The sequence below is a fragment of the Novosphingobium pentaromativorans US6-1 genome (assembly GCF_000767465.1).
Taxonomy (GTDB): Bacteria; Pseudomonadota; Alphaproteobacteria; order Sphingomonadales; family Sphingomonadaceae; genus Novosphingobium; species Novosphingobium pentaromativorans.
In genome coordinates, this window is sequence record NZ_CP009291.1 from 1,999,077 (window position 1) to 2,114,419 (window position 115,343).

The 115,343-nt window shown below is 64.4% G+C and carries 93 protein-coding genes and 1 tRNA gene (1 of these 94 only partly in view); 53 read left to right on the plus strand and 41 right to left on the minus strand.

Annotation, left to right across the window (positions count from 1 at the left end):
* On the plus strand, nt 1–156 hold the end of the coding sequence (locus tag JI59_RS09280; protein WP_007013010.1) for a TonB-dependent receptor. The gene continues 2,454 nt to the left of window position 1, outside the view; the window shows 156 of its 2,610 coding nt (coding positions 2,455–2,610); its start codon lies beyond the left edge, outside the window; the stop codon is at nt 154–156.
* A 17-nt stretch (nt 157–173) separates the two neighbouring features.
* Entirely contained in the window at nt 174–1,226 is a 1,053-nt protein-coding gene (locus JI59_RS09285; RefSeq protein ID WP_007013009.1) for a tyrosine-protein phosphatase, read from the plus strand.
* A 30-nt stretch (nt 1,227–1,256) separates the two neighbouring features.
* Here JI59_RS09285 and JI59_RS09290 read toward each other — a convergent pair whose 3' ends face one another.
* From JI59_RS09290 to JI59_RS09305, 4 genes are all read right to left on the minus strand, one after another.
* Nucleotides 1,257–2,516: a bifunctional alpha/beta hydrolase/OsmC family protein gene (locus tag JI59_RS09290; RefSeq protein WP_007013008.1), complete on the minus strand. Its 1,260-nt coding sequence runs from the start codon at nt 2,514–2,516 to the stop codon at nt 1,257–1,259.
* A gap of 25 nt (nt 2,517–2,541) precedes the next feature.
* On the minus strand, nt 2,542–2,928 hold the full coding sequence (locus JI59_RS09295) for an OsmC family protein (protein WP_007013007.1): 387 nt from the start codon (nt 2,926–2,928) through the stop codon (nt 2,542–2,544).
* Nucleotides 2,929–2,957: 29 nt separating this feature from the next.
* Complete coding sequence (locus JI59_RS09300) at nt 2,958–3,854, minus strand: pirin family protein (protein WP_038575894.1); 897 nt, start codon at nt 3,852–3,854, stop codon at nt 2,958–2,960.
* Nucleotides 3,855–3,921: 67 nt separating this feature from the next.
* Nucleotides 3,922–4,635 (minus strand): pirin family protein, encoded by a 714-nt coding sequence (locus JI59_RS09305; protein WP_007013005.1) that lies wholly within the window; start codon nt 4,633–4,635, stop codon nt 3,922–3,924.
* A 182-nt stretch (nt 4,636–4,817) separates the two neighbouring features.
* Here JI59_RS09305 and fumC point away from each other — a divergent pair, with 182 nt between their 5' ends.
* A complete protein-coding gene (gene fumC / locus JI59_RS09310; RefSeq protein ID WP_007013004.1) occupies nt 4,818–6,209 on the plus strand; it encodes a class II fumarate hydratase in 1,392 nt (463 codons plus the stop codon).
* 116 nt (nt 6,210–6,325) lie between these two features.
* Nucleotides 6,326–6,399, plus strand: a tRNA-Gly gene (locus JI59_RS09315).
* A gap of 141 nt (nt 6,400–6,540) precedes the next feature.
* On the opposite strand, the gene JI59_RS09320 is transcribed toward JI59_RS09315, so the two are convergent.
* The 5 genes from JI59_RS09320 to JI59_RS09340 form a co-directional block, all read right to left on the minus strand.
* Complete coding sequence (locus JI59_RS09320; RefSeq protein WP_007013002.1) at nt 6,541–6,921, minus strand: carboxymuconolactone decarboxylase family protein; 381 nt, start codon at nt 6,919–6,921, stop codon at nt 6,541–6,543.
* 201 nt (nt 6,922–7,122) lie between these two features.
* Nucleotides 7,123–7,806, minus strand: coding sequence for an RraA family protein (locus JI59_RS25630; RefSeq protein WP_007013000.1), 684 nt, complete (start codon nt 7,804–7,806; stop codon nt 7,123–7,125).
* 4 nt (nt 7,807–7,810) lie between these two features.
* The gene (locus JI59_RS09330) at nt 7,811–8,224 is read right to left on the minus strand and encodes a Zn-ribbon domain-containing OB-fold protein (RefSeq protein WP_052117870.1); all 414 of its coding nucleotides are present in this window, start codon (nt 8,222–8,224) and stop codon (nt 7,811–7,813) included.
* 18 nt (nt 8,225–8,242) lie between these two features.
* Nucleotides 8,243–9,406: a thiolase family protein gene (locus JI59_RS09335; RefSeq protein WP_038575896.1), complete on the minus strand. Its 1,164-nt coding sequence runs from the start codon at nt 9,404–9,406 to the stop codon at nt 8,243–8,245.
* A 50-nt stretch (nt 9,407–9,456) separates the two neighbouring features.
* On the minus strand, nt 9,457–10,317 hold the full coding sequence (locus JI59_RS09340) for a MaoC/PaaZ C-terminal domain-containing protein (protein WP_007012997.1): 861 nt from the start codon (nt 10,315–10,317) through the stop codon (nt 9,457–9,459).
* 91 nt (nt 10,318–10,408) lie between these two features.
* Between JI59_RS09340 and JI59_RS09345 the strand changes: the two genes are divergently transcribed.
* Entirely contained in the window at nt 10,409–11,824 is a 1,416-nt protein-coding gene (locus JI59_RS09345) for an MFS transporter (RefSeq protein WP_007012996.1), read from the plus strand.
* 76 nt (nt 11,825–11,900) lie between these two features.
* On the opposite strand, the gene JI59_RS09350 is transcribed toward JI59_RS09345, so the two are convergent.
* From JI59_RS09350 to JI59_RS09365, 4 genes are all read right to left on the minus strand, one after another.
* On the minus strand, nt 11,901–12,293 hold the full coding sequence (locus JI59_RS09350; protein ID WP_007012995.1) for a VOC family protein: 393 nt from the start codon (nt 12,291–12,293) through the stop codon (nt 11,901–11,903).
* Nucleotides 12,294–12,336: 43 nt separating this feature from the next.
* Nucleotides 12,337–13,797, minus strand: coding sequence for an aldehyde dehydrogenase family protein (locus JI59_RS09355; protein WP_007012994.1), 1,461 nt, complete (start codon nt 13,795–13,797; stop codon nt 12,337–12,339).
* Nucleotides 13,798–13,961: 164 nt separating this feature from the next.
* Nucleotides 13,962–14,750 (minus strand): EthD domain-containing protein, encoded by a 789-nt coding sequence (locus tag JI59_RS09360; RefSeq protein WP_160289728.1) that lies wholly within the window; start codon nt 14,748–14,750, stop codon nt 13,962–13,964.
* Between the two features lie 13 nt (nt 14,751–14,763).
* Complete coding sequence (locus JI59_RS09365) at nt 14,764–16,761, minus strand: oxidoreductase (protein WP_038577391.1); 1,998 nt, start codon at nt 16,759–16,761, stop codon at nt 14,764–14,766.
* Nucleotides 16,762–17,124: 363 nt separating this feature from the next.
* Between JI59_RS09365 and JI59_RS09370 the strand changes: the two genes are divergently transcribed.
* Nucleotides 17,125–18,327, plus strand: coding sequence for an acetyl-CoA C-acyltransferase (locus JI59_RS09370; protein ID WP_038577394.1), 1,203 nt, complete (start codon nt 17,125–17,127; stop codon nt 18,325–18,327).
* Nucleotides 18,328–18,384: 57 nt separating this feature from the next.
* On the opposite strand, the gene JI59_RS25635 is transcribed toward JI59_RS09370, so the two are convergent.
* On the minus strand, nt 18,385–19,317 hold the full coding sequence (locus JI59_RS25635; protein ID WP_160289729.1) for an AraC family transcriptional regulator: 933 nt from the start codon (nt 19,315–19,317) through the stop codon (nt 18,385–18,387).
* 276 nt (nt 19,318–19,593) lie between these two features.
* Between JI59_RS25635 and JI59_RS09380 the strand changes: the two genes are divergently transcribed.
* Entirely contained in the window at nt 19,594–20,133 is a 540-nt protein-coding gene (locus tag JI59_RS09380; RefSeq protein ID WP_007012989.1) for a nuclear transport factor 2 family protein, read from the plus strand.
* A 119-nt stretch (nt 20,134–20,252) separates the two neighbouring features.
* Here JI59_RS09380 and JI59_RS09385 read toward each other — a convergent pair whose 3' ends face one another.
* Genes JI59_RS09385 through JI59_RS09395 form a run of 3 tightly spaced genes read right to left on the minus strand, consistent with a single transcriptional unit; the run spans nt 20,253 to nt 24,540 of the window.
* On the minus strand, nt 20,253–21,818 hold the full coding sequence (locus JI59_RS09385; RefSeq protein ID WP_007012988.1) for an AMP-binding protein: 1,566 nt from the start codon (nt 21,816–21,818) through the stop codon (nt 20,253–20,255).
* A gap of 29 nt (nt 21,819–21,847) precedes the next feature.
* A complete protein-coding gene (locus JI59_RS09390) occupies nt 21,848–23,041 on the minus strand; it encodes a CaiB/BaiF CoA transferase family protein (protein WP_007012987.1) in 1,194 nt (397 codons plus the stop codon).
* Complete coding sequence (locus tag JI59_RS09395; RefSeq protein WP_007012986.1) at nt 23,038–24,540, minus strand: class I adenylate-forming enzyme family protein; 1,503 nt, start codon at nt 24,538–24,540, stop codon at nt 23,038–23,040. Before JI59_RS09395 ends, JI59_RS09390 begins: the two co-directional genes overlap by 4 nt.
* Before the next feature lie 273 nt (nt 24,541–24,813).
* Here JI59_RS09395 and JI59_RS09400 point away from each other — a divergent pair, with 273 nt between their 5' ends.
* Nucleotides 24,814–25,596, plus strand: a complete 783-nt coding sequence (locus JI59_RS09400) for an enoyl-CoA hydratase-related protein (protein WP_007012985.1) — start codon at nt 24,814–24,816, stop codon at nt 25,594–25,596.
* A gap of 23 nt (nt 25,597–25,619) precedes the next feature.
* On the plus strand, nt 25,620–26,651 hold the full coding sequence (locus tag JI59_RS09405; protein WP_007012984.1) for an alcohol dehydrogenase catalytic domain-containing protein: 1,032 nt from the start codon (nt 25,620–25,622) through the stop codon (nt 26,649–26,651).
* 115 nt (nt 26,652–26,766) lie between these two features.
* Here JI59_RS09405 and JI59_RS09410 read toward each other — a convergent pair whose 3' ends face one another.
* Complete coding sequence (locus JI59_RS09410; protein ID WP_038575903.1) at nt 26,767–27,558, minus strand: enoyl-CoA hydratase/isomerase family protein; 792 nt, start codon at nt 27,556–27,558, stop codon at nt 26,767–26,769.
* A 134-nt stretch (nt 27,559–27,692) separates the two neighbouring features.
* On the opposite strand from JI59_RS09410, the gene JI59_RS09415 reads away from it, so the two are divergent.
* Nucleotides 27,693–29,507 (plus strand): acyclic terpene utilization AtuA family protein, encoded by a 1,815-nt coding sequence (locus JI59_RS09415; RefSeq protein ID WP_007012982.1) that lies wholly within the window; start codon nt 27,693–27,695, stop codon nt 29,505–29,507.
* On the plus strand, nt 29,504–30,355 hold the full coding sequence (locus tag JI59_RS09420) for a Coq4 family protein (RefSeq protein WP_007012981.1): 852 nt from the start codon (nt 29,504–29,506) through the stop codon (nt 30,353–30,355). The genes JI59_RS09415 and JI59_RS09420 overlap by 4 nt, the downstream gene beginning before the upstream one ends.
* Here JI59_RS09420 and JI59_RS09425 read toward each other — a convergent pair.
* From JI59_RS09425 to JI59_RS09450, 6 genes are all read right to left on the minus strand, one after another.
* Nucleotides 30,346–31,410 (minus strand): acyl-CoA dehydrogenase family protein, encoded by a 1,065-nt coding sequence (locus JI59_RS09425; protein WP_007012980.1) that lies wholly within the window; start codon nt 31,408–31,410, stop codon nt 30,346–30,348. The two genes, JI59_RS09420 and JI59_RS09425, sit on opposite strands and share 10 nt — an antisense overlap.
* A 3-nt stretch (nt 31,411–31,413) precedes the next feature.
* A complete protein-coding gene (locus JI59_RS09430; protein WP_007012979.1) occupies nt 31,414–32,637 on the minus strand; it encodes an acyl-CoA dehydrogenase family protein in 1,224 nt (407 codons plus the stop codon).
* A 4-nt stretch (nt 32,638–32,641) separates the two neighbouring features.
* On the minus strand, nt 32,642–33,019 hold the full coding sequence (locus tag JI59_RS09435; RefSeq protein ID WP_007012978.1) for a lipocalin-like domain-containing protein: 378 nt from the start codon (nt 33,017–33,019) through the stop codon (nt 32,642–32,644).
* Entirely contained in the window at nt 33,006–33,854 is an 849-nt protein-coding gene (locus JI59_RS09440) for an enoyl-CoA hydratase/isomerase family protein (protein WP_007012977.1), read from the minus strand. Before JI59_RS09440 ends, JI59_RS09435 begins: the two co-directional genes overlap by 14 nt.
* Before the next feature lie 47 nt (nt 33,855–33,901).
* Nucleotides 33,902–34,786 (minus strand): phosphatidylglycerol lysyltransferase domain-containing protein, encoded by an 885-nt coding sequence (locus tag JI59_RS09445; protein ID WP_160289730.1) that lies wholly within the window; start codon nt 34,784–34,786, stop codon nt 33,902–33,904.
* Nucleotides 34,787–34,940: 154 nt separating this feature from the next.
* The gene (locus JI59_RS09450) at nt 34,941–36,185 is read right to left on the minus strand and encodes an FAS1-like dehydratase domain-containing protein (RefSeq protein WP_007012975.1); all 1,245 of its coding nucleotides are present in this window, start codon (nt 36,183–36,185) and stop codon (nt 34,941–34,943) included.
* 212 nt (nt 36,186–36,397) lie between these two features.
* Between JI59_RS09450 and JI59_RS09455 the strand changes: the two genes are divergently transcribed.
* From JI59_RS09455 to JI59_RS09485, 7 genes are all read left to right on the plus strand, one after another.
* Complete coding sequence (locus tag JI59_RS09455; protein ID WP_007012974.1) at nt 36,398–37,246, plus strand: SDR family oxidoreductase; 849 nt, start codon at nt 36,398–36,400, stop codon at nt 37,244–37,246.
* A gap of 55 nt (nt 37,247–37,301) precedes the next feature.
* Nucleotides 37,302–39,020 (plus strand): class I adenylate-forming enzyme family protein, encoded by a 1,719-nt coding sequence (locus tag JI59_RS09460; protein ID WP_007012973.1) that lies wholly within the window; start codon nt 37,302–37,304, stop codon nt 39,018–39,020.
* Nucleotides 39,021–39,033: 13 nt separating this feature from the next.
* Nucleotides 39,034–39,915, plus strand: a complete 882-nt coding sequence (locus JI59_RS09465) for an amidohydrolase family protein (protein ID WP_007012972.1) — start codon at nt 39,034–39,036, stop codon at nt 39,913–39,915.
* Between the two features lie 5 nt (nt 39,916–39,920).
* Nucleotides 39,921–41,087, plus strand: coding sequence for an acyl-CoA dehydrogenase family protein (locus JI59_RS09470; RefSeq protein WP_038577412.1), 1,167 nt, complete (start codon nt 39,921–39,923; stop codon nt 41,085–41,087).
* On the plus strand, nt 41,087–42,193 hold the full coding sequence (locus JI59_RS09475) for an acyl-CoA dehydrogenase family protein (RefSeq protein WP_038577414.1): 1,107 nt from the start codon (nt 41,087–41,089) through the stop codon (nt 42,191–42,193). The genes JI59_RS09470 and JI59_RS09475 overlap by 1 nt, the downstream gene beginning before the upstream one ends.
* Before the next feature lie 106 nt (nt 42,194–42,299).
* Complete coding sequence (locus JI59_RS09480) at nt 42,300–43,400, plus strand: Rieske 2Fe-2S domain-containing protein (RefSeq protein ID WP_038577416.1); 1,101 nt, start codon at nt 42,300–42,302, stop codon at nt 43,398–43,400.
* 24 nt (nt 43,401–43,424) lie between these two features.
* Complete coding sequence (locus JI59_RS09485; RefSeq protein WP_038575907.1) at nt 43,425–43,928, plus strand: nuclear transport factor 2 family protein; 504 nt, start codon at nt 43,425–43,427, stop codon at nt 43,926–43,928.
* A 112-nt stretch (nt 43,929–44,040) separates the two neighbouring features.
* On the opposite strand, the gene JI59_RS09490 is transcribed toward JI59_RS09485, so the two are convergent.
* Entirely contained in the window at nt 44,041–45,759 is a 1,719-nt protein-coding gene (locus tag JI59_RS09490) for an N-acyl-D-amino-acid deacylase family protein (protein ID WP_007012966.1), read from the minus strand.
* 120 nt (nt 45,760–45,879) lie between these two features.
* Nucleotides 45,880–47,145 (minus strand): MFS transporter, encoded by a 1,266-nt coding sequence (locus tag JI59_RS09495; RefSeq protein ID WP_039857270.1) that lies wholly within the window; start codon nt 47,143–47,145, stop codon nt 45,880–45,882.
* Between the two features lie 183 nt (nt 47,146–47,328).
* Here JI59_RS09495 and JI59_RS09500 point away from each other — a divergent pair, with 183 nt between their 5' ends.
* The gene (locus tag JI59_RS09500; RefSeq protein WP_007012964.1) at nt 47,329–48,090 is read left to right on the plus strand and encodes an SDR family NAD(P)-dependent oxidoreductase; all 762 of its coding nucleotides are present in this window, start codon (nt 47,329–47,331) and stop codon (nt 48,088–48,090) included.
* Between the two features lie 33 nt (nt 48,091–48,123).
* Nucleotides 48,124–49,311, plus strand: coding sequence for a CaiB/BaiF CoA transferase family protein (locus JI59_RS09505; RefSeq protein ID WP_007012963.1), 1,188 nt, complete (start codon nt 48,124–48,126; stop codon nt 49,309–49,311).
* Nucleotides 49,312–49,393: 82 nt separating this feature from the next.
* Here the strand turns inward: JI59_RS09505 and JI59_RS09510 are convergent, their stop codons facing one another.
* Complete coding sequence (locus JI59_RS09510) at nt 49,394–49,702, minus strand: hypothetical protein (protein WP_007012962.1); 309 nt, start codon at nt 49,700–49,702, stop codon at nt 49,394–49,396.
* A 600-nt stretch (nt 49,703–50,302) separates the two neighbouring features.
* Here JI59_RS09510 and JI59_RS09515 point away from each other — a divergent pair.
* The 7 genes from JI59_RS09515 to JI59_RS09545 all read left to right on the plus strand — a co-directional run bounded on the left by JI59_RS09515 (nt 50,303) and on the right by JI59_RS09545 (nt 58,653).
* Nucleotides 50,303–51,088 carry a FadR/GntR family transcriptional regulator gene (locus tag JI59_RS09515; RefSeq protein WP_007012960.1) on the plus strand — a complete coding sequence of 262 codons (786 nt, stop codon included), beginning with the start codon at nt 50,303–50,305 and terminating at the stop codon, nt 51,086–51,088.
* Nucleotides 51,081–51,890: a TIGR03084 family metal-binding protein gene (locus JI59_RS09520; protein WP_007012959.1), complete on the plus strand. Its 810-nt coding sequence runs from the start codon at nt 51,081–51,083 to the stop codon at nt 51,888–51,890. The genes JI59_RS09515 and JI59_RS09520 overlap by 8 nt, the downstream gene beginning before the upstream one ends.
* A 42-nt stretch (nt 51,891–51,932) precedes the next feature.
* The gene (locus tag JI59_RS09525) at nt 51,933–52,685 is read left to right on the plus strand and encodes an SDR family NAD(P)-dependent oxidoreductase (protein ID WP_007012958.1); all 753 of its coding nucleotides are present in this window, start codon (nt 51,933–51,935) and stop codon (nt 52,683–52,685) included.
* A 108-nt stretch (nt 52,686–52,793) separates the two neighbouring features.
* Nucleotides 52,794–54,314 (plus strand): class I adenylate-forming enzyme family protein, encoded by a 1,521-nt coding sequence (locus JI59_RS09530; protein ID WP_007012957.1) that lies wholly within the window; start codon nt 52,794–52,796, stop codon nt 54,312–54,314.
* Entirely contained in the window at nt 54,311–56,494 is a 2,184-nt protein-coding gene (locus tag JI59_RS09535) for an acyl-CoA dehydrogenase family protein (RefSeq protein WP_007012956.1), read from the plus strand. The genes JI59_RS09530 and JI59_RS09535 overlap by 4 nt, the downstream gene beginning before the upstream one ends.
* Before the next feature lie 12 nt (nt 56,495–56,506).
* A complete protein-coding gene (locus JI59_RS09540) occupies nt 56,507–57,685 on the plus strand; it encodes an acyl-CoA dehydrogenase family protein (protein ID WP_007012955.1) in 1,179 nt (392 codons plus the stop codon).
* An 8-nt stretch (nt 57,686–57,693) separates the two neighbouring features.
* Nucleotides 57,694–58,653: an acyl-CoA dehydrogenase family protein gene (locus JI59_RS09545; protein ID WP_160289731.1), complete on the plus strand. Its 960-nt coding sequence runs from the start codon at nt 57,694–57,696 to the stop codon at nt 58,651–58,653.
* A gap of 51 nt (nt 58,654–58,704) precedes the next feature.
* Here the strand turns inward: JI59_RS09545 and JI59_RS09550 are convergent, their stop codons facing one another.
* Nucleotides 58,705–59,505: an SDR family NAD(P)-dependent oxidoreductase gene (locus JI59_RS09550; protein WP_038575912.1), complete on the minus strand. Its 801-nt coding sequence runs from the start codon at nt 59,503–59,505 to the stop codon at nt 58,705–58,707.
* A gap of 2 nt (nt 59,506–59,507) precedes the next feature.
* A complete protein-coding gene (locus JI59_RS09555) occupies nt 59,508–60,413 on the minus strand; it encodes an IclR family transcriptional regulator (protein ID WP_081473957.1) in 906 nt (301 codons plus the stop codon).
* A gap of 117 nt (nt 60,414–60,530) precedes the next feature.
* Between JI59_RS09555 and JI59_RS09560 the strand changes: the two genes are divergently transcribed.
* The 6 genes from JI59_RS09560 to JI59_RS09585 all read left to right on the plus strand — a co-directional run bounded on the left by JI59_RS09560 (nt 60,531) and on the right by JI59_RS09585 (nt 68,902).
* Nucleotides 60,531–62,444 (plus strand): flavin-containing monooxygenase, encoded by a 1,914-nt coding sequence (locus JI59_RS09560; RefSeq protein ID WP_007012951.1) that lies wholly within the window; start codon nt 60,531–60,533, stop codon nt 62,442–62,444.
* On the plus strand, nt 62,444–63,232 hold the full coding sequence (locus tag JI59_RS09565) for an SDR family NAD(P)-dependent oxidoreductase (RefSeq protein WP_052117874.1): 789 nt from the start codon (nt 62,444–62,446) through the stop codon (nt 63,230–63,232). Before JI59_RS09560 ends, JI59_RS09565 begins: the two co-directional genes overlap by 1 nt.
* 52 nt (nt 63,233–63,284) lie before the next feature.
* Entirely contained in the window at nt 63,285–64,928 is a 1,644-nt protein-coding gene (locus JI59_RS09570; protein ID WP_238532515.1) for an MFS transporter, read from the plus strand.
* A gap of 205 nt (nt 64,929–65,133) precedes the next feature.
* A complete protein-coding gene (locus tag JI59_RS09575; protein WP_038575915.1) occupies nt 65,134–66,927 on the plus strand; it encodes a flavin-containing monooxygenase in 1,794 nt (597 codons plus the stop codon).
* 45 nt (nt 66,928–66,972) lie between these two features.
* Entirely contained in the window at nt 66,973–67,911 is a 939-nt protein-coding gene (locus JI59_RS09580; RefSeq protein ID WP_007012947.1) for a cyclase family protein, read from the plus strand.
* Between the two features lie 142 nt (nt 67,912–68,053).
* Nucleotides 68,054–68,902, plus strand: coding sequence for an SDR family oxidoreductase (locus JI59_RS09585; protein WP_007012946.1), 849 nt, complete (start codon nt 68,054–68,056; stop codon nt 68,900–68,902).
* Nucleotides 68,903–68,936: 34 nt separating this feature from the next.
* On the opposite strand, the gene JI59_RS09590 is transcribed toward JI59_RS09585, so the two are convergent.
* The 3 genes from JI59_RS09590 to JI59_RS09600 all read right to left on the minus strand — a co-directional run bounded on the left by JI59_RS09590 (nt 68,937) and on the right by JI59_RS09600 (nt 72,490).
* Nucleotides 68,937–70,154: an NADH:flavin oxidoreductase gene (locus JI59_RS09590; RefSeq protein WP_007012945.1), complete on the minus strand. Its 1,218-nt coding sequence runs from the start codon at nt 70,152–70,154 to the stop codon at nt 68,937–68,939.
* A 14-nt stretch (nt 70,155–70,168) separates the two neighbouring features.
* A complete protein-coding gene (locus JI59_RS09595; RefSeq protein ID WP_007012944.1) occupies nt 70,169–71,023 on the minus strand; it encodes an alpha/beta fold hydrolase in 855 nt (284 codons plus the stop codon).
* Between the two features lie 579 nt (nt 71,024–71,602).
* On the minus strand, nt 71,603–72,490 hold the full coding sequence (locus JI59_RS09600) for a LysR family transcriptional regulator (protein ID WP_007012943.1): 888 nt from the start codon (nt 72,488–72,490) through the stop codon (nt 71,603–71,605).
* 129 nt (nt 72,491–72,619) lie between these two features.
* On the opposite strand from JI59_RS09600, the gene JI59_RS09605 reads away from it, so the two are divergent.
* From JI59_RS09605 to JI59_RS09620, 4 genes are all read left to right on the plus strand, one after another.
* A complete protein-coding gene (locus JI59_RS09605; protein WP_007012942.1) occupies nt 72,620–73,768 on the plus strand; it encodes a TIGR03364 family FAD-dependent oxidoreductase in 1,149 nt (382 codons plus the stop codon).
* The gene (gene phnX, locus JI59_RS09610; protein ID WP_138921355.1) at nt 73,768–74,622 is read left to right on the plus strand and encodes a phosphonoacetaldehyde hydrolase; all 855 of its coding nucleotides are present in this window, start codon (nt 73,768–73,770) and stop codon (nt 74,620–74,622) included. The genes JI59_RS09605 and phnX overlap by 1 nt, the downstream gene beginning before the upstream one ends.
* Nucleotides 74,619–75,944 (plus strand): DUF5690 family protein, encoded by a 1,326-nt coding sequence (locus tag JI59_RS09615; protein WP_007012940.1) that lies wholly within the window; start codon nt 74,619–74,621, stop codon nt 75,942–75,944. Before phnX ends, JI59_RS09615 begins: the two co-directional genes overlap by 4 nt.
* A 203-nt stretch (nt 75,945–76,147) precedes the next feature.
* Nucleotides 76,148–78,724, plus strand: a complete 2,577-nt coding sequence (locus JI59_RS09620) for a TonB-dependent receptor (protein ID WP_202946088.1) — start codon at nt 76,148–76,150, stop codon at nt 78,722–78,724.
* A gap of 453 nt (nt 78,725–79,177) precedes the next feature.
* On the opposite strand, the gene guaA is transcribed toward JI59_RS09620, so the two are convergent.
* Entirely contained in the window at nt 79,178–80,737 is a 1,560-nt protein-coding gene (gene guaA / locus JI59_RS09625; protein WP_007012938.1) for a glutamine-hydrolyzing GMP synthase, read from the minus strand.
* Nucleotides 80,738–81,388: 651 nt separating this feature from the next.
* Between guaA and gyrB the strand changes: the two genes are divergently transcribed.
* The 3 genes from gyrB (at nt 81,389) to JI59_RS09640 (ending at nt 86,384) form a co-directional block, all read left to right on the plus strand.
* On the plus strand, nt 81,389–83,896 hold the full coding sequence (gene gyrB, locus JI59_RS09630) for a DNA topoisomerase (ATP-hydrolyzing) subunit B (protein ID WP_038575920.1): 2,508 nt from the start codon (nt 81,389–81,391) through the stop codon (nt 83,894–83,896).
* Nucleotides 83,897–84,020: 124 nt separating this feature from the next.
* The gene (locus JI59_RS09635; protein ID WP_007012935.1) at nt 84,021–85,904 is read left to right on the plus strand and encodes a M1 family metallopeptidase; all 1,884 of its coding nucleotides are present in this window, start codon (nt 84,021–84,023) and stop codon (nt 85,902–85,904) included.
* Nucleotides 85,905–85,982: 78 nt separating this feature from the next.
* Complete coding sequence (locus tag JI59_RS09640) at nt 85,983–86,384, plus strand: metallopeptidase family protein (RefSeq protein WP_007012934.1); 402 nt, start codon at nt 85,983–85,985, stop codon at nt 86,382–86,384.
* 31 nt (nt 86,385–86,415) lie between these two features.
* On the opposite strand, the gene JI59_RS09645 is transcribed toward JI59_RS09640, so the two are convergent.
* Nucleotides 86,416–89,172 carry a [protein-PII] uridylyltransferase gene (locus tag JI59_RS09645; RefSeq protein ID WP_007012933.1) on the minus strand — a complete coding sequence of 919 codons (2,757 nt, stop codon included), beginning with the start codon at nt 89,170–89,172 and terminating at the stop codon, nt 86,416–86,418.
* A 197-nt stretch (nt 89,173–89,369) separates the two neighbouring features.
* Here JI59_RS09645 and lgt point away from each other — a divergent pair, with 197 nt between their 5' ends.
* Both lgt and JI59_RS09655 read left to right on the plus strand, forming a co-directional pair.
* The gene (lgt, locus tag JI59_RS09650; RefSeq protein ID WP_007012932.1) at nt 89,370–90,269 is read left to right on the plus strand and encodes a prolipoprotein diacylglyceryl transferase; all 900 of its coding nucleotides are present in this window, start codon (nt 89,370–89,372) and stop codon (nt 90,267–90,269) included.
* Nucleotides 90,269–91,333, plus strand: coding sequence for a class I SAM-dependent methyltransferase (locus tag JI59_RS09655; RefSeq protein WP_007012931.1), 1,065 nt, complete (start codon nt 90,269–90,271; stop codon nt 91,331–91,333). Before lgt ends, JI59_RS09655 begins: the two co-directional genes overlap by 1 nt.
* A gap of 21 nt (nt 91,334–91,354) precedes the next feature.
* Here the strand turns inward: JI59_RS09655 and JI59_RS09660 are convergent, their stop codons facing one another.
* On the minus strand, nt 91,355–93,091 hold the full coding sequence (locus JI59_RS09660) for a bifunctional metallophosphatase/5'-nucleotidase (RefSeq protein ID WP_007012930.1): 1,737 nt from the start codon (nt 93,089–93,091) through the stop codon (nt 91,355–91,357).
* A 161-nt stretch (nt 93,092–93,252) separates the two neighbouring features.
* On the opposite strand from JI59_RS09660, the gene JI59_RS09665 reads away from it, so the two are divergent.
* On the plus strand, nt 93,253–94,383 hold the full coding sequence (locus JI59_RS09665) for a DUF3734 domain-containing protein (RefSeq protein ID WP_007012929.1): 1,131 nt from the start codon (nt 93,253–93,255) through the stop codon (nt 94,381–94,383).
* 28 nt (nt 94,384–94,411) lie between these two features.
* Nucleotides 94,412–95,194: a 3-hydroxybutyrate dehydrogenase gene (locus JI59_RS09670; protein WP_007012928.1), complete on the plus strand. Its 783-nt coding sequence runs from the start codon at nt 94,412–94,414 to the stop codon at nt 95,192–95,194.
* Between the two features lie 42 nt (nt 95,195–95,236).
* Here the strand turns inward: JI59_RS09670 and gltX are convergent, their stop codons facing one another.
* The 4 genes from gltX to JI59_RS27365 all read right to left on the minus strand — a co-directional run bounded on the left by gltX (nt 95,237) and on the right by JI59_RS27365 (nt 99,779).
* Nucleotides 95,237–96,577 (minus strand): glutamate--tRNA ligase, encoded by a 1,341-nt coding sequence (gltX, locus tag JI59_RS09675; RefSeq protein WP_007012927.1) that lies wholly within the window; start codon nt 96,575–96,577, stop codon nt 95,237–95,239.
* Nucleotides 96,578–96,639: 62 nt separating this feature from the next.
* Nucleotides 96,640–97,638: a zinc-dependent alcohol dehydrogenase family protein gene (locus JI59_RS09680; RefSeq protein ID WP_007012926.1), complete on the minus strand. Its 999-nt coding sequence runs from the start codon at nt 97,636–97,638 to the stop codon at nt 96,640–96,642.
* Between the two features lie 84 nt (nt 97,639–97,722).
* Nucleotides 97,723–99,426: an NAD+ synthase gene (locus JI59_RS09685; protein ID WP_007012925.1), complete on the minus strand. Its 1,704-nt coding sequence runs from the start codon at nt 99,424–99,426 to the stop codon at nt 97,723–97,725.
* A gap of 179 nt (nt 99,427–99,605) precedes the next feature.
* Nucleotides 99,606–99,779 carry a hypothetical protein gene (locus tag JI59_RS27365; RefSeq protein WP_007012924.1) on the minus strand — a complete coding sequence of 58 codons (174 nt, stop codon included), beginning with the start codon at nt 99,777–99,779 and terminating at the stop codon, nt 99,606–99,608.
* Between the two features lie 168 nt (nt 99,780–99,947).
* On the opposite strand from JI59_RS27365, the gene JI59_RS09690 reads away from it, so the two are divergent.
* The 5 genes from JI59_RS09690 to metH are packed head-to-tail and all read left to right on the plus strand — an operon-like array spanning nt 99,948 to nt 106,085.
* A complete protein-coding gene (locus JI59_RS09690; RefSeq protein WP_007012923.1) occupies nt 99,948–100,949 on the plus strand; it encodes an ArsR/SmtB family transcription factor in 1,002 nt (333 codons plus the stop codon).
* Entirely contained in the window at nt 100,946–101,848 is a 903-nt protein-coding gene (metF, locus tag JI59_RS09695; RefSeq protein ID WP_038575923.1) for a methylenetetrahydrofolate reductase [NAD(P)H], read from the plus strand. The genes JI59_RS09690 and metF overlap by 4 nt, the downstream gene beginning before the upstream one ends.
* Nucleotides 101,848–102,909, plus strand: coding sequence for a homocysteine S-methyltransferase family protein (locus JI59_RS09700; protein WP_007012921.1), 1,062 nt, complete (start codon nt 101,848–101,850; stop codon nt 102,907–102,909). The genes metF and JI59_RS09700 overlap by 1 nt, the downstream gene beginning before the upstream one ends.
* A gap of 19 nt (nt 102,910–102,928) precedes the next feature.
* Nucleotides 102,929–103,465 (plus strand): GNAT family N-acetyltransferase, encoded by a 537-nt coding sequence (locus JI59_RS09705; RefSeq protein WP_007012920.1) that lies wholly within the window; start codon nt 102,929–102,931, stop codon nt 103,463–103,465.
* A 16-nt stretch (nt 103,466–103,481) separates the two neighbouring features.
* Nucleotides 103,482–106,085, plus strand: coding sequence for a methionine synthase (metH, locus tag JI59_RS09710; protein WP_007012919.1), 2,604 nt, complete (start codon nt 103,482–103,484; stop codon nt 106,083–106,085).
* A 92-nt stretch (nt 106,086–106,177) separates the two neighbouring features.
* Here metH and JI59_RS27085 read toward each other — a convergent pair whose 3' ends face one another.
* A complete protein-coding gene (locus tag JI59_RS27085) occupies nt 106,178–106,339 on the minus strand; it encodes a hypothetical protein (protein WP_007012918.1) in 162 nt (53 codons plus the stop codon).
* A gap of 258 nt (nt 106,340–106,597) precedes the next feature.
* Between JI59_RS27085 and recQ the strand changes: the two genes are divergently transcribed.
* Nucleotides 106,598–108,388: a DNA helicase RecQ gene (gene recQ / locus JI59_RS09715; RefSeq protein WP_007012917.1), complete on the plus strand. Its 1,791-nt coding sequence runs from the start codon at nt 106,598–106,600 to the stop codon at nt 108,386–108,388.
* A 214-nt stretch (nt 108,389–108,602) separates the two neighbouring features.
* Here the strand turns inward: recQ and JI59_RS09720 are convergent, their stop codons facing one another.
* The gene (locus JI59_RS09720; RefSeq protein ID WP_038575926.1) at nt 108,603–110,060 is read right to left on the minus strand and encodes a L,D-transpeptidase family protein; all 1,458 of its coding nucleotides are present in this window, start codon (nt 110,058–110,060) and stop codon (nt 108,603–108,605) included.
* Between the two features lie 172 nt (nt 110,061–110,232).
* Between JI59_RS09720 and JI59_RS09725 the strand changes: the two genes are divergently transcribed.
* The 3 genes from JI59_RS09725 (at nt 110,233) to JI59_RS27370 (ending at nt 114,867) form a co-directional block, all read left to right on the plus strand.
* Nucleotides 110,233–111,123 (plus strand): DMT family transporter, encoded by an 891-nt coding sequence (locus tag JI59_RS09725; RefSeq protein WP_038575928.1) that lies wholly within the window; start codon nt 110,233–110,235, stop codon nt 111,121–111,123.
* 149 nt (nt 111,124–111,272) lie between these two features.
* A complete protein-coding gene (gene acnA / locus JI59_RS09730; protein WP_007012914.1) occupies nt 111,273–113,945 on the plus strand; it encodes an aconitate hydratase AcnA in 2,673 nt (890 codons plus the stop codon).
* A gap of 292 nt (nt 113,946–114,237) precedes the next feature.
* A complete protein-coding gene (locus tag JI59_RS27370; protein WP_007012913.1) occupies nt 114,238–114,867 on the plus strand; it encodes a hypothetical protein in 630 nt (209 codons plus the stop codon).
* The last annotated feature ends 476 nt before the right edge of the window (nt 114,868–115,343 follow it).

The following is a 115,343-nucleotide window of genomic DNA, read 5'->3' on the forward strand; positions in this document are numbered from 1 at the left end:
CTGCGCTATGCGGTGAACGAGAACTTCACGCTCTTCGCCGACCTCGCCAACCTCACCAACGAAACGTACATCGCCTACGCCAACACCCCGGCAACGCCAACCGAAGTCGAGCGCATCGGTTCGCGCTACCTCTTCGGCGTGCGCTTCGGCTTCTGATCGAGAAAGACATCCGCATGCGTAACACCACCTGCACCGCCGTCGTTGCCGTGCTCGCCGTGCTGGCGTCCTCTCCCGCGTCCGCGCGGGAGATGGCGACCCTCACCCGTCTCGACGCGCAGACCGTCGAGCTTGATCGGGGCGACGAGGCCTCGGCTTCGATCTGGATCAGCGCCGATACGACCATCGACGATGGCGACCGGCGCGTCACCGCCACCGGCAAGGAGCGCAAGGTCAAACTGGCGCTCCCCGCCGACGCGCGTCGCTACGTCATCCTCCTTGGTGAAAACGGCCACTCGACCGTCGTTGCCGAGCGCGTGCTGCCGCTGCAGCAGGGCAGCAACTTCCGCGACATCGGCGGTTACGTGACGAGGGACGGCCATCAGGTTCGCTGGGGCAAGGCATTCCGTTCTGGGGCGATGCCGCTGCTCTCCGACGCCGACTATGCCCTGATCGACCAGCTCCGCATCGACAGCGTCGTCGACCTGCGCTCCATCGAAGAACGCGAAGTCGCGCCCGACTTCGTCGACGATCGCACCGGCGCCCTGTTCCTTGCCAACGACTATTCGCTCAAGCCGCTACTGGCGGCCTATGGCGCTGGCGATGGCGAGAACACCTACAAGGGCATGGAAAAGATGCTCGTGCCCCAGTTCCGCTCGCTGTTCCGCCGCCTGCTGGCGGATGAGGGCGCGGTGATCTACCACTGCTCGGCCGGTCAGGACCGCACCGGCATGGCCACCGCCCTGATCTACGATCTGCTGGGCGTCGACCGCGAGACGATCCTCAAGGACTATCACCTCTCGACCGCGCTGCGCCGCCCGCAGTTCGAGATGCCCAAGGTCGATCCGAAGGACTATCCGAACAATCCCATCGTCGCGATGTACATGTCGGGCGACGAGAAGCAGCGGCAGGTCGTCCAGCCGCTCTACACGCCGAGCGGGGCCTCGCACCTTGCGCAGTTCTTCACCTATCTCGACCAGCAGTACGGCGGGACCGAAGGCTACCTGAAGCAGGAAGTCGGACTGACCGACGCGGACTTCGCCAAGCTGCGCCGCGAACTGCTCGACTGAACGGAGGCTATGGGACGGAGCGCCCGGGTCTCAGTCCCGGGCGTCCACCGCCACCTGCATGTCGGCCGCATGGGCCGATTCCGGTTCGGCCGCAGCGGGCGGCTCACCGATCACCGTGTCGAAGCGCGCGCCCTTCTCGAGCGTGCGATGGACCGGGCACCGCTCGGCCATCTCAAGCATCCGTTGGCGCTGTTCGGAGTCGATTTCGCCTTCGATCGCAATGCGGCGGGTAAAGACATCGGGCTGCGCCTGCCCGTTCTCGCGGCGATGGCCGACTGCCGTGCGGATACGCGTGACCGGCAGGCCCTTGTGATCGGCATAGAGGCGCAGCGTCATCGCCGTGCAGGCCGCCAGCGCAGAAGAAAGCAGGTCATAGGGCGAAGGGCCGGAGCCGAGCCCGCCGACATTGCGCGGCTCGTCGGCGAGGAAGCGCGCGCCGCCCGCCGAGATCGCCAGCTGGAACTTGCCCACCCCGGTTTCTTCGGCCAGCACGTCCTCGCTCGGGCGCGGTGCGGGAACCGCTTGCGGCAGGTCGAGATAGCGCGCCGCCCAGGCCAGCACGACGCCCGCAACATAGTCCGCATCCCCCTTGCGCGTAAGCAGGTGGTCGGCATCGTCCAGCGTCACGAAGCTCTTGGGATGCAGCGCCGCAGTGAAGATCTTGGTCGCCTGCGCCAGCGGCACCGTATCGTCCAAGGGGGCATGCATGATCAGCAGTGGCTTGCGCAGGGCCTTGAGCGCCGCGCCGAGATCGGTTGCGCGCAATTCCTCGACCATCGACTTGCCGACGCGAAACGGACGTCCGGCCAGATGGACATCGGCCTCCCCGTCGCGCTCCAGCGCCAGAAGCGCCTCGTCGCCAAAATGGTGCATCGCCACCTGCAGCGAGAATGGCGCGCCGATCGTCGCCACCGCGCGCGCCGAGGCGATCCGGCCCGCCGCGGCAATCGCCGCCGCGCCGCCCATGCTGTGACCGATCAGCAGCGAAGGCGCCATGCCCTCGCCCGTCATCGCTTCGGCGGCGGCGATCACGTCGGCGACATCGGCGCTGAACCTGGAGGCAGCGAATTCGCCCTCGCTGGCGCCGAGCCCGGCAAAGTCGAAGCGCAGCACGCCGATGCCCTGCGCCGCCAGCGCGCGGCCCACGCGCACCGCGGCCAGGTTGTCCTTCCCGCAGGTAAAGCAATGCGCGAAGATCGCCCAGCCCCGGGCCCGGCCGTCCGGCACGTCGAGACGGCCGGACAGGCGATGTCCATTGGCTCCTGTGAAATCGAATGCCCTTGCGGCCATGTTGTGCTCCTCAGCGCGCCGCCGGTCAGGCCAGCGTGGTCTCTATGCCAATGCCATTCTTGAGCGTGAGCGTCACGGGCGTGCGCTCTGCTATGTCGGCCAGCCGGGCACGCTGGTCCTGGCTCAGCGCCCCGGTGAGGGTCAGGGTCCGCTCGATATGCGCGCCCTCCTTGCCGCCCACCAGCCGCAGGCCGACATCGGCGGATTCGAGCGGCCATTCCTTGCGGTCTGCATACATGCGCAGCGTGATCGCAGTGCAGGCACCGAGCCCGGCCAGGATATAGTCGTAGGGCGCCGGTCCGGTGTTGGCGCCGCCAAGCCCGGACCCTTCGTCCGCCACGAGGGCGTGACCGCTCACTTCGATCTCGGTACGATAGCGATCGCGGCCGATGCGGGCAGTTCCATTTGCCATGTGCAATGCTCCCTTGCGGTGTGCGGCGGTCAGGCCGGCAGCGGGATGAATTCGCTATCGCCCGGGACGGGCGCGAAGCGCTGCGCCTTCCAGTCTTCCTTGGCCTGCTCGATCCGGTCGCGCGAGGAGGACACGAAGTTCCAGAAAATGTTGCGGCCCTCGGGGAACGGCTCGCCGCCCAGCAGCATCAGCCGCGCCGCACCCCTGGCCCTGAGCACGACTTCCGCGCCGGGCTGGAACACCACGAGTTCGCCGGTGGAAAAGGAACCGGTCTGCCCGATCACCTCGACCTCGCCGGAAACGACATAGACCGCCCGTTCGATATGCTCGGCCTTCACCTGGTAGCGCGCGCCTTCGGCCATGACGATATCGGCATAGACCATGTCCGAGAACGTCTTCACCGGGGAGACCAGCCCATCGGAACTGCCGGCAACGAGGGTCAACCGGGTGCCGCCGTCCTCGGTCACCGGGATCTGGTCCGCCTTGTAGTGCGAGAAATCGGGATCGACCTCCTCGCGGTCGAGCGGGAGGGCGACCCAGGTCTGCAGGCCGAACAGCTTGCCGCCGCTTGCGCGGACTTCATCGGAAGTGCGTTCGGAGTGGACGATGCCGCTGCCTGCCGTCATCCAGTTGACCTCGCCGGGCCGGATCGGCTGCAACGATCCCAGCGAATCGCGGTGCAGGATCTCGCCTTCCAGCAGGTAGGTCACGGTCGCGAGGCCGATATGCGGGTGCGGGCGCACGTCGAGGCCCTCGCCGCTGTCGAAGGCGGCCGGGCCCATCTGGTCGAAGAAGATGAACGGGCCGACCATGCGACGGTGGGCGGAAGGCAATGCACGGCGGACCTTGAAGCCGTCGCCAAGATCGCGAACCGGCGGGAGTATGACGGAATCGACACCTTCGATGTCGGTGGAACGGATGGACATGCGCACTCTCCTCGGGAACTGCAGGGATCGGCGGACGCGCCAGGCACGCCCGCCTCTCTCATCGGTTTCAGGCCGCGTCGACCAGGACGATCTCGCTGTCGTCCAGCGCCGTAACGCGCAGGACCTCGACATCGTTCACGGCCACGCCATCACGCTCGCGCGCTTCGACTCCATCGCTTTCGCCCCCTTCTACACGCACCTGCCCGGTGGCGGGAACAAGATAGGCCTTGCGATCGCGGCCCAGCGGGTACTCGGCCGTCTCGCCGGCCTTGAGCGTGGCCGCCACGACCCGCGCATCGGTGCGAATCGGCAGGGCATCGCCGTCGCCGTCATAGCCCGAGGCCAGGGTGACGAACCGGCCCGAACGCTCACCCTTGGGAAAGGGCCGCGCGCCCCAGCTCGGCGCATCGCCGTTGCGCGTGGGGATGATCCAGATCTGGAAGATCTTGGTCGTCACCTCCTCAAGGTTGTATTCCGAGTGGCGGATGCCGGTGCCCGCGCTCATCACCTGGACGTCGCCGGCCTCGGTCCTGCCCTTGTTGCCAAGGCTGTCCTCATGGGTGATCGCGCCTTCGCGAACGTAAGTGACGATCTCCATGTCGGCGTGCGGGTGCGGCGGAAAGCCCGTGCCCGGCGCAATCGCGTCGTCGTTCCAGACGCGCAGGTTGCCCCAGTGCACCCGCGCCGGATCGTGATAGCCGGCGAAGGAGAAGTGGTGCTTGGCATAGAGCCAACCGTGATTGGCACCGCCAAGGCTTTCGAAAGGACGCAGTTCGATCATGGTGTGTCTCCGGCGGGCAGCGGGGGCTGCCCGGTCGAGGGTCCATATATGGCCATCCACCTAGACGGATAACTGGAACAAAATCGACCAAGATGTTCGAACAAGTGGAAATGATGAAACTCCCGGCACCATCCCCATGTGGAACGGTGGGGGTAGCGACGCCATTCCACCACGGAGCCGACATGACCGAGACCCGCATCGAACGCGATACCATGGGCGAGATCGCCGTCCCCGCAGACCGGCTGTGGGGAGCGCAGACCCAGCGCTCCTTCGAGAACTTCCGGATCGGGGGAGAGCGCATGCCCCTCGCGATCGTGCAGGCCATCGCCCAGATCAAGCGGGCCGCCGCCCGCGTGAACCAGCGCCTGGGCAAGCTCGACCCGTACCTGGCCGAGGCGATCGTCTCGGCCGCCGACGAAGTGATTGCGGGCAAGCACGACGATCACTTCCCGCTGGTCGTGTGGCAGACCGGCTCGGGCACGCAGACCAACATGAACGTCAACGAGGTGATCGCCAACCGCGCCAACCAGCTGCTCGGCGGCCAGCCGGGCGACCAGAAGCCGGTCCACCCCAACGACCACGTCAACCGCAGCCAGTCGTCCAACGACACCTTCCCCACCGCCATCCACATCGCCGCCGCGCACGCGCTGACCGCACGTCTGCTGCCGCAGCTCACGGCCATGGCCGAAGTGCTGGAAGCCAAGGCCGCGCGCTGGGCGCGCATCGTCAAGATCGGGCGCACCCATACGCAGGACGCGACGCCCCTCACGCTCGGGCAGGAGTTCTCCGGTTATGCCGCGCAGGTGCGCGCCGGGATCGACCGGATCGAAACGACGCTGCCGGGCCTTTGCCACATCGCGCAAGGCGGCACGGCGGTCGGCACCGGAATCAATGCCCCGGTCGGTTTTGCCGAGGCCATCGCCGCAGAACTCGCGGAGACCACCGGACTGCCGCTGGTCACCGCACCCAACAAGTTCGAGGCGCTGGCCGCGCAGGATTCCCTGATCTTCTCCCACGGCGCGCTCAACACGCTGGCGGCCTCGCTCTACAAGATCGCCAACGACATCCGCTTCCTTGGTTCCGGCCCGCGCGCGGGACTGGGCGAGCTTGCCCTGCCCGCCAACGAGCCGGGTTCGTCGATCATGCCGGGCAAGGTGAATCCCACCCAGTGCGAGGCGATGACCCAGGTCTGCACCCAGGTCTTCGGCAACCACGCGACCCTGACCTTCGCCGACAGCCAGGGGCAGTTCGAACTCAATGTCTATCGCCCGGTCATGGCCTACAACGCGCTGCAATCGATCACCCTTCTCGCCGATGCCGCGCAGAGCTTTCGCGAACACCTCCTCGAGGGGCTGGAACCGCGCGAGGAAAACATCGCCGCAGGTGTCGAACGATCGCTGATGCTGGTAACCGCACTGGCCCCGCAAATCGGCTACGAAGCCGCCGCGAAGATTGCCAAGAGCGCGCAGGAAAGCGGCAAGACACTGCGCAAGGCCGCCGTCGAAAGCGGCGCCGTCACCGCCGAGGACTTCGACCGCATCGTGCGCCCCGAAACCATGACCGGCCCAAGTTGAAGCAACCTGCAAGAGATCCGTTGACGACCCGGCCAAACCCATGGCACTAGGCCCGCCGCCCCAGCGGAAGTTCCCGGACTTCCCGGCGCGCGCCAGACGGACCGTTTCGTCGAAACGCGGGTGTAGCTCAATGGTAGAGCAGAAGCTTCCCAAGCTTACGACGAGGGTTCGATTCCCTTCACCCGCTCCACTCCCTTGAACGCCGATATGCCCGTGCATTCATGCGAATTCCGCTCTGCGCGCGGGGTTCAGCGGGCAGCGGTCTGCCTCAAAGGAACGGCAGTCCGGATGAACTTGTGGTGCGAAGAATGCGAGGGATTCCGGCTTGTCCTCAGTCGATCAGGCCCTCCGTGCGCAACGCCTCCGTCATTGAAGCCATTGCTGTCGCAGCCGCCGGAAAGCCCGCGTAGCCCGAGGAATGGTATATGATCTCTTCCAGTTCCGCGATTGTGAGCCCGTTCTTCAAACCGATCGCCGTGTGCACCTTCAGCTCATCCGCAGCGCGCAAGGCGATGAGGATTGAAATGGTGACCAAGGAACGATCCCGCGCGCTCAAGCCCGGACGGGCCCACAGCTTCGAGAAGATGGTCTCGATCGCCAGGTCCTTCATTTCCCTGGCGAAACCGGGACTGGCCGCGGACGCTCTTTCATCCAGGACCTTTGACGAAAAACTGGAGAAAATCTCTTCGCCGGATTTTGCGGGATCGTCCATGCTGGAAACGCCTTTCTCGTCAGTGATCGCCAGACATCGCAACGGCAACCCAAACGCGGATCCGGCCAAGGATCCCCATTCAAGTCTCGCTTCGAAACCCGGCGCTGGCCTCGTTCTTACCCGTTAATGAGCGCCTGCCTTGGCATGGCGCATCATAATTGGCGGAAGCCAGTACACCGTGCGCATCGCCAATCGGACGATTCAGGCTTTCGGCTTCATGGCTGCCGCAAGGGCTCCGAGATCGAGCGGCCGGGTGCGGCAGATATCGAATATGCCTTGCTCCCATTCCGCATGACGCGCGATCGCGGCGGGCAGATCGGGTGCGAGATGCTGCGGGATCTTCGTGATGCCGTGCCGATCGCCATGAATGAGATCTCCGGGCGAAACTTCCATGCCGCCGACCGTGACCGGGCTATTGATCTCCAGCAGATCAACCATGCCTCCGCCAGCACCTGCGCCATTGGCGAAGCTGGCAAAGCCAAGGGCTTCCATCTCCGGCACGTCCCGAACAGGGCCGTTCGTCACGCCGGCAAAGCAGTCGCAGGCGGTATGTATGAAGGACGTGATCTCGCCCCAGATACATACTGGCCCCTGCCACTCGCCGACATTTTCAACCACCAGGAAACGCGGCCCCGGGATGGCCAGCAGCCCCTGGTCCGGCGGCACGTCCAGCATCTTGCCCGGAGCGCCGGACTTGCGCGTCATCATCTTGCGCGTGACCGCGAAGCCGCATCGCGGACCGAGCAGCGGCGACATGGCCCCCACGGCATTGCGGTCCATCACCTCCAACTCGGACGTGGGGACGCCGAGCCGCTTCAATCCGTTCAGGATCGTGGGCGTGGAATAAGTCCCCAGCTCTTCGACCAGTTCGCGGGTGATTTCCATGCCGCTAGACCGCTTTCACCCGGTACATTGTGATGTCTTCGCCGGGAATGTCCTCGTACACGACCTGCATCGGCATACCGATCTCGAGTGTGTCGAGGTCCGTGTCGACGATATTGGCCAACACCACGATCGAGCGCGGCCTTTCCTCCATCTCGACCAGTGCAACGCCGTAGGGATCGCGCCCGAAGGTGGGCGGACCGCGATGGACGACTGAAAAGGACATCAGCGTACCCTTCCCGCTGATCGGCTTCCATTCGAGATTCTGTGAAAGACAGCTGCGGCATCCCGGATAGGGGATCCAGTTCCAGTCGCCGCAGTCCTTGCACTTGGTGACAAGGAATTCACCGCGTTCCAGCCCCTCCCAGAAGGGCATGTTGAAAGCTTCCTTGCGGGGAAGGGGGCGAAGATAAGGTTCCATTTCCACGATAAGCCTCGCTTAGTCCGCAGCCAGAAGAAGTGTGCCGGCAAGGCCGTGGACCGACCACCCCTGGGCAAGGGTGACGCCGATCCTGGGATCCTTGAGCTGGCGCGCGCCGCATTCGCCACGAAGCTGGCGCGTCACCTCGATCGTATGCATGCCGCTGGGATTGCCGTTATGGCTGTTCGCCATCAACCCGCCATCCGTATTGGCAGGCATCTTGCCACCGCGGTAGAGGTGGCCCTCCTTCATGTAATCAGCGCCCTCGCCCATCTGGCAGAAGCCCATTTCCTCAAGGTCTCGGGCGACGGTGACGGCGAAACAGTCGTACAGGCCGGCGACGTCGATCTCATCGCGGCTCACGCCCGCCATGTCGAACGCCATGTCGCTGCAACGGCGCACCGCCTGGCCGCGGGGATCGTCCCATGGCGAGGGAATGGTCTTGTAGCTGTCGGTATAGGTCGCTTCGGCGCCGCCCAGCACCCAGACCGGCTTCTTCTTGCAGTCGCGAGCGATTTCCTTGGACGCGACGACGATGGCATAGCCGCCGTCATTGTCGAGAGGGCATTCCATGAGGTGTAGCGGCGAGGCGATCATGCGCGAATTCAGCACGTCTTCCACCGTGATGGGTCCCTTGGGCCCCATGATGGAATCGGGATTGAGGATCGCATTGGCCCGCATCTGCACCGGATATTCGGCGAACACCTCTTGCGGCGTGCCATAGGCATGCATGTAGGCGCGGGTCCACATCGCGTACCACACCGACATATAGGCGCCGTGGACCATGAACTGCCAGTCCTCGACCCGAGGCGCCTTGTCCATCATCTTCAGCTGGCGCGGGCCGTTGGGATTGTTGGCATTGGCGAAATAGATCACCACGACGTTCGCCATGCCCGCCGCGATGGCGTTGGTCGCCTTGGCGACGGCGGACGATCCGTTGCCCACATCCATGTAGGTGATCGGCCTGCCGCCCAATTGCTCGGCCCAGGCCATATGCAGGTTCAGGGGCGTCTCATAGGCCATCGGGATCAACCCATCGACCTGCGTGTGGCTGAGGCCGGCATCGTCGAGCGCACCCTTGATCGCCTCAAGCTCCAGCGACCACATCGTGCGATCGAGCCCCCGAGCCTGTTCGGTCGTGTACACACCTACGATGGCCGCTTCTCGTTGCGGAAAAGCCATTTGAATTCCTCTCGTCGCGCGGGCGCCGCCAGGGGCGTATGCGCAGCTTCTTATTTGTTGACCGTAGCCTGCCCGCCCACGGCAACCAACACGTTGCGCTCGACAGCGGTAGCCTGAAACGCGAATTTACCTTCGCCCAGCGTCCAGATGTCGGTTCGCAGGGTTTCGCCCGGATAAACCGGACTCGAAAACCGCAAACCGAAACCGGCAAGCTTCTGCTCGTCGCCCGCGCATACGCCATCCACAACCGCGCGGGCGATGACGCCGTAGGTCGCCATGCCATGCAGGATCGGCCCCGGGAAGCCGGCCTTCCTCGCCACTTCCGGGTCCGCGTGCAGCGGGTTGGCATCGCCCGACAGGCGATAGATCAAGGCCTGTTCCGGCCTCGTCTCCAGAGTGATGCTGGTGTCTGCTTCGCGCTCAGGCGCCGCCATGACGCGCGGTGCGCCCTCTGCACTGCCGCCGAAGCCCCCGTTCTTCCGCAGCATCAGCACCGTGCGGGTCTCGGCGATCAGCTCGCCCTCGCCCTGCCGGCGGATGGTCTTGCAGGTCTGCAGGATCGCGCCCTTTTCCGTGCCGCGATCCCAGATCTTCTCGACGCGGGTTGCCACTTCGAAATTGCCGTCGGCCGGCAATGGACGATGCAGCGTAATCCACTCCTCACCGTGCAGGACGCCGTTATAGACAATGCCGAAGTCCCTGGCGAAGATGGCAAGGGACATGCCCATGACAGTGGCCATGGTAGGAAAGGCAGCCAGACGATCTTCCAGCACGAGCCGCAATTTCTTCTCGTCCTCGATGGCGGCAGCGCCGCAACCGATTCCAAGGTTGTATATGATGGTGTCGCGGGCAGACCAGTCGACGCGTTTCACGTCGGCGGGCATCGCCAGCAATTTTTCCGCGGCCAGCATGTTGTTGACACTCTCCTCGAGAAGATTTGAAAACAGATACCTCTTTGGGTAACAACTCTGCAATCGAAAAGAAAGGGATGAGACGGATCACATGGAGCGAATTGACATAGGTGGAGGCGCGCAGCACGCGGGGCTGGCGAAGCGCCATCCCAAGGCCATTCTCGCGCTTGCGATCCTGACCCTGTTCACGATCCTGTCCTACGCGGATCGCATGGTGATTGTCCTGCTGGTCGACCCGATCCGCCTCGACCTGGGGATCGACGACGTCCAGGTCAGCCTGCTCACGGGCGTTGCCTTCGCACTGTGCTTCGGCCTTGCCAGCCTGCCGCTGGCATGGGTGGCGGATCGCTATTCGCGGCGGTGGGTGATCTATGGCGGGGTGACCGTCTGGTCGCTGGCTACCGCGGCTGGCGGGATCGCCAACGGCTTTGGCGAACTATTCATGGCGCGGTTCTTCGTCGGGGTTGGCGAAGCGGCACTGGCTCCCGCCGCCTTTGCGATGATCCCCGACCTGTTTCCAAAGAAGCAGGTCGCCCGGGCGACCGGCATCCTGGCAAGCGCGGCAGCGCTGGGCGGCGGCATGGCGATCCTCGGCGGCGGGTTCCTGGTCAGCGCCACCGAAGCCGTGGGCACCGCGGTACTGCCCCTGGCCGGCGAAACACGGCCCTGGCAGATGGTATTCCTGATCCTGGGCCTGCCCGGACTGGCATTGGCGCTACTGACCTTCCTGCTACCGGGGCGCACTAGCCCGCGCACACTGCCGCACACGGGCACCGAGAATTTCAATGCGCCGGCGCTGGCGGAAAGCGGGCCCGACATAGCGCCTTCGGCCACCGACGCGCTTCCAGCCAGCTACCTGTCATGGCTGAAGCAGAACTGGCTGTTCGTCGGCGGGCTATCGATAGGGTGCAGCGCACTGGCAGCCCTTGCCTATGGACTTACGAGCTGGACCCCGACCTACCTTTCCCGCGTTTTCGGACTGTCGATGGCGGAAGTGGGCGTAACGCTCGGGTTGGTACAGATGCTCTGCGGACTTGTCGGATATATCGGCGGCGGCACGCTGATCGACTGGATGGAGGCGCGCGGCATCCGCAATGCGCCGCATCGGTACCTGATGTTCGCCTCTATCGTTGCCATGGTGGCAGCGGTCGGCGGGTTCTATTTCGCGGGAAGCATCGCGGTCGCAATGGTGTTCATCGGCATCTATCACCTGGCCGCCCCGTTCAACAGCCCAATGGTCGTCGCCATGCAGAAAGGGGCTCCCGCTGCCTTCCGCGGACAGGCCATTGCCCTGACCACGATGATCGCCACGCTGATCGGACTGCTGGCCGGCCCTACGGCCATGGCGCTGTTTACCGAGGACGTCTTCGGCGATCCGGTCAAGGTTGGCTGGTCGGTGGCCAGCGTCGGACTGGTCTGCGGCGTCGTGGCATTCGTCAGCCTCGCCATCAGCTATGGCCCGGCACTGCGCGCCCGCGAGGCGCTCGACGAGGCCGGGGAAGGCTGATCGGTCCCGACCGACAAAGAAAAAGGGCCGGATCTTCGCGATCCGGCCCTTTTTCATTTCCTCGGCTCGTGGTCTTTCAGAGCTTGATGCCCGGCCAGCCATGCTCGGAAAGGTCGAAGTCGACGCCGCTGGGCGCGCGCATCTTCATTTCCCAGGTCACGCCCGCATCGCGGTCGTTGGGATCGACCATCGGCTTGGCGCCATGCTTCACGGCACGTTCGATGGCATCGTCCATGCTTTCGTCGATGACGAAACCCATGTGATTGAGACCGCGCGGATTATAGTTGGGGTAGTCCGGATCCGAAATCTTGATGAGCGCGATGTTCATCACACCGTCGCTGAGGTAAACGGCCCCCATGTCCGGAGTACCGGCCCGGCCGACTTCCTCCAGTTCGAAGGTACCCTTGTAGAATTCGACATCCCTGTCGAGATCCTCGACATTGATAGCGATGTGCCGAAGCTTTGCCATGTCACTCTCCTCGAAAATGCTCTGGCCGTAATCCCGCGCGGGATCACGCCATATTGATATACACGTTTTTGGTACGAACGAATTCGCGAATGCCGTGAATTCCGCCTACGCGGCCGACACCGCTCTGCTTGTTGCCTCCGAAAGGTGCCGCGACGGGCAGCCCGTAGGCGTTGTTCACAAGGATGCTGCCGGCATCGAGCGCTTCTGCAACGCGATGCACACGCTTCAGGTCATTGCTCTCGATATAGGCAGCGAGGCCGTAGGGCGTAGCGTTCGCCAGGCGCACGGCCTCTTCCTCGTCCCTGAAGCGCATGAAGCTGACGACCGGGCCGAACACCTCGTCTCGCACGACTTCGTGGCTGGCATCGACATCGGCAACCAGCGTCGGGCCGACGAAGAACCCGTCCGCCAGATCGCCGCCCAGCCGCTCGCCGCCGCTCACGATCCTGGCGCCATTGCTGCTGGCGCGGTCGACGAAACCGAGCACCCGGTCCATCTGCTGCTTGTGGATCAGCGGGCCCATCGCGGTATCGGCATCGGCGGGATCGCCGACCTTGATATAGCTGGCGGCGTTCTGCACGTCGGCCACGAAACTGTCGAAGATCGAATCCTCGACCAGCACGCGGGTGCCGGCGATACAGGCCTGGCCCGACATCGGAATGCATCCCATCAGTGCGGCCTGGATGGCGGTCTGACGATCGGCATCGGCAAAGACGAGCCGGGCGGACTTGCCACCCAGTTCAAGTCCCACGGGAGTGAGATTGGGCTGCGCAGCGGACAGCACCTTCTGTGCGGTATGGCCGCCACCGGTGAAATGCAGTTTGTCGACGCCCGGATGGCTGCAAAGCGCGGTACCGCCTTCGCCGCCGCCGGGAACGACATTGATGACGCCTTCGGGAATGCCCGCTTCCAGAGCCAGTTCGCCCAGCCTGATACAGCTGTAGGGAGCAAACTCCGACGGCTTGATGATGCAGGTATTGCCCACCGCCATCGCGGGCGCGATCATCTGGCCGAACGAAATCGCCGGGCCGTTCCACGGCACGATGATGCCGATGACGCCGTAAGGCTCGTCGATCGTGTAATCGAAGGCTGGGGCCGGCCATGTCGTGATCATGTCGCCGCCGATCTTGTCGGCCCAACCCGCGTTGTATTCGAAAAGGTCCGCGATCCATTCGGGGAATACATCGGCCATCATGTGCGGAGAACCGTTCTCCGCCATCACGATCGCCTTGAGCTCTTCGCCATGGTCCCGAATGACCTGCGCGAAGCGGTTCATCAGCTTGCGCTTTTCATTCACCGGCATGGCGCGCCAGGCGGGATAGGCCTTGCGCGCAGCTGCCACGGCCTCGTCCATTTCCTTCTTGCCGCCAAGCGGCACGGCATAGGTCAACTGACCGTTGGCCGGATAGAGATGGTCGTAGCTTCCGATGGAGCTTTCGGTCGTCTTCTTTCCACCGATCACGAAGCCGGGCTTCGGAAGGGCCGAAATGTTTGCAGGTTTCATAGGCATCTTCGTTCCCGCTGCATCAGGCAGCCATGTTATTTTGCGTCATTGCGGATGATGGCTTCCCCGACACCGCGAGTAAACACGCCTCACATCCATTGGACCTAGCGTTCACCGTTCTGGATGCAGGGCGAATTGCGTTTTCGCCCCGAAGTGGAGGAAATTCAGCTTCCCCCGCCATCATGGCTAGCGTTTCGATCCATCGTGCTTGGACGGTCCGACGTGCCGAGCGGCCTGCCCGGATTGATACAGGCGAACAGGCGTACACTGGCATCGCGGTCGGCGATGCCGTGTTGCCCGAGCGCGGCGACCAGTTGCGGATCGGCGGCGGCACGGGCCGCTGCATCAAAGCTGTCGAACCAGCATTCCGTTACCGCGGCGAAGCGATAGGCGGAAGCGGGATCCACCACACGGTTCCAGACGATGCGCGTCGCAGCCGGAGCCGCTTGCGCCATGTCCCGCGCCAGGGCCAGCGAACGGCCTGCGAAGTCGTCGCCTGCGTCCCGCGCGGGGGCGAGGAATGCCAGCAACACATGATCCCCCGGCTCGCCATCCACGATCGCGGTTTCCTCGACCGCCATCGTCCAGTCATCCACCGCGCCGGCGAACACGCGCTCTTCGTCCTTCTGCAATTCGTCCAGCGAATGGGGATGATAGCGCGCGGCGAGCAGGTCATCCCAGCTCTTCATTCCCAGGATCGTGGATCCATCGTATTCGTTCCGGAATGCCTCGGGCAAGTTTTCCAGCGGGCGCTTCACACATTGGCGCGAGCTGAGAAAATGCTTGCCCAGGCTTGTCGCGAAGCTGCCCGCAAGCTGTGCATGCGAACGCCAGGCGGCCGGGAATTCATCGGCCGTCAGCGCCGGATTGCGGCGGGCGAGATAGATCAGCTTGTATTGCAAGCCGGGCGTGGGCACGAACTGGCGCGCCGTGGAGCCGGGTCTTCGCTGCATGGCGGTCATCCCTTCAGCACAGCGCGGTCTGAATCTTACCGTAGCGCGCGATGATCGCGCGCATGGCTTCGTAGCCGTCATGCACCGCATCGCCGATACGCCCGCCCTGGCGACTGTCGCCGATGATATGGGTGGGAATGCCCCTTGCGATCAAATCGTCGGCAATTTCCGATTGCCGATCGCGGCCCTGGGCCAGCAGCACGTAGTCCGCCTCCAGTTCGCTTTCAGCGCCGTCCCCATTGCGCACGACGGCAAGCCTGTCGCCGATCCTCACCAGATGGTGCCCGGCCAGCACTGTGATACGATCGTGGCGCATCAGCCTGTCGACGAGGTTGGATCGATAGACCATCTCTGCCGAACGGGCGAGCTGGTCCGCGCGCGAGCGGGTGACGAGAGTGACCATCGCCCCGCGCGCTGCGGCAAATTCCGACGCCTCGCAGCCCGTCTCTCCTCCGCCGTAGACGACGACCCGATCCCCTTCGCCAAGGGTAACGTCGCTGTCGCCCATCAGCAGGTCGTAGGCCTCGACCGCCATTGCGCTGTCCTCGCCCTCGATGCCGTGGCTGCGGCGGCGCGTGCCGGCGGCGATCACTACGAGATCGGGGCTCAGCGCGGCGACCTCGTCTGCCGTTACGGCATGGCCGACATGGGTGCACACGCCGCTTTTCGTCACCTGCCGATCGAGATAGTCGCGGTACCGCAGCAGCAGTTCCTTGCCCGGAGGCGCACCCGAGGCGATGATCCCGCCGCCCAGCGTCTCGCGCGCTTCATAGAGATGGGTCTCGAACCCCGCCTCGATCAGCATCAGCGCTGTGCTGATCCCGCCCGGGCCTGCGCCTACCACGATGGCTTTCTTCCCGATGCCCAGATCGGCGGGAATGGGGGCCTGCAGTTCACGGCCCGTGCGCGGGTTCTCGGCGCAGGTTACGCGGTGCAGGTTCTCCGCAGCGATGCAGAAATTGCAGGTCGTGCAGGGACGGATCAGTTCGGGGGTGCCCGCTTGCGCCTTGGCCGGCCAGTAGGGATCGGTCAGCGAGGGCCTGCCCAGTGCGACAAGGTCGCAGTCGCCATCGGCAATCGCATTTTCCGCGGTTTCGGGCAGGCGGATCTGGCCCACGCCGATCACCGGCACTCCGGTCGCTTCCCGCAGGCGCCGGGCATAAGGAAGTCGCCAGCCCTCCGGCGCCGACATCGGCTCCATCACCTTGTCGAACGACTGCGGCCCGCGACCGGTGCTCGCGTGGATGATGTCGATGCCCGCGTCGACGAGGTGGCGGCAAATCTGCGCCGTATCGTCGATGTCGAGGCCGCCCTCGACGAACTCGTCTGCTGAAATGCGATAGCAGAACGGCAAGTCGCCGATCGCTTCGCGCACCGATTTTATGACGGCGATGGGGAAGGCCATGCGTCGCTCGGCGTCGCCACCCCACGCATCGTCGCGCTGGTTTGAGAGCGGGGACATGAACTGCGAAAGCAGATAGCCGTGTGCGCCATGCAGCTCGATACCGTCGTAACCGGCGCGCGCCGCACGTCCGGCAGCCGCGCCGAAGGCATCGACAAGGCGCCTGACCAACGCATCGTCCATTTCCTCGACGACGAGCTTCGTCGGATCCTTGCGCGACCATACCCGGCTGGGACCGCGCACGATGCCGTCCTTGAGGAATTTGGCCGGTGAGAAACGGCCGCCATGCTGCAATTGGAGGAAAGCCTTGGCCCCGCTTTCATGCAAGGCATCGACCAGCCGGTAATGTCCGTCGAGGTTGCGGTCCGATTCGAGAGAAAGCTGATGCAGTTCGGTCCGCCCCGTATCGGGGTCGACGCTAGTGAATTCCACCACGATCAGGCCGAAGCCGCCACGCGCCCGCTCCTGATAGAACGCGATCTGATCGGGAGTCACCCGCCCGTCGATACCGCCGAGAGAAGTGGACATCGGCGCCATGACGACCCGATTCTTCAGCTTCAGCGAGCCGAGCTGGATCGGCGAAAACAGGTTGGTGTACGCTTTCTTCAAGACATCCTCATTTGCATCTGGCGGCAAATTCATGGCCGACAGGAGGGGACACTACAGCCGCGAAGCGATTTGCGCGATGGCCTCGCAGTCCGCTAAGCTGGTCCCAACCATCCTGCCGGTTGCTCACAAAGACACATTCAGGTAACTTAATCAATAGGCGTTATGCGAAGTCACCGCACGAAGTCTGGAAACTTCATTGCATTACAATCATTTTGAGGTATCGGAAAAGATCACTCGGCGACACGCTCGACAGATAGACCTCGAGTAGGGACGAAGCGCTGCACGACAGCGTTGGCGCCCGGCCCGCGGGCAATCGGACATATTGTGAAGCCGCGCGTCACCAAGGAAGAGGAAATAACGGGTATGCGTGAAGCAGCCATCGTCTCGACTGCGCGAACTGCCGTCGGCAAGGCTTACCGGGGTGCCTTCAACGATACGGAGGCTCCGGTGCTCTCGTCCCATGTTGTCGATGCCGCCATCGACCGCGCCGGCATCGATCCGGCCCGCGTGGACGACGTCTACCTGGGCGTCGCCAACCAATGGGGAACCCACAGCTACAACCTGGCGCGGCTTACCGTCCAGGGCTCGATCCTGCCGGACACGACTTGCGGCATCACCATGGACCGCAAGTGCTCATCGAGTCTGAACGCCATTGCGCTGGCGGCGCGGGGCATCATCTGCAACGAGATCGACTGCGCCGTTGCGGGCGGAGCCGAGAGCATCTCGCTCACGGTGAACGCGCATGCGCCGCAATACCGCAACCGTTCCGAATTCGTGAAGGCGGCCGACCCGACGGCCTACATGGCCATGATCGAGACGGCCGAGGTGGTGGCCGAACGCTATGGCGTCAGCCGGGAACAGCAGGACCGGTTCGCCGCGCTCAGTCAGCTGCGCGCGGCGGAGGCGCAGGAAGCGGGCCGCTTCGACGAGGAGATCGTACCGATCACGGTGTCCAAGGCTCTTTACGACAAGCAGGGCGAGCGCACCGGAGAAGAGACCGTCACGCTCGAACGGGACGAGGGCATCCGGCCCGGAACGACCTATGAGGCGCTGGCGGGCCTGAAGCCGGTATTCAGCAACGGCCTCCAGATTGCCGAGGGGCGCAATGTCACGGCGGGCAATTCCAGCCAGCTTTCCGACGGGGCTTCGGCGCAGGTGCTCATGGATCTGGCCACCGCGCAGCGCGAGGGCTTGCCGGTTCTCGGCATCTATCGCGGATTTCAGGTAGCGGGCTGCGGCGCGGACGAAATGGGCATTGGCCCCATCTTCGCCATCCCCAAACTGCTCGATCGGGCAGGCCTGAAGATATCCGATATCGGATTGTTCGAAATCAACGAGGCGTTCGCCAGCCAGGCGGTCTATTGCCAGCAGAAGCTTGGCATCGATCCGGAAAGGCTGAACGTGAACGGCGGAGCCATTGCCATCGGGCACCCCTTCGGCATGACCGGCAGCCGCCTGACGGGCCATGCCCTGATCGAAGGCAAGCGCCGCGGCGCGCGATATGTTGTCGTGTCGATGTGCGTTGCCGGCGGCATGGGAGCGGCGGGATTGTTCGAAGTCGCCTGACCGCACTGCCGAGATCCGAGGCGGTGGAGGCCGGCCAGCGGTTCTGGCCCGGGCGGCTCAGTCCTGCCCCGACTGCTCCCGGAAATCGGTGGGCGATTGTCCGAAATGGCGGCGGAACGTGCGTATGAAGGCCGTACTCGAGCTATAGCCGGTCGAGGCCGAGATGGCCTTGATCGGCTCGCGCGAGCGCCGCAGCAGGCGGGCGGCCATGTCCATGCGCGCGGCGCTGACCACCTCCATCGGGGTGCGGCCCGTTTCCTGCCGGAATTTCTCCGCAAATCCCGATCGCGACATCCCCGCGTGCCGCGCGAGACTGGCGACCGACCACGCACGGCCCGGTTCCATGCGAATGGATTGCACCACGCGGGCGATGGCCACGCTCGATCGCGGGTTCGCGCTGACCAGTTCGGGTTCCTGCAGCAATTGTTCGCGCAGGCGCCGCGTGACCAGCAGGTGCGCGAAGCGGGCAAGGCAAATCGTGCCGCCCGGCGCATCAGCCATTTCGCGCAAGGATCGAACCGCCTCTTCCGCAGAAGGCGAGTTGAGCCTGTATCCCGGACTACCCACGATCAGTTTGGGCAGCAAGGCACGCGGAGGAAGGAGATCCTCCGGCCAGGTCAGACCGATCTGCCCGCTCAGCACCGTGGCCGCGGGACGGCCGGTGCGCGAGGTGCCGAACATCAGGTGGACCGGGCTGTCTTCCCCTTCGAAGGCGGACAGGGCCTCGTCTTCCTGCGCCCCGACATGGCCCAGCCGGGAGAGCTTTGCGCCGGATCCCGTTCGGACCACATGACCGGCCCCATTGGGCAGAATGAAGGACTGACCGGCCGCAAACACCTGCGGCTCGTCATGCGTGCAGGAAACCTCCAGCACACCGTCCAGCACGAAATGCACGGCGATCAGATTGGGATCGTTGTCCAGCGAGAAACCCCATCCCGGCCCCAGATCGATCGTCGCCCATTTGGCGCTGACCAGATGGAGCGCGCTCAAGGCCTTGCTCAGATTTATGCTTTGCGCCCGATCCATCCGCTTCCATTCCTTTCCGGCACCCTTTCCGACGCGACCAGCCCCGGGGAGCATTAGCTAAGGTCTTTCGGACGCGGCGGCAATGGGGCGTCCGGTTCTGCCCGCGCCCCGGGCAATCCTGCGGCAGGTTCACGATTTTGGACGGAATGCCAGCACTCTTGCCCCTCGCGCTATCGACAATCGTGGCGGGCCCGATACGTTCGCAACCCAGCGGCATTCAACCACCTGAGAGGATTATTGATGAGTGAGAAAACGCTTGAACAGCGCGTCAAGGAACTGGAAGACGTCCGTGAGATCAAGGATACCTTCTTCAAGTTCCATTACGCCTGCACCGGCGGCTTCGTCGGCAAGCAGGCCGGGCGCATGGAAGCCCTGGACTATCTGACCGACGATGCCACCATCGAGGTGCTGGGCCTGCACGAACCCGGCAAGGGCCCGCGCGGCCGCCAGGAAGTAAAGGAATACTGGGACTTCTATTACGGCGACGCGGGCCCCCTGCCCTTCGTGTTCCAGACGAGCGTGAACGAGAAGGTCGACCTCGATGGCGACACGGCCGTAGGTTATTCCAACATGCTCATGCTCGTAGGTTTCCGTGAGGACAAACCGATGTTGGGCCTCTCGCAGCGCGTGAACGACTATGTCCGCACCGACGACGGCTGGAAGATCAAGAAGACCACCATGGTGGGCGGCTTCACCGTCCGCACGGACGATCTCGAAGGTGCGCTGAACGAGCTTCCGCCCGCCGAGGACCGCACGCCCTGGACCTACAAGGGCGATTGATCGAAAACGCCTGGCAATCCCGGCCTCCGGATAGGAGGCCGGCGACTATTTGCCCGTCTTCGCCGGAAGCTCCTGGCGTGGACGGGCTTTTGGTATCTGCTCTCGCCGGCCGCGGCCGATCAGCGCGCGATCTCGGGCAACAGGAACTTCTGCACTTTCCCGGTGGCGTTGCGAGGCAGATCATCGACGAATGCGATCGCCCGCGGCACCTTGAAATTGGCCATCTGCTCGCGCGCCCAGCTTGTGATGTCGGCTTTGTCCGGGCTTGTTCCCGCAACGGGCACGATCCAGGCCGCGCAGACTTCGCCCATGCGTTCGTCGGGTATGCCCTTCACCGCTACCGCACCGATCTGCGGATGATCGAGCAACATGGCTTCGATTTCCGCCGGATAACAGTTGAAGCCGCCGGTGATGAACATGTCCTTGGAACGATCGGTGATGGTCAGGTAGCCATTCGCATCGATTACGCCGATATCGCCGGTGTCGAGCCAGCCCTCCCGGTCTATGGCTTCCGCCGTCGCTTCGGGATCGTCGAGATACCCTTGCATCACGTTGTAGCCGCGCACGAGAACCCGGCCCGGCTCGCCGGGGCCGACGGTTGCGCCGGACGCGTCGAGCAGCCTGAGTTCGACCCCCTCAATCGCCTTGCCGCAACTTCTGACCACGATCTCGGGGGGATCGCTGGGTGCGGTCATCGTTACCGTTCCGCAGGCTTCGGTCAGCCCATAACCCGTGAGCACCGTCGGAATACCGAGCTTCTCACGCATGTCGGCGATCATCTGCGGCGGAACCGAGGCGGCGCCGGTGATGGAAACGCGGAGCGATGCAATCGTCTTCCGGTCGAAGGCGGGATCGGCCAGCAGCGTCTGGAACAGGGTTGGCGGGCCGGGCAGGAAAGTCACCGCCTCCCGCTCGACGAGATCGGTCAGGTCACCCACATCAAGCTGCGCCATCGGAAGGGTCGTCGCACCGATGGCAAGGTTCACCACCCAGCCGGCCTTGTAGCCGGAGCAGTGGAAGAACGGCCACAGGATCAGGAATCTATCGCCATGCGTGATGGTCGTGGCATTGGCCCATAGCCGCGCGGTGCGCACGGTCTGTTCGTGACTTGCCATCACGCCTTTGGGGGCGCCGGTCGTGCCGCTGGTGAACATGATATCGCACAAGCCGCTACCGGGAAGATCGGCCAACCGACGGTCCGCTTCGGCCTCGTGTCCTTTGCCCGCGGCCAGGAACGCTGCCCAGTCCTCGCCGCCGAGTTCGATCACCCTGCGCAGCCCCGGGGTTTCGATCTGGCGCAGGGTATCGGCATAGCGATAACCGAGGAATTCGGGCGAACCGACCGCGAACGCGGCGCCGCTGCGCGCGACGATGTCCGCCGCCTCGCCCTGCCTGTAGCGCGTGTTCAGGGGCACCAGCACGCCGCCAGCCGCCTGCAGCCCGAGGCACGCGGCGATCCAGTCCGCCGAGTTTTCAGCCCAGAGTGCAACCCGTTCGCCTTCGCGCAAGCCCGCGGCGACGAAAGCCGCCGCAACCTCGCGCATCAGCTTTGCCAATTCGGCAAAGCTGATGCGCACCGGGCCATCGACGATAGCCTCGTCATCGGGCCACCGCCGGGCTGCCGCCAGGGCAAGGCCCGGTATCGTCATCGGCTCAATCCCCTGGGCCAGGTTGTCCTGTGTCACCGCTCGAACCCTCTTTCCCACACGTTGTATCAGCCCGCGACGCGGATTGCGCCGGACGCCGCCAAGGCGTCGATCTCGTCGCGTGAATAACCCGCCTCACCCAGCACCTGGGCCGTGTTCTCGCCCACACCGGGCGCCGGCCTGCGGATTTCGGCAGGTGTTTCCGACAAGTTGATCGGCGCGCGGGTGAGCGGCACGCTCCGTCCCAGACGCGCGTGATCCAGGTGATGGATCAGCCCCATCGCCTGCACCTGTTCGTGCTCGAGCGCCTGTTGCGGCGAAAGCACCGGTCCTGCAGGGATACGCGCCGCCGCCAGCTGATCGAGCGCTTCGGCCACGGTACGTTCCGCGACCCAGCGCGCCATGCGCGCAGAGAGTTCCTCGCCGTTCTCGCCGCGTTTCTCATCGCTCGAGAAACGTTCGTCCTCCAGCCAGTGCGGTTCTTCCATGAGCTGCGCCCAGCGGCGGAAAATCGGATCGCCCACGACCTGGGTGACGACAAAACCGTCCTTTGCGGCAAAAGTGTCGGTCGGCGCGTTGAGGAAGCTGCGATTGCCGATGGCCGTCCGCCCGAGGCCGGTCAGCGCCTGCTCGATCAGGAACGTGCTGGAGAACGCCAGGGCCGAGCCCAGCAGGCTTCCGTCGATTTCCTGCCCGCGCCCGCTATTCTGCCGTTCGAACAGGGCCACCATCACGGCAAAGGCGGCATAGACCGCCGTTGCATGGTCGACCCATGTGATCGGCGTGCGATAGGGTGTGTCTCCCGAGCCCGAAAGGTACTGGGATCCGCACATCGCCTGTCCCACGCTGTCGAAGCCGGGGCGGTCTGTCCACGGTCCGTTCGGGCCGAACGAACTGACGTTGGCGAGGATGATATCCGGCTTGATGCGCTTCAGGCTTGCGTAGTCCAGGCCCATCTTCCCCAGCGCCGAAGGCGGTACATTGACGACGACGACATCGGCATCGGCGATCAGCCTTTCGACCATCGCAGCGCTGCCCTTCGCCCGGGGATCGTAGGCAACCGAGCGCTTGTTGCGCGACATCTGCAGGAACAGCGCGCCGTCGCCGCTGTCGGGCACCGGCGCGATCCCCCGGTCCTCTCCGCCCTCGAGACGCTCCATGCGGATCACGTCCGCACCGAAATCCCCCAGCAGCGTGGCGCAATAGGGGCCCGCGACGTAGCGGCCGAAGTCGAGAACTCTTATCCCTTGCAGAGCGCTCATGCGTCTTGCGCCGTCTCGAAGAGAGCACGCACGTCCGGAAGCGAAGGCTTGAGCGACGGCGTGCGAGGCAGATCGTCCACCTGCAGCAGGCGCGTCGGGACCTGGTAGGGCAGCAACTTCTCTTTCAACCATTCGCGAAATGCCGCCTCGTCGGGCGCATCGACGCCGTCCTTGGCGATCCACGCAGCCGCAGGCACTTGCCCCAAACGCCGGTCGGGCAGCGCCACCACGGACGCTTCGCGCACCGCGGGATGCGACTGCATCGCCTTGATCACGTCATCCGGCATGATCTTGAATCCACCGCGGATGATCGCGCCGTCATGGCGACCCTTGATGTAGAGGAACCGCTGCGCGTCGATCACGGCAAGGTCGGTAGTGCGAACCCAGGTCTTGCCATCGCCGACATTGGGCGCGCGCAGTTCCAGCAGGCCCTGTTCGCCCGGTGCCAGTTCCTCGCCGCTGTCGGGATCGACGACATGGGCCTCGACGTTGGCGTTGAGGCGACCCACGGCGCCGTACTTGTCCTTCCAGTGCGCCTTGAAGTCCTGCAGGGTCCAGCCGGCAACGCCGCCGGCAAACTCGGTCGCGCCGTAGTTCTGCAGGACCGGAATGCCGTATTTCTCGTAGAAGGCATCGGCCAATGCCGGATCGAGAGGGGCAGTCCCGGTACGATAGGCAACGAGGCTGGAGAAGTCTTCCTTCGGAATGTCGGCATCGAGGATCATGCGCAGGGCGGATGGCGGCGCGCCCGCCACCTTGGGCCGGTGGCGCACCACCGCATCGCGGAACCCCTCGACGGTAAAGCGTTCGATCAGGCACACCTTGCGGCCCGCCAGCAGGTTGTTCATCACACCGGTGATGCCTGCAATATGGGCCAGCGGCGCAGTGACCACGGCAACGCCCGAACGCAAGGCCGGCGGCGCATCGGGATCGCGCCCCTTCTCATAGGAAGCCGCGCCTGCCAGCGCCCTTTCGAGGTTGCGACGCGGCAACGGGATACGCTTGGGCTTGCCGGTCGTGCCGCTGGACAACATCTCGATTGCCACACCCGGGGCCATTCTGCGCTGCGCATCGCTGGAGATCGCCGATTCGGTGACAGACATGCCGGAGCCGTCGATCGACACAATCGCCGATCCCGCCTCCCGCGCGGCGGCGAGGATGTCGGGACGCTCCCAGTCGGCGCCGCATGCCACAAGCACCGGAACGGCCGCATCGCGAATGTCGTCTGCCAGCTTCGCATCGGGGGAAACCGCATTCAAACTGGCCAGGCACCGTCCCGACCGAAACAGGCCGAGCAGCACGGGCACCAGATCGCAGTGGTTGCGCAGCAGCACGCCAATGCGCGTGTCCGGCCCCGCGCCGATTGCGTCGAGCAGGTCGCACAGCTTTCGGCTGCGCCGGTCCAGCTCTTCCCAAGTCAGCCATTCGCGCCCGAATTCCAGCGCATCTCTGGTTGGATCGATCAACAGAACGCCGTCGATTGTCGCCGCAAGTTCCATCGCCTGAAATGACTCTCCCAATTGAGGTATATGTTTTCTTAGCAACACAATCCCGCCGGGTCGAGTGCCGATTATGTCGCCGGCGTCCGAATTTGCCCGCCCAGCGTCCCCGGAGCCCGGCGACGGGCACGCCACGAATATATGCGCCGCCCCATGGTGGCAGTCATTGCGATATTTGATTAGATGCGACAGGTATATGCCACGAGCCGTCCTGCAACGGGCGCGGCAACACGATCACGATTACCTTCACGAAACCGCAATTGGTGAGAGACTATGACCCGCGAGAGCGAAGAACTACGTTATGGACTGGACCAGGGTATTGCCCGAATCACGCTGTCCGCGCCGGACAAGCTGAACTCCCTTTCCCACGAAATGCTCGCCGGCATTCCGCAGCTGGTGCAGCGCGCCCATGACGACGGCGCACGTGCGATTCTTCTTTCGGGTGAAGGCCGCGCATTCTGCACCGGAGCGAGGCTCGGCGAAGGTTTCACGGGCGAGCGTGACCTCGGCCAACTCGTCGAAGACTATTTCAGCCCGATGGCCAGGGCCTTTTCGGAAAGCAAGATCCCGGTCGTGACGGGCCTCAACGGCCTTGCCGCAGGGGCAGGCGTGGGACTTGCCCTGTGCGGCGACATCGTCGTGGCCGCACGTTCGGCGTATCTGCTGCTGGCCTTCGCCAATATCGGTCTGGTGCCCGATGCGGGCTCAACCTGGCTGATCTCGCAATCGATCGGGCGGGCCAGGACCCTGGAACTGGCGCTGCTGGCGGAAAGGCTGCCGGTGGAAAAAGCCGCAGCAATGGGGCTGATCGCCCGGGTGGTGGATGATGAAGCTGTCGCGGAAGAAGCAACGGCCGTCGCGCGCAAGCTGGCCTCCATGCCAACGGCGGCACTGGGCCTGATCCGAAAGCAGGTCCGCGTGGCACTGGATGAAGGCTTCAGCGCATCGCTGGAAACCGAGCGCGACCACCAGCGCGCCGCCGGGGGGACCAAGGATTACCAGGAAGGCGTGCGCGCCTTCATGGAAAAGCGCCCACCCGTCTTCACCGGCAGTTGAACGGCTTCGCAAGGGGCAGGCACTTGAACTGGAAAAGGATCGTTGTCCGCGAATACGGAGGACCGGAGCGGCTTGAGATCGAAGAACTCGACACCGTGCCCACCCCCGGCCGAGGTGAAGCACTGATCGGGATCGACGCAGCGGGCGTCGGCTATACCGACACCATCGTCAGACGCGGCAAGTACATCGACTACAAGGGAGGGCTGCCGGTCACCCCCGGCTACGACCTTGCAGGTACGGTGATTGCCCTGGGCGAAGGCGTTTCCGCTCCGGCTCCAGGAACGACCGTTTGCGACATGCCGATGAACGGCGGATACGCCCAGTACGCGGTGCTGCCCGCAAAAGACCTGATCCCCGTGCCGCAAGGCGTTGCGCCGCAGGACGCCGTGCAGGTGCCGTTGATGTACATGACGGCCTATCAAATGCTGACTCGCGAGGTAGAACTGAAGCGGGGCGATGCGATTCTCGTCGTGGGAGCGAGTGGCTCAGTCGGGCGTGCCCTCGTGAAACTGGGGGTTCAGCGCGGGCTGCGCGTCATCGGCACGGCTTCTGCCCGAAATCTGGATGCCGTGCGCACCCTCGGCGCCGAGGCGCTCGACTATCGTCGCCCGGATCTGGCGCAAGCTATCCGCCTGGCCAGCGGCGGCGGAGTCATGGCCGCCTTCGATGCGATCGGCGGCAATAGCTGGACAACCAGCTGGCTTTCGCTGGCGAAGGGGGGGAAACTGATAGGTTTCGGCCTTCAGGATTACCTCGACGCCAACGCCGGCCTGATCAGTGCCATGGCCAGTTTCGCCCGGCTGAAGTTCGGCTTTCCGCTGCGCGCGGCTCTTGACCGGTCAGGACGAACGACCGGCTTCTACAATATCCTGCAACGCCGCCGAGCCTTGCCCCAGGAATATCGCGAGGATGCCATCACGGTCCTGGACCTGTTTGCCAGCGGGGCGATTTCTCCCGATCCAGTGGAAGTGCTGTCGCTCGAGCAGGCGCCCGAGGCGCATCGCCGCATCGCGCAGGGCGGCATGGCACATCGCCTCGTGATCGCCCCCGGCTGAACGAACGCGCTTCCCGTCATCGAAGGCCGGCGGATTTCGCGTACCCTGCGACGAATAACGAACCCTTCGACACTTGCCCGGGTCGAGGAGTTCGTCATTCAGCTATCGCGTTCGCTTATCTGCCGGTGAAGACGGGCTTGCGCTTTTCGAGGAACGCCATGACCGCCTCGCGGTGATCCTCCGACAGGTGCGACATCGTTTCAAGGCCCAGATGCGCATGCAGCATCGCATCGACGCGGGCCTTGAGGTCGAGGTTCACCGCCTTCTTGGTCAGGCGGATCGCCGCGGCTGCCCCGTTTGCGATGCGCTCGGCATAGTGAGCGACGCGTGCGTCCAGTTCCTCGGGCTCGACCGCCTCGGTGACGAGGCCGATTTCGGCGGCTTCCTCACCGCTGATCGCGTCGCCGGTGAGGAGATACTTCTTTGCCCGGGCATAGCCGACAAGCGCGGGCCAGATGATCGAACCGCCGTCGCCGGCGACCAGTCCGATTGCCACGTGCGGATCGGCAATCTTGGCTCGCCTGGTGGAAATCACGATGTCGCAGAACAGCGCGAGCGTTGCGCCAAGGCCGATCGCATGGCCGTTAACGCGCGCGATGACCGGTCGGTCGAGATCGATCACCGCATTCACGATGTCGGCGGCCTCGACCATGCTCTCGTTCCAGCGGACATGGTCGTCGAGCGAGCTTTTCAGCGTGGACACATCTCCACCGGCCGAGAAGCAATCGCCTTCGCCGGTCAGGATCACGACATGAGCATCCGGGTCGCGACCGATCTCGGGGAAAACCCGAACCAGTTCCTGATGCATGCGCGGATTGGTGGCGTTCTTCACCTCGGGCCGGTTGAAGGCGACAGTCACGACCTTGCCTTCCCTGCTGACCTTGAGCGCTTCGTAGTTCTCGTACATGCCGCGGTTCCTCTTCATTCTCTTGGTATGTCTGGTAGCGGCCCGATTGAGTTTCCTCAATAGCGGAAAGACAATTGAGGTATCTGTTATTGGACAAATGCCCTCACGGTGCTAGAAAGCACAAGGGAGAGGCAATGACCGAAAAGCAAGCTCATTCGCGGATTGTCCGGATAGGTGCCGTCAGCGCATCCTTCGTCGACAGCCGCATCGCCATGCCGCAATTGCTGAACAGCGGCGTCGCACTCGATTATCTGGTGTTCGATTGCCTGGCCGAAGGGGTGATGAGCATCCTGGCCCGGACAAGGCTTGCCGGCGGCCCCGCCTGGGTGACCGATTTCGTCGATGCGCAGCTGACCCCTTTCCTGCCCGAACTGGCCGCGCGCGGTATCAAGGTCGTCTCCAATGCGGGAGGGCTGGACCCGCAGGGATGTGCCGCCGCGCTGCGCAAGGCCGCCAGCGAGGCAGGCGTCTCGCTCAGGATCGCCAGTATCTCGGGCGACGACCTCTCCGACCGAACCGGTGAACTGGTTCCGCCCGGCACGGCCGACATGTTCGATGGCGGCGATCTGGGCGCGCAATTGCAGGCGGCCGACCAGGTCCTGAGCCTCACGGCCTATACCGGGGCCTTCGCCATAGCGTCAGCCCTGGCGGCCGGCGCCGACATCGTGATAACCGGCCGGGCGGTGGACAGCGCCGCGACCCTGGGACCGCTTGTTCACGAATTCGACTGGGACGCGAGCGATTTCGACCTGCTGTCTGCCGGCACGCTGACCGGACACCTGATCGAATGCACCACGCAGGTCTGCGGTGCGACTTTCACCGATTGGCACGAAGTGCCCGACTGGGCGAATATCGGCTTTCCCATCGCGCTTTGCCGAGCCGACGGCAGCTCCGAGATCACCAAGCCCGAGGGCACCGGCGGCCTCATCAACCGCGGCACGGTCGCGGAACAGATGCTCTATGAGGTCGGCGACCCCGCCGCCTATACTGTGCCCGACGTCGTGTGCGACTGGACAGACGTGCGGATCGAGGAAAACGGCCCGGATCGGGTGCGCGTTTCCGGGGCCAGAGGAAGCGGCGCGCCGTCGATGCTGAAGGCCGCCCTCACCTGGGACAAGGGATGGCGAGCCAGCGTCCTGACCCCGATCATCGGCCTCGAGGCGGGCGCGAAGGCCGAGCGCACCGCGCGCGAATTGTTCAATCGGTGCGATCGACTGGCTGCCGAACGCGGGCTGCCCGCCTATTCCTTGCAGCATGCCGACGTCATCGGCAGCGCGACCGGCGGCGTCGGCACGGCGATCTGCCGCATGGTGGCCGATCACCCGACAATGGCCGGCGCGGCGCAGTTTGCGCGCGAGCAAAGCTCGGTCATCACCAGTATGGCAGTCGGCACTTCGGTGCCGCTGGGCACCACCGTGCGCCCCCTTACCCGCTTCGCCAGCTTCCTGCTGCCCCGCGAAGCGGTTACGCTGACCATCGGGATGGACGGTTGCGACACGGCATTCCCGATGACGTCGCAGCACAAGCAACTCCCGCGCGGCAGGGTCGCAGAGCCTGCCGCACCGGCGGCCGATGCCGCATTCCGCGTTCCGCTCGTCGCGCTGGCATGGGCGCGCAGCGGGGACAAGGGCAACCTGTTCAACGTCGGCGTGGTTGCACGCAAGCCGGATTATCTGCCCTGGCTTTACCATGCCCTGACGCCCGAAATGGTCGCGCGGCACTATGCCCCCGTGCTGGGCCGGGACCCCGGCACGATCGAGGTGATCCGCTATCCGGTGCCCGGGATCGACGCCCTGAATCTCGTCGTCGACGACGCGATGGGCGGCGGCATGCTTTCGCACCCCGGACTCGATCCCGCAGCGAAAGGCATGGCGCAGAGGCTGCTCGACTTCCCCGTGCCGGTACCCGCCGCAATCCACGCCCAGATTCAGGAGGCACAAGGCCGATGAAACGCGATTACAGCTATTTCCACGCCGGCATCGAACAGGTGCCCACGACCAGCAGCAGCCTCGTCAGTTCGTCGCGCTTCCTCAATCATGCCGGCCTGCGCGAATGGCTCCAGCTGCATCTCCTGCGCCGCAACGGGCCCGACCTGCCGATACCTGCCGATCCCACGCTTGGCCTCGCCCAGGCATTGACCGACATGCGCACGCCGGATCGGATGCAGACGCTGATCGATGCGGAAAAAATGCGCAATCCCGCCTTCCGGGCGTGGGTGGAGGAAAAATATCTCTCGCCGCTGACCAAGGAGGATTTCTCCAGGTTCCCGAAGGACAGCTTCGGCGGGAAATACTACAAGTACATCAGCGAATATGGCATAGCCGTGAACTTCGGCTGGGCCAACACGCCCCCTGCCAGCGACTGGGAATTCATCCAGAAGCGCAATGGCCAGATCCACGATTTCGAGCATCTGATGACGGGCGGGCAGTTCAACTCGCTGGGCGAGATCCTGCCCTACATGGTGCGGCTGTCCAATCCGCACACCCATCTCGCGCCCGAGGTCGCAACCGAATTTTCACTGATCTATATCTTCGGCGGCAGCCGGCTGCTGTTCCGCAGCTTTCTGCATTATCCGGACACCTGGCCCATCGTCATGGACATGATGGAGCGCGGGCTGAAGATCGGGCGCACGTCCGACCCGATCATGATGATGCGCTACGAGGACGCTCTCCATCTTTCGATCCCTGAAGCGCGCGAAATGCTTGGCTATCGCCATGCCGAGGATGTCGACACCGAAGATATGGACCGGATCTTCACCGAGCAGGTGAAGACGCCATCCGTCTTCGATCAGGAATAGCTGAACTCGGCAAAGCGTTCGACCTGCCGCGCGTCGCCTCCGTGGCGCGCGGCAAAGGCGACGATACGCTTGTAGAAATGACCGACGGGGTATTCGTCCGTCACCCCGATCCCGCCGTGCAGCTGGATTGCCTGGCCACACACGAAGAGACCCGCCTGCGCCACCCGGGCGCGGGTCGCGGCGGCAAGCCGCGCGCGTTCGTCCACGCGGCCAGAAGCGAGCCCGGCAAGCCCGACCTGAATGATCGAACGCGCCTGCTCCAGTTCGATGAACATATCGGCAAGCCTGTGGCGCAGGGCCTGGAAGTCTCCGATCAACTGGCCGTACTGCTTGCGAGTGAGCAAGTAGTCGCGCGTCATATGAAAGGCGGCTTCCATGGCGCCCAGCGCTTCGGCGCTTTCGAGGACCAGCGTACGGTCGATCGCCTCGGACAAGGCGCCGCGGGCGGCCTCACCTTCCAGCAACAACGTCGCCGCTGTCGCATCCAGCAGGAGTTCGCTGCCCTGCCTGCCGTCGATGGTCTCGTAGCGGCGCAGCGGCGCTCCCTCGGGCGCGACTTCGAACAAGCCGATGCCGCCATTGGGCATAGCGGCGCTGACCAACAGGGTGGATGCCTCCCCCACCAGGCCAGCCTTGCGGCCGGTCAATGTCCAGCCTTCTGCTTCGCGCGCACTGGTCTGCAAGGCAAGATAATGCCCGCGCATACCCGGTTCGTCATGGGCCAGAACCGGCTGCGCGCCTCCGACGGCAACCTCTTCGGCACGCTCCGCCGAAACCGCCAGCAACAGATGCGCCGCCACCATACCGCTCTCGACAAGCGGCGCGCGCACCAGCGCGCGGCCCAGCTCCTCGGCGATGATCGCGCTGTCGGCGTCGCTGCCGCCCAGGCCGCCCGCCTCTTCGGGCAGGCCCGCCATCAGCCAGCCCTGTTCCGCGCCATAAGCCCAATCGGCAACGGCATCGCCCGCCTCGCGCACGTCGCGGTTGGCGGCCCAGCGGCGAACGCTGTCGCGCAGCATCGCCTGTTCATCGGTGGGGAGGAAGTTCAGATGCATGGATCAGCCCGCCAGAAGCTGTGCGGCGATGATGTTGCGCTGCACCTCGTTGGCGCCGCCATAGATCGTCGCCGATCGGTGATAGAGAAAGTCGGAGACCACGCCGTATGCCGCAGGATCCCCGGGGGCATCGGCAGGCGGCTCGATCAGGTAGTCGCTTTCCGCGTAGTGCGGCAGCGCATGTTCGCCCAGTGCCTCGATCGCCAGTGCGCCCAGCTTCTGCAACAGCTCGGTCCCCTTCACCTTGAGGATGGAGGGCGTAGGCGAGTTCTGGTTCACTTGCGCCTCTTCCTCGGCCACGACCCGCAGCAGGGTCGCTTCATGTGCCATCAGTTCGATCTCGAGCTGGGCGAGGCGGCGTGCGAAATGCGGATCGTCGATCAGGCGCCCTGCGCCGCTGCTGCCATTGCCGGCCGCAATGGCCCTGATGCGCGCGACCAGTCCCTTGCAACGGGGCACCACGGCGGAAAACGTCCGTTCCGCGCCGAGCAACTGCTTGGCATATGTCCAGCCCTTGTTTTCCTCGCCGATGCGATTTGCGACGGGTACCCGCACGTCTTCGAAGAAAACCTCGTTCAGAACGTGTCCGCCCTCGATCCCGATGATCGGGCGGATGGTAATGCCGGGCGACTTCAGATCGACCAGCAGGAACGAGATACCGGCCTGCTTCTTGCCCTCGGTCGAAGTACGGACAAGGCAGAACACCCAGTCGCAGTATTGCGCCTCCGAGGTCCAGATCTTCTGGCCATTGACGATATAGTCATCACCGTCGCGCACCGCGCGCGTCTGCAGAGAAGCAAGGTCGGAACCGGCATTGGGTTCGGAGAAACCCTGCGCCCAGAAATGCTCTCCCGAACGAATCCGGGGCAGGAAGAATTCCTTCTGCGCATCGTTGCCGATGGCATAGATGATCGGGCCGACCAGATGAAACGCTTGCGGGTTCACTGCCGGGCAGCCGGCAAGATAGCATTCCTCGTCGAAGATATGCCGCTTGGTGATCGACCAGCCGGTGCCGCCATATTCGACAGGCCAGTTCAGCGCCGCCCAGCCGCGTTCATTCAACTTCGCGGTCCAGAATTCCACGTCGGGCTTGTGCGGGTGATAGCCGAGCAAAGTGCGCGCCGCCATTTCAGGCGGCAGTTCGGCGGCGATGAAGGCGCGGACCCGCCTGCGGAAATCCTCGTCGTCCAACGCATCCATCGCTTCGCTCGTCAGGGTTTCGGACATAGTTTCAGCGCCGCTTCCAAGTCAGTTTCAAAGTCGTTCGAGACCCGACCGCGGACAATTCCAGCCGGTCGCCATCGAACCGATAGTGTCGTTCCTGCACACCGCCGGCGAGCCCTTCGACAGAGGCCCCTTCGACCTGATGCGAGACGATGGCCTCTTCCTCGTTGACGGTGAAGCGGCCGAAATAGCCTGTGTAGGCGTCCATCGCGGTTTCACTGCGTCCCGGCTCGGCCAGGAGATGCACCGACATCATGCCCTCGCCGGTATAGGTCAACAAACCAGCCGGCCATTCGCCCAGTGGGTGGACGAGCGACCCGCCCTTCGTTTCGCTGGTGAAGCTCTCAAGCTGCCAGCTTCCGACAAGCCGATCAGATACTGCCATGGGCCGTCCCGGTCCGCTTTACCTCTTCCTCGGCAGCCTGCTCCGCCTTGCGGGCCTTGGCTTCCCGAACCATGACTTCGCGCGACAGCATCATCGCAAGGCTTTCCCGGTCGAGCGAGTCGCTGAATTTCTCAGTCATCGCGGCATTCAGATTGGCCTTGGCATAAGCTGCCGCCTTGCCGGGAAGCCCTGCAAGCTTCTGCGCCAGTTCCGTTACTTCCGCTTCCAGCGAATCGTCGTCATGGACCGCATCGACCAAGCCGAATTCCAGTGCCTCTTTCGCATTGCGCTTCGCGTCGATCAGGAACAGCTGGCGTGCCTTGGCCGTGCCCAGGATATGCGTCCAGAGCCAGCTTCCGCCGTAGTCGCCCGAGACCCCGCCAGGGGTGAATGCGGCGCGGAATACCGCCCGGCGTCCGGCATGGCGGAAATCGCAGGCCGCCGCGAGGCTCAACCCCGCACCGGCGCAGGCCCCGTTGATCATGGCGATCGTGGGTTTGGGCATCTCGTGCAACAGGCGAGACGCTTCGGCACTGCGGCGGACCCATTGCACGCGGCGCTCCAGGCTGGCGAGAGGACGTTGCCCCGGCCCGACCTCCGACACGCGCTCCTTGGCCGCCTGCCCGATGGCGCGCACGTCACCGCCGGCACAGAAACCCTTGCCGGCTCCGGTCAGAACGACGCACCGTACATGATCGTCATAGGCGACAGCCGTGAGCGCCTTGACCAGTTCGCGCATCAGATGAGTGTCGAGCGCATTCAGCACGTCCGGACGATTGAGCGTGAGGAAGCACACTTCCCCATCCATCCTCCTTTTCACCAGATCGTTCGACACGCGCTTACTCCCCCTCGACATTCAGGAAGATCGTATATTGAGTTACCTCAAACAGGCAAGCCCCTAATCACCCGATGCTTGGGCTGGATGCGCGACGGACCGTAGGCGCGCTTCGACTGGGCAAGTCCGGCAATACCCAGATCCTGCTCGAAGTTGAGCCATTGTGCGCCGCAGCGCGCAGCCCGGGCGGCATAACTGGCGAACATCCAGGGATAGGCGTGCGAATGGGCGCGCCGCCCCTTGGCGAAATGAACGATGCGGGCATTGCCCGAGACGCTGGCGAGCAGGAAGGCGACCGGCTTCCCCCCCGCCCTCACGAGTCCGCCTGCCAGTCCCAGCCAGCCGGCGCCGGCGATCGCTTCGCGGCATTCGGCAATATCGGTCTGTTCGGCCGTTCTGGTTATGTCGCGCGACCAGCCGTCCAACACTTCGAGCGCAGCATCGGCAAGGCCCTCGTGCCAGTCCTCGAAGGTCGGCGCATGTTCGATAGCATAGCTTCGCGCCTGCGAGCGCCGGGACTTTGCCGACGAAAGCGTCGCCATTGCCTCGGCACGGAACCAGTAGTCGCTGTCGGCATCGCGGTGAAGGACGTGCCGCCCCAATCGCCGAGCCAGATCCGGGCCGTCCTCACCGTAGGGATAGAGACAGTCGATCCCGCTTGCAAACAGGGCTTCGACCATGTCCCGATCGGGCGCGGACCCGGGCGCGGACAAGGGCGCGGACAAGGGCGCGGACAAGGGGAGGGCATGAACCCTTCCATCGTAGGTCCGCCCGCGGATATGCGGAACCGGATCGTCCATCCACCGATATTCATGCACGGCGCGAAACAGCCAAAGGTTCGCAAAGGCATATTCCGCCGGGCTGAACGCACCCGTTGGAAAAGTCGCGCGGATGCGCTCCGCATCGCTCTTTTCCAGCGGTCTTCCCGCCACTTTTCCTTCAACGCGCGCGATCAACACAATGGCATGTCACCATCCATGAGAAAGGAGGACGATGCAGTGAATCTCGGGCAATTGCGACTTCCTGACAAGGGTGCTGCACAGGAGTTCGGCACGAGGGTCCTCACAAGGGACCGCCCGATCCTTCTTATGCGGCTCGGCCCTTGGACCTGAATTCGGTCGGCGGGGGCGGTTCGGGCAACCGGACCGGTCCACTTTCACGCGACGGCACCAGGATAGTCGCCTCCGCCTTGATATTGTCGCTTCCGCGCTGGTTGGTTCCGCGCATCTGAATCTCGATCAGGGGGCCCAGGACATCGTCGATCCGTTTGTCGACGATCTCGCCGGTCAGCCATGTAACGTCGCCAACGTAATTGAAGCGGCGGAATTCGAACTTGATCCGGTGGATCCAGGCATCGTCGCCCGCGTAATTGGTCAGGTAATTGCTGATGTGGAACTGGCGGACCGGACCGATGTCGTACATCATGCGAACTCCGACCTGCTCGGCCATGTCCTTGTCCCAGTGTACGCGCTGCAGCGTATCCCACGCATTGAATTCGTCACGCGTATAGAAGCCGCGCAACTTCTTGCGATTTTCATAGGCCAACCGATTGGGCCAGTTGCCGTAGACCAGCCAGCCGGCCCCCATATGGACGTTGAACAGGTCGGTGATCGTAAGCGGGCCCTTCACCATCTTCGGCAATCGGGCGCCTACTTCCACATCCTCGAACCAAAGCGTGTCGGCGCCGCGGCGGTACTCCGCATCATAGGCCGCCTCGATCTCGGCCAGCTGCTCATCGGAATACCAGGCCGGTTCTTCCTTGGCGTATTTGGCCTTCTTGTCCGACTTCTTCTTGCGTTCGGCGTGAACGAACCAGTCCACACCGCTGACCACGACGCGGTCGTCGTCATCCCACAAGTCGAGTCCGTTGGTCACGATAACGGAACGGCCCGAGAATTCGGACTGCTTGTCGTCCACCGCCTTCACATAGCGCGAGCGATAGAGCTTCGTGCCCTCCTTGATCGGAGACCAATAGAAATTCTCGCCGCCAGAGTGGTAAAGCTGCACACCGCGCAGGGCCTTCTGCGTCGCCTTGGCTTCTTCCGGATCCATCACCGGGTTGCCGTTGAGGCCCATCGATTTCTCGAACGCAGGCGGCGCAATCACTCCCCCCCAGCGCGTACCTGCGGCATAGGCGGGATCGGTGAACAGCGGATTGTCGTCGCCTATGCAGATCGCGAAGCGGCGTACCGCGTCGTCCGTGCAGGTGATGTTCCACGGTTCATCGATCGCACCGGTGCGAAGCGTGGGATTCGGAAACCCGATGCGTCGACGCATGAGATCGACCGATTCATCGGTAATCGTGTTCCGGATAAGCCCATCGTCAGACATTCAGCTTCCTCAAAATCTTTCTTCTCCTGCACCGGCAGGCGGTACGCTCCGCCCAACTCCCGCAGGACCACAGACACAGTCTTATTTGAGATACCTATTTTAATCAAGAGGCCGTCCGCCATCGCTATCCGCGAAATTCACACGTGGCGCCCCGAGGGCAGGTGAAGCAATTCATATTGTGCCATTCCCCTTATTGAGATACAGGAATGCAAATGGAACATGAGAACGGGAGAAGGATGGCGCTGGTCACCGGTGCCAGCGGCGGCATAGGCTCCGCCTGCGCCCTGCGCCTGGGCCAAGATCACGCCCTGTTCCTGACGGATATCGACGAGGGCGGACTTCGAATCGCGGCCTCCCGCATGAAACAGGCAGGAATCGCGATTGCCGGCACCGCCGTCGCCGACCTCTCCGGGGACGGCGAAGCGCTCCGCATCGTTGCGCTCGCTCGCGGCTGCGGGCCATTGGCGAGCGTGCTTCATGCCGCCGGCCTGTCGCCGGCCATGGGCTCTGCAAGCGAGGTCTTGCGCGCAAACTGGCTGGCCACCGAAGCCTTGCTCGAAGCCCTGGAAACCTCTCTGGAGCCAGGGCTCACCGCCATAATCATCGCATCCATGGCGGGCCACCTGTGCCTGCCAGATAACGACATCGACGCCATTCTTCGCGCGCCGTGCAGCAGTAAGGCGATCGACAGCCTCGCCGCTGAGCTCGACCGGCTTGGCTCCGGCGACGCGGCGAAGGCATCAGCGCTGGCTTACAACCATTCCAAGCGGGCCAACCTGCTGACGGTCATGCGCCGCGCCGCGCCCTGGGGGATGCAAGGCGCGCGCATCGCCTCGATTTCTCCCGGCCTTGTCGACACGCGCATGGGCCGCCTGGAACTGGAGGCACAGCCGCAGGCGGCACAGATCCTTGCGATGACTCCGCTAGGCCTGGTCGATCCTAAGGACATCGCCGCGACAGCGGCCTTCCTCGCATCTGGCGATGCACGGATGCTCACAGGCTGCGACATCAGGGTCGATGGCGGAGCGACGGGCGTCCTGCTTTCCGGGCCAGCGGGGTAAACCATCCTAACGCGCTCGCAACGACGGCCATTACTGAGAGAGGGTATTGACGCAAATGGCAGACGAAACAGCAAAGGAACCGCGCGCGTCGGGGCCTGATGCGCTGGCCACCTATCGCGCCATCGCCGCCGAACTGACCGCGCCGGGCGCGCCCTTCGCGATCGTCCAGCCGGGCCTTGCCGCAACGCGCCGGATGATGGGCACGCATTCGAGCTTCTACGACATCATCGAGCAAAGCTGCGCACAAAACGCCGATTTCACCTTGCTCGATTTCGAAGGCGATCGACGCAGCTATGGCAAGGTCGACGACGATTCTCGGCGGATCGCTGCGGCCCTGAGGGATGTCTTCGGGATTGCGAAGGGCGATGTCGTCGGGCTGGTCATGCGCAATTGCCCGCATTGGTTTTCCACCTTTTTCGCGATCCAGCGGATCGGCGCGGTCGCTGCGCTGCTGAACAGCCGCAACAAGGGTCCCGACATCGCCGCTGCCGCCCAGGATGTGGGCGCAAGGTTGATCGTTGCCGACGAACGCTGCGCCGGACGGCTGGAGGGTAAAACCGGCACACCCGTCATCGGGCCGGACGTTCTCGATACCTACCGCGCCGGATACGCTCCCGACCCGGCGGACACGCGCGCCGCCGAAGATGAACCGGCGATGGTCCTGTTCACGTCCGGCACCACCGGGCGCGCCAAGGGGGCCACAATCAGCCACCGCAACCTATGCACCTGCGCGCGCCAGCTCGCCTACATGAACGAACTGGGCCTGACCATCGCGGCGCGCAATCGCGGCATTCCGCTTGACGTGATCAAGCAGCACACCCCGCGCCATGCCCCGCTGCTCATCGTGCCCATGTTCCACATCTCGGGCATCACCCAGATGATCACGACGCTCCAGGACGGCGGGCTGCTGGCCGGCATGCGCCGCTGGGACCCGGCCAATGCGATGGACCTGATCGAACGGGCCAAGGTGACCCAGGTCTCGGGCCCCAGCCTGGTCATGGCGGACCTGCTTGCCCTGCCCCGCGCGAAGGAACGCATGGCTTCCGTCTCGAGCCTGGTGGTATCCGGTCAGGCGAGCCCCATTGCGCTTACCGAACGCATGCGCCGGGACTTTCCCCGCGCCTCCCAGGCGGCCGGTTGGGGCATGACCGAATTGACCGGCACTGCGGCAAGTTGCTCGGGAGCGGTCTTTGCCGAGCATCCCGGCAAGGTCGGCGTTCCTCTCCCGCTCGCGGAAATCGCCATCCGAGCGCCCGATGGATCGGATCGCCCGGTCGGCGAAGTGGGCGAGATCGCGGTGCGCGGACCCACGGTGATGACGGGATACTGGGGCCTTCCCGAGGCGAACGAGGCCAGTTTCGACGGGGAGTGGTTCCTCACCGGCGACCTGGGCATGTTCGACGGGAGTGGCCTGCTGTCCATCGTCGACCGCGCAAAGGACATGGTGATCAGCGCAGGCGAGAACATCTATTGCGCGGAAGTGGAGCGCGTGCTCGCCATGATCGAGGATCATCAGGAAGTCGCGCTGTTCGGCGTTGCGGACGAGCGGCTGGGCGAACGCGCCATTGCCGCGATGGTCTTTGCCCCGGATTGCCCCGAAGGACCGGGCCTCGACGCCATTCGCGCCCATGCCAGTGCGCATCTCGCCGATTACAAGGTGCCGACCGAGATCGTGTTCGACCTCGGTCCGCTGCCGCGCAACAGCACCGGAAAAGTGGACAAGGCCGCGCTGCGCAAGCGTTACGAGGCGCGCGCCCGGACCCCTGCGGCCTGAAGAGGAACGATTGATGCCAAGACCCAAGGATATCGGCGTTATCGACCTGATGATGGGAATCCCCACGTCGGGCGACAACAAGGAAATGTACGAATTCCTCAAGCCCCTGCTGATGGACGAGCAGAGCCGCAAGATGTTCTCGATGCCTGCGCAATACATGTTCAAGGACATCCCCCAGTCCGGCGACGAGGAGGACAAGGTCGCCTGGGTCGTCGGCCAGATGGACGCGCACGGGGTGGAGCGCGCGATGACCGGGATTTCATCCGGCAACACCGACCGGGCCGAGGCGATACGCCGCTTTCCCGGCCGTTTCCTGCTCAGTTACGAATGCAACCCTAACCTCGGCATGGAGGAAGTGCGCAAGATTCGCCAGCTGAAGCGCGAACAGGGCATCGTCGCGGTCACCTGCTTTCCCGCCGGCATCAACCCCCAGGTGCCAATCAACGACAAGCGACTCTATCCGATCTACGCCGCCTGCGTCGAGGAAGGGCTACCGTTCTTCTGCACGACCGGCGTTTGCGGACCGCGCATTCCCAGCATGTGCCAGAAAACCGAACTGATCGAGGAAGTCGTCTGGTTCTTCCCGGAACTGAAATTCGTCATGCGGCACGGTGCCGAGCCATGGGAAGACCTGGCGGTCAAGCTGATGCTGAAATATCCGAACCTGTATTACAGCACCTCGGCCTTTGCGCCCAAGCACTACCCCAAGGCGATCGTCGATTTCGCGAACAAGCGCGGGTCGGACAAGATCCTCTATGCCGGGTATTTCCCGATGGGCCTCAGCCTCGAACGGATCATGCAGGAACTGGATGACGTGCCCTTGCGCGACGAGGTGTGGCCCAAGTTCCTGCGCGGCAATGCACTGAAGCTGTTCGGGCTGGAGGATGCCCGGTGACGGAAATGCCTGCCGATCCCGACGCCTTCCGAACGGCGGTTCGCGCCTGGCTGGAAGAAAACTGCCCGCCCGGTGCGCGCGGCCTTGCCCAGACCCCCGCCAACAGTGTCTGGGGCGGGCGCAATCCCACCTTTCCCAGCGAAGACCAGCGCATCTGGATGGAGCGCATGGCCGAACGCGGCTGGACCGTGCCCGAATGGCCCACAGAATATGGCGGCGGCGGCCTGAACAAGCGGCAGGCCGCAATCCTCGCTCAGGAAATGCAGCGCATCAAGGCGCACTCACCGCTTGCCAGCCTTGGCATCTGGATGCTTGGCCCGGCCCTGCTGGAGTTCGGCACCGAACAGCAGAAAAAGAAATACCTGCCCGATATCGCGAGGGGCAAGATCCGGTGGGCGCAAGGCTATTCGGAACCGGGAGCCGGATCCGACCTGGCCAGCGTGCAGACCCGCGGCGAACTGAAAGACGGCCAATGGGTGGTGAACGGCCAGAAGATCTGGACCACCAATGGCGACAAGTGCGACATGATCTTCGCGCTGGTGCGTACCGAGCCCGAGGCGCCCAAGCATCTGGGCATCAGCCTCCTGCTTATCGACATGGACCAGCCCGGCGTCACCACCCGGCCTATCGAACTGCTCAATGGCGACGCGCATTTCACCGCGACGTTCTTCGACGATGCGACGAGCGATGCCGACAATATCGTGGGCGAACGCGGCCAGGGCTGGAGCGTGGCCAAATTCCTGCTGGGCCACGAACGCGCAATGATCGGCTCTTCCTCTGCCGGCGGGCTGAACGAATCGCTTCCGGATGCAGTGCGCAGGACGCTGGGTGTCGAAGCCCTGCGCGAAGATCCCGCACTGCGTCACGAAATCGCGAAGAACCTGATCGGAAGCTGGGTCCTGGACATCGCGATGGAGCGCCTGGGCGACCAGGCCCGCGCCCGCGCCATGAATCCGCATACCCCTTCGGTTCTGAAACTGATCGGCACCGAACTCAATTACCGGCGCAGCGAGCTGATGACGGCGCTGAACGGAATCGAGCGCATGACCCTGGGCGACAGCGATACGCGTCACTGGCTGGCGGCTCCGGCCAACTGCATCGCTGGCGGCTCCAACGAGATCCAGCTCAACATCCTTGCCAAGCGTGCACTCGAACTGCCGGAGCAAAAATGATGGCCCTGGTGCCGACCGAAGCCGAAACAATGCTGGCCGACGCGGCCAGAGGTCTGCTGGACCGTTCCGCCCCCGTCAGCGCCTTCCGGGCGCTGCGCGACAGCGGCGATCCGCTGAAATACAGCCGCGATCTGCTGGCAAAACTGGCGCAAAATGGGCTGGTCGCCGCCAACATCGCCGAAGAGGACGGCGGCGTCGGCATGGGAGCCTGTGCAGCGGGCATCATCGCCGAGCAGGCAGCCCACACACTTGCGGCCGCACCCCTGCTGAGCGCGTCGCTCGCCGCCGAACTGATCGGGCGGCTTGGCAGCGAAGAGCAGCGGCGCGACCTGCTGGGCGCGATCATGGCAGGTGAACTCGTGGTGGCCGTCGCATTGGACGAGGCGGTGCGCCACGATCCGGCAAAGCTGGCAACGGTGGCCGCCGGTGCCGGCGATGCCTGCACGCTGACGGGCCGGAAGACGGCCGTGATCGATGCCGTGGGCGCCAACCGCCTGCTGGTTTCCGCCCGAGCCGGCGACACGGTACGCCTGTTCCTTGTCGATCCCGCGACGCAAGGCTGCACGATCAGCGCGATCGACACGATCGACGGGCGCAACATCGGCGTGGTCGCACTCGACGGCGCCGCCGGCCTCCCGGTCGGCGAGGATGCCGGCGATGCGATTGCCGCCACGCTGGATCTGGGCCGCGCGCTGCTCGGCGCGGAGCTGCTGGGCCTCGCCGATCACGCCTTCGATGCAACCGTCGCATACCTGAAGGAGCGCGAGCAGTTCGGTCGCAAGATCGGCACCTACCAAGCGCTCCAACATCGCACCGCGCGCCTCTATGCGCGGCTCGATCTGGCTCGCGGCGTAGTGCTGAAGGCGCTGCGCGCGATCGACGAAGCCGCGGCGGAGGCAAGCCTTCTCGCCAGCCTTTCGAAAGCGGTGATGACCGAGCTGTGCAGGGACGTGATGGTGGAAGCGGTGCAGATGCACGGCGGCATCGGCGTCACCGATGAATTCGATATCGGCCTCTACTACAAGCGCGCGCGCGTATCCGGCGAACTGCTCGGCGATGACAGGTTCCACGTCGAACGGCTCGCCCGGCTCAAGTGGGAAATCTGATGGCTTTGTCGATGCCGCTGCCATTCGCTGTTGCGCCCTGTTGCGCAATTAAGGTATTTCAATAGCCAGCACCTCGAGATGCATTAGAATAGGGATGCCGAACGCCATGACGCCTGAATCCAAAGACAACGCTTCCGCACAACGCACAGCGACCGACGCCTATCTGCCCGAAATGTCGGGTGAGGAACTGATCGCCTGGCGCATGGCGGAAATGACGGACCGGCCCGATCCCGATGCGCGCAACATGCAGGACGAGTTTGCGATGGGCTGGTACTGCGTGGCCTATTCGGACGAACTGGCGGTCGGCGAGGTCAAGCCGATCCGCTATTTCGGTCAGGACCTGGCCCTGTGGCGCGGCGAGGATGGCGAGGCTCGCGTGATCGACGCCTACTGTGCGCATTACGGTGCGAACATGGCGGTGGGCGGCAAAGTGCACGGCAACCTGCTGGAATGCCCTTTCCACGCCTGGCGATGGGATGAAACGGGCGCCTGCAAGGAAATCCCCTATTCGCGCGCGGTTCCGCCCAAGGCCAAGAAGGCGGATTGCGTTCCCGCCTGGCCAACGGCCGAAGTGAACGGCATGGTCATGGTCTGGTACCATTCCGAACGTGCCGAGCCCCAGTGGCAGCCGGTCAGGTTCGAGGACGCTTACAACGACGATTGGACAGAGTTTCGCAAGTACGAATGGCACGTCTATTCCGCGCTGGAAAACATCGCCGACAATGCGGTCGACGTAAGCCACTTCAAATACGTGCACGGCGCCATGACCGTTCCGGAATACGAGTTCGAGTTCGATGGCATCGCGCGCAAGATCACCTCGCATCTGACGATGCAAACTCCGCGCGGCGAGGTGGCCGGCAAGATCGAATCGGTGAACTACGGCCCCGGCCAGGGCTTTGTGCGCTTTTCGGGCATCACGGATACCATCATGTTCAGCGCGACATGTCCGGTCGAGCGCGACAAGACGCACAATCGCATGGCCTTCAGCCAACCCAAGGCGAATGTCGACGGTCCAATGGCAGGGCTGACCCGCGCCATCATCAAGAACATCACGCGCCAGTTCGATCAGGACAAGGTGATCCTCGATCGTCACATCCGCGTGGAACCACCGATGGTCTGCGAAGGCGACGGCCCCTTCGGACGCAACCGCATCTATTATAGCCAGTTCTATCCCAGCCGGAACAAGGACAGGCCAGCGGCCGCCTGATCGCCGTCAGCAGGGAGAAAGACCTTGGCGCGGGCGCCGGAGACATTGCAGGCGCTGCTGGACAGGCAGGCCATCACGGACAGGATCCACGACTACGCCCGTTCGATGGACCGTCTGGATGGCCCCTTGGGCAAGTCCTGTTTCCACGAGGATGCCATCGCCGATTACGGCGAACAGATGTTCGTCGGCGGCGGCCATGAATTCGTCGACATGTGCATGAAAGTGCACCCCGCGTTCGCGGCGCACGCGCACCAGTTTTCGAACATCCGCATCTGGCTGGACGGACCCGACAAGGCGCGAAGCGAGACTTATTGCGATGTGACCCTTCGCCGCATCGGCGAAGACGGAACCCCTTACGACATCCGCAATCTTGGCCGCTACGTCGACAATTGGGAAAAGCGCGAGGGCGAATGGCGCATTGCCAGGCGCCGGTACCTTGTGGATATGGATCAGAGCGGACCCAATGCCGGCACATTCGAAACCACCGGCAAGCGCGACCGCACGGATCCAAGCTATTTCGGCCAATAAGTGCAAGACGGGGACAGCATCATGCCCACTCGCCGATGCGCGAGGCCGCAGCGGAGCTCCGCAAGAAAAAAATCGCCCCGCCCGCCGCTCTCAAGGCCGGGCGCCGCTCGGCCTAGCCAGGCGCGTGCTGGCGGCCGCGGACCAGTTTACCCGGCAGCGCGCCGGTCGGCTTGCCATCACGATAGGTGACCTGCCCTGAAAGGATCGTGGCGCGATAACCCGAGGCGTCCTGGAGCAGGCGCTTTCCGCCAGCGGGCAGGTCGCATTCGGCATAAGGCAGATGCAGTTCCAGCCGCTGGAGGTCGATGACGTTGAGATCTGCCTTGCAGCCTGCGCGCAGAATGCCGCGATCCTGCAGTCCCACCACCGATGCAGGCTTGCTGGTCAATTCACGCACGGCGTCCTGCAGCGCGATCCGTCCCGTCTTGCGATCGCGCACCCAATGGATAAGCACGCTCGTTGGATAGCTTGCATCGCAGATCAGCGCGTAATGCGCGCCGCCATCGCCAAGGCCCAGCACAGTGCCCTCATGGCCGATCAGCGCCCCCACGCTATCCAGATTTCCCGCGACATAATTGCCCATTGCAACCAATAGCATTGCCCCGCCGTCATCCTCGAGCAGAAGGTCATAGGCTTCTTCCTCGGGGCTGACACCGCGCGCAGCGGCGCGGTCCGCCACGCTTTCGGATGCATCGGGCTCGTATTTGAAGCCCGGCGTCATCGGGAACATATTGGCGAAATTGCGTGCCTGCCGGGCCAGCGGAAAACGAGCGATGTCGGGCTGCTGCGCAATCAAGGTCGCGCGCAGGGCCGGATCGCGCATCCGCGCTGCCCTCTCGCTTGCCGACAGCGGGACAAGGGGCTCGAAGGCGTCGCAGAAGCGGAACGGGTTCCACGAAAGGTCAAGGCCCACCACCATGCCGATCGGCCGCGGAAAGATCTGCGCCATGAGATCGGCCCCCCGCGCGCGCCGCCGCTCGAGCATCTCGGCAATTCCCGGCGTTGACGTGGTGCCGGTAAAAGTCACGGTGATCTCGTGGTGAGTTGCAATCCGCGCCATCAGATCGAGCTCGTCGCTTACATCCGGATTCTCGTAGTTGGGGACGAGCTGCAGCACACCGCCGCCGGCATCGACGATCCCTGCGGCAAGTGCATGCAGTTCCTCCTCGCCTGCGTTGAAGCTGGGAATCAGCTCGCCATCGGCCGTACGGTGGAAATACAGGCGCGATGTCGCGCAGCCCAGCGCGCCCGCATCGATGGCACGGGCGGCAAGGGCCCGCATCTGCGAAAGATCGCTCTCGCTCGCGGGTTCGCGCGCAATCCCGCGTTCGCCCATCACGTAAACCCGCAAGGGGGAATGCGGCAGATAGGCGGCAATGTCGCAGTCGTGCGGCCGCGCGTCCACGGCATCTAGGAAGTCCTCGAAACTTTCCCAGGACCAGTCCAGCCCTTCGGCCATCACGACGCCGGGAATGTCTTCCACACCTTCCATCAGGCCAATCAGGGCATCGTGGTCGCCCGGCCGGCATGGCGCAAAGCCGACGCCGCAATTGCCGATGACGACCGTGGTGACGCCATGGTCGGTGCTGGGCCGCAAGCGATCGGCCCATATTGCCTGGCCGTCGTAATGGGTGTGAATGTCGACGAAACCCGGCGTGACGATACAGCCCTGCGCGTCGAGGGTTTCAGCACCGCTCGCATCGATGGCCGAAACGTCCCCGACGGCGATGATTCGCCCGTCCGCGACGGCCACATCACCGACTTGCGGTGCGGCTCCGGTACCATCGACCAGCAAGCCACCGGTCACGAGCATGTCGGCTTTCATCACCATCGTCCTTTCCGAACATCTTCCCATCCGTCCCGCCAGACGCGGGCTTCATTATGCAGCCAGCTTCAGCCGGCGTTGCGCCCCGGCGCCGGGACCCGAGAGCCAGGGGCTCTCTTGCGGACTTTACACCGGCTTGGGCCGGACCTCATGCAGATTGCCGAAGAGGCGCACCGTCGCTGACAGCACGAGCGCGCCCAGCAGGATTGCCGAGAAGATCAGGAAGGTCAGCCGATAATCGCCGCTTACGTCGTACGTCACACCGGCGAGATAGATCGCCCCTGCCGAAGAGAGTGAAATGGCGGGCGCCACCAGCCCTTCGGTAGTGCCCAGCGAATGGGCGCCGAAGACGTCTGCAAGCAGCGCCGAGTACATCGGGAAGAACCCGCCGATCGCCATTCCCGCCATGAGGCTCGAAGCGGCAAGGCCTGCAAAACCGGCATCGACCGTCAGGCTCAGCGTGAAGCACATGATGATCGCGATGGCCACGGTAATCAGTGTGATGCGCTGGAACCGGTCGGCCACGATGGCCAGCACCGTCTTGCCGAAGATGCCTGAAATGCCGAGCATCGAAAGCAGAGTGGTTGCCTGCACCAGCGATATCCCCCGCCCGGTGGCCAGCGGCACAAGGCTTGCAATGCTGGCCTGAACCACCGCCAGCGTCGCGGAGACGATGGCGGCAAGCATCCAGAATACCGGGCTCGAGGCAATTTGCCTGAGCGTCAGGGGATGTCCGATTTCGCCTTTGTCGTGAAGGTCGGCCTCGGGCACCGGCACTGCCTTGCCCAGCGGTTCGTGCTCTCCTTCGGCGGGCCTGTCGACCAGGCCGGCTGCGATCAGCAGCATCGCGGCGCCCACGAAGATACCCTGAATCAACAGGGCCTCGCGCCAACCGAACTCCTCGATCAACATGGCGATGAGCGGTGCGACGATGACGCTTGCAGCGGATTGGCCGAATGCGACGATGGTCATCGCCCGGCCGCGATGCACCTTGAACCAGCGCGCCACGAGGACGTAGCTGGCAACCGCTCCCGCGCCAGCAAGGCCCAGCGAGAGGGGAAGCACCAGAAGAACCGCCTTGGCCCAGAGCGCGTCCCCGAAGCCCAGCCCGATCAGCCCGGCGCCCAGCGCCAGACCGCAGAAGGCCACGACCGTCCTGACTTTCACGAAATCGAGGATTCGCCCGATGACCGGGGCCAACAAGGCAGAGCCGATGTGCTGGAAGACAATGCCGACATTGGCCGTCTCACGTGCAAGTCCAAGCTCCTTCGATACGGGTGTAAGGTAAATGCTGTACCCATAAACCACCGAGCCTACGCTCAGCATGACCATGACGATGCCCATGGCAACCATGGTCCAACCCCGGTACCACTTGAAGAGCCCGGCCTTCATGCGATGCACCCGTTGCGCCGAGTCGCGTTCCTGTCCTTGTCTGGCATTGCTCTCTCCTTAAGCCTTTGCGGCGCAACGGGGCTCATGCCTCTTATCCAAAGCTTTTCCCGCGGCGGCTTGCCTTCACCCCATCTATCCGAATAGAGGTATCTCAAACAAGCATAATCGGACCGAAGGATGCCAATGGACCTGAATCGGGAATTCGAAGGCCGAACCGCGTTTGTCACGGGTGCCGCCAGCGGCATCGGCAGGGAGACGGCGCGCCTGTTCGCGCATCGCGGCGCCAGGGTCGCCTGCGTGGACATCGTCCTGCCCGGCTGCGCCGAGACCGTGAGCGAAATCGAGCGATCGGGCGGAGAGGCCCTGTCGATCGAGGCCGACCTGTCGCGCCCCGAAGGCGCCCGCCATGCCATGAAGGCCGCGCTGGCGAGGTTCGGCCGAATCGATCACGCCTTCAACAATGCCGGCGTCGTCGGCAGCCACGAGGATCCCTTCGACGAGCAGCGCGTGGAGCATACCATCGCGGTCAACCTGCTGGGCGTCCACTGGTGCATCAAGCACCAGGTGCCGGCCATGATCCGGCAAGGCGGCGGGACCATCGTCAACACCGCATCGATTGCCGGGATATCAGGCGCCGTGGGCGCGCTGGACTACACAGCCGCGAAACACGGCGTGGTCGGCCTGACCGGTGCAGTGGCGCGCAGATTCGGCCCACAGGGCGTGCGTTGCAACGCGGTCTGTCCCGGAATCATCCAGACCGCCATGGCGGACGAGGTCGAAGGCGACGACGCGAAGCGCGAGGCGATCTTCGCGCGACTGAGCCCGATCACCGGAAAGCTGGGCACCCCGCGCGACATTGCCGAGGCGGTGCTGTTCCTTTCCAGCGAAAGGGCCGGCTTCATTCACGGAGTCGCATTGCCGGTCGATGGCGGTTTTACAATCTGATCACTTGCTGCGGCGAAAGGCGGGACACATCCCATGCTTGAAACGGTACTGAAGAACATTCGCGTCCTGGATTTCGGACGCTTCATCGCCGCTCCGTGGTGCGGGGCGATTCTGGCGGACATGGGGGCCGACGTTATCCGCGTGGAGAAGAAATCGGGCGGCGAGGATCGATTCGTGCAGCCGGTTTCCACCACCGGCGACGGCGCGACCTTCTTGCAATGCAACCGCAACAAGCGCTCCGTCACGCTCGACACCACGACCGAGGCCGGACGCGAAATACTGCGCGATCTGGTGAAGGGCGCAGACGTGGTGCTGGTCAACATGCCCGACGCGGCGCTTGAGGCGAACGGACTGGATTACGAGGCCCTCAAGGCGATCAAGCCCGACATCGTCTTTGCCAATGCGACGGGCTTCGGTCGCGGCGGCCCTTACAGCAAGCGCGTGGCGTTCGACGGCATCGGACAGGTCATGTCGGGCGGCGTCTTTCGATCTGGTACGCCCGATCAGCCGATGCGATCGGTTGTCCCCTATGTCGATTTCGGGACCGCCATGGCGCTGACCATCGGGATTGCCATGGCTTTGTATCACCGCGCGGCGACCGGAAGGGGACAGGCAGTGGAAGCCTCGCTGCTCCCGGTGGCCTTGATGATGACGGATGGCATGATCATCGACCAGGCGATCAACCAGCAGAATCGCGGCCGCGTAGGCAATGCCGGCACGGCTGCCGCCCCATGCGATCTTTTCAAGGTCACCGACGGCTGGATCCTGGTACAGATCGCCGGCCAGCCGATGTTCAAGCGCTGGTGCCGACTGGTCGATGCACTCGACTGGTTCGAGGACCCGCGCTTTGCTGACGATGACAGGCGCGCTGCCAACGGCAAGGTGCTCAATGCCAGGATGCAGGCCTGGTGCGCGGACATGTCGCTGGAAGAAGCGACCGCGAGGCTTGAGGAAGCGCGCATCCCGGTCGGCCCGCTGTTCTCGCCGCAGGATGTCCTGGACGATCCCCATATTGCGCAGATGGGCTTTCTCAACCAGATGGAATACCCGGGATTGCCGCGCCCCGCACCGGTGATCGAGACTCCTTTCCGCTTGTCGGAAACGCCCGGATCGCTCTATCGGCGCGCACCGCTTCTGGGCGAGCACACCGAAGAAGTGCTGGCCGAACTCGGCATAAGCGGCGAACAGCTGGCCCGGCTGCGCGAAGAACAGATCATCTGAAGCTCCGGCCTGTCCGGATCGACCGGCGAAAGTCGCCAGGTCCGCACAGGCCGGAGGCCATCCGGGCGCACCCGGCGGGAAGTCAGGCCGTTTTCGTGCCTTCCAGGCCCATGTTACCGAACATCCCGGCCTTGACATGGCCACTGATCTTGCCGCCCTCGACGGTTGCATCGCCCTCGAGCTTCATCGGCATCGGCACCGTCATGTTCACCGTCCAGGTGAGGCGATTGCCGTCGATCCTGCCGTCTTCAACCTCGAGCGAGCCAGTCGCGCTCACCATCGTTCCGGTAAAGGTTCCTCCGTCGGAACCGGGAATTACGGTCAACGTGCCCTTCTGGTCGCCCATCGGGCTCTTCGTGATGCATTCGTAGGTTCCGGCAAGCTCGCTCATGGCTATCCCTTTCTATTCAGGTACATCAAGAGCTTGCTTCAAGACGCCCGGCATCGCAAGACACGATCTCTTCACGCTCCCGCGCGGCGACCGGAAAATCCACTCGTGCGGCCCGATCGCAGGTGAGTCCTGAATGCCATGCAGAATGAAGCTCGGCTCCATTCTGCGCACTTTTACTATACTTCCCGCTACACTACACGCTTTACCTTCGCCCGCGTTAGAGCATAGGGTGAAAGCAAGAGATACACGAGCAGGGAAGGGCGGACATCGGCGGAACGGATGCAAAAGCATTTTCTAGGATTCAGGTACCGCATCAATGCAGGTACCGCAAATTGTTCGGATCCGTCGACTCGCAGCGATGCAAGCGGTCGCGGCTGATTTGCACGGCGTGGTCTCCCTCGCCATCGGGCATGACCATCGCATTTGCGCCAGAATCGCGCCGGTGCCGCGCCGAAGGCTGGTGCACACGTTCGCCAACGGCGTTGAAGACGCTTTTGCATACCCGGCACGATCCGTGCCGACGCTGAAGGATCGAAGAACGGCAAGACCGTTGCGTTCGAGTGGCCCTGGCCGCCGAACGAAAGTTTGGAGTGGACACGAGTGAGTGAAGTCAAAAGCAAGCCCCGCAAGATCGGAGGCGCCTCGCTTGTCGATGAGGCCGCCAAGAAATTGCGCATTCTCGCGCTTTCCCGGGAGCATGGGGAGTTCCTAGGCTCCGAGGAAGAGATGATCGAACGGCTTCAGGTCAGCCGCCCGACCCTGCGGCAGGCATCGGCCCGGGTCGTGCAGGAGAACCTGGTCTCGATCAAGCGCGGCGTGGGCGGCGGCTATTTCGCGTCGCGCCCCGGTTCGCTGAGCGTCAGCCGGATGGCAGCGCTCTACCTGATGAGCCGCAATGCCGGCCTGTCCGAAACGACGGCGGCCATGAAGCCGATCCGCGCCGAGCTTGCCATGCGCGCTGCCGCCTGCACGGATGCAGAGCTGCGGGCCAAGCTTCGCAATTTCATCGAGCAACAGACCGCGGCCTTGTCAGCGTACACCGACTCGGACGAAGACAGCCAAGGCTATCGCGAGTTCCTGCGCAGTGAGCGCGAATTCGGTCAGATTCTCGGTGCGATGAGCCAGAATTCGGTGTTGATCCTGCTGCTCGAAATTCTCTACGATTTTTCCTCGCAACTGCGCCGTGGACAGGACGTGCTGATCGACCGTCCCGACCGCGTTCGCACTTATCGCGAGCTGCGCCTGAAGCTGGCAAATACAATCCTCGAGGGCGATGTCGAGATGGCGGAACTGGCAAGCCATCGCTGCTCGACCACGATCGATGAATGGATGGACGAGGGCCTGAAGAACACCATGTTTACCGATACGGTCCTCCACGATGACTAAGCGCGCAGCGATCGAGGCCCTGTGTGACGACCTGCTGGCGGAGTGCCGCGAGCTGGATCGATTCGTCTCTGCCCTGTCCGACGAGGACTGGACGGCCGTTACGCCGTTCTTCGCCTGGACGGTGCGCGACCAGATACTGCACTTGCATCAGGTGGACCGCTTCGGCCTCGTCTCGCTGGCCGGTGCGGACGACTTCCGCGCGCTTGTCACCGAAGTGCGGGCAAGGCAGGCGGAAGGGCTCGAGCTGTCGGAGCAGGTGCGCCGGGAATTTGCCGGGTCCAGCCATGCCAAAGTCCTGGAAACCTGGCGACAGGGCTATGAACGCATTTGCGCAGAGCTGCGCGCGGCGGCAGATGGATACCGCATCGCCTGGTTCGGCCCCGAAATGGGCATCGCCTCCTTTGCCACCGCCCGGCTCATGGAAGTCTGGGCACACGGGCAGGACATCTATGACCTGTTCGGCGTGAAGCGCGAGCCCACCGACCGCATCCGCCATATTTGCGAAATAGGTGTCCGCACCTTCGGTTGGTCGTTTCGCAACCGCGGGCTTGAGGTGCCGAAGCGGCCCCAGGTCATGCTCGTTGCCCCTTCCGGCGAGGAACTGCGCTGGGATGGCGAAAGCGACGAAGTGGTGAGCGGCCCCGCCCTGGACTTCGCGATGGTCGTAACCCAGCGGCGTTCGCCGCAAGACACCCGCCTCGTCGCCAGCGGTCCCGCTGCAAGCCAGTGGCTGGACATTGCGCAATGCTTCGCGGGTCCGCCGCAGACGCCGGCGGCAACCGGTTCCCGCCCCCCGATTTGACGGGCGCGGGCCGCATTCAAGAACATCAATTGGAGAAAGAATGTGACTCAGGATTTTGAGGGCTTGAACGTGCTTGTCACCGGTGCGGCATCGGGACTGGGCCGTGCGACAGCGCTGGAGTTTGCAGGTCGCGGTGCGTCCCTGACCCTGGTCGACGTGAACGCGGAAGGCCTCGACGAAACCCGCAAGGCCTGCGAAGCCAAGGGCGCGAAGGCAATCACGGTTCCTACCGATCTTTCCGACGCCGAAGCCTGCATGGCGCCGGTTCCGGCCGCGATAGACGCCTTCGGGAGGCTCGATGCCCTGATCAACGTGGCCGGAATGCTGGTCTTCAACCATTTCCCCGACACCACGGTGGCCCAATTCGACAAGGTCTTTGCCATCAATGTCCGCGCTCCGTTCCTGCTCATCCAGTCAGCGCTTCCCCATTTGCTGGAAAGCGAGGGCGCGGTGGTCAATGTCGCATCGGCTTCCGGAGTGATGGGCCACGCCTATACCACCGCCTACGGCGCGACGAAGGGCGCGGTCATCGCGATGACCAAGAACCTGGCCACCGAATACTGGAAATCGCCGTTGCGCATCAATGCCGTAGCGCCCGGAGCGATGATGACGCCGATGGCAAGCGCGACGAAGATGGACGAGACCTACGACATGCAACTGATCGCCAAGGGCATCGGCGCGCGGGAAATCGCCAGGCCCGAGGATCTGTGCGAGATTATCGCCTACCTCGCTTCGCCGCGGAACAAGCGCGTGCACGGGCAGGTCTATTCGATCGACCAGGGCGTGACCGCCTGATCACACCTTCGCGCATGCCTTGATGACATTGCCGATGCGAAGGCCGAGCAGATGAGGCTTGATCGCGTCGGCAATTCCTGTATCTCAATAAGGGGAACAGGATGAGACATGTCACGACAACTTCACTCCATCATTGCTCAGGCCCTCGCCGGTGACGGCGAAAAGGTCGCCCTAAGCTACAAAGGCCGCGACATTCGCTGGTCTTATCTGCGCAAGTTCGCCGAAGAGCTAGAGGACCTGCTGCAGCAGGCTGGGCTTGGCGAAGCGCAGCAGATCGGCTTCGTGCCGCGCAACCGGCCAGCTTTCGCGGCAGCGATGCTGGCGTTGCTGGCCGGTCGCCGCACTATCGTCATGGCCTATGCCTTCCAGTCTCCCGAAGCGATCGCCGCGGACCTCAGAAAGCTGAACCTGCCCGCCGTGATCGCGGACGAGCAGGACTGGACAGAGGAAACGCTGGCCGCCCTTTCTCCCGGCGCACTGGCCATTTCGCTTGCATCCGATCTGGATGCGGACGAGCCGGTGAAACTGATCGCCGGAGACCTCAAGGCCGACCGTTCGGGTACGGCGCAGCCGACCGCAGAACCCATGGTCGAGATGCTGACCAGCGGCACGACCGGCGCGCCCAAGCGCTCGCCCATGCGATTCTCCACGATCGAGACGGCAGTCCTGGCGCAAGGCGTGCTCGAACAGGTCGGCACGGACAATGAGGAAGGCGATCCGGGTACGGTCAATTTCCCCCTCAGCAATATCTCGGGCATCTATTCCTACCTGCCTTATGCGGTGTCGCGCCGCCTGGTGCTGTTTCAGGAAAAGTTCAATCTGGATGACTGGCTGGCCTTCGTCGACCGCCATCAGCCGACTACGGTAGTCATCCCTCCGGCAGGCGTGCGCATGCTGCTGGACCGAAAGGACGTGCCTGACGATGCGCTGAAAAGCGTGAAGTACGTGCAGGTCGGCACGGCTGCGGTCGACGTAGATTCGCACAAGGCATTCGAAAAGCGATTCGGCGTGGCGATCCTGCTGTCCTATGGCGCGACCGAATTCTGCGGCGCGGCCACGACGATGACGGCTGCGCAGTACGAGCAGTTCGGCGAAGCGAAATTCGGCAGCGTCGGCAAGCCGACCGGACAGAACATCGTCAGGATCGTCGATCCCGAAACGCGTGCTCAGCTGCCCGCAGGCGAAACCGGCCTGATCGAAGTCAAGATTCCCATGCTGGGCGACGATTTCATCCGCACGACCGACCTGGGCATGCTGGACGAGGACGGGTTCCTGTTCCATCGCGGCCGTAACGACGGTGTGATCGTGCGGGGCGGCTTCAAGATCATGCCCGGCACGATCGAAAGCGTCATCAACCGCATCGAAGGCGTGGCCGTGAGCAGCGTGGTGGGTGCCCCTAACCGGCGGCTGGGCGAAGTGCCCGTTGCCCTGATCGAGATGCAGCCGGGCCACGAACCGCTGCCTGCGGCCGAAGTGGAAAAGGCGATTCGCGCTGCACTTCCGGCCACCAACGTGCCGGTGGCCTATCTTTTCCCGACTGAATTGCCGCGCACCCCTTCGCTGAAGATCGATCTGAAGACGGTGAAGAAAATGGCTGCCGATGCGGTCGATGAAGGAGCGAAGGTGTGAACCTTTCCCTTTCCGAAGACCAGACCATCCTAGCCGACGAATTCCGCAAGTTCTTTGCCAGCGAAAGCGCGATGGAGCGTGTACGCGCCGCCGAAGAGAAGATGGGCGGCTTCGATCCGGAATTGTGGCGCTCGCTCGGCGAGATGGGCGCGCTTGCCATGCGCATCCCCGGCGAAGACGGCTTCGGGTTGTTCGAGGCCGGGCTGGTGGCCTTCGAAGCCGGTCGGCAATTGGCCAGCGGCCCTCTGGTGGAAGCCATCCTCGCGGCAAGGCTGCTTGCGCAACTTGGGGGACCTGAGGACCTCATCGCCCTGGCCTCTACCGGCGAGGCCGTCGTGACGCTGGCGCTGCACGAGGCCGCCGTCGGCGCGCAGATCGTTCCGGGCGGCGCGGTGGCCGACGCCATCCTCGTGCTGTCGGGCGACGAGGTCCGCCTTGTTCGCGAGATTGTCGGAAAGGCTCCCGACAATCTCGGCGGTCAGCCGCTTGCGCCCATCGACCTGTCCGACAAGGGCGAAATCCTTGCATCGGACGGCGATGCACGCGCGGCATTTCTTGCCGGGCTTGAGGAATGGAAGATCCTCACCGCCGCCTGGATGGCAGGCGCCGGGCTTCGCGCCCTTGAGCTGGCGGGAGAATACGCCAAGGAACGCGAGCAATTCGGCCGCGCCATTGCCACTTTCCAGGCCGTTGCCCATCCACTGGCCGACATGGCCGCGGAAATGACCGGAGCCGACCTGGCCTGGCGCTGGGCCGTTGCTGAAGTCGCTCAGGGCGGCGGCAAGGCGGCAGCCGCCGCGCCAATGGCATTCTGGTTTGCCGCACAGGCCTCTTCACAGGCCGTGTACCGGGCCCAGCATACATTCGGCGGATATGGCCTCGCGCTCGAATACGATATCCAGCTCTATGTCCGCCGCGCGCGGGCAGCCGCCGCGATCCTTGGCGATCCGCGCGATCAGTTGATCACGGCCGGCCGCCGCTTGTGGCTGGACGAAACCGCAGCCCTGCCCGAAACCGGCCACCCGGGCATCGAATTCGGTTACGGCGAAGCGGCAGAGGCTTTCGCGCAGGAAACCCGAGAATTCTTTCAGCGCGAACTGACCGACGAATATCGCGCGAACGCACATTTCTCCTATGACGGCCACGATTGGGACCTGAACCGGAAAATGGGCGAAGCGCGCCTCCTGTTTCCCAGCTGGCCCGAGGAATTCGGCGGGCGCGGTCTTGACGATCTCGCCACCGCCGCCGCGCTGCAGGTGTGGGAAGACGAAGGCGTCACCTCCCACTCGCAATATGTCTCGAACCTTGTCGGCCATTCGCTCATCCATTTCGGATCGGACGAAGTGAAGCGCGACATCGTGCCGCGCCTCGCCAAGGGCGAAATCATCTCGTGCCTCGGCTTCTCGGAACCCCATTCTGGCAGTGACGTCTTCGCAGCCAAGACGCGAGCCCGAAAGGACGGCGACGACTGGATCATCGACGGGCAGAAGATGTGGACGAGCGGCGCCAACCTGGCCCACCACGCCTTCCTGCTCGCGCGCACCGATCCCGACGCGCCCAAGCACAAGGGCATGACCGTGTTTCTCGTGCCGCTCGACGATCCGGGCGTGGAAATTCATCCCGTCCACACCTTCCAGGACGAGCGGACCAATGCGACGTTTTATGAAAACGTGCGCGTTCCCGATTCCTATCGCATCGGCCCGGTCAATGGCGGGCTGCAGGTGATGGGCTTCGCCCTGATGATCGAGCAAGGCGGCGGCGGTTTCGTCGGGCCGCATCGCCACGCAGTGGAATCCGCCGTCGAATGGGCGCGCGAAGCCAGCCGCAGCGGCCGCAAGGCGATCGAGAACCCGCGCGTGCTCGAACGCATCGCCGCGGCGGCGACGCGCAACACGGTTTCCTACCTACTGTACTGGCGCGCCTTATGGCTGAAGACCCAGGGCACAGACCGCGCGGCCGGACCGATGAGCAAGCTCTACGGCTCGGAAGCGCTTCTCAAGGACGCGGTCGACCTGTTCGAACTCGCAGCTCCCGACACTCTGCTGCGCGGCAAGCATGGCGCACGGCGGCTTGAACATGAAATGCGGCACGCATCCGTTACCACGGTCTATGGCGGCACCAGCGAGGTCCACCGCAGCCAGGTGGCGGAAGCCTTCTTCGGCCTGCCGAAAAGCCGCTGAGGACACGACACAATGCGCCTGATAGAAGACCCCAAACTTGACCGCTTCCGGGCTGAATGCCGCGACTGGCTGCAGGACAACGTCCCCACGGCCAAGCGACCGCCCGACGGGCTTGCCCTGCGCGAATACGATCTGGCCTGGCAACGCACCCAGTACGAAGGGGGCTGGGCCGGTGTTTCCTGGCCAAAGGAATATGGCGGGCGCGGCCTGTCGGTGCTGGAACAGCTGATCTGGCACGAGGAATACGCCCGCGCCGGCGCTCCGCCATCGGCTTCGATGTTCGTCGCGCTCAGCCATGCCGGGCCCACTTTGATCGTTCAGGGCTCCGACGAACAGAAGCAGCGCTATCTGCCCAAGATCCTCAAGGGCGAGGAAAACTGGTGTCAGGGCTTCTCCGAACCGGGCGCGGGATCGGACCTCGCCTCGCTCAAGACGCGCGGCGTAGTCGACGGCGATCATCTCGTCGTCACGGGCACGAAGATCTGGACCAGCTATGCCGAGGGCGCCAACCGGCAGGAACTGCTCGTGCGGACCGATCCCGAGCAGCCGCGCCATCGCGGGCTAACGTGGATCGTGTGCGACATGGACTTGCCCGGCATCGACATCCGCCCGATCACCGCCATGTCAGGCGTAACCCATTTCGCGCAGGTCTTCTACGACGAGGTCCGCATCCCGCTTGCCAACGTGGTAGGCGAGATCAACAAGGGCTGGGCCATCGCGATGACCACGCTGGGCTTCGAACGCGGCACCGGCACCATTGCCCACCAGATCGAGCTGGCCAATGGGGTCGAACGCCTGATCGAGGTAGCTGGCGAAACGACTGACCCGGAAACCGGACGCTCCCTGCTGGACGACGATGCCGTTGCCGCCAGGCTGGCGGGGCTTCGGGCAGAAGTGATGGCGCTGCGTTCGCTGACCGTTGCCTCGGTTTCGCGCGGAATGCGCGAAGAGGTTCCGGGCGCGGAAGGCAATATCCCCGCTCTCTATTTCGGAGAGCTGACCCGGCGCGTGAACGGCGCGGCGCTCGAAATACTGGGCCCCGCGGCACTGGCGCGCGACGGCGAGCATAACTGGCCGCTGCATTACCTGGAATCGTTCAAGTGGGCGATCGGCGGAGGCACATCGGAAATTCGCCGCAACGTGATCGGCGAACGCGTGCTTGGCCTGCCCCGTGGACCCCGAGCCATATGAGCCGCGACATGATAATCGACCTTCACCCGACAGAAGACCAGCAGATGATTGCCGACTCCATCGGCGCGATGCTGGCCGATACGCTTCCGGTCTCGCGCCTGCGCGAGAAGGATGCCTGGGCCGCCGCACCCGAAGTGGCGATGTGGAAGGACTTTGCCGAACTCGGCCTTTTCGCAATGGCCCTGCCGGAGGATGAGGGCGGTGCCGGCTATGGCCTTTGCGAAGAACTGGTCGCAGCGCGCGAACTGGGCCGCGTCCTGGCATCGCCATCGCTGCTTGCGCAGATTGCCGCAGTCCATCTTGCCTCGGGCGACGACCGCGCCGCGCTCGTGTCCGGAGACAAGCGGGCCGCTTTCGCAACTCCCGGTGTGGATGGCGCGCTCTACCTCTATGACGGAGTCGGAGCCGACTTTGTCGTCGTGCTCGACAGCGGCGTTTCGCTGCACAAGGCAGATGGGTTCGACTGGTCCGAGGCGGTCGCGATGGACGAGACGGTCTCGATCAGGCGCGCGTCCCCGGCCCCCGCGCCCGGGAACCGCGACGCCATGGCGGACCGGGTTTCGCTGCTGATCAGCGCAGCACTGGCAGGCATGGCGCAAGCGGCAACCGAACTTGCCGTCGAATATGCCGGTCAACGCGAACAGTTCGGCCAACCCATCGGGTCTTTCCAGGCGATCAAGCACGCGCTGGCCGACATGCGGGTGCGCGCCGATGCGGCAGATTCACAATCGCGCGTGGCCGCCGTGGCCTTTGGCCTGGGCGGGAACGACCGGCGCGAAGTGGCCGCTGCGCGCTGGCTGGCCGGCAATGCGGCCTTGGAAAACGCCAGGGCAGGCATCCAGGTACACGGCGGCATGGGTTTCACCGCCGAGTGCGACGCACATCTGTTCCTGAAGCGCGCCCACCTGTTCGCAAGTCTGGGCAGCAGCCGTCGAGGCGAGGAGCGCAGGCTGATCGCTTCAGCCTGACGGCTGGAACGAGAACGGCCGCAAGAACGGTATCGGCTCGGCCGCGACGGATCAGTTCCGTTCGGGCAGGTTCGGGTTATCCTCGGCCACAATCGCCGGGGTGACCATCCAGCCCCCGTCGGCCATGATCGTCTGCCCGGTCACGAAGCTGGCCTGCGGTGAAAGCACCCAGGCCAGCGCCTGTGCAACTTCATCCACCGTACCGAAGCGCCCCGCCGGCAGCTTCATGTGGAACAGTGCCTCCATCTGCGGCGACGCGGTGATGCGCGCCGTGGCGATCGGGCCGGGCGCAATGCAATTTACCCGGATCCCCAGGCGGCCCCATTCGAGCGCCATCGACCTGGCCAGCGAGACCATGCCCCCTTTCGCAGCGCCATAGGCGGCATGGCGCGCGGCGCCCTGTTCGCTGGCGATGGACCCGACGAAGGCCATTGCACCGCCGACGCCGCCATCGCGCATCACGCGTGCCATCGTGCGGCCGATCAGGAACATCGGTCGCAGGTTCAGCGCGAGCTGTGCGTCCCACATGGCGGTGTCCATGTCGATCAGGTCGCACCAGTCGGCCACGCCGATGACACTGGCGCACAAGGTCGGCACGCCGAACGCCTTCCCGGCTTGCGCGACAGCAGCCTCGACGGCACTTTCATCGCGCACATCGACCTCGACCGCGAGAGCTTCGGCACCGGTTTCGCCGAGCGCTTCGCATAGCCGTCTCGCTGCGTCGCCATCCCGATCCGCCACCACGACCCGCGCGCCGTGTGCTGCAAGCAGGCGCGCGGTCGCCTCTCCGATACCGGCGCCGCCGCCCCAGATGACGGCGCTTTGCCCCTCGATCCCGAGTGTCGTTGCCATTGTCATGTGTTTCCCGATGCAAAAGCCGGGGCAGCATCGGCCCAGATGGCGCTGCAAGCTTCGACGAGCGAATCGGCTTCAGCCAGCAATTGCGCCCCCCTGACAGGCTCGTGCGGATAGCTCACGCCGATGTTGTAAAGCACGCGCCGGTGGCGGTCGAAGATCGGCACCGAAAGCATCCGCACGCTGTACTCACCGTCCGGGTGGATTTCCGGCGGTTGGTATAGGCCGTTGTCCATCGCCGCGAGCAGCATGGCCAGGCTCGCCTGCGCACCGGCCCCTTCCTCCACGTCGGCAAGATGACGGGTGAAGGCGCCATGTTCGGCCGAGCGAAGCGAAACCAGAAACCCGCGGTGGCGCAGAAGCTGCAGCGCACGCTCGTGCCCCTCGCGCGCGGATTGCGACACGACCTGGCCCTGCACCTGGTCCCGGGGCGCGCACCATGCCGCGATATCCTCCTCGTCCGACCAGGCGATGAACAATCCGCCCAAAGGTGCGCGCAGTGGAACGCGCTGCCCGACGCGAAGGCTGGTGCTCATCCCCGCCTGCACGGCGAACCGCGCCACACCGATGATGTCGCTGCCAGCCCGGGCAGTCAGCAAAGTCTCACGCCCGCTGCGCGCCGCCCAGGCGGATGCCACCTGCCGCGCCTGTTCAAGCAGCGGATCGTGCCGTGCCGCCGCCTCTCCGATCGCCACCAGTGCCGGGGCGAGTCGGTAGGTCTTGCGTTCCGGATCGCGCAACAGATAGCCGCGCTGCATCATCACGTTCAGGATCGCATGCAGCGAGGAAGCATTCGTCCCGGTGAACCGCATGATATCCGACAGGGTGAATTTTTCCGCAGGCTGAGCCGCCATCAGGTCGATGATCTCAAGCGCTCTCAATGCGGATAGGGCGGGCCTGCTCATGCCCAAAAGAATGGATTCGGCCCATCAATTTTGCAACATCGAAATGATTTTCAGCATTGCAAAATTGATGGGCCGAATCCATGATAGAGGTACAGGATTTCAGAGAGAGGCGACCTCGTGAAGGACCGGGACTTCATCATGCGCGGGCTGGAGGCGGCCGACCTCGACGCCGTGAAGATCACGCTGTTCCATCACACGGGCGAGCGAACTCTGGCCGAACTCCCGGTTGCGGCAAGAATGAACGGCGACCAGAAGGTCGCGCTGATGACGAGGGCCGCCGACTGGCTGCTGGAGAACGCCTCTGCCCAACGCGCGCGCGCACCTTCTCCCGCCGAGATGCGCGCGATGATGGAAATGGCAACGGGTTCGCCCATCGGCGACAAGGAATTCGAGGCAAGGCACGAGATCGCCGGCCTCGGCGACTTTCCCTACATGGCGAAGTGGGACGGCGATCCGCCCAGCATACCCCCCGGTTTCAAGGTGGCCATCGTCGGCAGCGGCTTTGCCGGCGTGAGCATGGGCGTGCAGTTGGACCTGCTCGGCATCGACTACGTGGTGCTGGAACGGCGCTGCGAAGCGGGCGGCGTGTGGAGCATCAACACCTACCCCGATGTGCGGGTCGATACGATGTCGGTCACGTATGAATTCGCCTTCGATCGGGAGTTTCACTGGAACGAATATTTCGCCCGCGGCGCAACCGTGCGCGAGCATGTCGAAAGGGTAAGCCGCAAGTTCGGCGTGCATGGCAGGACGCTGTTCGAGCATGACGTGAAGGAAGCCCGCTGGAATCCCGACACCAGCGAATGGACCCTCACCGTCGCCACGCCCGGCGGCGAAAGGACCATGACAGTCAACGCTATCGTATCGTGCAGCGGCTTGTTCGCCACGCCCCGGATCGTCGATTTCGAAGGCAAGGAAGACTTCGCCGGCGATATCGTCCACACCGCCGAATGGCCCAAGGATCTCGACTACAAGGACCGCCGGGTCGCGACCATCGGCAATGGGTCCACCGGCGTCCAGATCCTGGGCGAGCTGGCAAACGCAGCCCGGCATGTCGACGTGTTCCAGCGCACGCCGCAATGGATCACCCCGCGTGCCGGCTATGGCAAGCCGATCGAGGACGAGCATCTCTGGCTGATCCGCAATTTCCCCGGCTATCGCAACTGGTGGCGCTTTACGGCAACCGCGCCGCTGTTCGACACGCACAAGCTGATGCTGCCCGATCCCGAATGGCAGGCCAGGGGCGGCATCGTGAACGAAGGCAACGATGCGATGCGCGCGATGCTGCAGGCCTATATCGCCGAGCAGGTGAACGGCGACCGGCACCTGATCGCGCAGTTGACTCCCGACTATGCGCCGCTGTCGCGCCGGCCGGTCGTCGACAACGGCTGGTACAAGGCGCTGACGCGCGACAATGTCGATCTGGTCACGACGCCCATCCGGCGCCTTGTGCCCGGCGGCATCGAGACCGTCGATGGCAGGGTGCGCGAATGCGACCTGATCGTCACTTGCACCGGCTATGCCGTATCCAGGTATCTCTGGCCTACGCGCTACAAGGGGGATCGCGGCCAGGATCTGCACGATGAATGGGACTCCGGCGACGGGCCGCGTGCCTACCTTGGGCTGATGCATCCGGGCTTTCCCAATCTTTTCACCGTCTACGGCCCCAATTCGCAACCGATCTCGGGCGGGCCGCAGCAACCGGTTTGGTTCGCGACATGGGGATCCTTCGCCGCCAGGATGCTCATGCGCATGCTGCGCGAAGGCAAGCCGCAGGTGGAAGTGACCCGCCAGGCCCATGACGACTATAATCGCAGACTGGACGCGCAGGCCGCCACCTTGCTGCAGACGAGCGAGCTGGGCGGCGCGGACAGGAACTATTACCTCAATGCCGATCAGGGTGGGCGGCTTCAGGTCAACGCGCCCTGGTACGCACCGGACTATCATCGCATGTTGACCCGGATCGATTGGGATGCGGTAAGATTTGCCGGCGAGCCGACAGAAGCACAGGCCATGACGGGAGCGGCATGATGGACCAACTGGAACTTGAAGGCGGCTGCGCGGTCGTCACCGGCGCGGGTTCGGGCATCGGGCGCGCCCTGGCGCTGGAAGCGGCGCGCCGCGGCCTGAATGTCGCCTTGTCCGATATCGCCCCCGAAGCGCTGGCCGAAACCCTTGCCATGGTCGAGGCTGCAGGCGGTAGCGGCATGGCCCGGACGCTGGACGTGCGCGATGCGCAAGGCCTGGAACTGTTCGCGCGGGACGTCGAGAACGCCTTCGGCTCACCTGCCCTTGTCTTCGCCAATGCGGGCGTGCTCAAGTACGGCAGCACGATCCGCCCCGACCTCTCCGTCTGGCGGCGCACGGTAGAGGTCAATGTGCTGGGTCCGGTCAACACGGTCCATGCTTTCCTGGGCAGGATGGTCGATGCGGCAAGGCCTGCCCAGTTCGTGATTACCGGATCGATGGGAAGCCTCGTTTCGGTGCCCGAACTGGCATCCTACACCGCATCGAAACATGCGATGTGGGCGCTTGCCGACAGCCTGGCGATCGAACTGGCCGATCAGGACGCCGTCGGGGTCTCGCTGCTATGCCCGCCGCGTGTCGATACGCCGATCCTGAATGAAAGCGAGGCGCGCATACGCTCGGCGCAAGGCGAGGAGGCGGCAAGGAGCTTGCGCCGTTCGGCCATGACGCCTGCAGAAGTCGCCAGCTGTGCATTCGACGGAGCCATCGCGCGGCGGCTTTACATCACCCAGCAGATCGAAGGCATTGCCCCCCTGCTTCGCCAGCGGATCGCAAAGCTGATTGACCTGTGACCGCCTGCGAACAGGCTCGCCAACCGACCTTCGCTGCTGCATGATTGACCGGATGTCCGAAAAGAACCCGAAAAACGCCGAGACTTCGCCATTCAAGGTGCCCTTCTTCCGGACGCTTTGGGTGACCATGCTGATTTCAGCCTTCGGGACCAACATCCAGGGGGTTGGCGCGGCATGGCTGATGACCGAGCTTTCCGGTTCGGCGTCGATGGTCGCGCTCGTGCAGACTTCGATGGTGCTGCCTCTCATGCTGTTTTCTCTGCTGGCGGGCGCGCTGGCCGACGGTTTCGAGCGGCGCACGGTGATGATCGCCGCCCAGCTTTCGATGCTGGTCGCTTCGCTCGGGCTGATCGCCTGCGCCGTGCTCGACTTGCTGACCCCATCGATCCTGCTCGCCTTCACCTTCATTATCGGCAGCGGCATGGCATTCAATGCGCCGGCCTCGCAGGCAGCCATCGGCGAGATAGTTCCCCGCCCTGCACTTCCCGGGGCGGTCGCCTACATGTCCATGACGTTCAACATCGGACGCTCGCTCGGCCCGGCGCTTGGCGGCATCATCGTTGGCGCATTGGGCGCGGTTGGCGCCTTTGCCTTCAACGCCTTCACCTACCTTCCGCTGACTGCCGTCCTGCTTCGCTGGAAGCCCCCAGAAACCGACACGTCCCTGCCGCGCGAACGCATCTTTCACGCCATGGCCGCGGGCATCCACTACACCCGCATGTCACCCGACATCCTGCGAGTGATACCGCGCGCAGCCCTGTTCGGGTTCGGCGTTGCGGCCGTTTCGGGTCTCATGCCGGTCATTGCCCGTGAAGAGCTTGGCGGCGGACCGCTTACCTACGGCCTGCTGCTGGGCGCCTACGGCATCGGCTCTGTCGCCGCGGGATTCGTCGTGCGACCGCTACTCGAACGCCTGGGCAGCGAGAAGGTGGTTCTGCTCGCGTCGCTGTGCGCGATGGCCGGCACGACAACCATCGCCTTCAGCCCCTATATCGCCTTGTCGATGCTGGCCCTCACGTTCGTGGGGATCGGCTGGGTGCTGGCGCTTTCCAGCTGCAACACCGTGGTCCAGCTGGCAGCTCCGCGCTGGGTGGTGGCGCGCACGCTGTCGATCTACCAGATGGGGGCGTTCGGCGCGATGGCGATCGGTGCAGCCACGTTCGGCACGCTGGCCGATCACATCGGCGTTCCCTACGCCCTGCTGGCAGCTGCGGGGGTTCACCTTGCCTCTATCCTGATCGGCCGCGTCCTGCCGATCGTCGATGTCGAACGCGATCTCGACCCGCACGACTGGAACGAACCAGACCTTGCCCTGCCGATCGAGGGCCGCAGCGGCCCCATCGTGATCAGCATCGCCTACGAAATCGACAGGGACGACGTTCCGCGTTTCCTCGCCCTCATGACCGAACGCCGGCGAGTTCGGCGCAGGGACGGCGCGCACGGCTGGACCTTGATGCGCGATCTCAATGCGCCGGATCGCTGGGTCGAGCGTTACGATGTTGCAACTTGGCACGACTATATCCGCCACAACAAGCGACACACCGTGGCCGATACCGAGAACTGGAGCGAGATCCTCGCCCTGCATCGTGGGGACGGGCGGCCTCGCGTGACCCGGTTGATCGAGCGACAGACCGCCAATCTGCCCGGCGCCCGCCTGCCTTCGGCACGCGAAATGAGTGGAATCGCCCAGCCCTAGTCCTCGTCGGCCCCGATCTGCGTCCTGGGGCCCTTCGGCCTTGGACCCTGTCGGCCCTCATCGACGTCCGGACTCGGCGGCGCAAAGGCAAATGAACCGCGCCGTCGCGGGAGGCGGCCCTACAATGATATCAAATTCGGGCTTGCCTGATATGCCTGGCGCCGGGTAAAGGTATCTCAATTGGATCTTACGGAGAGCGAGTATAGTGACGGCCACCGACAGCACAAAGCTTCAACGCCTCGAGGAACTCAAGAAGCGCTATGCTGCGGAACGCGACAAGCGTCTGCGCGATGACGGCAACGACCAGTATCGCGGGTTTGAGGAAATCCAGCGCCAGTTCGACAAGGACCCCTTCGCGGACCCGGCTTTCACCCGCGATGCGGTGGAGGAAGAGTGCGAGGTCGCCATTGTCGGCGCCGGTCTTTCCGGACTGATGACGGCCGCGCGGCTGACCGAGCAGGGCATCACTTCGATGCGCATCATCGACAAGGCAGGAGACTTCGGCGGAACCTGGTACTGGAACCGCTATCCCGGCGCGGCCTGCGACATCGAATCGTACATCTACATGCCGTTCCTTGAAGAGACCGGTTACATCCCGACCGAGAAGTACGCCAAGGCACCCGAGATTTTCGAGCACTGCCAGCGGATCGCCAGGCATTACGACCTTTACCCCCACGCCCTGTTCCAGACCCTGGTCAACGAACTGCGCTGGGACGATCGAGAAAACCGCTGGCTGGTCACCACCAATCGTGGCGACCGGATCAAGGCCCGCTTCATCGCGATCGCGGGCGGGATCATGCACAAGGCCAAGCTGCCCGGCATCCCCGGCGTAGAGAAGTTCAAGGGTCACTCTTTCCACACCACGCGCTGGGACTATGGCTATACCGGCGGCGGTCCGCGCCAGCTGATGGACAAGCTGGCCGACAAGAAGGTCGCCATCATCGGCACCGGCGCCACCGCGATCCAGGCGGTCCCCCGCCTCGCCGAATGCGCCGGGGAACTCTTCGTCGTGCAGCGCACGCCCTCGGCCGTCGGCCCGCGCGGCAACAAGGCCACCGATCCCGACTGGGCGCAATCGCTCGAGCCGGGCTGGCAGGCGAAACGCATGGAGAACTTCACCAAGATCGTCTCGAGCGAGGAGGTCTCCTGCGACATGGTGCAGGACGGCTGGACCGAGATCTTCCGGAACATCCCGCAGGCCTATTCGGTATCCACCGAAGAACAGCAGCTGGCCGACATGGAACAGATGGACAAGATCCGTGCCCGCGTCGACGAGCTTATCGCAGATCCGCAGACGGCCGAGGGGCTCAAGCCCTGGTACAACATGATGTGCAAGCGGCCGTGCTTCCACGACGAATACCTCCAGGCCTTCAATCGCGACAACGTCACCCTGGTCGATACCAAGGGCGCCGGCGTCGACGAGATCGACGAAACCGGGCTGATCGTCGATGGCAAGCACTACGATGTCGACTGCATCATCTATTCGACCGGTTTCGAAATCTCCTCCAGCTACGTGCGCCGCCTCGGCTTCGAGATCTACGGCCATGACGGTCAGGCCATGTCGGAAGACTGGGCCCGCCCCGAAGGCGCGCATACCATGCACGGCATTTTCACCCGCGGCTTTCCGAATATGCTGATGTTCAGCCTGGTGCAGGGCGGCTATTCGGTGAACTTCGTGCACATGCTTTCAGAGCTGGCCATCCACGTCGCGTGGATCATCAAGACCTGCAAGGACAAAGGCATCGACGTCATCGAGGCGACGGCCGAGGCCGAAGGCGAATGGTGGCAGGAAATCATGAAGTATCTCATGACTTCGGCCGAATTTCGCGCAAACTGCACGCCAAGCTACATGAATGCCGAAGGCAAACGCGATATCTCCATGGTCAAGCTGACGACCTACAACGGCGGCCTGATGGCCTATGTCGACATCCTGCGTAAATGGCGCGAAGCCGGCGATCTTCCGGGGCTTGAAACCCGCACGAGCGAAAACGTCGCCTGATCCGCGATACCGGCAGAAGATCACGCCAGATACAGGAGAGCCACATTGGCTATAGATTTCGACAAGGCGGCCGAGCGGCTGCGCAACTGGGGCCGCTGGGGCGAGGACGACCAGCGCGGCACCATCAACCACGTGGGTCCCGAAGCGCTGAAGCGTGCAGCGGCCGAAGTGGTTTCGGGCAAGTTGATCAGCCTTGGTCTTGAGTTCAGCCAAGACGGGCCGCAGATCCCCGAGATCACAAAGCGTCCCAACCCGCAACTGCTGGCCAGCGATCTCGACCAGATCTTCAATCCGGCCAATCCGCGTTCGCGTTTCAATGACGACGTGATCGTCATGCCGCTGCAGTCGGCCACCCAGTGGGACGCGCTGAGCCATGTCCACTACGACGGCGAGATGTACAACGGCTGCAAGGCAAGCGAATGCCTGACGGCGCGCGGCACAAAGAAGAACGGGGTGCACCATCTCGGCTCCCCGGGCATCATGTCGCGCGGCGTTCTGCTCGACATCGCCCGCCTGCACGGGGTGGATGAGCTTCCCGCCGACCACAAGATCAGCCCCGACGAGTTGAACCGGGCCTGCGAGAAGTTCGGCGTCACTGTCGAGGCGGGCGACATCGTAGTCGTTCGCACGGGCCATCTGCGCACTTTCACGGTACGCAAGGACAAGACGAAAGTGGCGGGCTTCCAGGCCGGCCTTGGCGCCGAGTGCGCGGAATGGCTGTACGACAAGTCCGCCGCCGCTGTGGCGGCCGATAATATCGCGGTCGAGTTTCTCGGCATGGAAAGCCTGACCCAGGAAGTCGTGCTCCCTTTCCACATGCTCGCCATCCGCGACATGGGGATGCCGCTGGGTGAACTGTTCGACCTCGAGGCCCTGTCGCAGGATTGTGCCGCAGACGGGCGCTACTCGTTCCTGCTGTCGGCTCCTCCGCTCAAGGTGACCGGCGCGTTCGGCTCACCGATCAATCCGATCGTTCTGAAATAGTCCGGGATACCGGCGCTGCCGGCATGCCGCATGATGCAAGACGGGCTGGCGCTACCGGCGCCGGCCCGCGCCATAGATATACCTTTACGGCCAACTGCTGACAGGGATCGCAGCGGCCCAGCGATGGAAACGGGAGGACAGGATGAGCCTGACGGGCAAGACGGTTTTCATCAGCGGCGGCAGCCGGGGCATTGGCCTTGCCATCGCGAAACGCGCAGCTGCAGACGGCGCCAATATCGTGGTCGCGGCCAAGACGGCGGAACCGCATCGCTACCTGCCCGGCACGATCCATTCCGCAGCGGAAGAAATCGAGGCGGCCGGCGGCAAGGCCCTGCCCCTGGTTCTGGACGTACGCGATCCCGATGCGATCGAAGCAGCGATGGCGCGGGCAGCTGACCGTTTCGGCGGCATCGACATCGTGATCAACAACGCTTCGGCCATCTTCAAGACGCCCGTCGAAGAGACCGAGGTCAAGCGCTATGACCTGATGATGGACGTCAATGTCCGGGGCACTTTCTTCACCAGCAAGGCCGCTGCCCCCTACCTTCTCAAGTCCGGCAATCCGCATGTGCTGACCATGGCTCCGCCGATCAACCTCGATCCGAAGTGGTTCGCCGGCCATGTCGCCTACACCATGTCGAAATACGGCATGGCGATGACCGTTCTGGGCATGGCCGAAGAGTTTCGCGGCGCGGGCATTGCGTTCAATGCCCTGTGGCCCCGCTACGGCATCGCAACCGCCGCGATCGAGTATGCCGCCGCCGATGCCGAAGCCTTGCGTCATTGCCGGACGCCAGAGATCATGGCGGATGCCGCCTATGCGATCCTCAACAGGCCTTCGCGCGAATGCACCGGCAACTTCTTCATCGACGATACTCTGCTGGCCAGCGAGGGCGTGACGGACTTCTCACCCTACCGCATCGATCCCGCCGTCCCGCTGCGCGAAGGCATGTTCCTGATCGAGAGCAACGCACCGCCGCCGGGGGCCTGAGCGCCTTTGCAGCGCCCGGCCCCGGCTGCACGGATCAGTTGAGCTCTGCTGCCATGAGAAATTTGATGTCGAAAGGCGCCAGTTCGTCGGTGTAGCCACTGCGGACCTTGTTCGCCCATGCCGGATCGGCGATTGCAGCCCGCCCGACGCTGAACAGATCGAAGTCTCCGCGCTCGAACATTTCAAGCAGGCGCACGAGATTGCCGGTGGAGGTTTCCGCACCTTCGACATAGCCCGAAAACAGATCGTTGCTCAGGGTAATCGACCCCACCGTAGAGGTCAGTTTGCCGGTCAGCTTCTTGGCCCAGCCCGCAAGATTCATATCGCTGCCTTCGAATTCCGGTTCCCAGAACCGGCGTGTGGAGCAGTCGAAGACGTCGACCCCAGCATCGGCCAGGGGCTGCAGAAAACGCTCAAGTTCCTGCGGCGTTTCAGCCAGGCGGGCGGTGAAATCCTGTTGCTTCCACTGCGACAGGCGGAACGAGATCGGGAAATCGGGCGAAGTCGCGGCCCGGCACGCCTCGACAATACGGATCGCCGTTCGCGAGCGCGTTACCAGATCATCGCCCCCGTAGTCGTCGCTCCGCAGGTTGGTCACGTCCCAGAAGAACTGGTCGATGAAATATCCATGCGCACCATGAATCTGGATGCCGTCGCAACCGAGCCTGTACGCGGTTGCGGCAGCTTCGCCGAAAGCATGGATCGCCCGCTCGATCTCTTCACCTTGCGCTGCACGACCGATCTGCTCGTCGCGTCGCAGCAAGCCGGATGGACTGATTGCGTCCATGACATCGAAATCGTCGGTCGGCAGAGGCATCAACCCGACGTGCCAGAGCTGCGGCCAGATACAGCCGCCCGCTGCGTGCACTCCGTCGATGACCTTGCTCCAGCCAGCAAGGGCCTCCTGCCCGTAGAAGCGCGGAACATTGGGCGAAAAGCCTGCCTGCGGATCGGGAACATACGTGCCTTCTGTCACCACCAGGCCGGTCCCGCCTTCGACGCGGCGCCGGTAATAGGCGGCCACCTTGTCATCCGGCACCCCACCGGGCGACATGTTGCGCGTCATCGGTGCCATCGCAATGCGATTGGGCAGTGTGGTCGAACCGATCGTCAGCGGTTCGAAAAAGGGTGCAAAATCCACTCCGGAAGCCGACTGCCCCTTCAGGCTTGCGTCGTGCCTGTCGGTGTCGATCCCCTGAAGCATTTTATCCCTGTAGCTTGCAACGCCATCGTTGCGATCTTCGTGTTCCATGGAATTTCTCCCATTCAGTCCTTGATCGACGCCGGATAATGCCGCGTCAGGAAATCGATGATGGCGAACGTGAAGGGGCTGTTCGCGTCGCCAGCCACCATATGCCCCGCACCGACCACCTCCTCGGTCTCCACATGCGGGACCAGATCGCGAAAGTGGGCGATCGACTCCTCGTCGATCACTGTGCTGTGCTCTCCCCGAACCAGCATGACCGGCAGCCGCAGGCGCGCGGCGGGTTCGTCGATCGAGATCCGCGTCTGCGGTACCTCTTGCTTGGCGCTTCCCGTCATGAAGCTGGGATCCCAATGCCAGTAGAACCGGCCATCGATCTCGCGCAGGTTCTTGCGAAGGCCTGAGACGTCCTTGGGCCTTGGCCTGTCCGTCATGTATTTGGACACAGCATCCGCCGCTTCCTCTACCGAAGCGAAGCCGTCCGTGTTCGCAGCCATGAAATCGCGGATCTGATGCGCGCCCTCCTGCTTGATCTTGGCTGCGATGTCGACAAGCACCAGCGCCGACGCAGGCGGCGGGTCGTCACTGCCCAGGGCAACGATCGCGGTCAGCCCGCCCAGCGATGCGCCGATGACCGCGGGCGCGGGCCCCGGCTGGAGCGAGGCGATAACCGCCTTCAGGTCGATAGCGAAGGCTTCGAGGCTGTAGTGATCGGTCCAGTCGCTGTCACCATGCCCGCGCGCATCCACGCTAATCGCGCGATAGCCCAATCCGGCCAAGGTATGCGCGGTCCTGGACCAGGAATGGCGGGTCTGACCGCCGCCATGCAGGAGGATGACAGAGGGCCCTTCGCCAATCGTGTTATAGGTCAGGCTGACCCCTTCCGGCGTGCAGATATTGCCTGTCTCTGAGATCATGCCGCAATCACCTCTCGACGCTTCACCGGTAACGAATCCCGCATTTCCGGTCGTTGCGTGCATCTCACCACCAAAGTCCTCCCAAACTTCCGATCCAGTAATTAAGATACCTCTATGTGAGGCCGGAAGCAAGGCAAGAGACCGGTTGGCCCGCTGGAAGCACACCACCCAGGGCAGTCAAGGCCTGGCCCACAAACGACGAAGCCCTCGGCGTTTGTGCACTGGGGGCTTAGGCCGTGCACGGTTGGTTGCGGATGCTCGCAACGGACGGTGTGCCATAAAAGCCATCATCGAAATCTGAGTGAATTGAAGACAGGCATTCGCGGAGTGCGCGGAAAGTCTCCTTTCGAGTGCACGCTGGTCGAGACTCCCGACCGATTGGCCGGTGATCTTGGGTTGGGTAACGACCGCCGTGTTGGACTTTGCTGCCATTCTTGGCGGGCTCATGCACCGACTGCCTTTTGCCGGTTCCCGAAATTAGCGCTTACAGCCATCCGAAGCTGCTCGACTGCAGGGAGCAAAATGGCGCAAGTTCGGCTGCCAGCCAAAGGCTCGAAGCACAAAAAGAGTTCGAGTCGATCAGATGCCGGTTTTCGCCAACGCACGAGCGATCTCCAACGACCTCCGAATAAGAGGCATCCGTTTTCGCTCCGACCGAACCGCCAAGTAGCCCTTCACTTCGATGAGCGAGGACGTCGTATCCAGGGGCAGAACGCGGATGCGGCTGTCCGGCGGACACTCCTTTTCGAACATCAGGCTCATGCCGAGGCCTTGCGCGACGGCCTCGCGGATCATTTCGCGCGTGTGAAGCTGCATGGTCTGTCCCGGCGCGATGCCGACGTCGGCAAGCAGGCGGTTCATCGTCGACAGCGTGCGCGAGGTTGCCTCGCGCACCATCACGATCTCGTCGGCGATCCGCTCCAGCGGCATGATGCCTGATCCATCGTCTGGCCAGGAAGAGGGCACGATGGCAACGAGCCGGTCCTTGTAGAGCGGCGCATAAGTGTAGTCGCTTTCGACCGCGGGCTCGCAGATGATGCCGATGTCGACCTGTGCCTTCAGCAGCAGTTCGTTGGTCTGCAGGGCGTTGGCGATGGTGACGCGGAAATGCGCGTTGGGCACCGCAGCCTTGAAGGCAGCCATGAATTCGGCGGCGTAAGGGGGCGAGTCAGTACCGAGGCGCAGGAGCGCGCCGCTGTCGATTTCGTCCTCGCCGAGCAACGCGCCGATCTCGTCGGCGATCCCGAACAGGCGCTCCGCCTTTTCGTAAAGCGCGCGGCCTGCCGTGGTCAGTGTCAGAGGGGGGCGCAAGCCTTCGATCAGCTTGACCTTGTAGCGTTCCTCCAGCGCCTTGAGTTGCTTGGACAATGTCGGCTGCGAAATATTCAGCCGCCGCGCGGCCTTGCTGACGCTGCGCTCCGAAGCAACGGCATAAAACGAACGCAGGTGGAGGAAATTGACGCTCATGAACCCTCGTGGACGAAGCCGGGGAAGCGCCGTCTATGGTCGCCATTCACCGGATGCATTGGCCTTGGACGGGCGCTCGGCCCAATCTGCCTGTGACGCATGATTGTTACAGGACGGTCACAGTAAGCCATGTCAGGCATTATCGGAAAATTCGACGTCGCGGTCGTGGGCCGCGGCATCGTGGGGCTGGCCCATGCCCTCGCCGCCGCACGGTGCGGCAAATCGGTGCTGGTGGTCGACCGCAACGCCCGCGCCACTGGGGCAAGCATCCGCAACTTCGGGTTCGTGACCGTCACCGGGCAAGAACGCCATGACATGTGGCCGCTCGCACGCCGCGCCCGCGAGGTCTGGACGCAAGTCGCTCCGCGCGCCGGGATCGCCATCCATCAGGAAGGGCTTGCCCTGCCGGTCCGCCGCAAGGCCGCCGTATCGGTGCTCGAAGCGTTCATGCAGACCGAGATGGGCGAACAGTGCCGTCTCGTCTCCGACGCACAGCTGCGCCGCATCGACCCCGCCACGCCGTTCGCCGCGTGCGAGGCCGCACTGCTCAGCCCGCACGAATTGCGGGTCGAAGCGCGCGAGGCGGTGCCGCTGCTGGCGGCCTGGCTGGAACGCGAGATGGGGGTCACCTTCGCGCCGCCCGCCAGCGTCATCGCCTGCGAGCAGGGCCGCGCGGTCACCGCCGATGGCGAATACCATGCCGAAGCGATCTTCGTGTGCCCCGGCGACGACCTGAACGCGCTGTTTCCCCGCGTCATAGCCGAGCACGCGGTGACGCGTTGCAAACTGCAGATGATGCGCCTCGCCGCCCCCGGCTTCCGCCTGCCGCGCCCGGTGATGAGCGACCTCGGCCTCGCCCGCTACGAAGGCTATGCGGCGCTGCCCGAGGCGCAGCCGCTGATCGCGCAGCTTCGCGCGGAGCAGGGCGCGCACCTCGAGGCCGGGGTCCATCTGATCGTCGCCCAGTCGGCGGACGGCTCGCTCGTCGTGGGAGACAGCCACGATTACGGCGATGCCCCCGATCCCTTCCATCACGAGGCGGTCGATCGCCTTGTCCTCGACGAGTTCGAGGCCGTGCTCGGCCCGGCCCCGCAGGCCATCGAACGCTGGGTGGGCGTCTATGCCTCGTCGCCGGAACAGAACTGGTTCAGCCGCACCGTCGCCGATGGCGTCCATGTCACAGTGGTGACGTGCGGCGCGGGCATGTCCACCGCCTTCGCCATCGGCGAGCGCGTGGTCACCGGCGCGCTGAATGCCCCCATCAAGGAGATTGCATGATGACCGATACCCGCTCGCCGATCGCCGCCGTGCTGTTCGATTGGGCCGGCACGATGATCGACTTCGGCTCACGCGCGCCGGTTATGGCGATGGCGCGCGTCTTCGACGAGGCCGGCGTTGCGGTCGAGGAACCGGTGGTGCGCCGCTACATGGGCAAGGCCAAGCGCGAGCACGTCGTCGCCATTCTGAGCGAGCCGGAAATCGCCGTGCGCTGGCGAGAGGCCAAAGGTGCGGAATGGACCGAGGCCGACGTTGACGCCCTGATGCTCCGGCTCGAGCCCGCCATGCAGGAATGCGCCGCGCTATGCCGCGAACTGATCCCGGGGGCGGTCGAAAACTTCGAAATGCTGCGTGCGCGCGGCATTCGGGTGGGATCGACCACCGGCTACACCCGCACGATGATGGCCGACATCATCCCCGCTGCCGCCCAGCAGGGCTATGCGCCCGAAGTGATCGTCTGCGCCGGCGAGACCGCGCAAGGCCGTCCTGCACCGTTGATGCTGTGGAAGGCCATGGTCGAGATGGGCGTGTGGCCTGCCGAGGCCTGCATTGCGGTCGACGATGCGCCGGTTGGCATCGAAGCCGGCCGACACGCGGGTATGTGGAGCGTCGGCCTCGCAGGCTCGGGCAACGGCGTCGGTCTCGACCATGCCGCCTTCACCGCGCTTTCAGCCGCTGCGAAGGCCGAGCGCATGAGCGCGGTCGTCGCGGAGTTCGCAGCGGCCGGGGCAGATTTCGTGATCGAGAGCGTGGCCGACCTCGACCTTGCCGTCGCGGCGGCAAGCCGGGCCATCGCGCAAGGGTCGAAGCCCGGCGCCGAGCCTGCGCGTTTCCTTGGCGGAACGACCGCGTGAACCCGCTTGCGGCGGCTCAGGTGGCGCCGGGCATGCCCGCTTCGCGGCGCATCCCGCCGCTGCGCGAATGGCTGGCGCAGGGCCATCCCTGGGCACTGGCGCTCTATGCAGGGCTTGCCAGCTTCGCCGCATATTCGGCGATGTACGCCTTCCGCAAGCCGTTCACCGCCGCAACCTATGCCGACGTGGCCGGCTGGGAGGGCGTGATCGATTTCAAGATCGCGCTGGTGATCGCCCAGGTCGCGGGATACGCGGTCTCGAAGATCATCGGCGTCAAGATCGTCTCCGAAATGGTCGCGGCACGGCGGGGCGTGGCCATCGTCGGCCTTATTGGCCTGGCATGGGTCGCGTTGGTGCTCTTCGCCGTGCTGCCGATCGCATGGAAAGTGGCCGCACTGTTCCTCAACGGCCTGCCGCTTGGCATGATCTGGGGCATCGTCTTCGGCTATGTCGAGGGGCGGCGAACGAGCGAAGTCATCGCGGCGGTACTCTGCGCCAGCTTCATCGTCGCCTCGGGTGTAGTGAAGTCGGCGGGCGTTTGGCTGATGACGCACTTGCAGATAGGCGAGTTCTGGATGCCCGCTGCCACCGGCGCGCTGTTCTTTCCGCTGCTGATCCTCGCCGTCATCGGCCTTGCCCAACTGCCGCCACCGAGCGCGGAGGAACAGGCGGAGCGCATGGCCCGTCCGCCAATGGCGGCCGAGGCCCGCCGCGCCTTCCTGCGCGAATACGGTCCCGGCGTGGCAGTGCTCGTCTTCGCCTACGTCCTGTTCACTGCTCTGCGCGACTTGCGTGACAACTTCGCCGCCGAAATCTGGACCGAACTGGGCTACGCGGGCGTCTCCGAAGTCTTTTCCGCCAGCGAGATCCCGGTCGCGGTGGTGACGCTGGCGATCCTGGCGAGCCTGGTGCTGGTCCGCGACAACCGGCGGGCCCTGGTCGCGATCCATGCCATCGTCATGGCGGGGGCCGTGCTGATCGGCGGCTCCACGCTCGCTTTCCAGTTCGGTGCGCTGGGACCGCTGCCATGGATGATCCTGTCGGGCCTTGGCCTCTACCTCGGCTATGCACCGTTCAATGCGATGCTGTTCGATCGCCTCGTCGCCGCGACCCGTCGGGCGGGCACGGCGGGCTTCCTGATCTATGTCGCCGATGCCTCGGGCTATGTCGGGAGCGTGACACTGACGCTGCTTCGCAACATGCCGGGGATTTCGATGGACTGGCTGCATTTCTTCATCTGGTTGGCTTACGCCACAGCGGGCATATGCCTGTCGATGGCGACAATTTCTCTGGTATATTTTATGAATAAATTTGATAAATGACAATTTGATCGACAATATTCTTTAAATATACACACCTCGCCCATGCAATTGAGCGGGGTTTTCTTCGTAATTAGAACTCCATTTTATTCGTCTATTGCTGCGATGCACCCAATGAATTGGTCGAGATCGACAATGCCATGTCAGAGCCATTTCAGGAAAGCGGCAACGGAGGTGATCGGCCGCTCACGAATGGGGAAGCACAAATGACCAGGTTCGCTCTCATGACCGCCACCAGCCTCGGGGCTATGCTCATCGCCACGACCGCGCAGGCACAGCAGATGTCGCCTGACGCGCAGGCCATGCCCTCGGGCGAAATCGTCGTCACCGGCACGATCGTCGCCAGCGAGATGAAATCGATCGCCGAGCAGCGCAAGGCAGACAATATCGTCAACGTCCTCACGGCGGACGGCATCGGCCGCCTGCCCGATCGCAACGCCGCCGAAGCCGTGCAGCGCCTGCCCGGCGTCGCCATCGAGCGCGACCAGGGCGAAGGCCGCTTCGTCGCGGTGCGCGGCCTGCCCTCGCAGTGGAACTCCACGCTCATCAACGGCAACCGCCTGCCCACCGCCGAGGAAGAGACCACCAGCCGGGCCACCGCCTTCGACTTCTTCCCGAGCGAGTTGATCGACCAGGTCGTCGTCGCCAAGGCCGTGACGCCCGACATGGAAGGCGATGCCATCGGCGGCTCGGTGAACTTCATCACCAGGACCGCCCCCGAGACGCGCACGCTGCAGGTGTCGGCAGGCGCCAATTACAGCGAAAAGGCGGACAAGGCAGGGTTCCTGGCGAGCGCGCTCTATGGCGACCGCATCGGCAAGTTCGGCTTCGTGCTTTCCGGCACGTACTACAAGCGCCACTGGGCCACCGACAACTACGAACCGCGCCGGGGCGGCGACGGCATCGGCATCACCCGCCTCGAACTGCGCGACTATACCGGCGTGCGCGAGACGACCGGCCTGAACGCGGCGATGGAATATGCCTTCGACGACGGCGGCAAGCTCTACGCGCGCGGGATCTACGGGTCGCTGAGCGATGACGAGACGCATTACAAGCACCGCATGAACTTCGCCTCGAACCGCGTCGAGGTGCAGCACATCTTCAACACTCTGATCACCGAACTGGCGGGCGGCGAAGTGGGCGGCATCCACATGCTCGGCGGCGATGGCGCAAAGTTCGAATGGAAGGCCGCGCACTACGAGAACCTGTTCCGTTATGGCGACACGCCCGACAGCCGGGACAACAGCTATTTCGTGGTCCGCTTCGACCAGCGCAACGTCGGCTATCAGGGACTCGAGAACCGGGGCTCTGGTAACCTTGCCTACAACGAGATCGACGGCGGCACCGATCCGGCCGATGCAATTTCCAACCATCTGCCGTCCGACTTCGCGATGAACCCCTCGCTCACCCGCCTTTCCAACGTGGAACTCTACCGCATCCGCGTGAAGGAGACGGACCGCGTGGTGCTGCAGGGCGATCTCACCGTTCCTGCGGGCGACAGTCTGACCCTGAAGCTTGGCGGCAAGTACCGCGACAAGCTGCGCGATGCCACGTTCGAAGACCTCTTCTACACCTGGAACCCGGCGGCAGGGCCCGTGCCGACATTGGCCGACTTCGCGCTGATGAACCAGCCAGGTCGCAGCGGCTACCTGGATGAACTGGCGATCGGCAAGCAGTACTCCGGCCAGTTCTCGCAAGTGGTCAGCGAGAAGGACATTGTCGCGTGGTATCTCGCCAACCGAGACAACCTCGTGCTCGACGAGGCCGGTTCGGCGACTCTGGCGAACGGCGGCGCATTGGGGCGCACCTTCCGCCTCTACGAAAAGCAGGCGGCAGGCTACGTCATGGGGACCTGGCAGCCCAGCGATGCACTGACCGTGCTGGGCGGCGTTCGCCTCGAATACACGAAAACTACCGTTGATGGGCAAGTGCTGGTCAACGGAGTGCTGGAAAAGGCGCGCAGTTCCAACGATTATCTCGCGGTGCTGCCCTCGCTCCACCTGACCTACCATCTCGATGGCGACACCAACCTGCGCGCCGCCGTCACCCGCACCTTCGCACGGCCCGACTTCGGAGACCTCGCTCCCGGCGGCGCATTCAGCGAGGCAGACCTTGAATTCTCGGGCGGCAACCCGGACCTCAAGCCGACTTACTCGTGGAACGCCGACCTGCTGTTCGAGCGCTATTTCGGCAACGACGGCGTCATCTCGGCGGGCGCCTTCTTCAAGCGCATTTCCAACCCGATCTACGACACCCGCCGCGTCGGCACCTATCGCGGCATCGACGGCGTAACCTTCCTCACCCCCGGCAACGGCGCCGCGGGCGACCTATACGGCTTCGAGATCAACGCGCAGCGCCGCCTGAGCTTCCTGCCGGGGCTGCTTTCGAACCTGGGCGTCAATGCCAACTACACGCTGATCCGCTCCACCTTCTCGCTGCCCGACGGGCGCGAGGTCCGGGTGCCGCGGCAGGCGAACAACCTTGCGAACGTGGCAGTCTATTTCGACGACGGCCGCTTCTCGACCCGCCTCGCGATGAACTACAAGGGTGCCTACATCGAAGAATACGGCAGCGATGCCGAAAGCGACAGCTACTACGGCGCCTACACCAGCCTCGACCTCACGGCGAACTGGAACCTGACCGATCATGTCACCCTGTTCGGCGAGGCGAGCAACCTCACGAACCAGAAGCTGCACTATTATCTGGGCGAAAAGGCGCGCCCGCTCCAGGTCGAATACTACGGTCGCCGCTTCATGCTGGGCGTCAAGGCCAGCCTGTTCTGAGATCGCAATCCGGTCGGAACCTTCACCTTGATTGGAAGCAAATGCCAGAAGCTGGCTCATCGTCGTCGACGGTGAGCCAGCTTCGAAGATGTGAAATATTGCCATGGTGACCGACGAACTTCGGTGGCAGACATCTACGATGCGCGCCGGCTCTAGCTGTCAGCTGACATGCCCGTCAGAATGTCTTGGATGGCTAGATGCCGTGAGCTGCGGCGTGAGTGCTGCATCCGCGATGCATTCCCGCATCCCAAGAGTGAAAAGACCCTCAGGGGCTGGCGTGACCCTGGCGGTAGTGATCAAACTTGAATGAGAGACAGGGCAAGCGGGGGGGGGGCAGCAATCCGCACAACGGTTGCCAGGCCCAGCCCTCGCTCTTTCACGATGATAAGTTACTTATATCAGAAATTTAATTGAAGTTTGGCGCCCTGCCCGGCCGCTCGCGACGGCTCCGGATCATTCCCACTCGATCGTGCCGGGCGGCTTGGAGGTGTAGTCGTAAACCACGCGGTTGATGCCCTTCACCTCGTTGATGATGCGCGTGGCGACGCGGCTGAGGAAGGCGGCATCGAAGGGGTAGATGTCGGCGGTCATGCCGTCGGTCGAAGTGACCGCGCGCAGGGCGCAGACGCTGTCATAGGTGCGGCCGTCGCCCATGACGCCAACGGTCTTGACCGGCAGCAGCACCGCGAAAGCCTGCCAGATCGCATCGTAGAGGCCGGCATTGCGGATCTCCTCGAGGTAGATCGCATCGGCCTTGCGCAGGATATCGGCCTTGTCGCGGCTGACTTCGCCGGGAATGCGGATGGCCAGACCCGGTCCGGGGAACGGGTGGCGGCCCACGAAGATGTCGGGCAGGCCCAGTTCGCGGCCCAGCTCGCGCACTTCGTCCTTGAACAGTTCGCGCAGCGGTTCGACCAGCTTCATGTCCATGCGCTCGGGCAGGCCGCCGACGTTGTGATGGCTCTTGATCGTGACCGAGGGACCGCCGGTGAACGAAACCGATTCGATCACGTCGGGATAGAGGGTGCCCTGGGCTAGGAACTCGGCGCCGCCGATCTTCTTCGCCTCGTCCTCGAAGACGTCGATGAAGGTCTTGCCGATGAACTTGCGCTTCTTTTCGGGGTCGGTGACGCCCTCCAGCCCCTTGAGGAACAGGGTCGAGGCGTCGACGTGGACGAGCGGGATATTGTAGTGGCCGCGGAACAGCGACACGACCTGCTCGGCCTCGCCCATGCGCATCAGGCCATGATCGACGAAAACGCAAGTGAGCTGGTCGCCGATCGCCTCATGGATGAGGACGGCGGCCACGGCGGAATCGACGCCGCCCGAAAGGCCGCAGATCACGCGCTTGTCGCCGACCTGCTCGCGGATTTCATCGATCTTGGTCTTGCGGAATTCGGCCATCGTCCAGTCGCCGGCCATGCCGCAGACGTGGCGCACGAAGTTCTTGAGCAGTTTGCCGCCATCGGGCGTGTGAACCACTTCAGGGTGGAACTGCATCGCATAGATGCGCTTCTCGTCGTTGGCGATCACCGCGAAAGGTGCGCCGGGGCTGGACGCGACGGGGCGGAAGCCCGGGGCAAGGCTGGTCACCTTGTCGCCATGGCTCATCCAGACCTGGTGCTTTTCGCCCACGTTCCAGAGGCCGTCGAACAGGGCGCACTCATCCCCGATCTCGATGAAGGCGCGGCCGAACTCACCCGAATCGCCGGCAAGCACTTCGCCGCCCATCTGGTGCATGAGCGACTGCTGGCCATAGCAAATGCCGAGCATCGGGCGGCCGCTTTCCAGAATGCAATCGGGAATGCGCGGACCGTTGTCATCGAGCACGGAAGCCGGCGAACCCGACAGGACGATGCCCACCGGATCGAGGCGCTTGAAGGCTTCCTCGGCCATCGAGAACGGTGCGATTTCGGAATAGACCCCCGCCTCGCGCACACGGCGTGCGATCAGCTGGGTAACCTGGCTGCCGAAATCGACGATGAGTACGGAATCTGACGAGGGGATGTTCATGGCTGGCCCCTAATGCGAGCCGCAGCGAGTGTCCAGATGGCAGTCGCGCGCGAAAAGCTCCGCATTCGCCCAAATCCGCAACTTGAGTTGCAAAACTTGCAATCTCTATTCCGGAAATAGAGATTGAGATTCAAGGGGCGAGAGACTAAATGCTGCACATGCGAAGGGAACGGGGCGAACCCGTCTCTTATCGAATGCAGGAGTAGAAACAGATGACCATCGTAGAACGGACTGTCGGCCTCGCCGCGGCATTTGGAATCAGTGCCCTGGCGTTCGCTGTGACCCTCGTCTGAGGCCAAAGTGATCCCAACCGGAAGGGCGGTCCCGAGGGGCCGCCCTTTTGCATTGCACCTGCACAATATGGTGCCCGGACGGCCTGTGGCCGGACCCGATGACACTCCCTGACGGGACCCATTTTCAGGCAATTGCAGAGCGCGCAAGAACACGCATGCAGGATTCGCCAACCCGGCCACCGCATGCCCCTGCCTGGCCGAACACCCACGCCGATACCGGCCAAACCGATTCGCTGCAGAGCGCAGCCGGCCGCCCGGTCGCAACAGTGCGGCGCATGGCCGCCAACTCTTGTGGAAAAGCGCCCCTCCCATGCCGCTTTTGCTTGGGTTTGCCGGGGCCAATGCCTATAGACTCGCCATGGCTAGCGAACCCGAAAACGGCAAGAACACCAACTCCTACGGCGCAGACTCGATCAAGGTCCTCAAGGGCCTCGACGCAGTGCGCAAGCGCCCCGGCATGTACATCGGCGACACCGACGACGGCTCGGGTCTCCATCACATGGTTTTCGAGGTTTCCGACAACGCGATCGACGAGGCCCTGGCCGGGCACTGCGATCTCGTCCTCATCGAGCTGAACCCCGATGGCTCGGTCTCGGTCGAGGACAACGGCCGCGGTATTCCCACCGACATTCATGCCGAGGAAGGCGTTTCGGCGGCCGAGGTCATCATGACCCAGCTCCACGCCGGCGGCAAGTTCGAGAACACCTCGGACGACAATGCCTACAAGGTTTCCGGCGGTCTGCACGGCGTCGGCGTCTCGGTGGTCAATGCCCTGTCCGAATGGCTGGAGCTCACCGTCTGGCGCGACGGCAAGGAGCACTGGATGAAGTTCGCCCATGGCGACGCCGTCTCCCCGCTGGAAGTGCGCGGGCCCGCTCCAGAAGGCAAGAAGGGCACGCGCGTGACCTTCCTTGCTTCCACCGACACGTTCAAGAACGTGACCGAATTCGACTTCGAGAAGCTGGAGCACCGCTACCGCGAACTCGCGTTCCTCAATTCGGGCGTACGTATCAAGCTGCGCGACCGCCGCCATGAGGAAATCGTCGAGCACGACCTGTTCTACGAAGGCGGCATCGGTGCATTCGTGCAGTTCCTCGACCGCAACAAGCAGGCGTTGATGCCCGATCCTATCGCCATTTCGGCGGACAAGGACGGCATCGGCATGGAAGTCGCGCTCGAATGGAACGATTCCTATTACGAGAACGTATTGTGCTTCACCAACAACATCCCGCAGCGTGACGGCGGCACCCATCTCGCAGCTTTCCGCGCCGCGCTGACCCGCACGCTCAACGGCTATGCCGAACGCTCGGGGCTCCTCAAGAAGGAAAAGGTCTCGCTTTCGGGCGACGACATGCGCGAAGGCCTGACCGCGATCGTTTCGGTGAAGCTGCCCGATCCCAAGTTCTCCTCGCAGACGAAGGACAAGCTGGTCAGCTCCGAAGTGCGTCAGCCGCTCGAGGCGCTGATGAGCGAGAAGATGAGCGAGTGGCTGGAGGAAAACCCCGCCACTGCCAAGACCATCGTCCAGAAGGTGATCGACGCCGCCGCCGCCCGCGAAGCGGCGCGCCGTGCCCGCGAACTGACCCGCCGCAAGGGCGCGATGGACATCGCCAGCCTGCCCGGCAAGCTGGCCGACTGCCAGGAACGCGATCCGTCCAAATGCGAACTGTTCCTGGTCGAGGGTGATTCCGCCGGCGGTTCGGCCAAGCAGGGCCGCGACCGCAAGACCCAGGCGATCCTCCCGCTCAAGGGCAAGATCCTCAACGTCGAGCGCGCGCGCTTCGACCGCATCATTTCCTCCAAGGAAGTGGGCACGCTGATCCAGGCCATGGGCACCGGCATCCGCGACGACTTCAACCTCGAAAAGCTGCGCTACCACAAGATCGTCATCATGACCGACGCCGACGTCGACGGCGCGCATATCCGCACCCTGCTGCTGACGTTCTTCCATCGCCAGATGCCCGAGATCATCCGCGCCGGGCACCTCTTCATCGCCCAGCCGCCGCTCTACAAGGTCGCCAAGGGCCGCAGCGAAGTCTACCTCAAGGACAATGCCGCGCTCGACCGCTACCTCGTCGAAGGCGGACTCAACGGCCGCGTGCTGGAAACGGCGGGCGGCGCTCGCAGTGGGCCGGACCTCGAATCGCTGGTCGAACATGCCATCCGCATGCGCAACCTGATGGCCTTCGTGCCGCGCCGCTATGACACCAACATCATCGAGGCCCTGGCCCTTGCCGGCGTGCTCGCGCCCGACCTGACGAGCGACGCACGCGAGGCAGCCATGACGCGCGCGGCGGCCTGGCTCGATCGCGGCGACACCGAAGCTCGCTGGACCGTGAGCATGAGCCCCGAGGGCAATCTCGAGGTGGAGCGCCTGTGGCGCGGCGTCACCGATCACCACAAGATCGAGGCTGCCTTCCTCACCAGCGCCGAGGCCCGCAAGCTGGCCCGTCTCGCCGCCGAGAACGTCGACGTCTATGCCAATGCCGCCCGCCTCGTGCGCGCTACGGCCGTGGCCGAGACGGCCGAGCCCGAGGAGACGAACGACGACGAAGGCGAAACGAGCGCAGCGCGTCCAGTGGTCGGCGAGGATGCCATCACCCGGCCGAGCGAACTGCTCGAGAAGGTGCTCAGCACAGGCCGCAAGGGTCTCTCGATCCAGCGCTACAAGGGTCTTGGCGAAATGAATGCGGAGCAGCTGTGGGAGACCACGCTCGATCCGGAGAACCGCGCCCTGCTGCAGGTCAAGGTCGAGGACGCGGACGTGACCGACGAGATCTTCACCCGTCTGATGGGCGACATCGTCGAACCGCGCCGCGAATTCATCCAGGAAAACGCGCTCAACGTCGCCAACCTCGACGTCTGAGGCCCGTGCGAGGGTGCGCAATGCGCGCCCTTCGACACATCGGAATCGATTGGGAACAGTCCGCCGCAAGGCGGTCTGCCTTTCCGGTGTTGCGCCGGGACGCATGCGACCATAAGTTGCGCCGATGCGTATTCTTCTTGCCGCAGTCCTCCTGGCCAGCACTGCACCGTTCAGCCCCGTCCTTGCGTCCGAGACGGCTAGCCCCGCTCCCATCCTGACGACGCCCGAGGCCAGGGACGTCTGGACCCATGCACAGCCGGAAGTGGCGCGCGTCACCCATGTCGCGCTCGACCTCGACGTCGACTTCGCCACCAGGACACTGGGCGGCACGGCGGTGCTTGACGTCCTGGCCGCGCCGGGCGCGACGCAGATCGTGCTGGATGTCGACGACCTCGATATCGCGTCCGTAACCGATGCCTCGGGCAAGGCGTTGAATTGGAAGGTAGGCGCCGACGATCCGGACCTCGGCTCCGCCATGACCGTCGATCTCGCCGGAGCCAGGCAGATCCGCATTGCCTACCGCACCAGGCAGGGTGCCAGCGCGCTGCAATGGCTTCCGCCGGAAATGACCGCGGGCAAGAACAAGCCCTACCTGTTCAGCCAGGGTCAGCCGATCAACAACCGCAGCTGGATCCCGACACAGGACAGCCCGGGCATCCGCCAAACCTGGGAAGCCTCGCTGACCGTCCCGGGCGATCTGGTCGCGGTGATGAGCGCGGAGAAGCTTTCGGGCGACAAGGGCGAGCGACTGCCTGACGGGCGCCGCCGCTTCCGCTTCCGCATGGACAAGCCGGTTCCGCCCTACCTCATCGCCTTCGCGGTGGGCGACATCCGGTTCAAGTCGCTCGGCCCGCGTTCGGGCGTCTGGGCGGAAGCGCCGATGCTCGACAAGGCGGCGAAGGAATTCGGCGACGTCGAGAAGATGATCGACGCGGCCTCCGCACTTTACGGTCCCTATCGCTGGGGCCGATACGACATGCTGGTGCTGCCGCCTGCCTTCCCCTTCGGCGGGATGGAAAACCCGATGCTCACGTTCCTGACGCCGACCATCATCACCGGCGACCGGTCGAACACCGACGTCGTGGCGCATGAGCTGGCGCATTCGTGGTCCGGCAATCTCGTCACCAATGCGACATGGTCGGACTCGTGGCTCAACGAGGGCTTCACGACCTATTTCGAGAACCGCATCATGGAATCGCTCTACGGGAAGGAGCGCGCCGCGATGTACGCCGATCTCGATTGGGACGGCTTGCTGCGCGACATCAAGGCGGCCGGGGGCGAGACCGCGGCGACCACCCGCCTGCACGGCGATCCGGGCGCGACGGCGGGCCAGCTCGACTACTTCAAGGGCTCGAATTTCCTGCGCATGATCGAATATACCGTGGGCCGTGAGCGTTGGGACGCCTACCTCACTTCCTATTTCGACCGTCACGCATTCCAGCCGCAGACGACCGCCGGGTTCCTGGCCGACTTGCGCGAACATCTGCTCAAGGACGATTGCGCACTCGAACTCAAGCTGCAGCTAGACCGCTGGGCCTATGCGGCGGGGCTGCCCGACAATGCGGTTCACATCAAAAGCGCGACGCTGGCGAAGATCGACGAAAAGCTGGCGGCCTACACGGCTGGCGGACCGGCAAGCGCAGTGCGGCCGCAGGGCTGGAGCACGCAGGAATGGCTGCGTTTCCTCAACGGCATTCCACGCGAACAGTCCCCCGCGCGCCTGAGGGAGCTGGACGAGACGCTTGGCCTGTCCGCCTCCACCAACGCCTATGTGCAGTCCGCATGGCTCGAACTCGCCATTGCCAACCGCTATGAGCCGGCGCTGCCGACACTGCGCCGCTACGTCGCGTCGATCGGGCGCGGGCTGCTGATCGCGCCGCTCTATCGCGGGTTGATGAAGCAAGGCGAATGGGGCGCGAAGATCGCGCGTGACGACTTTGCTGAAGCGAAGCCGACCTATCACCCTGCCACCGCCGATGCGATCGCGCGGATCATACAGGGTAATTGAACGCAGCTTCGTGACGAGGCGCAGTATATGGGCTAATACAGCCATCATGACTGCAATCCCATTCGGCGGGGCGGGGCGATGAACGGGTCGATCGGCGCTGCGCCTTCGGCCGCGGACTTCGATGCCCTGGCCCGCTCTGCCTTCGCGCGCATTCCCGAACCGTTTTCCCGGCACCTGGACGGCATTACCGTCCAGGTCGAGGAATTCGCCGACGAGGAAACCCTCGAGGCGCTCGGCATGGACGACGCCTGGGAACTCACGGGCCTGTACCAGGGGCGACCCATGGACGAGGAAACGGTGTGGAGTGCAGGCGAACTGCCCTCGCGCATCACCCTCTACCGCCAGCCGCTACTGGCCGAATGGTGCGAAACCGGAGTCAGCCTCGAGGCGCTGGTGACCCACGTGGTGATCCACGAGGTTGGCCACCACTTCGGCCTGTCCGACGCGCAGATGCACGCGCTCGAAGGACAGGCGCACTAGCGGCTCGACGCCGCGCGGGCTGCAAGGCCCGCTAGGCGGCGACTTCCTCTACCGTTCGCTCGCTGGCTGCGTCGAGCAGGCGGCGTTCCAGCGCCTTGAGTCGGCTGGTCGCGGTCAGCTTCTCGCCCAGCAGGTCGGTGACGTAGAACGTGTCGGCCGCGCGCTCGCCATACGTGGCGACATGGGCCGAATAGACCATCAGCTTCGATTCGAAGAGGGCGTGGGCCAGCCGGTTGAGCAGGGCCGGACGATCCCTCGCATTGACCTCGACGACGGTGAAGCGGTTCGAGGCCTTGTTGTCGAAGATCACCCGCGGGCGCACCTCGAAGGCATCGGCGCGCGGCCGGGCATCGGGCTTGGCGACCAGTTGCGGCAGGATCTTGATCCGGTTGGCCAAGGCGTTCTCGATGGAGGTGCGCAGCCTTTCGAGCTGACTTTCCTCCATGAACGGCCGGCCCAGCGGGTCCTGCACCAGGAAGTTGTCGACCGCGCGCCCGGTGCGCGTGGTGTGGATGCGCGCATCGATGATGTTGCCGCCGGCCAGGTGAATGCCGCCCGCGATGCGATAGAACAGCCCCGGATGGTCCGAGGCGATGACGGTGACGAGCGTCGCGCCATGCGCCTGGTAGTATTCGGTATGGATCGAGAGCGCATGCCCCAGCGCCTCGGCCGCCTCGAGCTGGGCGAGGTTCTTGGCGATGACGTCCTCGCTCTCGGCGATCCAGTAGGAATCGACGAACTTGGCGCCGACTTTCTCGATAAGCGCGGCATTGGCCGGTTCCAGCGCCTCGACCGCGGCCTTCTTTGCGGCAATGCGCTTCTCGCGGCCGAATTCGGCGTGGCCGAGACGCAAGCGCTCCTCGGTGGCGGCATAGAGTTCGCCGATAAGCTGGCGTTTCCAGCTGTTCCAGGTTCCGGGGCCGACGGCGCGGATATCGACGATGGTCAGCATCGTCAGCTGGCGCAAGCGGTCGAGCGACTGCACGACCTGCACGAAATCGGTGATCGTCTTGGCGTCCGAGAGGTCGCGCTTGAAGGCAGTGGCCGAAAGCAGCAGGTGCTGGCGCACCAGCCAGCTCACCAGCTCCGTCTCATCCTCGTCGAGCCCGAAGCGCGGACACAGCTTGAGCGCGATCTCGGCGCCCAGCACTGAATGGTCCCCGCCCCGGCCCTTGGCGATATCATGCAGCAAGACCGAGGCATAGAGCGCGCGGCGTGAACGGACCTTGTGGACGATGTCGTGCGCCAGCGGGTGATCGTTCTTCAGCTCGCCCTTCTCGACCCGCGAGAGCAGGCCGATTGCCCGGATCGTATGCTCGTCCACCGTATAGTGGTGGTACATGTCGAACTGCATCTGCGCATTGACGCGTCCGAACTCTGTAACGAACCGGCCGAACACGCCGGCTTCGTTGAAGGCGCGCAAGGAGATTTCGGGATTGTTGCGACTGGTGAGCAGTTCCATGAACAGCTCGTTGGCGCGCTTGTCGCGGCGCACGTCTCCCTTGATCAACACGGCATCGCGCGAAATTAGCCGCATCGTCTCGGGATGGATTTCCAGGCCTTCCTTGTCGGCCAGCACGAAGATCTCGAGCATGCGCACCGGATCGCTTTCGAACCAGTCGTCGCTCGGCGCCTTGATGCGCCCGCCGAAGACCTTGTAGCCCTTGAGCGTGCGGGGCTTGGCGCGAAACCCGGCCAGCAGGCCGCGCGGCTGCTTGCGCGCGAACTGCTCGTCGAGCTGGGCGAGGAACACCCCGGTCAGGTTGCCGACGACTTTCGCCTGCAGGAAGAAGAAGTGCATGAAGCGCTCGACCGCGCTCTTGCCGGGCCGGTCGGCATAGTTCATCCGCGCCGCAACCTCGCGCTGCATGTCGAAGGTCAGGCGATCCTCGGCCCGCTTGGTGATCGTGTGCAGATGGCAGCGCACCGCCCAGAAGAAGTTCTCGGCGCGGCGGAACGCCTTGTATTCCTTGGACGTAAGCAAGCCGACCTGCACCAGTTCGGACGGGTCGCGCACCTTGTGGATGTACTTGCCGATCCAGTAAAGCGTGTGCAGGTCGCGCAGCGAGCCCTTGCCTTCCTTGACGTTGGGCTCGACCACGTAACGGCTGTCGCCCATGCGCTTGTGCCGTTCTTCGCGCTCGGCCAGCTTCTCCACCACGAACTGGCGTTCGGTGCCGGAAACCACATCGCTCCAGAAGCGTTGGCGCGCTTCCTCGTATAGGTCCTGGTCGCCCCAGACGTAGCGCCCTTCCAGCATCGCCGTTCGGATCGTCAGGTCCGAGCGGCTCATCTTCACCATCTCGTCGAGCGAGCGACTCGAGTGCCCGATCTTGAGGCCCAGGTCCCAGAGGAAATAGAGCATCGCCTCGATCACCTGCTCGCACCACGGCGTCTGCTTGATCGGGGTGAGGAAGGCGATGTCGACGTCCGAATGCGGCGCCATTTCACCGCGGCCATAGCCACCCACGGCCATGATCGTCAGGCGCTCCCCGCGCGAGCGGTTGCTGACCGGATAGACATTGTCGACCACGTGATCGTGAATCACCCGCATGAGCTGGTCGACCAGGAAGGCCTGCGCCTCGGCCACGTCGTGCCCGGCGGAAGGCTTGCTGGTCAGCCGTTCGGCAATTTCCGCGCGCCCCGAATCCAGCGCACCGCGCAGCACATCGACGATGGCACGGCGCGCCTTGGTGTGGCCGGACTCGTCGACGAGCTTGTCGATGGCGAGGACCAGGGCACGACGGTCGATGACGGAACGCGGAGAGGGAATGCGGATGACGCTCATATCTCTGGACTTCTAGACGCCGCGAGGCGCAAGGGAAACCCGCTCTCGCCATTCTTCGCATTCGCGCCGCACCGGCGGCATTTTCGCGATGAACCGGCAAAACCCGGCTATCTTCGCCCCTCCCTCTATGCCAGAAGGCCGCCAAGCAGCCGCCGGTCCCGGCGGACACGGTAACGCAAAAACACGAGGTCGAACGCTTGTCCCTGCTTACCCTTGCCGCTGCTGCCGCTCAGGCACACGAACCGATTCACTGGGTCGACCTGGGCCTGAAGAACTACCTTTTCCGGATCGGCAGCTTCGAGCTTCGCTGGTACTCGCTCGCCTATCTGGCCGGCATCGTGCTGGGCTACTGGCACCTCTCGCGCATGATCAAGTCACCGGGCGCGCCGCTGGCACAGCGCCATGCCGACGACCTGTTCTTCTACTGCACGCTCGGCATCATCCTGGGCGGCAGGCTGGGCTACGCCACGTTCTATACCGGCGGAAACACCGGCATTCCCAGCCTTTGGGCCCATCCTGCCGAACTGCTTTCGCTGTGGCACGGCGGGATGAGCTTCCACGGCGGCCTGATCGGCGTGCTGCTGGCGATGGCCTGGGTTTCCTGGCGCGGCGGACTGAATTTCGTGCGGGTGGCAGACTACCTTTCGGTATGTGTCCCCTTCGGCATGATGTTCGGGCGCCTGGCCAATTTCGTGAACGGCGAACTCTGGGGCCGCGTGGTCACCAATCCGAACCTGCCCTGGGCGATGGTCTTCCCCGATGCGCCGGACCAGCTCCCGCGCCACCCCAGCCAGCTTTACGAAGCCGGGCTGGAGGGCCTGCTGATGATCGTCATCATGCTCACCCTCTACTGGAAAACGCGCGCACGCTTCCGTCCCGGCCTGCTGGTGGGCGTATTTACCGTCGGCATCGGCTGCGCCCGTTTCTTCGTCGAGTTCTTCCGCGAACCCGATGCCCAGCTTGAGGACTTCGCGCGGGAAACCGGGCTTTCGATGGGTCAGTGGCTGACGATCCCGCTGATCCTGCTGGGCCTGTTCATGATCGCCCGCGCCATCGCCAAGCCGGCGCTTGCCAGCGGCAGGCCCGCCACCGCCTGATGGCCGGCATCGAGGACAACCGTGACCCGCTGGATGCGATATTCCGGCGGCTGATCGCCAATTACGGCCCGATCACGCTCATGCACTACATGGGCGAATCGAATGCGCGCTACTACTCGGGCAAGGACCCGCTGGGCAGTGCGGGCGACTTCATCACCGCGCCCGAAATCAGCCAGATGTTCGGCGAGCTCATCGGCCTGTGGCTGGCCGACATGTGGATACGCGCCGGACGCAGCGACAAGGTCCACTACGTCGAACTCGGCCCCGGCCGCGGCACGCTGGCGCGCGATGCGCTCAGGGCCATGAAGAAGTACGGCCTCGAACCCAAGGTTCACTTCGTCGAGAGTTCGGCCGCGCTCAAGGACATCCAGCTTGCCGCGGTGCCGCAGGCGCAGTGGCATCACGACATGTCCACCCTGCCTGCGCGCGGCCCGCTGCTGATCGTGGGCAACGAATTCCTCGATGCACTGCCGATCCGACAGCTGGTCAAGACCGCGCAGGGCTGGCGCGAGCGCATGGTCGGCCTCGACGCCGACGAACGCTTCATCCCGGTCGCGGGGGACAAGCCGATGGACGCCGCGATTCCAGAGGCGCGGCGCGAGGCCGAGGACGGCACCCTGATCGAGACCTGCCCGGGCGCGGCCTCGGTCACTTACGAGATTTCGGGCAGGCTGCTGGCGCAAGGCGGCGCAGCCCTGCTGATCGACTACGGATACGACGAGCCGCGCACCGGCTCGACCCTGCAGGCGCTGCGCGAACACAAGATGGTCGATCCCTTCGCCATGCCGGGCGAGGCCGACCTCACGGCGCATGTGGACTTTGCAGCCATGGCCAATGTCGTGCAGGCGCGCGGCGTGCGGCACCTCGGCACCGTCACGCAAGGCCACTGGCTGCGCGCGCTGGGGATCGAGGCGCGGGCGCAGAGCCTGGCCAGGGTCGCCCCGCAGCATGCAGAGGCGATACAGTCGGCGATGCACCGCCTGGTTGCCGAGGACCAGATGGGCTCGCTGTTCAAGGTCATGGGCATCGGTGCGCCGGAATGGCCGCTCGGCGCAGGGTTCTGACCGCGCCGAGACTGATATCGGTCAGTTCCTGCGTTCGATTGCCCGCTGCTCCTGCGGCACCTGCCGCACCGGAACCGCTCCGATCCACTGCTGGAAGGCATCGGTATCGACCATGCCCTTGCGGACATCCCTGCCACTGGTGAAAGTGACGAAGCCGTCGCCGCCCTCGGCCAGGAAGTTATTCACGGTCACACGGTAGTCGGCCTGCAGATCGAAAGGCTTGCCGCCGATCGTCAAGGTCCGCAGGCGCTCACCCGCAGGACGCCCCAAGTCGTAGGTAAAGTGCACGTTTGCGGAAGGAGCGAGTACCTGCTGGACTTTCGCCCGGCTCAGCCCGTCCTCGATCGCATCGCGCACTTGCGAGCCGGTCAACGTCATCGTCACCAGGGTATTGTTGAAGGGCTGGACCGCATAGATCTGCCCGAAGGTCACTTCTCCGCCCGCTCCCGGATCGATCGGCGCGCGGATGCCGAAGGGGTTGGTGAAGGCGATCTGCGCCCCGGCCTCACGGCTGGCGGCAAGCTGTGCATCGGCGATCAGGTTGCCCAGCGAACCGCCGGTCATGCCCTCGTTCGCCGCCTTCGAGGCCGGCCCCGACAAGCGCCCCACGGGCCGCGAGACTTGCGCCTGTGCATCCTCGACATAGCGCGCGACATAGGCGCTGACGTCGGCGCGCGGCCGGAACGCGGGATAGAGCGCCGTATTGGCGACGGCGCCGCGCCCGCTGGAATAGGCCTGCGACTGGACGATGACGTTGTGCGCCTTCTTGGCGAGAACGCGATGGCTTGCAGGGTCGATGGTAAGCGTGATGTCGGTCACCGCCTTGCCGTAGACATTCGCGCTCGTCAGCAGGATCGGCCGCGACGGATCGATTTCTCCGTAATTGCACACATAGGCCCAGTGGGTGTGGCCCGAGACGACGACGTCGACGCGCGGATCGATCCTGGCAAGGATCGGCAGGATGCCGCCGTTCAGCCCCTCGCAGCCATTGGGATCGGATTCGCCGGTCGTCTTGCCGCCCTGATGGATCAGCACGACGATGGCATCGGCCCCCGCTGCCTTGAGGCGAGGCACCTCTCGGTTGATCGCCTCGGCCTCGTCCCCGAAGATCAGTCCCCGGATCTGCTCTGGCGCGACCAGCGTGGGCACTTCGCGCAGCGAGAGGCCGATGAAACCGATTGTCACCTTGCTGGCGCCCGAACCGAAGGTCTTCATCCCCGTGGCAGGAAACAGCGTCGAACCGTCGGGCTTGTATGTGCTGGCCGCGAGATACCGGTAGCCTGCGCCCTTGAACTGTTCGAGCTGGCAAGGCTGGAGCCGCGTGTATTTCTCGCAGCCGCCATCCTGCAGGCGCTGCAGTTCATTCCAGCCGCGGTCGAATTCGTGGTTGCCGACCGCGTTGAACTCGAGCCCGATGCGGTTCATCACGCCGACCGCAGGCTCGTCGAGATGCAGCGAGGAGGCAAGCTGCGAAGCGCTGGTCAGGTCGCCGGCTGCCACGACCACATTGTTGGGATGCTCGGCCTTGAGCGAATCGACGGCCGAGGCGAGCCATGCCGCCCCGCCTGCCGGCACCGCGACCGTGCCGCCCTTCCCGTCCGGCGCCCCGACGGAAGCCTTCGGCGGCTCAAGCGCGCCGTGGAAATCGTTGATGGCGATGATCCCCACTTCAACGGGCGCGGCCGTCTGGTCTATCGCCTGGGGGGTAGTGCAGGCCGCCAGCAGACCAAGCAGGGCAAGGGAAAGTAAGCGTTTCATGGAAGCGGCTTATCTCGCCTGAACATGACGGCGGCAAGACGAAGACACGCGAACGGGGGCCACGATCGCGGCATCTCCGATTCTTTGCAGGCAGGGGTTGCAAGGCGCCCGATGCGCCCCCACCTGCTGCAGTGCAACATTCCCATGAGCAGGACCCTGCCATGAATGCCCATAGCCACGCGCCTGATGGCGACACGCAAACCGTACTCGTCCTGCAGGGAGGCGGCGCACTCGGCGCCTACCAGGCCGGCGTGTTCGAAGCTCTGGCCGAACACGGCGCGGCGCCGGACTGGATCGCGGGAATCTCGATCGGCGCGATCAATGCCGCGATCATCGCCGGAAATGCGCCCGAAGACCGCTTGCCGCAGCTGCGTCGTTTCTGGGACCTGGTCTCCTCGGAATTGCAATTCCATCTGGACGAGCGCATCGGCTTCGCCCGCCGCGCCTTCAACGAAGCCTCGGCCTTCCTTGCCGCGACCGTCGGCATTCCCGGCTTCTACAATCCGCGCCTGTTCCCGCCGCTCAACCCGGAATGGCCGGCGGAGCTCGATTCGCTCAGCTACTACGACACCGCGCCCTTGCGTGCGACCTTGCTCGAACTTGTCGATTTCGAGCGGATCAACCGCTGCGAGACCCATTTCAGCGTCGGTGCAGTGAACGTGCTCAATGGCAACTTCGCCTATTTCGACAATCGCGAACGCACGATCGGCCCGGAACACGTCATGGCCAGCGGCGCGCTTCCCCCCGGTTTCCCGCCGGTCCAGATCGACGGCGAATGGTACTGGGACGGCGGCCTCGTTTCCAACACCCCGCTGCAATACGTGCTCGACAACCGCAGCCAGTGCGAGATGACGGTGTTCCAGGTTGACCTGTTCAGCTCTCGCGGGGAAGAGCCGCGCACGATGGCCGACGTCGCCCAGCGCGAGAAGGACATCCGCTACTCCAGTCGCACCCGCCTCAACACCGACGTTTCACGCCGGCTTCATGCCTTGCGCGCGGCGGCGCATCGCCTGGCCGACCGGCTGCCCGAGGAGTTCCAGGACGACCCCGATCTTGCCGCGCTGCTTTCGTGCCGCCCGGCCGGGCCGGTTGCGGTGATGCACCTGATCAATCGCGGAAAACCATACGAATCCAATTCGAAGGACTACGAGTTCTCGCGCATGACGGTTAACGAGCACTGGGACGCGGGCAAGGCGGACGCGATCCACTCGCTCGATCATCCGGACTGGACGGGCCGCCGCCTGCGGCCCGATGAGATCATTACGTTCGACCTCGCCAGCGATTGCCGCTGAGCATCCGAAAGAGAGCAGGAGCAGGTATATGAAGCTGAAGGACAAGGTCTGCATCGTCACCGGCGCGGCGAGCGGGATCGGCAATGCCATCGCGCACCGCTACGCCGCCGAGGGCGGCAAGGTGGCGATTGCCGATCTCAACATCGATGCGGCAGAGAAGGCTGCTTCGGACATCCGCGAGAAGTTCTCCGTCGAGGCGATGGCCCTGGCCATGGACGTAACCAGCGAGGAACAGGTCAACGATGGCGTCGCCAAGGTCGTCGATGCCTGGGGCACGGTTGATGTCCTCGTGTCCAACGCGGGAATCCAGATCGTCAACCCGATCGAGGAATTCGCCTTCGCCGACTGGAAGAAGATGCTCGCCATTCACCTCGACGGCGCATTCCTGACTTCCAAGGCGGTGATCCCGCACATGTACCGGCAAAAGTCCGGCTCGATCATCTTCATGGGCTCGGTCCACTCCAAGGAAGCGAGCCCGCTCAAGTCCGCCTACGTCACCGCCAAGCATGGCCTGCTCGGCCTTTCGCGGGTGATCGCCAAGGAAGGCGGCAAGAAGGGCGTGCGCACCAACGTGATCTGCCCGGGCTTCGTGAAGACCCCGCTGGTCGACAAGCAGATCCCCGAACAGGCCAAGGAACTGGGCATTTCCGAAGAGGAAGTCGTCAGCAAGGTCATGCTCGGCCAGACCGTCGACACAGAGTTCACCACGGTCGAGGACATCGCCGAAGTGGCGCTGTTCTTCGCTGCCTTCGAAACCAATGCGCTCACCGGCCAGTCGCTGATCGCCAGCCACGGCTGGTGCATGGAATGAGGGCCTGACGCCGCCTTACAGGCCGATTTCCTCGCGGGGCGCTCAGCCCTGCGAGGCAGTCACTAGACGTTCAAGCGCCGCATCCCGCCCTATCAGGGGCAGCAGGGCGGCCATGTCCGGCCCATGCTCGCGCCCGGTCAGCGCCTGGCGCAGCGGCAGGAACAGCGCCTTGCCCTTGCGCCCGGTTGCATCCTTGAGCGCGCCGGTCAGCGCCTTCCAGGCATCGATCTGCCAGTCCATCGCCGCCAGCGTCTGCGCCGCCTGCGCAAGGTAGGCCTTCGCCTCGTCGTCGAATGCAGGCGCCTCGACCGGGCCGGTCACGACCTGCCACCAGTCCGCCGCCTCATGAACGTGCGAGAGGTTGGGCCGCACCGTTTCCCAGGCCGCGGCGTCCATGCCCTCCGGCAAGCGACCCGCGGCGGCCTCGTAAGGCATGACATGGACGATGGCGGCGTTGATGCGTTCCAGTTCCGCCTCGTCGAAGCGCGCAGGCGCTCGGCCGAAACGGGACAAGTCGAAACTTTCCGCGAGCGCCGGCCCGTCCAGCGCGGGATCGACCGGGTCCGAGGTCCCGAGACGCCCCAACAGGGCAACGACGGCCTGCGGCTCGATGCCCGCCTCGCGGAAATGCGCGACGCCCAGCGAGCCAAGCCGCTTGGACAGCTTGCCCTCGGTACCGACCAGCAGCGCCTCGTGCGCGAAACGCGGCGGCGCGGCGCCCAGTGCTTCGAACATCTGGACTTGGGCGGCGGTGTTCGACACGTGATCCTCACCGCGCAGGATGTCGGTCACGCCCATGTCAACGTCGTCGATGGCCGAAGGCAACATGTAGAGCCATGACCCATCGGCGCGGCGGATCACCGGGTCCGACATCTGCGCCGGATCGAAGTGCTGGGGACCGCGAATGCCGTCCTCCCACGCGATCGCGCTTTCGCGGTCGAGCAGGAAACGCCAGTGCGGCATTTCGCCCGCCGCGATTTTCGCCGCCTTTTCCTCTTCACCGAGGTTCAGCGCCGCCCGGTCATAGATCGGCGGCAACCCCCGGCCGAGCAGGACCTTGCGCTTGAGTTCCAGTTCCTGCGGACTTTCCCAGCAGGGATAGACCCGCCCTGCGGCTTTGAGCCGCTCGAACTCGCGCTCATAAAGCGCGAAGCGGGCAGACTGGCGCTCCTCGCCCTCCGGGTGGATCCCGAGCCAGGCGAGGTCGGCGCGAATCGCCTCGACGTACTCCTCGCGGCTGCGTGCGGCATCGGTATCGTCGATGCGCAGCACGAAGCGTCCTCCCGCCTGCTCGGCCAGCAGCCAGTTATGCAGCGCCGTGCGGATATTGCCGACATGCAGGTGCCCGGTGGGCGAAGGAGCGAAGCGCGTGGTGACCGTCATGGCCGCTGCGATTACGGCGCGCGGTGCGCGGCGTCAAAGGGACAGTTCGCTCTTGCCTTGGATCACCCGCCACTCGGCAGGAGAACGGCCGCCCCCTGGACTGTGCCGGCACGCAGCGCCGCCAGCGCCTCTGCCGCCTGGTCGAGCGGGAAGGTCTGGGTGGCGATGCGCAGGTCGGCGCGCTGCGCGGCTTCGAAGAAGCTCGTGCCATCCTCCCGGGTCAGGTTGGCGACCGAGAGGATGTGCCGTTCGCCCCACAGGTCGGCGTAAGGGAACGAAGGGATGTCGCTCATGTGGATGCCCGCGCACACGACCCGCCCGCCCTTGCGCACGGCCTTGAGCGCAAGCGGCACCAGTTCGCCCACCGGCGCGAAGATCAGGGCGGCGTCGAGTTCTTCCGGGGGCGCTTCGCTCGATCCACCGGCCCACACGCAGCCGAGCGAGCGGGCGAAGGTCTGGCCTTCGAGATCGTCATCGCGCGTGAAGGCGTGAACACGCCGTCCCTGCCACACCGCGATCTGGGCAAGGATATGCGCCGCCGCACCGAAACCGTAGAGCCCGATCACCGGGGCCTGCCCGGCAAGGCGCAGGGCCCGCCAGCCGATCAGGCCCGCACACAGGAGCGGGGCGGCCTCCACGTCGGAAAAGCGCTCGGGCAGCGCGAAGCAGAAATGGGCATCGGCTGTCACGTGGGTGGCATAGCCGCCGTCGCGCGTGGCGCCCGTGAACTGCGGCCGGTCGCACAGGTTCTCCTGCCCATCCCGGCAATAGCGGCAATCCCCGCAGCTATGACCGAGCCAGGGGATGCCGACCCTCTCACCGACGGCAAAGCCCGACACGCCCTCTCCCAGCGTGACGACGTGCCCGACGATCTCGTGCCCCGGAATGACCGGATAGTGCGCCGCGACTTCGCCATCGAGAACATGCAGGTCGGTGCGGCAGACACCACAGGCGGCGATCTTCACCAGCACTTCGCCCGGCCCGGGCTGCGGCACCGGCCTCTCCACGCGCCGCGGCGCCTGATGCGGACCGTCGATCTGCATCGCCGTCATCAAGTCCATCGCCGTTCCCTTCCTGCCTCGCCCGGTGGCCGGAACGGGATGTTTACGCCCTGGGGCCGGGAAACAGAAGCGCCGAGACGATTCTCAGGTCGACGAGCTGCCCGCTGTGCCCAGCGGCACGTCGCTGACTTCACCGCCGCTGCGGAAGGCGTGGGTGATCGGATAGCGACGGTCGCGGCCGAAATTGCGCGCGGTCAGCTTCACGCCCGGAGGTGCCTGGCGTCGCTTGTATTCGGCAAGGTGCAGCAGCCGTTCGACATGCTCGACCGTCGCGCGATCGAAACCTTCGGCAACCACCTGTTCCACGCTCTTGTCGTGCTCGACCAGGCCGAGGAGGATCGGGTCGAGCATGTCGTAAGGCGGCAGGCTGTCCGAATCGCGCTGGTTCGCCCGCAGCTCGGCCGTCGGCGGCTTGGTGAACATGCGTTCGGGAATCAGCGGGCCTTCGGGGCCAAGGCCAATCCGCGGCACGTGCCGGTTGCGCCAGCGCGAGATCGCGAAGACGGTCATCTTGTAGGCGTCCTTGAGCGGATTGTAGCCGCCCGCCATATCGCCGTAGATCGTGGCGTAGCCGACGCTCATCTCGCTCTTGTTGCCGGTGGTCATCAGCATCGGCCCGAACTTGTTGGACAGGGCCATGAGCGCGGTGCCGCGCACCCGCGACTGCAGGTTTTCTTCTGCCAGTCCGCGATTCGTGCCCTCGAAAACCTCGCCGAGCATGGCATCGAAACCGTCCACCGCGGAGCCGATCGGCATGACCGAATAGCGAATGCCCAGCGCCCTTGCGCAAGCCGCGGCATCGTCGAGGCTTTCCTGGCTGGTGAAGCGCGAAGGCATCATCACCCCCCAGACCCGCTCCGCCCCGAGCGCGTCGACGGCAATGGCGGCGCATGTCGCCGAATCGATTCCACCCGACAGACCCAGCACGACGCCCGGGAAGCCGTTGCGATTCACATAGTCGCGCAGCGCCAGGACCATGGCGCAGTAAATGTCTTCGGGATGGACGGCGAGCGTTTCCAGTTGTCCGCGATCGCAGCGCCAGCCCTGCGCCGTCTTGGTCCAGTTGGTCTGGACGACCTGCTCTTCCCAGTCGCGCAACTGGACGGCGAGGCCGCCGTCGCCATTGATGACGAAGCTCGCCCCGTCGAAGACCAGCTCGTCCTGCCCGCCGACGCGGTTGAGATAGGCGAGCGGCAGGCCGGTATCGACCGCGCGGCGCTTGGCCACGCCTTCGATGCGCAGCGCGTCCTTGTTGATCTCGTAAGGGCTGCCGTTCACGCAGATGAATATCTCGGCGCCGAAATCGGCCAGATGGCGGCAGACTTCGGGCCGCCAGATGTCCTCGCAGATCGGCACGCCGATCATCGTCCCGCGCAGGATCATCGGTTCGGGAAGCGGTCCGGGCTGGAACAGCCGCATCTCGTCGAAAGTGCCGTAGTTGGGCAGCTCATGCTTGAGGCGGACGGCAGCGACCTTGCCCTGGTCGAGCAGGGCAACCGCATTGTGCAGCGCTCCATCGAGAACGATAGCCGTGCCGACCAGCATCGCCGGCCCATCCGAGGCGCTCGCCCTGGCAAGCGTCTGCAGTTCGGCAGCGGCCCGCTCGATCAAGGAAGGCTTGAGAATGAGGTCCTCGGGCGGATAGCCGACGAGGTGCAGTTCGGGAAAGACGATCAGGTCGGACCCTGCGGCCTGCTTGCGCGCCGCCAATACGCCCTCTGCATTGCCCGGGATGTCCCCCACCGACTGGTTGAGCTGCGCGAGGGTGATCTTCAGCGTATCGGGCATAGGCGAAGTGATGCCCGCGCCTCAGGTGTCATGCAAGTAGAACGCAAATAAAAAACCCTCCCGGATGGGAGGGCTTTTCCCCGTCCGAAGACGAGATCTTCCGTTGGTCCCGCGGGATGCAGGCGGAAGGCAACTGGGGGCCGGCGAGCCGGATGGCTGGCGCCGAACCCCCGGCCGGATTACATCGCTTCGGTAGCTTCCTCGGTGGGAGCGTCCGTCGCGTCGCCGGTCATCATTTCACCGGGAACGGTTTCAACCGACTCGGTACCTTCGTCGGTCGGAGCTTCCGAACCGCAAGCTGCGAGAGCCAGAGCGGTAGCCGACGCGAACACGGCGTAAGCAATCTTCTTCATGCGAATCCCCTTGCATTGTTTGGCGCAGGCGCCAACGCTTGCAGGCAAGCCTGCAGCGCCATTCTTTAGACGAGGTTATGGTGCAACGCAAATAGGAAGTAGAGGGGGCAAAACCCGCTGAAATCCTAGGGGTTGCGTACATATAAAGATATCTTTATATGCTTTTCCATGCGGATCGACCCTCTCCTGCGGGCTCTTTCGGAGCCGACGCGCCTGCGCATCATGCGTCTTCTGGCGCACATGGAGCTTGCCGTGGGCGAGCTTGCCCAGGTGCTCGGGCAGAGCCAGCCGAGGGTCTCGCGCCACATCCGGATCCTGTGCGATGCCGGCCTTGCCGAGCGCCGCAAGGAAGGCAGCTGGGTCTTCCTGCGCAGCGCCGTGAGCGAGAACGGGGCCCCGCCGCTGGGTGCCGCCGCGGCCCGCCTTCTCGCCATTGCCGAGCGCGACGACGCGGCCTTTTCCGCACGCTGCGCCGAGGATCGCCGCCACCTCGCCGCGATTCGCGCCGCGCGCGAGGCAAGCGCCGAAGCCTACTTCGCCCGCCATGCGCAGGAGTGGGATACACTGCGCCAGCTCCATGGCGCCGACGAGCCGGTAGAGGCCGCGCTGCTTGGCAAGCTCGACGGCGAGAAAGCAGGCAAGCTGCTCGACATCGGCACCGGCACGGGACGCATGGCAGAGCTTCTCGCCGACCGCGCCAGCCACGTCACCGCGCTCGACAAGAGCCCGGAGATGTTGCGAATTGCGCGCGCCCGCTTGCAATCTTTGCCATCGGACAAGCTCGATCTGGTACAGGGGGACTTTACCGCCCTGCCCTTCGCCGAAGCGGCGTTCGATACCGTGCTGTTCCACCAGGTGCTGCACTTTGCTCAGGAACCCGGGACCGTACTGGCCGAAGCCGCACGGGTCACCCGCCCGGGCGGACGCATCGCCGTCGTCGATCTCGCCGCGCACGAGCGCGAAGAACTGCGTGAGCGCCACGCCCATGCGCGACTCGGCTTTTCGGACGAGCAGATGCTCGGCCTTCTTACCGACGCGGGCTTCGCGCCCGAATCGCCCGCGGCTCTGCCGGGGGATCCTCTCACCGTGAAAATCTGGACGGGACGCCGCAACTCAGGCACGGCGCCCGCGAACCAGGACAATGCTAAAGGAAAGGCCGCGCGCCCATGACCGCCGCAATCCGACCGGCTGACGCTCCCCTCTTCGGGGTGCAGCCGGGCGATATCTCCGTCTCGTTCGAATTCTTCCCGCCCAAGACGGAGAAGATGGAGACGCAGCTCTGGGAAGCGATCACCCAGCTTGCCCCGCTCAGCCCGAGCTTCGTCTCGGTCACTTACGGCGCGGGCGGTTCCACCCGTGAGCGGACCCATGCCACGGTTTCGCGAATCATCCGCGAAACCGACCTGGTGCCCGCCGCCCATCTTACCTGCGTTGCGGCAAGCAAGGCCCAGATCGACGAGATCGTCGACCGCTACTGGGAAGCGGGCGTGCGCCATATCGTCGCCCTGCGCGGCGATCCGCCGCCGGCCGACGGCAGCATCTTCGTGCCCCACCCGGAAGGCTACGCCAATGCCGCCGATCTGGTCGCCGGCATCAAGGCGCGCCACGAGTTCGACATCTCGGTCGCCGCCTATCCGGAAATCCACCCAGACGCGGCGAATGCAGAGGCGGATCTCGACAACCTCAAGCGCAAGCTGGATGCAGGCGCCTCGCGCGCGATCACCCAGTTCTTCTTCTCGACGGACGCCTATTTCCGCTTTCTCGACAAGGCGCTGGCCGCCGGGATCACTGCGCCGATCCTGCCCGGCATCATGCCGGTAACCAGCTTCGCCGCGATCCGCCGCATGTCGGGCAATACCGAGATCCCCGCCTGGCTCGAGGCCATGTTCGAAGGTCTCGACGATCGCCCCGGCCCGCGCGCCCTCGTCGCCGCGGTCGCCGCCGCCGACTTGTGCAAGCGCCTTTATGACGGCGGTGTGCGCGACTTTCACTTCTACACTCTCAACCGCGCCGAGCAGGCTTACGCGATCTGCCAGCTTCTCGGCCTGCGCCCCAAGGAGATCGGCTGATGTCGCCTCGCGAAACTTTCCTGGCCGAGGCTGCCAAGCGCATCCTCATTACCGACGGCGCCTTCGGCACCGAAATCCAGAACTGGAAGCTCGCCGAAGCGGACTACGCCGGTAACCTGGGCCTGAGCCACGAGCAGAAGGGCAACAACGACATCCTCGCGCTGTCCAAGCCCGAGGTGCCCGAGGCGATCCACCGCGCCTACTTCGAGGCAGGCGCGGACATTGCCGAGACCAACACCTTCTCGGCCAACCGCATCAGCCAGGCCGACTACGGCGCCGAGCATCTCGTGCGCGAGATCAACGTCGAATCGGCCCGCCTCGCCCGCAAGGTCGCCGACGAGTTCCAGGCCAAGGACGCCGCAAACGGTATTTCGCGCCCGCGCTTCGTGGCCGGCGCCATCGGCCCGACCAACAAGACCCTGTCGCTCAGCCCCGACGTCAACGACCCGGGATACCGCGAGATCGACTGGGACACGCTGGTCGACGTCTACAAGGAACAGGCCGCGGCGCTCATCGAAGGCGGAGCGGACTTCATCCTTATCGAGACGGTGTTCGACACGCTCAACGCCAAGGCCGGCATCATGGCGGTCAAGCAGCTCGAGGCCGAGCTGGGCCGCGAAGTGCCGATCATGCTGTCGATGACGCTGACCGACCTTTCGGGCCGCAACCTTTCCGGCCACACGGTCGAGGCGTTCTGGCACGCGGTGCGCCATGCCAGGCCGATCACGATCGGGCTCAACTGCTCGTTCGGCGCCACCCAGCTGCGCCCGCACGTCAAGACGCTGTCGGAAATCGCCGACACGCTTATCATGATCTATCCCAACGCCGGCCTGCCCAACGAACTGGGCGCCTACGACGAGATGCCCGACACGACCGCGGGCTTTGTCGGCGAGTGGGCCGTCGCGGGCCAGGTCAACGTGCTGGGCGGCTGCTGCGGCTCCACCCCGGCCCATATCGCGGCAATCGCGCAGCAGGTGAAGGGCGTGGCCCCGCGCAAGGTTCCCTCACTGGAACCGGTCACGCGGTTGGCAGGTCTCGAACCCTTCATCATGGCAGCTTGAAGTGGCAGGAACACAGGCCATGGACGACATACCCATCTGGCGCATCCGGCAGGCGGGCCCCGACGATGCGGAGGCCCTCTCGCTCATCGGTTCGGCGACGTTTCTCGAGAGTTTTGCGGGTATCGTCGACGGCAGCGGCATCGTCTCCCACTGCGTCCACCAGCACAGCGCCGAGACCTACCGCGCCTACCTGGCCAAGGGCGCCAAGGCTTGGCTGGCGGAAGTCGAACCGGGCCACGCCCCCGTCGGCTACGCCATGGTCTGCGCACCGGAACTGGAACTGGCGCAGGAGGGCGACCTCGAACTCAAGCGCATCTACATGCTCTCGCGCTACCAGGGCACGGTGCTTGCCAGCGCCCTGATGCAGGCGGTCGCAGCCGCGACCCCGGGCCATACGCGCCTCCTGCTCGGCGTGAAGGAAGACAACCACCGAGCCCTTTCGTTCTATGCCAAGCACGGCTTCGAGACGATCGGGACCCGCCGCTTCGATGTCGGCGGCAAGACTTATGACGACTTCGTACTGGCGCGCGTGCTGACGCCCGTTCCGGCACAGTGATTCAACGAGAAAAACAATGACCGCGACACCTTCATCTGCCCGTTTCGTCAATGTCGGCGAGCGCACCAACGTCACCGGATCGGCCAAGTTCAAGAAGCTGATCATGGCCGGCGACTATCCCGCCGCCGTCGAAGTGGCCCGCCAGCAGGTCGAGAACGGCGCGCAGGTGATCGACGTCAACATGGACGAGGGCCTGCTCGACGCCGTCGAGGCGATGACCACCTTCCTCAAGCTGATCGCCGCCGAGCCCGACATCGCGCGCGTGCCGGTGATGATCGACAGCTCGAAGTGGGAGGTGATCGAGGCCGGCCTCAAGTGCGTGTCCGGCAAGCCGATCGTCAACTCGATCAGCATGAAGGAAGGCGAGGCACCGTTCCTCGAACAGGCGCGCAAGTGCATGACCTACGGCGCCGCCGTAGTCGTCATGGCCTTCGACGAGACCGGCCAGGCCGACACCAGGCAGCGCAAGGTCGAGATCTGCAAGCGCGCCTACAAGCTGCTGACCGGCATCGGCTTCCCGCCCGAGGACATCATCTTCGATCCCAACGTCTTCGCCGTCGCCACCGGCATCGAGGAGCACGACCGCTACGCGCTCGACTTCATCGAGGCGGTGAAGGAAATCCGCGAGGCCTGCCCGCACGTGCATTTCTCGGGCGGCCTGTCGAACCTGTCGTTCAGCTTCCGCGGCAACGAGACGGTGCGCCGGGCAATGCACTCGGTGTTCCTCTACTATGCGATCCCGGCCGGGCTCGACATGGCAATCGTCAATGCCGGACAGCTCGACGTCTACGACCAGATCGACCCGGTGCTGCGCGACGCCTGCGAAGACGTGATCCTGATGCGCCGCGAGGATGCGACCGAGCGCCTCATCGAACTCGCCGAGAGCTTCAAGGGCCAGGACAAGGCCGCCGAAAAGGCCGCCGAGGAATGGCGCGGGTGGGAAGTGACCAAGCGGCTGGAGCACGCGCTGGTGAAGGGCATCGACGCCTATGTCGTCGGGGATACCGAGGAAGCGCGCCAGGCCGCGGCAGACCGTGGCGGGCGGCCGATCGAGGTGATCGAAGGGCCGCTGATGGACGGCATGAACGTCGTCGGCGACCTGTTCGGCTCGGGCAAGATGTTCCTGCCGCAGGTCGTCAAGTCCGCGCGCGTCATGAAAAAGGCCGTCGCCCACCTCATCCCCTTCATCGAGGCGGAGAAGGAAGAAGGCGCCAAGGCCAAGGGCCGCATCATCATGGCCACCGTCAAGGGCGACGTCCATGACATCGGCAAGAACATCGTCGGCGTCGTCCTGCAGTGCAACGGCTACGAAGTGATCGACCTGGGCGTCATGGTTCCCTGGTCGAAGATCCTCGAAAGCGCCAACGAGAACGATGCCGACATCATCGGCCTCTCCGGCCTCATCACCCCCTCGCTCGACGAGATGGTGACCGTGGCCGAGGAAATGCAGCGCGCGCAGATGAACATCCCGCTGCTGATCGGCGGGGCGACGACCAGCAAGGTCCACACCGCGCTGCGCATCGATCCGGCCTACGAAGGCCCGGTGATCCATGTGCTCGACGCCAGCCGCGCGGTCGGCGTCGCCTCGCAGCTGCTGTCGGACACGCAGGCCGAAGGCTTCAAGTCCTCGGTCGCCATCGACTACCAGAAAGTGCGCGAGGCACGCGAGGGCAAGGGCCAGTCGGACCTGCTGGCGCTGGCCGATGCCCGCGAGAACGCGTTCAAGCCCGACTTCGCCGACAAGGCCCCTGCCCCGGTGCAGCCCGGGCTGCACGTTTTCGAGGCATGGGACCTCGCCGATCTCGTCGAGACGTTCGACTGGACGCCTTTCTTCCGCGCCTGGGAACTGGCCGGTACCTACCCGGCGATCCTAAAGGACGAAGTGGTGGGCGAAAGCGCCCGCAACCTGTTCGCCGACGCCAAGGCGATGCTGGAAAAGATCGTCAGCGAGAAGTGGCTGACGGCCAAGGGCGTCTGCGCCTTCTGGCCGGCTCACCGCGAAGGTGACGACGTTCTGCTGGAAGACGGCACCCGCCTTCCCTTCCTGCGCCAGCAGTTCAAGAAATCGCGCAGCCGCGCCAACTTCTGCCTTTCGGACTTCATCGATACGCAGGACGACTGGCTCGGCGGCTTCGCGGTCGGCATCCACGGCATCGAACCGCACCTCGCACGCTTCCAGGCCGCACACGACGACTATTCGGACATCCTGCTCAAGGCGCTGGCCGACCGCTTCGCCGAAGCCTTCGCCGAACGCCTGCACAGCCACGTGCGCACCACCCTGTGGGGCTATGCGCCGGAAGAGCAGTTCACCAACGAAGCGCTGATCCGCGAGGAATATCGCGGTATCCGCCCGGCCCCCGGTTACCCGGCCTGCCCGGACCACTCGCTCAAGCCGATCCTGTTCGACCTGCTCAAGGCGCAGGACAATGCCGGAATCGTGCTGACCGAAAGCCAGGCGATGCTGCCGACCGCCGCGGTTTCGGGCTTCTACTTTGCCCATCCGGAAAGCCAGTATTTCGGCGTTGCGCGCATCGGCCGGGACCAGCTTGAGGACTACGCCGGACGGCGCGGGGTGGAGCTGGCGACGGCCGAACGCTGGCTGCGTCCCAACCTCGACTGAGCGACAACGCGCTCGCAAGCCGACAGGGCCCGCACGTTAACGGGTTCCGGGCCGCCCCCGCGCCCGGAACCCGCCCCCCACGACAGACCTGCCTACCGGCCGGCCTGCACCGGCCGGCGGCCGGGAACGGGAAAATGACCGGTCGCTGCGATCCAGCGCGGCATGCCTGCCGGGGCCGGGACAAGGGCGGCCTGGGTGGCCAGGCGGACGGCTCCGCCGATCATTCCGAAAATCTTTCCTGCAGTCGGTTCCATGTGCTTGTTCCCTCGCATGTGCAGCCCGCTTGCCGGGGCTGTCTTTCGATGAACCCACTATGGCGCCAGGCGGCGGGCGGGTCTGTGCGCGTCTGCACAGCGCTGCTGTGATTTATCCCACATGCCCCGGAATTGCCCCGGATCGAACCGGTTTGCGCATGTCCGGGCGCGAAATCTTCGCAGGCCGGACACCGCAACGGCGGAAAATTAACCCCCGGGCGGTTCCCAGGCCATGGCCGCGTCTGCCATAAGCCCCCCGTGCCTGTTGCCGACCTGCTTCCCGACGCACTCGATGCCCTTCACGCCACTTTCGGCTTCACCGCCTTTCGCGGCGTGCAGGAACATGTCGTCTCGCGCGTGCTGGCGGGCCAGTCGACGCTGGCGGTCATGCCCACCGGCGCGGGCAAGTCGCTGACCTACCAGCTTCCGGCGGTCATGCTGGAAGGCACTTGCGTGGTCGTCAGCCCGCTGATCGCCCTGATGCACGACCAGTTGCGTTCCGCCACGGCCAACGGCATCCGCGCCGCGACCCTCACCAGTGCCGATACCGACCGCGAAGTGACCATCGACCGGTTCCGCGAGGGCGAGCTGGACTTGCTCTACGTCGCCCCGGAACGCGCCAGCCAGCCGCATTTCCGCGAGCTGCTGTCCAAGGCGCGCGTCTCGCTCTTCGCCATCGACGAAGCGCACTGCGTTTCCGAATGGGGGCACGATTTCCGGCCAGACTACCGGCTGCTGCGCCCGCTGCTCGACGCATTTCCGCAAGTACCGCGCCTTGCCCTTACCGCGACCGCGGACCACCATACCCGCGCCGACATCCTCGCCCAGCTCGGCATTGCCGATGACGGCCTGATCGTCGCCGGGTTCGACCGGCCCAACATCCGCTATGCGATCCGCCCGCGCGAGAATGCCGCGCGCCAGCTCAAGACGCTGCTGGAAGAGAACCCCGGCCCCGGCATCATCTACGCCCCGACCCGCGCCCGCGTCGAGCAGCTGGCCGAGACCCTGGCCGCCACCGGTCGCCGGGTCCTGCCCTACCACGCCGGTCTTTCGCCAGAGATTCGCGCACGCAACCAGGCGGCCTTCGTTGCCAGCGAGGACATGGTGATGGTCGCCACGGTTGCCTTCGGCATGGGCATCGACAAGCCCGACGTGCGCTTCGTCGCCCATGCCGGCATCCCCAAGTCGATCGAGGGCTACTACCAGGAAACCGGACGCGCCGGGCGTGACGGCGACCCTTCCGTCGCGGTGATGTTCTGGGGGGCGGACGACTTCGCCCGCGCGCGCATCCGCTTGTCGGAAGTGGAAGAGCGCCGCCAGCAGTCCGAGCGCCAGCGGCTCGATTCGCTGGCAGGGCTGGTCGAAACCGCCCAATGCCGCCGCGCCGTCCTGCTCCGCCACTTCGGCGAGGACCCCGCGCCCACTTGCGGCAACTGCGACAATTGCCTTGAGCCCCCGGGCGTCGCCGACATGACCGAACTGGCGCGCAAGCTGCTTTCGGCCGTTTATCGCACCGGGCAGTCCTATGGCCTGGGTCACCTCGAAAAGGTGCTGACCGGCATCGCCGACGACCGCGTGCTCCAGCGCGGGCATGACCAGCTTTCGGTCTTCGGGATCATGACCGAGGACGAAAAGCCCCTGCTCAAGCCGCTGGCCCGCGCGCTGCAGGCCCGTGGCAGCCTGATCCCGACCGAACACGGTGGCCTCGCACTGGGCGGCGATGCGCGCGAAATCCTCAAGGGCGAGGCCAGCGTGCCGATTGTCCTGCCCCCCAAGCGCGAGCGCAAGCGGCGTGGCGGCGCAAGCAGCCGCGACACCGGCGCCAATCCCGTCGGCAATCCGCTGTTCGAAGCGCTTCGCGCGCTGCGCCGCGATCTCGCCGCAGAAGCAGGCGTGCCGCCCTACGTCATCTTCCACGATTCCACCTTGCGCGAGATGGCGACGGTCCAGCCCGCGTCGCTCGCCGCAATGGGCGAAATCGGCGGCATCGGTTCGCGCAAGCTCGACGCTTACGGCGATGCCTTCCTGGCGGTAATCCGACAGTTCTGAGAGGCTTCGACGGCGAACTTCCGGTTCAGGTTACGCTGCCGAGAATGCTCGGCGCGCTCCGACAGATGGATCCTGAAACGCGTTCAGGATGACAATCGAGACGATTGACGTGGCTTTGCCCCAGCCAGTTCCATCATCCCCGCGCAGGCGCGACCCCGGATCGGGTCCGGGGTAACGACGCCACCAGGCATTGCAGTAGGCTGCGCTGCGCCGCTCAGAGCGGGTTGTCGAGTTCGATGATCTCTTCGTCGCTGGTGCGCTGCGTGGTCTTGAGCTGGCGCGGCTGAGTGAAGCTGTCGAGCACCGGCTTGTCGCGACCGTAGATGTCGTTGAACTGCTTGAGTTCCCCGTCGATCGAGCGGGCGATGGTGAAGTAGGTCAGGTACACCGGGAAGGTGCGGGTCATCTCCACCTTGGTATATTCGCCCGAGCGCGAGATGTCGGCCGCTTCGGCTGCCGGCATCTTGGCACCGAGGATCGCCATGGTCATGCCCAACTCCACCGCGCGTTCGGTGCGGATGCAACCGTGGCTGAAAGCCCGGACGTCCTCATCGAAGTACTGCTTGGCAGGCGTGTCGTGCAGGTAGATCGCGTGCGGGTTGGGCATGTCGATCTTCATCAGGCCCAGCGAGTTGGTCGGTCCCGGCTGCTGGACGACGTAGATCGTCCCGTCAGCGCCCTTGGTCGCCTTGTAGCCGGCAGCCTTGGCCCAGCGCGGGTTGTTCAGGACTTTCTGGCCGAGGCCCTCGCCCTGCACGATCGATTGCGGGACCGTCCAGGTCGGGTTGAAGACGACCGCCGTCACTGTCTCGGCCAGCTGCGGGGTCGCAGTGCGCCCCGGCTTGCCGACGACCGTGCGGTAGGTGCGGATGATCTTGTTCCTGACCGTCAGGCGCAGCTGGAACTCGGGCACGTTGGTCAGCAGGTAGACATCGCCGAGGTCGCGGGCGAGCCAGCGCCAGCGGTCCATGTTGGCGAGGATCAGCGCGCGCTTGGCCTTGTTCGCCATCGGCGTTACCGCCAGTTCGGCCTTGAGGGCGGCATAGTCGGGCACCGTGGGCGCCAGCTTGTCGACCACGCCCGGGACGTCATGGTCGGACAGGGCCTGCGCCATGATCTGCGCGGTCGGCATGTCGTCCTGGTCGGGATCGACCGCGAACCACTGCACCCGCGCTTCCATCGGTGTACGCCCGTCGCGCAGGTCCTCGATCAGCCAGGCGAAGACCTTGCTCGCCAGGGCATCGAGCGCATCGCTTTCGCCGCCGGCAATGGCGGCCTTGAGTGCTGCTGGCTGGTAGTCGGCCGGAAGCAGGCCTTCCTTGCCGATATATTCGATCGTCGAGAGCAGCGCCTTGGCATCGGCCAGCGACCACGACATCACCGGTTCGGCCAGGAAGATCGGCTGCACGACCGGTTCGGACACCGTGCCGTTCGCGCCCGGCAACGGCTGCTGGCTGGCGGGATTGACCGGAGACTGCATCGGGATCGTCGCTGGAGCGGGCGATGTGGCCGGAGCAGTCGTCGCCGTCGCGGGCTTGGCCGCAGCCGGCTTGGGCAGGATGTCCTCGGGCATCTCGGTCTTGATGCGCTGCGCAAGCACGGGCTGCGCCGTCAGGCTTACCGCCATCGCCGTCGAAAGCGCCGTAAAGCCGAACCGCTTGAAACTCGTCATATTCTTCGAAACCTGCCCGATATTCTCTAGAACCAAGGAACTGCCGCAAGGAGCCGTTCACGAAGCGCTTACGGCCCCGATTTGCTCCCTCATAGCCTACTCTTCAAGGATTTGTCCTGAGCCTGCGATGAATTGCTTGCGCACAAATGAACCGGGCCCGACAGGAGGGGCCATGCAAGCGGATTCGAGCAAGCCGGTATCCACACTACTGCCTGTCCTGTCCGTCTGCACGGGAATTGCGGCGTTCAGCGCCATGGATGCGGCAATGAAAGGGGCCTCGATCGCCACCGGGGTCTTCACCGCACTGCTTTTTCGCAACATTTTCGGCACCCTGCTCGCACTACCGATCTGGTTTTTCGCGGGAAGGCCGCTGCCGAACCGCAAGGTCCTGCGCATCCATGCCCAGCGCGCCGCCATCGTTGCGGCCATGGCCGGGCTGTTCTTCTATGGCCTTGTGCGAATCCCGATGGCGGAAGCGATCGCCCTGTCATTCATCTCGCCGATCGTCGCGCTCTATTTCGCCTCGCTTCTGCTCGGCGAGAAAATCCGCCCGCGGGCCATAGTTGCCGCAGCGATGGGCGTCATCGGCGTACTGATCATCGCTGCCGGCCGACTGGGCGACGGCAGCTATTCGCCCGAAGCCGTCGAGGGTGTCGCCGCGATCCTCTGCTCGGCCCTGTTCTACGCCCTCAACCTGGTGTTCCAGCGCAAGCAGGCGCTGCTGGCCGGCCCGGTCGAGATCGCGCTGTTCCAGAATCTTATCGTCGCGATGATATTTTTGGCCTTTTCGCCCTGGCTGGCAGTGACGCCCGACGCCGCCAGCCTGCGCCTGACCCTGGCCGGAGCGGCCCTCGCGACGATGGCGATCCTGTTCCTGTCCTGGGGCTATGCCCGCGCGGAAGCCCAGGTTCTGGTTCCGATCGAGTACACCGGCTTCCTCTGGGCAGCCCTGTTCGGCTGGCTGCAATTCAGCGAGGAGGTGGGAATTGCGACAGTGGGCGGCGCACTTCTCATCGTCGTGGGATGTCTAATCGGCGCAAAAAACGCGAAAACCGGCCCTTAGTAGCAGGGCACGCCCCCTTGACCTGAGACCCGTGAGCGCGCATCCGCAGGGCAACGAATCCGCTTGTCGCACTGCAGCACGGCCCGCGATTCCCTCTGGGCCGCCCGATCAGGGAGGCAAGCTCCATAACCAAGGGGAAATTGCCTACCATGACCCAAGTCGGACAGGATACGCTCGGCACCCGCAGCACCATGACCGTCGGCGGCAAGCAGGTCGCCTACTATTCGCTGAAGAAAGCGTCCGAGAAGATCGGCGACGTTTCGCGTCTGCCCTTCTCGATGAAGGTCCTTCTCGAGAACCTGCTACGATTCGAGGACGGCGGCTTCACCGTCTCGACCGACGACATCCAGGCCATTGCCGACTGGCAGAAGAACCCGGTGACCGGCGAGGAAATCCAGTACCGCCCGGCCCGCGTTCTCCTGCAGGACTTCACCGGCGTTCCCTGCGTCGTCGACCTTGCCGCGATGCGCGACGCGATCGCCTCGCTGGGCGGCGATACCTCCAAGATCAACCCGCAGGTTCCCGTCAACCTCGTCATCGACCACTCGGTCATGGTCGACGAGTTCGGCCACCCCAAGGCGTTCGAGCAGAACGTCGAGATCGAATACCACCGCAACATGGAGCGCTACGACTTCCTCAAGTGGGGTTCCAAGTCGCTCTCCAACTTCTACGCGGTTCCCCCGGGCACCGGGATCTGCCACCAGGTGAACCTGGAGAACATCGCCAGGTCGGTGTGGACCAGCGAGGACCAGAACGGTGAAACGGTCGCCTACTTCGACACTTGCGTGGGCACCGACAGCCACACCACCATGGTCAATGGCCTTGGCGTGCTGGGCTGGGGCGTCGGCGGCATCGAGGCCGAAGCCGCGATGCTCGGCCAGCCGGTTTCGATGCTCATCCCCGAAGTCGTGGGCTTCAAGTTCACCGGCACACTGATGGAAGGGGTCACCGCCACCGACCTCGTGCTGACCTGCACCAACATGCTGCGCAAGCACGGCGTGGTCGGCAAGTTCGTCGAATACTACGGCGAGGGCCTCGCCTCGCTGAGCCTCGCCGACCGTGCCACGCTCGCCAACATGGCCCCGGAATACGGCGCGACCTGCGGCCTCTTCGGCATCGACGACAAGACCATCGACTACCTGCGCCTCACCGGCCGCGAAGAAGAGCAGATCGCCCTCGTCGAAGCCTATGCCAGGGAGCAGGGCTTCTGGATGGAGCCGGGTGCGCCCGAGCCGATCTTCTCCTCGACTCTCGAACTCGACCTGTCGACCGTCGTGCCCTCGCTTGCCGGCCCGAAGCGTCCGCAGGACAAGGTCATCCTCACCGAGGTCGACGACGTGTTCAACAAGGACATGGCCGAAACCTACAAGAAGGAGCGCCAGAGCGTTCCGGTCGAAGGCAAGGACTTCTCGATCACCGACGGCGACGTCATGATCGCGGCCATCACCAGCTGCACCAACACCTCGAACCCGAGCGTGCTGATTGCTGCCGGTCTCGTCGCCAAGAAAGCCGATGAGCTGGGCCTGAAGCCGAAGCCCTGGGTCAAGACCTCGCTGGCCCCGGGCTCGCAGGTCGTCACCGACTATCTCAACAAGGCCGGCCTCCAGTCGCACCTCGACAACATCGGCTTCAATCTCGTCGGCTACGGCTGCACCACCTGCATCGGCAATTCCGGCCCGCTGGCGGAACCGATCAGCAAGGCGATCAACGAAAACGGTCTCGTCGCTTCGGCGGTCATTTCGGGCAACCGCAACTTCGAAGGCCGCGTCAGCCCCGACGTGCGCGCCAACTTCCTCGCCTCGCCGCCGCTGGTCGTCGCCTACGCGCTGAAGGGCACGGTGGTCGAAGACTTCACCACCACCCCGATCGGTCAGGGCAAGGACGGCCAGGACGTGTTCCTCAAGGACATCTGGCCGACCAACCTCGAAGTCGCCGAAACCATGGCCGCATGCGTCGACCGCTCGATGTTCCAGGCCCGCTACGCGGACGTCTACAAGGGCGACGAGCACTGGCAGGCGATCAACGTCGTCGGTTCGGAAACCTACAACTGGCGCGCCGGTTCGACCTATGTCGCCAACCCGCCGTACTTCGAGGGCATGGAAATGACCCCGGCGCCGGTCAACGACATCATCGAGGCCAAGCCGCTGCTGATCCTCGGCGATTCGGTCACCACCGACCACATCTCGCCGGCCGGCTCGATCAAGGCAGACAGCCCCGCGGGCCAGTGGCTCATGGAGCACCAGGTCGCCAAGGCCGACTTCAACTCCTACGGCTCGCGCCGTGGCCACCACGAAGTGATGATGCGCGGCACCTTCGCCAACATCCGCATCCGCAACGAAATGGTTCCGGGTACCGAGGGCGGCATTTCGCGCTTCGGCGAGGAAGTGATGCCGGTCTACGATGTCGCGATGAAGTACAAGGAGCAGGGCACGCCGCTGGTGGTCGTCGCCGGCAAGGAATACGGCACCGGCTCCTCGCGCGACTGGGCGGCCAAGGGCACCAACCTGCTGGGCGTTCGCGCCGTCATCGTCGAGAGCTACGAGCGCATCCACCGCTCGAACCTGGTCGGCATGGGCGTGTTGCCGCTGCAGTTCAAGGACGGCGATACCCGCCAGAGCCTTGGCCTGACCGGTGACGATGCCTTCACCATCCGGGGCGTCGCCACCCTCAAGCCGCGCCAGGACGTCGAAGTCGAAGTGACCCGTCCGGACGGCTCGACCTTCACCTTCACTGCGCTGTGCCGCATCGATACCGCCAACGAACTCGAATACTTCAACAACGGCGGCATCCTGCAGTACGTGCTGCGCAAGCTGGCGGCCTGATCGCCCTTTCCTGACGGCTGAGACAATGCCCCGTCCCGCATCGCGCGGGGCGGGGTTTTTCTTTGAGCGCAATCCGCATCGAGGCTCGCTGGCGACGTCATCGCGCCAAGGTGATGCTCCCGCTTCCCAACCAGCGAATGTCACGCAGCGTGCGGCGCTCAAGCAAAAAGGGCGGCACCGAAGTGCCGCCCTTCCCCCCTTGGAACGGGTTTGCGCCGGCTATCGGCCGTCCGTCTTGCCCTTGGCGAGGCGACGCCGGCCAACGACTGTCGCGGCAGCCGCTCCGAACAGAATGAGCATCGGCGGCGCGGGCACGTCGTGCGGAGGAGGAGGAGGCGGAGGAGGCGGAGGCGGTCCGCCCGAAGTGGTCGAACCGCCCGACGACGAGGAACTGCTCGAGGAAGACGAACTGCTGGTCGAGGACGAGGAACCCGAGGAGGACGAGCTGCTGCTCGACGAAGAGGACGAGCCGCTTGAACCGCCGCTGGAGGTTGTGCCGCCTGACGAACTCGAAGATGAACTGGACGACGACGACGACGAACTCGACGAGGAGGACGACGAGGAGCTGGTCGAAACATTACCCGAGCTGGTCGATGTCGTCGAAGTCACACCTCCCGTGGTCGAAGTTACGCCGCCCGTGGTCGAGGTCACGCCGCCCGTGGTCGAGGTTACGCCGCCGCTCGAACTGGACGTCGAAGTGGAGCCGCCCGTCGTCGTGGAGGTCAGGCCGCCGGTCGAGGTCGAGGTCGATCCGCCGCTGGTCGTGGAACTGATCACGACGTTTCCTCCGCCGCCACCGCCGCCACCGAAGAAACCGCCGAAGAAGCCGCCGCCGAAACCGCCCAGCGGCCCGCCGCCGATCACCACCGGCACGCCGCCACCGCTGCCGCCGACCGGCGGCTGGGGGGCCGGCGGGATGTAAGGAGGCGGAAGCGGCACCATGGCCATTTCAGGCTGTTCGCAGCAGGTCCTCTTGATGATCTTGCGCACGCGCTTGGTTTCGCGCGGAAGTTCCCTCTTCACCACGCGCTTGACCGGCTTGGGCTGAGCGACCTTGGCCTGCTTGACCTTGCGGTACTGCACTTCCTTGGAAGGGGTTTCCGCCACGTGGACGGCGCCGCCCCCAATGATGGCGCAGCCTGCCGCGCAGGCAGACAATTTTGCAAGGGCCATCCGAACCGACATAAGCGAAGCTCTCTTTGTTCCGTTTGGTCTTTGCGGCTGCCTGAATGGCTAACCGACCAGTCCATCTGGCACAGAGAACACGCAGAAAGCTTAACGCGACAACGGCGTTAACCGTGAATCGGGCGTCCCGAAGCGGGAAACGCGGTTAATTAATCATCAAGCCCCAAGGCCTGTACCGAAACGGGACTGCCAGATGCCGATTCTGTAAACGTC

Coding starts and splice junctions, on each gene's coding strand:
- gyrB (WP_038575920.1), top strand. CDS start 81,389: ATGGCTAGCGAACCCGAAAACGGCAAGAACACCAACTCCTACGGCGCA.
- fumC (WP_007013004.1), top strand. CDS start 4,818: ATGACCGAGACCCGCATCGAACGCGATACCATGGGCGAGATCGCCGTC.
- JI59_RS25630 (WP_007013000.1), bottom strand. CDS start 7,806: ATGGAAATCACCCGCGAACTGGTCGAAGAGCTGGGGACTTATTCCACG.
- JI59_RS09500 (WP_007012964.1), top strand. CDS start 47,329: ATGGACCTGAATCGGGAATTCGAAGGCCGAACCGCGTTTGTCACGGGT.
- JI59_RS09330 (WP_052117870.1), bottom strand. CDS start 8,224: ATGGAACCTTATCTTCGCCCCCTTCCCCGCAAGGAAGCTTTCAACATG.
- JI59_RS27365 (WP_007012924.1), bottom strand. CDS start 99,779: ATGAAGAAGATTGCTTACGCCGTGTTCGCGTCGGCTACCGCTCTGGCT.
- JI59_RS09685 (WP_007012925.1), bottom strand. CDS start 99,426: ATGCCCGATACGCTGAAGATCACCCTCGCGCAGCTCAACCAGTCGGTG.
- JI59_RS09510 (WP_007012962.1), bottom strand. CDS start 49,702: ATGAGCGAGCTTGCCGGAACCTACGAATGCATCACGAAGAGCCCGATG.
- JI59_RS09705 (WP_007012920.1), top strand. CDS start 102,929: ATGGACGACATACCCATCTGGCGCATCCGGCAGGCGGGCCCCGACGAT.
- JI59_RS09495 (WP_039857270.1), bottom strand. CDS start 47,145: ATGAAGGCCGGGCTCTTCAAGTGGTACCGGGGTTGGACCATGGTTGCC.
- guaA (WP_007012938.1), bottom strand. CDS start 80,737: ATGAACATCCCCTCGTCAGATTCCGTACTCATCGTCGATTTCGGCAGC.
- JI59_RS09425 (WP_007012980.1), bottom strand. CDS start 31,410: ATGCATCTGAACTTCCTCCCCACCGATGAACAGGCGATGCTGCGCGAC.
- JI59_RS09680 (WP_007012926.1), bottom strand. CDS start 97,638: ATGGACTTGATGACGGCGATGCAGATCGACGGTCCGCATCAGGCGCCG.
- JI59_RS27370 (WP_007012913.1), top strand. CDS start 114,238: ATGAGCATCGGCGGCGCGGGCACGTCGTGCGGAGGAGGAGGAGGCGGA.
- JI59_RS09480 (WP_038577416.1), top strand. CDS start 42,300: ATGACGCCTGAATCCAAAGACAACGCTTCCGCACAACGCACAGCGACC.
- JI59_RS09335 (WP_038575896.1), bottom strand. CDS start 9,406: ATGGCTTTTCCGCAACGAGAAGCGGCCATCGTAGGTGTGTACACGACC.
- metH (WP_007012919.1), top strand. CDS start 103,482: ATGACCGCGACACCTTCATCTGCCCGTTTCGTCAATGTCGGCGAGCGC.
- gltX (WP_007012927.1), bottom strand. CDS start 96,577: ATGACGGTCACCACGCGCTTCGCTCCTTCGCCCACCGGGCACCTGCAT.
- JI59_RS09470 (WP_038577412.1), top strand. CDS start 39,921: ATGCCTGCCGATCCCGACGCCTTCCGAACGGCGGTTCGCGCCTGGCTG.
- acnA (WP_007012914.1), top strand. CDS start 111,273: ATGACCCAAGTCGGACAGGATACGCTCGGCACCCGCAGCACCATGACC.
- JI59_RS09605 (WP_007012942.1), top strand. CDS start 72,620: ATGTCAGGCATTATCGGAAAATTCGACGTCGCGGTCGTGGGCCGCGGC.
- JI59_RS09640 (WP_007012934.1), top strand. CDS start 85,983: ATGAACGGGTCGATCGGCGCTGCGCCTTCGGCCGCGGACTTCGATGCC.
- JI59_RS09725 (WP_038575928.1), top strand. CDS start 110,233: ATGCAAGCGGATTCGAGCAAGCCGGTATCCACACTACTGCCTGTCCTG.
- metF (WP_038575923.1), top strand. CDS start 100,946: ATGACCGCCGCAATCCGACCGGCTGACGCTCCCCTCTTCGGGGTGCAG.
- JI59_RS09555 (WP_081473957.1), bottom strand. CDS start 60,413: ATGAGCAGGCCCGCCCTATCCGCATTGAGAGCGCTTGAGATCATCGAC.
- JI59_RS09505 (WP_007012963.1), top strand. CDS start 48,124: ATGCTTGAAACGGTACTGAAGAACATTCGCGTCCTGGATTTCGGACGC.
- JI59_RS09300 (WP_038575894.1), bottom strand. CDS start 3,854: ATGTCCATCCGTTCCACCGACATCGAAGGTGTCGATTCCGTCATACTC.
- JI59_RS09655 (WP_007012931.1), top strand. CDS start 90,269: ATGGCCGGCATCGAGGACAACCGTGACCCGCTGGATGCGATATTCCGG.
- JI59_RS09380 (WP_007012989.1), top strand. CDS start 19,594: ATGAGTGAGAAAACGCTTGAACAGCGCGTCAAGGAACTGGAAGACGTC.
- JI59_RS09455 (WP_007012974.1), top strand. CDS start 36,398: ATGGAACATGAGAACGGGAGAAGGATGGCGCTGGTCACCGGTGCCAGC.
- JI59_RS09645 (WP_007012933.1), bottom strand. CDS start 89,172: ATGAGCGTCATCCGCATTCCCTCTCCGCGTTCCGTCATCGACCGTCGT.
- JI59_RS09545 (WP_160289731.1), top strand. CDS start 57,694: ATGATAATCGACCTTCACCCGACAGAAGACCAGCAGATGATTGCCGAC.
- JI59_RS09720 (WP_038575926.1), bottom strand. CDS start 110,060: ATGACGAGTTTCAAGCGGTTCGGCTTTACGGCGCTTTCGACGGCGATG.
- JI59_RS09660 (WP_007012930.1), bottom strand. CDS start 93,091: ATGAAACGCTTACTTTCCCTTGCCCTGCTTGGTCTGCTGGCGGCCTGC.
- JI59_RS09390 (WP_007012987.1), bottom strand. CDS start 23,041: ATGAGCGCTCTGCAAGGGATAAGAGTTCTCGACTTCGGCCGCTACGTC.
- JI59_RS09295 (WP_007013007.1), bottom strand. CDS start 2,928: ATGGCAAATGGAACTGCCCGCATCGGCCGCGATCGCTATCGTACCGAG.
- JI59_RS09565 (WP_052117874.1), top strand. CDS start 62,444: ATGGACCAACTGGAACTTGAAGGCGGCTGCGCGGTCGTCACCGGCGCG.
- JI59_RS09490 (WP_007012966.1), bottom strand. CDS start 45,759: ATGGTGATGAAAGCCGACATGCTCGTGACCGGTGGCTTGCTGGTCGAT.
- JI59_RS09290 (WP_007013008.1), bottom strand. CDS start 2,516: ATGGCCGCAAGGGCATTCGATTTCACAGGAGCCAATGGACATCGCCTG.
- JI59_RS09410 (WP_038575903.1), bottom strand. CDS start 27,558: ATGTACGAGAACTACGAAGCGCTCAAGGTCAGCAGGGAAGGCAAGGTC.
- JI59_RS09665 (WP_007012929.1), top strand. CDS start 93,253: ATGAATGCCCATAGCCACGCGCCTGATGGCGACACGCAAACCGTACTC.
- JI59_RS09620 (WP_202946088.1), top strand. CDS start 76,148: ATGACCAGGTTCGCTCTCATGACCGCCACCAGCCTCGGGGCTATGCTC.
- JI59_RS09345 (WP_007012996.1), top strand. CDS start 10,409: ATGGAGCGAATTGACATAGGTGGAGGCGCGCAGCACGCGGGGCTGGCG.
- JI59_RS09475 (WP_038577414.1), top strand. CDS start 41,087: ATGGCCCTGGTGCCGACCGAAGCCGAAACAATGCTGGCCGACGCGGCC.
- JI59_RS09600 (WP_007012943.1), bottom strand. CDS start 72,490: ATGAGCGTCAATTTCCTCCACCTGCGTTCGTTTTATGCCGTTGCTTCG.
- JI59_RS09360 (WP_160289728.1), bottom strand. CDS start 14,750: ATGCAGCGAAGACCCGGCTCCACGGCGCGCCAGTTCGTGCCCACGCCC.
- JI59_RS09700 (WP_007012921.1), top strand. CDS start 101,848: ATGTCGCCTCGCGAAACTTTCCTGGCCGAGGCTGCCAAGCGCATCCTC.
- JI59_RS09540 (WP_007012955.1), top strand. CDS start 56,507: ATGCGCCTGATAGAAGACCCCAAACTTGACCGCTTCCGGGCTGAATGC.
- JI59_RS09595 (WP_007012944.1), bottom strand. CDS start 71,023: ATGATCTCAGAGACAGGCAATATCTGCACGCCGGAAGGGGTCAGCCTG.
- JI59_RS09690 (WP_007012923.1), top strand. CDS start 99,948: ATGCGGATCGACCCTCTCCTGCGGGCTCTTTCGGAGCCGACGCGCCTG.
- JI59_RS09450 (WP_007012975.1), bottom strand. CDS start 36,185: ATGTCTGACGATGGGCTTATCCGGAACACGATTACCGATGAATCGGTC.
- JI59_RS09460 (WP_007012973.1), top strand. CDS start 37,302: ATGGCAGACGAAACAGCAAAGGAACCGCGCGCGTCGGGGCCTGATGCG.
- JI59_RS09305 (WP_007013005.1), bottom strand. CDS start 4,635: ATGATCGAACTGCGTCCTTTCGAAAGCCTTGGCGGTGCCAATCACGGT.
- JI59_RS09435 (WP_007012978.1), bottom strand. CDS start 33,019: ATGGCAGTATCTGATCGGCTTGTCGGAAGCTGGCAGCTTGAGAGCTTC.
- JI59_RS09670 (WP_007012928.1), top strand. CDS start 94,412: ATGAAGCTGAAGGACAAGGTCTGCATCGTCACCGGCGCGGCGAGCGGG.
- JI59_RS09350 (WP_007012995.1), bottom strand. CDS start 12,293: ATGGCAAAGCTTCGGCACATCGCTATCAATGTCGAGGATCTCGACAGG.
- JI59_RS09635 (WP_007012935.1), top strand. CDS start 84,021: ATGCGTATTCTTCTTGCCGCAGTCCTCCTGGCCAGCACTGCACCGTTC.
- JI59_RS09355 (WP_007012994.1), bottom strand. CDS start 13,797: ATGAAACCTGCAAACATTTCGGCCCTTCCGAAGCCCGGCTTCGTGATC.
- JI59_RS09550 (WP_038575912.1), bottom strand. CDS start 59,505: ATGGCAACGACACTCGGGATCGAGGGGCAAAGCGCCGTCATCTGGGGC.
- JI59_RS09420 (WP_007012981.1), top strand. CDS start 29,504: ATGAAACGCGATTACAGCTATTTCCACGCCGGCATCGAACAGGTGCCC.
- phnX (WP_138921355.1), top strand. CDS start 73,768: ATGACCGATACCCGCTCGCCGATCGCCGCCGTGCTGTTCGATTGGGCC.
- JI59_RS09465 (WP_007012972.1), top strand. CDS start 39,034: ATGCCAAGACCCAAGGATATCGGCGTTATCGACCTGATGATGGGAATC.
- JI59_RS09590 (WP_007012945.1), bottom strand. CDS start 70,154: ATGGAACACGAAGATCGCAACGATGGCGTTGCAAGCTACAGGGATAAA.
- JI59_RS27085 (WP_007012918.1), bottom strand. CDS start 106,339: ATGGAACCGACTGCAGGAAAGATTTTCGGAATGATCGGCGGAGCCGTC.
- JI59_RS09395 (WP_007012986.1), bottom strand. CDS start 24,540: ATGGAACTTGCGGCGACAATCGACGGCGTTCTGTTGATCGATCCAACC.
- JI59_RS09530 (WP_007012957.1), top strand. CDS start 52,794: ATGTCACGACAACTTCACTCCATCATTGCTCAGGCCCTCGCCGGTGAC.
- JI59_RS09585 (WP_007012946.1), top strand. CDS start 68,054: ATGAGCCTGACGGGCAAGACGGTTTTCATCAGCGGCGGCAGCCGGGGC.
- JI59_RS09430 (WP_007012979.1), bottom strand. CDS start 32,637: ATGTCCGAAACCCTGACGAGCGAAGCGATGGATGCGTTGGACGACGAG.
- JI59_RS09415 (WP_007012982.1), top strand. CDS start 27,693: ATGACCGAAAAGCAAGCTCATTCGCGGATTGTCCGGATAGGTGCCGTC.
- JI59_RS09370 (WP_038577394.1), top strand. CDS start 17,125: ATGCGTGAAGCAGCCATCGTCTCGACTGCGCGAACTGCCGTCGGCAAG.
- JI59_RS09285 (WP_007013009.1), top strand. CDS start 174: ATGCGTAACACCACCTGCACCGCCGTCGTTGCCGTGCTCGCCGTGCTG.
- JI59_RS09570 (WP_238532515.1), top strand. CDS start 63,285: ATGTCCGAAAAGAACCCGAAAAACGCCGAGACTTCGCCATTCAAGGTG.
- JI59_RS09320 (WP_007013002.1), bottom strand. CDS start 6,921: ATGGACGATCCCGCAAAATCCGGCGAAGAGATTTTCTCCAGTTTTTCG.
- JI59_RS09520 (WP_007012959.1), top strand. CDS start 51,081: ATGACTAAGCGCGCAGCGATCGAGGCCCTGTGTGACGACCTGCTGGCG.
- JI59_RS09400 (WP_007012985.1), top strand. CDS start 24,814: ATGACCCGCGAGAGCGAAGAACTACGTTATGGACTGGACCAGGGTATT.
- JI59_RS09340 (WP_007012997.1), bottom strand. CDS start 10,317: ATGCTGGCCGCGGAAAAATTGCTGGCGATGCCCGCCGACGTGAAACGC.